The sequence below is a fragment of the Paracoccus endophyticus genome, from assembly GCF_003286075.1.
Lineage (GTDB): Bacteria > Pseudomonadota > Alphaproteobacteria > Rhodobacterales > Rhodobacteraceae > Paracoccus > Paracoccus endophyticus.
The window spans coordinates 56,817-149,168 of record NZ_QLUV01000007.1 but is presented as its reverse complement, the minus strand read 5'-3'; the positions used below and the strand labels follow the sequence as shown (position 1 = coordinate 149,168).

Sequence of the window (92,352 nt, the reverse complement as noted above, 5' to 3'; positions counted from 1 at the left end):
GAAACCGTGCCGATGTTGCTCTGGGCGCTCCTGGCCTCAGGGCAGATCCAGATGCGCAAGGTCGACGGCTGGGAAACCCTCACTCAGCCCCTCCAGCCGATGCCACTTGACCTCGCCGCCTGATCGGAGCCAGCTTCACATGCCCGAAGCGAGCCGCCAGGCAATTTCCACCACATTCGCGACACGACCATGCTTTTGACAGCGTTGTGAGTGCGGACAAGCTGCTTCTCGGGTGATCCATAGACCCTATCGGCAACATCGTTTGAGACATGACCTGTGAAGGGTGCAGCAACTACAGCAGGAACATCATGTTCTCTGAACAGGTCAACGATGCTATGCCTCAACGAATGAACAACCTTCCGCTCATCCGTGACATGCTTCCGCAAGTGATTCATCAGCTTCATGGACACGTTGCCGTAAGGTGCCTGTCCTTCCTTGCCGAATAGGTATCCCGTGGACTCGTTGCGCTTGAGTGCGTTCCTTGCGGCTTCCAGCCCAGCGCCATAGAGAGGAACCAGCCGCACTGATCCTGCGGTTTTTACCCCTCGATCATCAGTAGGCGTGATGCTGATGTGCGGTATATCCGCGTCAAGGTGAACGTCTTGAACCCGCAACCCTTGAACCTCTGCGCCTCTGGCACCTGTCAGGGTCAGCACGTCCCAAATCTCGCCAACCTCTTTTGCGCGGGAACCATCATAGATTTCTTTGCGGATCGCCCTGATTTCTTCAATCGTCAACGGCACTCGCTTAGACATGGCTGAACCTGTCGCGTTCCTCTCTGGCATCTTCAAGCCAACGAACGGGTTTGGTTGTTCAATGTCGCTTTCCGTGAAGTAGATAGAGAACATGGACTTGATAACGTTGTTCTCACGCTCAACACTCTCTGCGGATACTTGATCCTTGCGAGTGTCCTGCCAAAGCCTTGCATGGGCTTTCGTGAAGTCCCGCACGTCCTCAACCTCGGGTGCGGCTGCTTTGAGTGCCGCAACCAGCCGCTTGGTTTCGTTCTGCCGCTTGGGGCTGAATGGTCCCTTCTGCTTCTCATAGACCGCTGCCATGTCGTCAAAGGTGTAGGTTGCGGCAACGACCTTGGACTGCTTGGCCTTCTTCAACTGCGATAGTCTCACACCATCGTTGATCTGGGCTTGCTTCTCTGCGGCAAGTTCTCGGGCCTTCGCCAGCGATGCGGCTGCGATCTTGGCAGGATCATCCGAACCCGCATCAGCACCCAACTTGCGGACCTCGCCTAGCACGACCTCAACCCGCTTGCCTGCAACCATCTTGTTAAAGACCCATGACGCATGACCGTTCGGCCAAAGGGCAAGGTAGAGGTTGTCACCATCGGACATGCGACCTCTTGTCGGTTCACCTGTCACCCGATGCCGTATCAGCAACTTGCCTCTGACGGCTTGCTCCACCTGCCTGCGGGTGATCCTCTTTGCGATTCTTGCCATGTCCCTACGATCCGATAGCGGGTTTCTACCCTACAATCTACCCTACAATCATATAAGCGAATCAAAGACAGTCAAGACGTTGATGAACATGATGTATTCCCAGCACCGGGGCGAAAAGCACGGGTTAACAAGCAGTTGGATGACAGAAACACCAGTGTAGATTTTTTCAAATAAATCCAGATGCTTAGCATCACCCCTACCGCCGGAGCCAAATCCTAAAAACCTTCAATAGCCTAGCCGGCAAGCCTGGACGGCGTTCAGGCAGCGTTTCGGACTTGTCACCGATCTCACCTCAGGGTGTTGGAACGGCAGTACGGGACGGGTGTTGAGAAATCACCATCGCACGCCCGCCGGTGCCGATACGCCGGCGTCACCAGCGGCATCCTCGCTGGGGAGTCCGGGACGCGATCCGTGGTATTCCTGGCCTGACGGGCGCTGCGTCGTGCGAAAGATCAGCCGTGCACTGCAGCTGCGTCGATCCGTCCGTCCTCCAGCGTGACGACCCGGTCGGCCAGCCCGATGATCCGACTGTCGTGGGTGACCATGACCGTCGTCATGCCGCGCGTCCGGCCCAAGTGCTTGAGCAGTTCGACCACGTTGAGGCCGCTGTCGCGGTCGAGTGCTGCGGTCGGCTCATCGGCGAACACCACCTCGGGATCGCCGACCAGGGCGCGGGCGATCGCGACACGCTGCTTCTGCCCGCCCGACAGATTGGCCGGCAGATAGTCCATCCGGTCTGCCAGGCCGAGCAGGCCCAGGACATGCGCGGCCGCTCCGTCGCCTGCCGCGCGCAGGCGGCGGGGCTTGACGTGCAGGCCCATCAGGACGTTCTGCCGCGCCGTCAGGCTCTCGTGCAGATTGTGGGCCTGGAAGATGAACCCCAGCCTTCGCCGCATCGCCACCAGCTGGCGCTCGGGCGCGGCGGCGAGTTCGTGCCCGAGCAGCCGGACCGACCCCTGCTGCACGTCCCGCAGGCAACCCATCAGGGTCAGAAGCGTGGTCTTTCCCGACCCCGAGGGGCCCATCAGCACGGTCAGGCTGCCCCGGGCGACGACCAGATTGACATCGAAGAGGGCCTGCTTGCTGGCCTCGCCGCGCCCGAACCAGTGGTTCAGCCCGGCGACCGCGATGGCGGGCTCGTCCGCACCCATCAGAACAGATCGGCCGGATCGGCCAGGGCAAGCCGTCGGGTTGCCAGGGCGCCCGACAGCGCGCAGGCCATCGCGGTGCCGACAACGACGGCCACTGCGGTGGAGGTGCCGAGCTCCAGCGGCAGGTTCGTGGCCTTGCGCATGCCGGCGATCAGCGCCCGGGCGATGAGATAGCCCGGACCCGCGCCAAGGATGGCCAGGATCAGCGCCTCTTCCAGGACGATCCCCAGCAGAAACCGCTGCCGATAGCCGATGGCCTTGAAGGTCGCATATTCGTGAATGTGGTCGGCCACGTCGGTCGAGAGCACCTGATAGACGATGACCAGTCCCACCAGCACGCCGATGATCACGCCGAAGCCGAAGATGATCCCGGTCGGGCGGCGGGTCTGCTGATAGGCGATGTCCTCGGCCCGGGCCTGCGCATAGGACCGGATGCGCAGCGTGCGGTCCGAGATCATCCCGCGAAGGTCCTGCGCGACCTGATCGGCATCCGCGCCGGGCGCCAGTGCAAGAAGGATGTGGTCGGGGGCCCCCGTCTGGCGGTTCTGCACGATCTTCAGGAAGGTCTGGTCCGACACGACCAGGAATCCGTCCACGCCGAACCCTCCGCCCCCCTCGAAGCTGCCATAGACCGTCAGAGTGCGACCCCGAACCTCCAGCGTCGCGGGCCAGGACGGGCCGATCGCCGCAGCATCCTGAGGGTCAAGTCCGCGGGTCAGACGGTCGATGATCCCCGATTCCGGCAGGGTCAGCAGTTCGGCACCCGGCCGCAGCGCGGGGGACAGAAATGCGGGCTGCGTGGGATCGACCCCGAATGTCGTCAGCGACATGGTGGTTCCGGCATGCTGAAGCGTGACGTTGCCCACGAACAGCGGCGCCCCGGCCGTCACCTGCGGGTGCGCCAGGGCCTGAAACAGCCACTGGCGGGCAACGTTGCTGCCGTCGGTCATCGAGTCCGCGTCGGCGGCCGAGATCATCAGCCCGGATTCGAAGAAGTCGTAGGGCCGCCCCGTCGCGATCGACATCGACCCCAGGATGGCAAGCTGGACGAACACCAGGACATTGGCGAACGCGACCCCCGCCAGCGCGGCGATCAGCCGGCCCCGGCTGTGGGTCAGTTGCAGCCAGCCGATCGGCAGGCGCCCCAGAAGCCGGGTCAGGATGCGGGTCATTGTCCGACCGCTGCCTGCGGCGACGGCGCCGCCGGCGCCCCATGCGCCGGTCCTGTGCGGATCCGGGCCACCACCTCGAGGTTCGTATACCGGGCGGCGATGCGGCTGCTCTCCGGGTCGAGCTTGACCTCGACCTCGACCACGCGGGCGTCGGTGTTGGCGGCGATGTCGTCGGGCAGCAATCCCTGCCTGCCCACGACCAGCCCGATCCCCGAGACATGGCCTGTCAGCGATGTCCCGATGGGCACCGCCATCAGTTCCACCGGCTGGCCGATCGCGACCCGGCTGATGCGGTCCTGGTAGACCTCGACCTCGGCCATCATGGTGTCGGTGTCGCCCATCGTCAGGATGCCGCCCGCGGGCGGGCGCTCGCCGGGCCTTGCATCAAGCGTCAGGATCGTGCCCGCAATCGGCGCATGAACCCTGGCGCGCGCCAGGTCCGCTTCGGCACGGACCAGCGCCGCCCGTGCCGCATCGACCTGACGGCGCGCCACGATCACGTCGGGCTGGGCATCGGCGTCCCCGGCGACAAAGCGGCTCAGCGTCGCCTCGGCCTTGGCGACGGCCAGCGCGGTCTGGCTGCGACTGGCCTCGGCCACCTCGAGCGCGGCCGGCGTCGCGACCCCGCGGCGCGACAGGGCCAGCGTGCGGTCATATTCGGCCTGGGCCTCGGCTGCGGCGGCCCTGGCCTGGTTCAGCGCCGCCTGAGCCTCCTCGCGCGAGGCGGCAATGGCGGCGCGGGTCTGGTCCAGGGCCGCCTCGCGCACGGCAACCTCGGCCCGGGCGGTCAGCAGGGCGCTTTCTAGGAACGGCAGGTTGTCCAGCGTGGCGACGAGCTGCCCTGCGGCGACGCGGTCGCCTTCGGACACCGGAAGGGTGGCGATCCGCGCGTCGCCGGCCCCATAGGGCAGTCCGACCGTGATGACGTCGCCCCGGGGCATCAGTCGGGCAAGACCGACCACGTCGCTGGGCACGATCGTCTCGACCACGGCGGGCGGCAGGTCGATCTCGGGCGGCAGGGCGATCGGGGCGCTCGACCCCGCCCCCGGCACCAGCCCTGTCCGTTCGAAGATCAGGCGCAGTCCGGGCGGCTGGAAATACATGCCGACCACCCCGCCACTCAGCATCAGCAGAGGGATCAGCGGCAGCGCCAGCAACCAGCGGCCTCGACGGCGCTTGGGCAGACGCGACGCCGGCGCATCGGTCGCCGCGGGCGGTGGGGCAGACGATTGCGTCACCGGCTGCTCCTTCGCAGGGCCAGCGCGGCGATTGCCGCCCAGACGAGCGACCGCAGGGTCATCGCGCCGACCGTCCGCGTCTCATAGGGGCGGCCGCTCAGCACATGCCAGCCAAAGGCTGCAAAGACGATCAGCGTGGCCACAAGGATGGCAAGCGAGAGGCCGGGCGCCCAGCGACGCCCTTGCCACAGCCCGACTCCCGCCAGGACATAGGCAAAGCCGGCGGCGAAATTGAACAGCAGAACGAATCCGACCACGGCACCCATGTCCGCCGCACCAAACAGGGCGCGGCCGCCGCTGAGGATTGTCAGCAGCCCGAAGACGACCGCGACAACGGCAGCGATCCGATGGGCGTTCATGACGCATGCCGGGGCTGCGCCGGACCCCTGCGCCGAGGGTCCGTGGATCGACGATGGTGCGCCGCAAGCCCGGGAACGGCCCAAAGCCGGGCCCGTGGATCGCCTTCGGTTCTCATCGCGTCACCCTCCGCATCCGCCTGGCTGACAGTGCCGAACAAGCGTGGCGCATGGCGGCCGGGCCTTCAATGCCGCTCGTCGTCGCAGCCAGGGGGGCGAGCCCGCCGGGCTGCCGGAGCTGGGCACGATGCAGAATCGGGACGCCGGGCTGCTGCGAGACGCGGAGCGGGACAGCCGCGCCGGGCGCGGTTGCCAAACCCACGCGCGCCCTGCGCCCGTGCCCCCGGTGGCTGGCCCGTGCTTGCGGATCTCAGGCCACAACCCAGAGATGACGAAATGTCACATAACAACCTTAACAGTTGAGTAAGATTCTCCCGTATACAACCTGCAGTTGTCCCGAATCGGCCAGGAGCCGGATCAGGATCAGCGTCACGTCAGCCAACTGGCCGGCCCGGGTTGCAGAATGCCTGCCCGTCCGCCGGCACGATCGATCAAGGGAAAGCTGCCACCATGGCAACCAAGGTAAGACCCGGCCAGCTCGGGATCGCGACGCCCTTCGGGGAGCTGCTGGGAAAATCCGACGCGGACATGCAGGCCGAACTGCAGGATTATGTGACGATGGGGGTGGACTGGGTCCGTCTCGACATCCACTGGTCGCTTGTGCAGCCCTCCCCCAACGGGGGCTACAACTGGACCCTGGTCGACAAGGTCTTCAAGGCGATCGACGCCAAGGGCCTCGAGATCGTGGCGATCCTGAACAACACGCCGGACTGGATGGACGACTCTCTGTCCTCGGCGGCGGACCAGGCGGCCTACGGACGCTTCGCCTCGGCGGCGGCGGCGCGCTATGGAAACATGGTCGATTACTGGGAAATCTACAACGAACCCAACCTGAACGGGGTCTCGCCCGAGGATTACACGAAAATCCTCAAGCTCGCGCATGGCGCCATCCATGCCGCCGACAGCAACGCCACGATCATCACCGGCGGCCTCGCCTCGGTCCCGACCACGGGCAACGGCATGTGGGGCGCGGTCGAATACCTCGACCGCATGTATGACGCCGGGGCCAAGGGCTACTTCGACGCTGTCGGATACCACCCCTACAGCTTTCCGCTGATGCCCAGCAACGGGGCGGCGTGGAACGGCTGGCAGATGATGGAGGACGGCATCCGCAGGGCCATGGTGGCCAACGGCGATGGCGACAAGCAGGTCTGGATCACGGAATACGGCGCCAAGACGACCGGCGGCGGCGTGACCGTCAGCCCGGCCGTTGCGGCGGCCATGCTGCGCGAGGCCGTCGATCTGGCCGAGGACACGCCGTGGGCCGGGCCGCTCCTGTGGTATTCCTATCAGGACAACACGCTGGAGCCGGGCTTCGGCATGCTCGATCCCAACGGCAACCGCCGCGCGGCCTATTACGCATTCCGCGAGTTGGCCAACCAGGACAACGATCCCGCCGTGGGCCCTTCGGTCCCCCCGGCAACGCCCGATCCCGTTCCCCAGCCCCCCGTTCCCCCGGCCCCGCCGATCCCCCCCGCAACCCCGACGCCGCCCGGCGAGGCCCGCCCCGTGCGGGTCGTTCAGGGCACCGCCGGCGACGATGTGCTGCTGGGCAACAGGGCCGACAACGTGCTGCGCGGAAACGGCGGCCAGGACATCTTCGTCGGGGGCGCCGGCAAGGACGTCTTCGTCTTCAGCGAAACCGGTCCTTGGGACATCATCCGCGACTGGCAAGAGGGCGACACGATAAACCTGCGGGGCATCGACGCGCATGTCGGCCGCAGCGGGAACCAGCCTTTCACCTTCATCGGCTCGAACTGGCTGGGGACGTCGCGCGACCTGGGGGTCTACATCGACGAAGGCCAGAACAAGACCTATATCCAGGGCAGTGTCGACCGGGACGCCGACTTCGAGGTCAACATCGTCCTGGATGGCGTGCATCGGCTGGACGCTGCGGACTTCGTGCTCTGATCGCGTGGCGCACGGCCCCGGCGATCTCGCCCGGGCCGTGCGTGCCCGCGGGTTCGACAGGCCCGGGCTTGCGTGTCCAGGGCGGTTGCAGCCTGGTGTTGTGCGCCCATTGCCGCGGCTGACCGGTCGGGCCTCCGGCCGCGAAGCTGCGGGGACGCGGACCCGGGCTGATCGGTGCCACGCAACGACCGACATGAAATCGCACGCGTGGACCAAGAAGGGCCCACGACCCCTCCCACGCGGGCCGCCAGGGATCGGTGTGGTCGGGCCTAGCGGCCGACGCGGCGCAGGCTGCGATCCAGGGCGTCCAGAAAGCGTGCCCGGTCCGCCTTGGTGAAGCCGCGTCCCCGGCCCTGCCAGAACGGGTCGGCGGCGCGCAGGTCGGCCATCAGGTCCCGTGTCGCCAGGACATTGCCGATGTTCTCCGCGCTCAGCGCCTCGCCGTTGTGGCGCAGGACCTGCGCCCCGCGCTCGACGCATTTCGCGGCCAGCGGGATGTCCCCGGTGATGACGACGTCGCCGGGCCCGGCGCGGGCGGCGATCCACTTGTCGGCCTCGTCAGGCCCTTCGGCCACGATCACGCTCTGGATCAGCGGGTTCGCGGATGGCCTGATTCCGCCGTTCGACACGATCACCACGCCGACCCGGTGCCGTGTGGCCACGCGCTCGACCTCGGACTTTACCGGGCAGGCGTCGGCATCCACATAGATCACCATCCGGGGTCGCCCCTTTCTGGCGGCAAGGCCGCCGGTTCGGGGCTGGATGCCCGCTCGGTCATCGCGCCGCAAGGCCGCAGGGGCATCGTCATCCAAGCCGGTCCAGTGTCAGGCCGCAGCCGACCCCGCCGAAAAACCGGGTCAGCAGCGTCGCAAAGACCGCAGGCGCGCCCTCGACGGCCGCGAACAGCGTGGCCGAGGAGCGCAGCTTGCCGGCATCGACGGGACCGAAGATCGCCTCGGCCGTCCGGTCGCGATGGCCCAGCACCGCCTCGCAGCACGCCACCAGCCGCGGCCCCAGGGTGGGGTGGGCCAGATAGCGGCGCGCCTCGTCCAGATCCGCGATCCCGTAATGGTAGGACATTTCGGACCGACCCAGCCCGCGCAGCTGCGGAAAGATGAACCACATCCAGTGGCTCTGCTTGCAGCCCTGCCGCAGTTCCGACAGAGCGGCGTCATAGGTGTCGTGCTGCGCCGCGACAAAGCGGTCCAGCGAGTGTGCAGGTGCCTGGCAATGCGGCATCGCCATCTCCTTTCAAGTGGCGCGGACGCCGGGTCATGGCCTGCGGACGACCCGGTCCGGCGCGTCCTCAGGGAACGATCAGGTACTTGGACCCCGTCGCCTTCTTCTGATAGGCCCTCGCGATCTCGGGCTTCAGGGCATCGGCAAGGCTGATCGTGGCCGTATAGTGGCTGGCAAAGGTCGTCGTCATCTCGGCCGCGACGCGCTCGTGCATCCGCTTGACGATCGCCGGGTCGGTGCGACCCAGGACGTGGAACAGAAGCCAGCCACCGATGCTCCAGCGAAAGCCGAAGCCGCGCCTGAGGATCGTGGGCCCGGTGTCGAGCGCGCCGTAGATGTACACCTGCTTCATCGTGGCCGAGCCGTAGCGGTCATAGCTGTCCATGCTGCGGGCGGCCACAGCCTCCATCGCGTTCAGGATGAGGCTGGTCATCTCGCCGCCGCCGATGGCATCGAACGCCAGCGTGGCGCCCGTGGCGGCGATGGCGTCTTCCAGGTGCTGCGGGAAATCCGGGGCGCTGCTGTCCACGACATGGGTGGCCCCGATCCCGTGCAGCAGTTCGGCCTGCTGCGGACTGCGGACGATGTTGACCAGGCCGACTCCGTCGGCCTTGCAGATCCGCGCCAGCATCTGCCCCAAGTTCGAGGCTGCCGGCGCGTGAACGATCGCCTTGTGCCCCTCGGCGCGCATCGTCTCGACGAAACCCAGCGCGGTCAGCGGATTGACGAACAGCGCCGCCCCCTGGGCCGCGCTGGCGCCGTCCGGCAGGACGATGCAGGCGTCGGGGCGGACCAGACGCAGTTCGGCGTACATCGCGCCGCCGATCATGGCGACGCGCCGTCCGACCAGATGCTGCAGGTCGGGGCCAGCCGCGATGACGGTGCCCGCGCCCTCGTTCCCGACCGGCATTGACTGCCCCAGACGCGCACGCACGGCCGCAACGCCCGCGGGTGGGACACGGGCGGTCAGCACCGGCGCGTCCTCGCTCCCTTCGGCCCGCAGGGTGGCCATGTCGGCGGGTCCCAGCAGCAGCCCCAGGTCCGAGGGGTTGATGGGCGCCGCCTCGACCCGGACCAGCAGCTCGCCGGGCCCGGGGTCGGGGACCGAGACGCGTTCCAGCGTGATCCGCAGCGTCCCGTCCGGGGTGATGGTCGATCTCAACTCAAGGCCGCTTCGTGACATGCTGTCCTCGCACCGTGCAATCCTGGTCCGCATGGGACAGGGGTCCGGGCGCCTTGTCCAGCCGCGCGTGCGCGTTTCGGCGGGCAACCCGTCCCCCGACCGGCGCCTGCGCGATGCTGTCGGGGCCGGGCCGTGCCGTCCGGGCCAAGGCGGTTCAGCGCCGCTTGCCGCCCGGCTTCTGGATCTTGTTGCCGCGCGGTCCGGTCTGGACCGGGGTGTTGGCGCGGTTTTCCTCCAGCAGCTTGCGCCACCGGGCCAGTCGCGTCGGGTCCAGCGTTCCGGCGGCGACCGCCGCCTGCACCGCGCAGCCCGGCTCGTGGGCGTGGGTGCAATCCCTGAACCGGCACAGCGGCGCCAGTTCGACGATCTCGGCAAACAGCATGTCCAGCCCGGCCGAGATGTCGCTGACGTGCAGCGTCCGCATGCCGGGCGTGTCGATCACCCAGCCCCCGCCGTCGATCGCATGAAGCGAACGCGAGGTGGTCGTGTGCCGCCCCTTGGCGTCCGCCTCGCGGATGCTGCCGGTCGGCTGGGCCTGATCGGGCGTCTTGGCCGCAAGCGTGTTCAGCAGCGTGGACTTTCCGACCCCCGAGGATCCGACCAGCGCCACGGTCTGCCCGGGACCGCACCACGGGGCCAGGGCCGCGGCGGCCTCGGGCGCCTTTGCGTTCAGCAGGACGACGGCCAGTCCGCGCTGCAAGGCGCGGGCCTGATCGTGATACGGTGCGGCATCATCGACCCGGTCGATCTTCGTCAGGACGATCACCGGGTTCGTCCCGGCCTCGTTGGCAAGGGCCAGATAGCGTTCCAGCCGTGCCGCATTGAAATCGTCGTTGCACGACGTGACGATGAACAGCGTGTCCACGTTCGCCGCGATCAGTTGCGGCGCCCGCCCCCCCTCGGTCCGTCGTTGCAGCAGGGCCTTGCGGTCAAGGCGGCGGACAAGGACGTGGGTGGCCGGGTCCACCAGCACCCAGTCGCCGACGGCAAGGTCGGTGGTGGCGCTGTGGGTCGCAAGGGTCAGCCGCAGGGGACCGAACACGGACTCCGCGCTCAGTCTGGACCGATGGACCGACGCGATCCGCACCGGGGAAAGGTCCGTTTCGTCCGGCTGGACCTGATCGGCGAAAAAGGCCGACCAGCCAAGCGCGGCCAACGACGATGCGGTCTGATCTGAGCCCTGGGTCACGCCAGCCTGCATGAGCGCGGCGCGCGCCTGTCGCAAGCCCTATTTCGCCCCGTGCCGGCTGGCAGGGCGCGGCGACCATCGAAGACGCCCTGAGACGCCGGGGCGGGATGCAGCCGGTGGGGGCATCTCTTCACGGAAAAGCCGCGCGCAAGGGGCGGACTTTACGGGAAGAATCCCGCGCCCCGCAGGAGAGGCGAAATCAGCGGAAATGACTGGCTGGGGCGGTAGGATTCGAACCTACGGTACACGGTACCAAAAACCGATGCCTTACCACTTGGCCACGCCCCAACCGTGCGGGGGTGTTTATCCATGGGGGCGGGGGGGTGCAAGAGGGGCCAGCGCAAAAACTTGTGGAATGCCGTTCCTGCTTGTATCGCGCGGCCATGGACCGGGCAGATGTCGTCATACTGGGGGCCGGCGCGGCCGGGCTGTTCTGTGCGGGCAGCCTGGCGGGGCAGGGGTTGCGGGTGGTCGTGATCGATCATGCCGCCGCCCCGGGCGAAAAGATCCGCATCTCGGGCGGGGGGCGGTGCAACTTCACCAACCTTGCCACCAGCCATGACCGGTTCCTGTCGCAGGTGCCGCGGTTCTGCGCCTCGGTCCTGGCGGGCTACAAGCCGCAGGACTTCGTCGCGCTGGTCGATCGTGCGGGGATTGCCTGGCACGAAAAGACCCAAGGCCAGCTGTTCTGCGACGGCAAAGCCACCCAGATCGTGCGGATGCTGGTGGATCGCATGGCCCCGGCTTTGCTGCGCCTGGGGACGGCCGTGCACGACATCCGCCCGGACCAGGGCGGGCTGGTCGTGGACACCGACGCAGGGCCGGTCGCAACGCCGCGGGTGGTGCTGGCCACGGGCGGACGATCGATCCCCAAGATGGGCGCGACCGGCGTCGCCCATGACATCGCGGCGCGGCTGGGCCACCGGATCGTCACGCCGCGGCCGGGGCTGGTGCCGCTGACCTTTGCCGAACAGGCGCTGCACCTGACCCGGCCGCTGGCGGGCGTCTCGGTCGAGGCCGTGGCGCGGGCCGGGCGCGCCGCGTTCCGCGACGGGCTGCTGTTCACCCATCGCGGCCTGTCGGGTCCCGCGATCCTGCAGGTCTCAAGCTTCTGGGCGCCGGGGGACGAGATCGCCATAGACCTTGCGCCCGATGCGGATGCGTCCGCGATCCTGCGGGCGGCCAAGCGCGACGGCGGGCGTGGCCGCGTGGCCGGCGCCCTGGCGCGGCTGGTGCCCGACCGGCTGGCCGCCGTCATCGCCGACGAGGCGGGCCTGCCTGCCGCCCGGCTGGCCGACCAGCCGGATGCGCGGCTGGACGCGCTGGGGCGGCGGGTGAACGACTGGCGGCTGCGCCCCGTCGGATCGGAGGGGTGGCGAACGGCCGAGGTCACGGTCGGCGGCGTGGACTGCCGCGACCTGGATGCCCGGACGCTGGAATCCCGACGGGTGCCCGGCCTGCACATCGTGGGCGAGGCGGTGGATGTCACGGGCTGGCTGGGCGGGTACAATTTCCAGTGGGCCTGGGCGTCGGGCCACGCGGCCGCCCGGGCGATTCTGCACGCGCGCACGGCCGTTTCCTGACAGGATGCCGCCGTCGGCTGCGCCGCCGCACCGACCCGCAACCGGCCGGCTTCGCGGACCGGCTGTCGCGTTTCGCCGCGAAGGTGGAGGCGGATCATGAACCCCAACCGGGACCTGTGGGAAAAGGGCGATTTCACGCGGCTGGCGGCGACCATGCGGGCCGGCAGCGATGCGGTGGTCAGGGAACTGGGTGTCACACCGGGTATGCGGGTGCTCGACCTCGCCTGCGGCGACGGCGCGACGGCGCTGCCGATGGCGCGGCTGGGCGCCGAGGTGCTGGGCGTCGATCTGGCCCGCAACCTGGTCGCGGCCGCGCAGGCGCGTGTCCGGTCCGAGGGGCTGACCAACATCCGCATCGTCGAGGGCGACGCGATGGACCTGTCGGACCTGCCCGACGACAGCTTCGACCTTGTGCTCAGCATGTTCGGGGCCATGTTCGCGCCGCGCCCCCTTTGATGTCGCGCGCGAAATGGTGCGCGTCGCCCGGCCGGGCGGGCGCATCGTGATGGGCAACTGGATCCCGGACGACCCCACCATGCCTGCGCAGATCCTCAGGCTGGCCGCCGAATACGGGCCGCCGCCGCCGCCGGGCCTTGTCAGCCCGTCCCTGTGGGGAACCGGGCAGGCGGTGGTCGAACGCTTCGGGCAGGCCGGAATCCCGGCCGGGGCAATCGCCACGCGGCCGGCGGTCTTCGACTTTCACCTGGACAGGCCGCCGTCCAGCCTGACCGACATCTTCGTCAGCAGCTTCGGCCCGATCATGCGGGTGTTCGAGGCGCTGGGCCCGGGGCCACGCGCCGACGCGCTGCGCGCCCGGATGGATGCGCTGCTGGAGCAAGAGAACCTAGCGCAGGACGGCACGACGCACATCCGGGCGCGATACCTGATGGTCACGGTGACGGTGACGGACGCGCCCTGAGAGGGGCGCGCAAGGCGCGCGGGATCCTGTCGCGCATTGCGTCGTCAGCCCATGACCGGATCGGCCTTGGCCAGCCGGTCGAACGCCATCAGGCTGTCGATCAGCGCGGGCATCCGGTCCAGCGGCACCATGTTCGGCCCGTCCGAGGGCGCGCGGTCGGGGTCCTGGTGCGTCTCGATGAACACCCCCGCGACGCCGACGGCCACGGCCGCCCGCGCCATGACCGGGGCAAACTCGCGCTGGCCGCCGGACGAGCCGCCAAGCCCGCCGGGCTGCTGGACGGAATGGGTCGCGTCCATCACCACCGGCCAGCCGGTCCGCGCCATGATCGGCAGCGACCGCATGTCGGCCACCAGCGTGTTGTAGCCGAAGCTGGCCCCGCGTTCGGTCAGCAGGATGCGGTCATTGCCGGTCGAGGCGACCTTGTCGGCCACGTTGGCCATGTCCCAGGGGGCCAGGAACTGCCCCTTCTTGATGTTGACCACCGCGCCGGTCTGCCCCGCGGCCAGCAGCAGGTCGGTCTGGCGGGACAGGAAGGCGGGGATCTGGATGATGTCGGCCACCTCGGCCGCGCGCAGGGCCTGCCCCGCGTCATGCACGTCGGTCAGCACCGGGCATCCGACACGCTCGCGCACGGCCCCCAGCATCGCCAGCCCCTCGTCGATGCCGACCCCGCGCCGGCCCGCCAGCGAGGTCCGGTTGGCCTTGTCGTAGCTGGCCTTGAACACAAAGCCCGCGCCCGCACGCCTGCAGGCGGCGGCCAGCACCTCGGCGATCGCCAGCGCGTGGTCCAGCGTCTCGAGCTGGCAGGGACCGGCGATGACGACCAGAGGCAGGTCGTTGCCGAACGTCACGCCGCGGACGGCGACATGGCGGATCATGACGACACCTGTTCGCGCAGGATCGAGGCGGTCAGCGACAGCATCAGGTAAATCCCCGAGAAAATCAGGAAGGCGACCAGCGTGTTCTGGAAGGCCTTGGGATAGGTCGGCTCGTCCGGGGGCACCGGGGCGACCGACAGCGACAGATAGCGGACCTGCTTGTTGGCCTCGATCCGGGCCGTCTCCATCTGCGCGGCCGCGGCGGCCAGCAGCTCCTGCCGGGTGGCCAGATCGCTTTCGGCGATGCGGATCTCACCCGAGATGGCGGCCAGCGAGGTGCGCTTTCCGGTATCCTCGGTCAGTTGGGCGCGCGTGTCCGCAATCATCTGTTCCAGCCGTGCGATGTCGCCCCGAACGCCCAGAACGCGGCTTTGGTTCGGCCGCGGGTTGGATTCCAGCTGGCCCAGCTCCAGCCGCTTCGCGCTCAGCTGCCCCTCAAGCACGGCGATCTGGTTCATGACCACGGTGCCCTCGGCCAGCGGGTCCAGCACGCCCATCTGCTCCTGCAACTGCTGCACGCGGGCCTGCGCCTGCTGCACCTTGGCCTCGGCGTCCGCATAGCTTTGGACCGCGCCCTCCATCTGGTCGTCGCGCAGGCGCGCGGTCATCTGGTCCACCTGCCCCTCGGCATAGCGGATCAGCGCCAGCGAGAACTGCTCGCTGAGCTCGGGATCGGGGGCCACCACCTCGAGGTCGATCACCCCCTCGGTCGGATCATAGCCGATCTTCACCGATTTCTGGTACAGCCGATACGCGTCTTCGTTGCTGGCGTCGGCGGGCAGGCGCAGGATGGGGTCCAGCGACGGGTCCTGGAAGGCGCGCTTGAACCCCAGCTCGCCGTCCAGGCGCATCATCGCATCGCGCGAGTTCAGATAGCTTTGCACCGACACGCTGTCCGGGTTGGTCGCCAGTTGCGTGCCGGAAAACAGGCTGCCGAGTTCGCCGCCGCCCGAGGCCTGGGCCTGCTGGATCTGGAACTGCGCGTTCGTGGCGTAAAGCGGCGTGGCCTGCGTGAAGTAATACCAGCCCGCGACCAGCGTCGGCAGGCCCACGAACAGCGCCAGGCGAACCATCAGCATCGCCAGCCGGCGGCGGCGGCGGCGGGCGATGTCGCGCTGGATGCGCCAGATCTCGGCCGCGCGCCGGTCCTCGGTCAGCGCCTCGCGCGAGGGCAGCGCCTGACCCGGCGCGCCGACAGGGCCGGGGGGCGCCATGGGCACGATCTCGCGCCGGCGGGTGCGGTCGGGCAGCATGTCGCGGGGCAGCGTCGCGGGCGCCTGGGGCGAGGGCGCGGCCTGCGCGGCGCTGCCCGCGCTGGACAGGATCTGCCCGACAGCGGCGCGGTGAAAGGGGTCGATGCCGCGTTCGCGCAGCCGCAGCACGGCCTCGTACTCGGATGCGACCTCGATGCCGTGCATCGCGGCGATCCGGGCGGCCATCCGCAACTGGCGCGAGGTCAGGTTCTCGGCGCGCACGGCGGCCAGCGCCTCGACCTCGGTCGGCGCATCGGCAGGCGGCGGCGCGGGGGCGTCATCGGCTGCCGCATCGTCGCCCGGCGTCGCCGGTTCCCCGGCGCGGGCATCCTGCGCCTTGGCGCTGCCGGGGAAATGCATGGCGCCGAAGCCGTCATCGTCGGTCGCAAAGGGCTTGGCCGCGAACGGGTTTTCATCCTGGGCGCTGCGGTCGGGCGACGGCCGGGCCGCGGGCGCGTCGTTGCGTCGGACGACCTCGACCCGCACCGGCGGCGTCGGCGCGGCCCGGCCTGCGGCCGCCGCCAAGGGGCCGCGCGCGGCGACGACGGGCGATTCCCCGCGGGTCAGGTGAAAGCGGCGGACCTTAGGCGGTGTAGTCATAATATTGCTTGGCCTCGTCCAGACTGTCGAACATGTAAAGCCGTCCGTCACGCAGCACGGCCGCCTTGCGGCAGAATTTCTCAAGCGTTCCGGCCTGGTGGGACACCACCACCACGGTCGCGGTCTTCAGCCGGTCGAACAGCACACTGCCGGCCTTGCGGTTGAACTCGACATCCGTGGTGCTGGGCATGCCTTCGTCGATCAGGTAGATGTCGAATTCCAGCGCCAGCATCAGCGCAAAGCTCAGCCTTGTCCGCATGCCGGCGCTGTAGGTCCCGACGGGACGGTCGAAATACTCGCCGATGTCGCACAGCCACCGGCAGAACGCCTCGACATAGTCGGGATCGAGGCCATAGATCCGCGCCACATAGCGCGCATTCTCGTTCGCCGACAGCTTGGCGATGATGCCGCCCATGAATCCCAGTGGGAACGAGACGCGGCAGTTCGCGCGGATATGCCCCTCGTCGGGCTTTTCCAGCCCGCACATCATGTTGATCAGCGTGGTCTTGCCGGTGCCGTTCGGCGCAAGAATCCCCAGGGACTGGCCCAGATCGACGCGGAACGAGGCGCGGTCCAGAATGACCTTGCGCTGCGTTCCGGTCCAGAACGACTTGGAGACGTTGTCGAATTCCAGCATCGCAGAAGGGCGTTCCTGAACATTGCACCGGCACGGGGGCGACCGGCCCGGTCGGGCTGCACGTGCCGGTTGTCCAGCCGCGCTGGCCCGGACCTTATGCGGGTGCCGTCCCGGTGTAAATCGGCGCGCCGCCGATCCTGAGAATGCGGGGTTTAATCCGGCCGCAGGCGTCCTAGCTTTGGTCCATGATGACGAATGACAGGGCAGGGAACCAGCACGGCGCCGGCACGCAGGCGGAGGCGTCGGCGCGGACGGCCGCCGTCGCGGCCGATCTGGCACGATGCCGGCTGTGCGCGGATCGCTTCGCCGGAACGGCCACCGCGCACACGCCCCGGCCGGTGGTGTGGTTCGCGCCCGGCGCGCGGGTGCTGGTCGCCAGCCAGGCGCCGGGGCTGCGGGTCCACAACTCGGGCCGGCCGTTCGACGATGCCTCGGGGCGGCGGCTGCGCGATTGGATGGGCGTGGACGAGGCGACGTTCTGGGACCGCTCGCGCGTGGCGATCGTGCCGATGGGATTCTGCTTTCCGGGCTATGACGCGAAAGGGTCGGACCTGCCGCCGCCGCCGGTCTGCGCCGCGACCTGGCGGGCGCGGGTGCTGGACGGCATCCGCCCGCGCGTGACGCTGCTGATCGGGGGCCACGCGATCCGCTGGCATCTGGGTCTGCGCGACGTCACGGCCGCGGTGGCGGGCTGGCGCGACCATGCGCCCGTCGTGTTCCCCTTGCCTCATCCGTCGTGGCGCAATACCGGCTGGCTGAAACGCAACCCGTGGTTCGAGGCCGAGGTGGTGCCGGAACTGCGCGCAACCTTGGCGAGGGTGCTGTGACCGATCCGACCGACCTGACCGCGCTGGACCGGCTGTGCGCCGTGCCGTTCCACGATGCCGACGCCCCGCTGCGCGCCGCGATCCTGCGGCAACTGGCAGACACCGAACTGCACGCGGCGCTGGCCGCGGACGCCGCCGCCGACATGGCCGAGCTGCGGATGTACGACCTGCCCAACGTGACCGTCGCCCTGGCCGCCGACGACGCGGCGGCGCTGGCGGGGTTCCTGGGCGGGCCGGTCGCCCATGTCTCGCTGCCCGGCCGCGTTCTGGCCGCGGCGCTTGCGGCCGAGGGACGCGGCCTGCTGGTCAATCCGGGACGGCGGTCCGAGATGCTGCTGGATGCCGCCGCGCTGGCATGGCTGGGCCAGGCGCTGGCCATCGTGCCGGACGCCGCCGAGGCCGCCCCCCGCCGCCTGACCCAGCCCCGGCCCGACGCCGTGGCGGCGCTGGCCGAGCCGCTGGCGCAGCGCCTGTCCGACATGGCCGGGCGGATCGCCGGGGCCGCCCTAGTCGGCGCCGACTGGCCCGACGGGCGCCAGGGCCATCTGCTGGTGGTCGCGGGCGCGGGGGCCGACGACCGCCCGGCGCTGGCCAAGGCCCTGGCCGAGCTGCTGGCTTTTCTGCCCGAGATCGCCGGCGGGGTGGATGTCACGTTCGAGCCGCTGGCCCTGCCGCCCGGCGCGCTGCGGATCGAACCCGCGCCGCCCGCGCCGGCGCCCGCCCCCGTCCGCCGCGACCCCGACGCGCCGCCCCGGCTGAAGTGGTAGGGACCGGCGCCTGACCCATGCACGGCGCCTGCGCGCAGCCCCCCGCCTGCGGCTGCGAACGCGTCCGATCCCCCGCAGGCGGCACCGCCCCGGTCAGGCTCAGTACCCCCGTGCGCGGTCCACGAGATAGCGCAGCGGCTGCCCCGCCATGGCGCGGCGCAGGTTGTCGGCCACCACGGCCGCCGCTGTCGCGGGCCGCGTCTCGGCCGCGATGTGGGGCGTGACGGTGACGCCGGGGTGCGACCAGAACGGATGCGCGGGGGGCAACGGTTCGGTGCGGAACACGTCCAGCACGGCGTGGCCCAGATGCCCTGACTCAAGCGCCCCGATCAGCGCCCTGTCGTCGATCAGCGTGCCGCGCCCGGGGTTGATCAGCCACGCCCCCCGCGGCAGCATGGCCAGCCGTTGCGCGTCCATCAGGTCGCGGGTGTCGGCCGTGTCGGGCAGCAGCGTCACCAGGATCTCGGCCCCTGCCAGCACGTCGTCCAGGGCGGCAGCGCCCCCCTGAACCGCAATTCCCGGCACCGGCCGGCCCGACGCGGACCAGCCACTGACGCGGAACCCCGATGCCCCCAGCGCCTGGCCCACGGCGCGTCCCAGCTCGCCCATCCCCAGGACCGCGACGGATCGCTCGGCGGCAAGGGGCGGCACCAGATCGTTGCGCCACACCCCGTCCTGGGCATAGGCGTCCATCCCCAGATGCGCCCGCAGCACCCAGCCCGTGCAATAGTCCACCATTCCCCGTGCAAGGCCCGGATCGACCATCCGGCACAGCGGCTGGGTCAGGGTGGAGTTGCCGACGATGCGTTCCACCCCGGCCCACAGGCTTTGCACCACGCGGGCGTTGACAAAGGGCGCAAAGTCCGCCGCGCCCCCGTCCTCGGGCCAGCCGGGGGCATAGATCACCGCGTCGAACGTCGCGGGGTCGCCGGCCGCCAGATCGCCCGAGCGGGCCAGCGTCATCTCGGGGCAGGCGGCGCGCAGAGACGGGGCCCAGGCGTCCCACAGCGCATCGCGGGCGGCAAAGAAGACCTTCACCGCGGGCGGTTCACATGGGCCGACTGGACGATGCCAAAGGCCATCAGCAGGATCATCAGTTGCGTTCCCCCATAGCTGACCATCGGCAGCGGCACGCCCACGACGGGCAGAAGCCCCATCACCATGCTCATGTTGACGGCGAAATACAGAAAGAACGTGGCCGCGATCCCCAGCGTCAGAAGGCTGGCGAACCGGTCGCGGTTGGTCAGCGCCGAGTAGAGGCAGAACGCCAGGATCAGCGCGTACAGGCTGAGAAGCGAGACCGTGCCGATGAACCCGAACTCTTCCGCCAGCGTCGTGAAGATGAAGTCGGTGTGCTTTTCCGGCAGGAAGTTCAGCCGCGACTGCGTGCCCTGCATGAAGCCGCGACCCGACCAGCCGCCCGACCCCAGCGCGATCTGCGCCTGCGTGATGTTGTAGCCCGCGCCCAGCGGGTCGCTGGACGGGTCGAGGAACGTGTCGATACGGCGGAACTGATAGTCGTGCAGCAACTGCCAATCGGTGCCACGGCTTTTCATGACCGCAAACACCAGCCCGCCCACCAGCGCGATCACCGCGCCGAAATACCACAGGCTGACGCCCGCCACGAACATCATCAGCCCGCCCCCCGCGACCAGCATCAGCGAGGTGCCCAGGTCCGGCTGGACCAGCACCAGCGCGGTCGGGGTCAGGATCAGCAGCACCGGGATCAGCACCCACAGCGGCCGCGACACCCGGCCCAGGTCGAGCCAGTCGTAATAAGCCGCCAGCAGCAGGACCAACGCGATCTTCATCAGCTCGGACGGTTGCAGCTTGACGGGCCCCAGGTCCAGCCAGCGCTGCGCGCCCATGGCGTTGTGGCCGACCACGTCCACCAGCACCAGCAGGCCCAGGCAGACCAGATAGGCCACGACCGAGATGGACCGCCAGAACCAGATCGGCACGAACGCCAGCGCTACCATCGCCACCATGCCGACGCCAAAGCGTTCAAGCTGCGGCTCGGCCCACATCTCGGCGCGGCCGCCCGACACCGAATACAGCATCAGAAACCCCGCCGAGGCGACCGCGGCCAGCAGGAACACAAGCGGCCAGTTCATATGCAGGATCTTGCGCCAGCCGGTGGGCGTCTGGTCGGACCCGTAATCGAGATAGCTCACCCCAACCCCCTATGCCCTGGCCCGGCCGGCGGCCTGCGCGACCGGGACGGGGGCCAGCCGCATCCGCGCCTGCATCTCGGCGATGCCGTCGCGCTGTCCGGGCGGATAGGCGTCCAGCGGCGGAAGACCGCCCGCCAGCGCAAACAGCAGGATGTCGCGCGCCACGGGGGCTGCGACGGCCGAGCCGCCGCCGCCATGCTCGACCACGACCGACACGGCATAGCGCGGCGCCTCGACGGGGGCATAGCAGACGAACAGCGCATGGTCGCGCCGTTCCCACGGCAACTGGTCGTTCGAGATCACGCCCCGCGCCCGTTCGGCCGCCGTGATGTTGCGGACCTGGCTGGTGCCGGTCTTGCCCGCCATCCGCCATTCCGGCGCCACGATCCGCGATTTCCCGGCCGTTCCCCGGTCCCCGTTCATCACCGCGTCCATGCCGGCGCGCGCGATGTCCAGATGCGCGCCCGCCAGGCCCAGGTCGGCAAAGGCATCGGCCGGCACGGCCGCGCCGTCGATGGCGCGCACCAGCCTGGGGCGGACCTCGCGCCCGGTGGCGACTCGCGCCGTCATCACTGCCAGTTGCAGCGGCGAGGCCAGGACATAGCCCTGCCCGATGGACGAGTTGATGGAATCCCCGACCTGCCAGTCCTGGTCATAGCGCGCCTTCTTCCACGCGCGGTCGGGGGCGATGCCTTCCGCAATGGCCGACATCGGCAGATCATGGCGCACCCCGATCCCCAGCCTGCGGGCCATGGCTGCGATGCGGTCGATCCCCAGCTTCTGCGCCAGCTCGTAATAGAAGACGTCGCATGACCGTTCCAGGCTTTGCACCGGCCCGACCGAGCCGTGGCCGCCCCTGCTCCAGCAGTGAAAGCGCCGGCCCGCGACGGTGGTATAGCCGGGGCAGTAGAAATGCGATCCCCCGTCGATGACGCCCGCGTCCAGCCCCGCCAGCAGCGTGACCATCTTGAAGGTGGACCCCGGCGGATAGACCCCCTGGACGGTCTTGTCGGCCAGGGGGCGGTGGTCATGTTCCATCAGCGCCCGGTAATCGGCACCCGAGATGCCGCGGACGAACAGGTTGGGGTCAAAAGTCGGGGCCGAGGCGCTGGCCAGGATGTCGCCGGTCTGCACGTCCAGCACGACGGCGGCAGCACTTTCCTCGCCCAGGCGCTGGATGGCGAAGTTCTGCAGGGGCGCGTCCAGCGTCATCTGCACCGTCGCGCCCTGCTCGCCCTCGATCCGTTCCAACTCGCGCATCTCGCGCCCGGCGCTGTTCACCTCGACCTTGCGGGTGCCGGCCTTGCCGCGCAACTGCGGCTCCAGCTTGGCCTCGACGCCCAGCTTGCCCAGTTGGAACTCAGGCAGCATCAGCACCGGGTCGGGATTCTCGATCTTGGACAGGTCGTAATCGCTGACCGGGCCGACATAGCCCAGCACATGGGCAAAGTCGCCGCCGCGCGGATAGCTGCGCGACAGGCCGGATCCCGGCGTGACGCCGGGCAGGGCAGGGGCGTTGATCGCGATCGAGGCGAACTGGTCCCAGGTCAGCCGGTCCGCCACGACGACGGGCGTGATGGCGCTGCGCCGGCCGATGTCGGCCAGCAGCGCCGCGACGGCGGTGTCGGTCATGGGGATCAGGTGACGCAGCCGCGCGATGACGACGGCGGGGTCGCCCGCCTCCTCGCGCGTGATGGTGGCGCGATAGTTCGCCTCGTTGCCCGCGATGACGATGCCGTTGCGGTCATGGATCAGCCCGCGCGCCGGCGGCAGCAGCCGCAGCTTGATCGAGTTGCCGTCGCTGAGAAGGCGGAACTCGTGGGCGCGGTCCAGCTGCATGGTCTTCAGCCGCCAGCCCAGCGTGGCGACCACGGCGGCTTGAATGCCGCCCAGCATCAGGCCCCGGCGGGTGATGCTGCGGCTGCTTTCGACGATCTCGCGGGCGGATTTCTTCATGGCAGCGTCAGACCGGTTCGGTTTCGCCGGGCGCGGCGCGGCGCAGCCCGACCAGGGTGCGGGCCAGCCAGACCACCAGCGGATAGGCCGCGACCGTGGCGATCAGTCGCAGCAGGTCCTGGCCCAGCGGCGGCATCGGCGCCAGCGTCTGCGGCACCGCGAGGATCGTCCGCAGGACCCGGTCGGCCAGCATCATCAACCCCATCAAGGTGCCCACGCCCAGCCATTCAACCAGAAACCTCTGCTCTCGCCAACGATGCTCGCGCAGTCGTGCGGCCTCGGACCCGACGACCAGGATCACCGCGCCCAGCCCGATCGGCCGCATCAGCAGCACGTCCGCGGTCAGCGCCAGCGCGGCGATCACCAGGACCGGCACCTGTTCGGGCCGGCGCAGCACCCAGGCCAGCGTCAGCGCCGTCAGCAGGTCCGGGCCGGGCCAGCCGACCCGTCCGGGCGCCAGGGGCAGCAGCGCGAGGATCAGGATGGCAAGGCTGATCCCGACATAGCCGGCCAGCCCCCACAGCCGGCGCCCGCGGGCCGGGTCAATCATTGCTGTCGGCCTCGCGCGGGGACTGCGGGGCGGGCGGCACGGCGGGGGCGGGGGCGCTGGCGGCGGCCGCGGCGCGGCTGGCGGCATCCGGCTGGGGCGGCCCCTCGGCCGTCGTCGCGGGCGGGATCGACGACGGTCCGGCGGGCTGCGGCATCGGCGGACCGATGAAGCCGGGGCGCGGCGGCGGGATCAGCGCGCCGGTGTCGGACAGATCCTCGGCCGCGTGGCTGCGCAGGACGCGCAGGAACTCCAGCCGGCCATAGTCGGCGGCCAGCCGGACGCGCATCCGCCCGTCCGACGCCAGCACCGCCTGGCCGACCAGCAGCCCCGGCGGGAACAGCCCGCCGTCGCCCGAGCTGATCACCCGGTCGCCGGGGCGGACATCCTCGGGGCTTTCGAGGAAATCGAGAACCGGCAGGGCGCTGTTGTCCCCCGTCAGCAGCGCGTGCTGCCCCGAGGGCTGGATCGTCACCGGCAGCCGCGACGACGGGTCGGTCAGCAGCATGACGCGGCTGGTGGACTGGCCCACCCCCGAGATGCGCCCGACCAGCCCCAGCCCGTCCATCGTGGCCCATCCGTCCAGAATGCCATCGCGCGCACCCACGTTCAGCAGCACCGACTGGCGGAACGCGGTGCCGCTGTCGGTCATCACCACGCCCGACACGCTGGTCAGCGCGGGATCGATGCGGACGTTGTTCTGGGCCAGCAGCTTGGCGTTTTCCTGTTCAAGCTGGACGGCGGCCTCTTTCCAGGCCGACATCTTCTGCAGCTCGCGCCGCAGGTCCTGGTTCTGCTCATAAAGCCGCGCATAGGACTGGAACCCCGTCACCATGCGGCTGATCCGCGTGACCGGGGCCATCACCCAGTCAAAGGACGGAACGAAGCGGTCCACGAAGGCCGCCCGCATGCGTTCCGCGCGCGGGCTGTCGATGCGCCAGAACACCAGCAGCACCAGCAGCGCCAGCACCAGCAGCGCCACCAGAATCCGGCGCACCGGCGTGGCATAGTCGTAGCCGCGGCGCGCCATCGCAGGCGGCCTCAGGTGTCATAGTCGATGACGTGGCGCAGCTGCTTTTCGTATTCCAGCGCCTTGCCGGTGCCCAGCGCCACGCAGCTCATCGGCTGGTCGGCGATCGAGATCATCAGCCCGGTCTGCTCGCGCAGCGCCAGGTCCATCTCGCCCAGCATGGCGCCGCCGCCGGTCAGCATGACCCCGCGGTCCACGATGTCGGCGGCCAGATCGGGGGGCGTCGCCTCAAGCGCGATCATCACCGCCTCGCAGATCTGCTGGACGGGCTCGGCCAGCGCCTCGGCGATCATCGCCTGGGTGATCTCGACCTCCTTGGGGACGCCGTTCAGCAGGTCGCGGCCGCGCACCATCATCGTGGCGCCGCGTCCGTCGTCGGGCATCCGCGCGGTGCCGATCGCGTTCTTGACCCGCTCGGCGGTCTGCTCGCCAATCAGCAGATTGTGATGACGGCGCAGATAGTTGATGACCGCGTCGTCCATGCGGTCGCCGCCGATGCGGACCGAGCGGGCATAGACCACGTCGCCCAGCGACAGCACCGCCACCTCGGTGGTGCCGCCGCCGATGTCCACGACCATGCTGCCGGTCGGCTCGGTGATGGGCATGCCCGCGCCGATGGCGGCGGCGATCGGTTCCGAGATCAGGCCGGCCTTGCGGGCGCCGGCCGACAGCACCGACTGGCGGATGGCGCGCTTTTCCACCGGCGTCGCGCCGTGGGGCACGCAGACGATGATCTTGGGCTTCGAGAAGGTCGTGCGCCGGAACGCCTTGCGGATGAAGTGCTTGATCATCTCCTCGGCGCTGTCGAAGTCGGCGATGACCCCATCGCGCATGGGCCGGATCGCCTCGATGCTGCCGGGCGTGCGACCCAGCATCAGCTTGGCGTCCTCGCCCACGGCCAGGACCTGCTTCTTGCCGTCCTTGACGTGATAGGCCACGACCGAGGGCTCGTTCAGGATGATGCCCTTGCCCTTGACATAGACCAGCGTGTTCGCGGTCCCCAGGTCGATTGCGATATCGGTCGAGAACAGACCCCCGAATGCCATGACGCTTATCCCTCAGCCGCGTTTTTCTTTTCCGGTCGATGCCCGCCGCACGAGTCGTCCGCGACCTGACCAAGCGACGTTCCCTATAGGGGGTCGCAACCGGCGGGGGAACCCCTGGCGGCAGACTTGCCGGACAGGGCAGGCGCAGACCCGCCCCCTTTCAGGCGCCGGGCACAGGGTGCCCCGCCATGCGGCCGGGCGGCCGGGGATCACGGGGAATACATGCTGATCGACTTGGTGTCGCTGTCGGGCGCGGTCTTTTCGCGGCGCACCTTCAGCCGGTTCAGCGCCCCGACATAGGCCTTGACGCTGGCCAGGATCGTGTCGGTGTCGGCGGCCTGGCCCGTGGCGATGCGGCCGTCCTCCTCCAGCCGGACGCTGACGGTGGCCTGCGCGTCCGTGCCCTCGGTCACGGCATGGACCTGATACAGCTGCAAGGTCGCGCTGTGGGGGAACAGCGCGTTCACGCAGTTGAACGCCGCGTCCACCGGGCCGTCGCCCCGCATCTCGACCGTGCGGTCGGCGTCGCCCACCACCATCGTCAGCGTGGCGGTCGCCGGCTCGCCGCCGCCGCAGACCACGCGCAGCGTCCTGACCTGCAGGAAGTCGCTGTCGGTGTTTGCGGCGCTGTCCTGCACCAGCGCGACAAGGTCGTCGTCATAGACCTCCTTCTTGCGGTCGGCCAGCGCCTTGAAGCGCACGAACACGTCTTTGAGCTGGTTGTCCCCCAGCTCATAGCCCAGGTCGGCCAGCTTTGCCCGCAGCGCGGCGCGGCCGGAATGCTTGCCCATGGCGATGTTGGCCTCGTTCAGGCCGATGTCGGCGGGGCGCATGATCTCGAACGTCTCGACGTTCTTCAGCACGCCGTCCTGGTGGATGCCGGATTCGTGCAGGAAGGCGTTCTTGCCGACGATCGCCTTGTTGAACTGCACCGGAAAGCCCGACACCTGCGACACGCGGCGGGAAATGCCCATGATCTTGCGGGTGTCGACGCCGGTGGTGAAGGGCATGATGTCGTGGCGCACCTTCAGCGCCATCACCACCTCCTCCAGCGCGGTGTTGCCGGCGCGTTCGCCCAGGCCGTTGATGGTGCATTCGATCTGGCGCGCGCCCGCCTCGACCGCGGCCAGGCTGTTGGCGGTCGCCATGCCCAGGTCGTCGTGGCAGTGGGTCGCAAAGACCACCCTGTCGGCGCCGGGCACCCGGTCCAGCAGCATGGCAATCAGGGCGGCGGATTCGCGGGGCGCGGTATAGCCGACGGTGTCGGGGATGTTGATCGTGGTGGCGCCGGCCTTGATGGCGATTTCCACGACGCGGCACAGATAGTCGTGCTCGGTCCGGGTCGCGTCCATGGGCGACCACTGGACGTTGTCGCACAGGTTGCGGGCATGGGTCACCGTCTGGTGGATGCGATCCGCCATCTGGTCCATGTCCAGGTTCGGAATGGCGCGGTGCAGGGGCGAGGTGCCGATGAAGGTGTGGATGCGCGGCTGGCGCGCATGCCTCACCGCCTCCCAGCAGCGGTCGATGTCGGGGATCTGGGCGCGGGCAAGGCCGCAGATCACGGCGTTGCGGGCCTGCCGGGCGATGTCGCTGACGGCGGCAAAGTCGCCCTCGGACGCGATGGGAAAGCCCGCCTCGATGATGTCCACGCCCATCTCGTCCAGCATCTGGGCGATTTCCAGTTTCTCGGCATGGGACATGGTGGCGCCGGGCGATTGTTCGCCGTCGCGCAGGGTGGTGTCGAAGATCAGGACGCGGCTGGGATCGTGGGTCGGGGTCATGGGGGCTTCTTTCTGGCTGGTCTGGGGATCGCCGGGCGCTGCGCCAGTCGAGCGGCGGCCCGGCGGGACCCGCTCAGCGCAGCGTAAGAAGCAGCAGGCCGCGAAGGGTCACGACCCGCGCGCCGCCCCAGGGGGCGCCCACGGCAGAGGTCGAGGCAAGGATGCGGGTTCGCGCCATGGCAGCGACTATACCCCGCCATGGCGCAAAGGAAAGGGGGTTCGGCCGCGGATCGGCCGTGCCGCGCATCCGCGAAAGCCGTCCAGCCGCCCGGCCACTGCCGATCTCGTTGCCCCCCTTGAGGACACGGCGCCTGCCATGTGCGGCAGGCGCCTCGCGATGGTCCCGGCGCTGGCCGCAGGCGGGCCGCGTCTCGGCAACCGGGATCATCGCGGTGGGTTGTGGGTCATGGTGGCTGGGGGTCGGCCCGCCAGGGCCGCCCGTCAGGGACGTGCCGCGGCAGCCCGGGCGTGCGGCCGCCCGGCTGGACACGGACATGCCGGCGCACCCTCTTCAAGCTGGCAGGATGCGATGAAACGACAAGGGTGCGCGAGCCTCTGGATCAGCCGCGAAGGGGCCAACGCCCCGGTCCAGCGGCCAGGGTCAGGCCCCGTCGCCCACGGCGGCCCCGAGGGGCGCGCGCGCATGATCCATGCGCTCTCGCTCGACCTGCTGCCGGGCGGTTGCGCTTTCCATGTCGCTGACGCCCAGCAGGTTCGCGGCCAAGCGGACGGCCGCGTCCTCCTCGGCGCTGCGGTGGCCGTCGGCCAGCGCCACGTCCCACAGCGCGCTGACAACCTCGACCCGCCGCTCCAGGGGGATGCGGTCCTTGATGGCGCGCGTGAACCGCACGGTGTCCGGGGCCTCGGCCTCGATCATCTCGGCGGCGGCACGGCGGTCGGCCGCCGCGGACGGGTCCAGGTGGCGACGGCGCGCCAGCAGGTGATCGATCCGGCCGCGTTCGGCGGGACCGTACCTGTCATCGGCCCGCGCGACCCTGACCAGCAGGGCGGCCACGGCCAGTTCGGCATCCTCCGCGGCCAGGGGCTGGTCGGGCGCGTCTTGCGCGAAAAGGCGAGTCAACAGGTTACGGAACATGACACCATTTCAGCCAAGCACCGGCAAGACGCAAGATGGTGCGTGCAAACCTATGTCAACTGTTCGCGTCCCATCCGGCAAAGATCGCCAGGTTGGCCGTGCTGCACGGTAGTCGCAGCGCCAGTGCCCGGCGGTATTCCGGGCTGTCATAGCACGCATGGGCGGCTTCGACACTGGGGAATTCGACGACGACGGTGCGGCCGGGCATCTCGCCCTCGGCCACGCGCCCCTCGGACCCGCGCACAAGGAAGCGGCCGCCGTATTTCTGAAAGGCGGCGGCATTGGCGCGGCGATAGGCCTCGTAGGCCAGCGGGTCGTTCACGGTCACATGCGCGACCCAGTATCCCTTGGGCATCAGTACCGCTCCGGCACATACAGATCGCGCGGCAGCACCTCGCGTTCATAGTCGGGATTGAACACGCGCTCGGGCAGCGTGACGGGGGTGTTCGGAACGTCGGTGTAGGGGATCAGGCTCAGCAGGTGGTCCATGCAGTTCAGCCGCGCCCGCTTCTTGTCGTTGCCGGGCACGATATACCACGGCGCCTCGGGGATCGAGGTGCGCTCGAACATGTCCTCCTTGGCCTTGGTGTAATCCTCCCACCGGATGCGCGATTGCAGGTCCATGGGCGACAGCTTCCACTGCTTCAGGGGATCGTGGATGCGCATCAGGAACCGCATCTGCTGTTCCTCGTCGGTGATCGAGAACCAGTATTTCACCAGCCGGATGCCGGATCGGACCAGCATCCGCTCGAACTCGGGGACGTCGCGGAAGAACTGCTCGACCTCGTCCTCGGTCGCGAACCCCATCACCCGCTCGACGCCCGAGCGGTTGTACCAGCTGCGGTCGAACAGCACGATCTCACCGCCCGAGGGCAGGTGCGGGACATAGCGCTGAAAGTACCACTGGGTCTTTTCGCGGTCCGAGGGCGCGGGCAGGGCCACGACGCGGGCCACGCGCGGGTTCAGGCGCTGGGTGATGCGCTTGATCGCGCCGCCCTTGCCGGCGCTGTCGCGTCCCTCGAAGAGGACGACGACCTTTTCCTTGTGGTGGCTGACCCAGTCCTGCAGCTTGATCAGCTCGGACTGGAGCCGCAGAAGCTCTCGGTAATAGATCTGCCGGGGCAGGGGATTGGGATGCAGCGCCCGGTATTCCGCCGAGAGTCGCGCGGGGATCAGCGCGTCCTCGAGGTCAAGCTCGAAGTCCTCGTCGAGCGCCTCGTCCAGGGCGAGGCTGTTGAGTTCGTCGGACATCGTGTTCCTCGCTGGTCGGGTGCCTGCTTCAACCACGCAACTGTGACAGAAATGCGACAGGACCATGGGTGTCCGGGCAGCATGACGTACGGCAGGGGGGCCAGGAACGGCAAGGGCGCGGTCGGGTCCATTGCCGGTCGTCACCGGGACGGCAGTCGGGCAGACGGTCCCTGTGCGGCAACGCCGTATTCGCCTTGCGACCGAGGCAGGGCGTCGCAGCGCCCCCGACGGCCGGTCCGCCATCGTTCCTGCGGGCAACGGGCCGTCCCGGGGCCATCCGGCGAAACGGGCGGCCTTGGCCGGGCCGCCCGTTCCCCGTTGTCTTGCGCCCGGGCGGCGCCGTAGTTCGCCGCCCCGGTGCGTGCCCGTTACTCTGCCGTCAGCAGGGGCGGGCGGTCCTTGGTCAGGCGCGGGGTCGAGGGGCCCTCGATGTCGAAGACCGGCTTGTCGTCCTCGATCCGCACCCGCACGACGCCGCCCTTGGTCAGCCGGCCGAACAGCAGTTCCTCGGCCAGCGGCTTCTTGATCGTCTCCTGGATCACGCGGCCCAGCGGGCGCGCGCCCATCCGGTCGTCATAGCCCTTTTCGGCCAGCCAGTTCGCCGCCTCGGAGGTCAGCTCGATATGGACGTTGCGGTCCATCAGCTGCGCTTCCAGTTGCAGGATGAACTTCTCGACCACCTGCACGATGACCTCGCGCGACAGCGGCGCAAAGCTGATCACCGCGTCCAGGCGGTTGCGGAACTCGGGCGTGAAGGTGCGCTCGATGGCCTCCTTGTCCTCGCCCACGCGCCGGTCGCGGCCGAACCCGATAGCGGCCTTGGCCTGGTCGGCCGCGCCCGCGTTCGAGGTCATGATCAGGATCACGTTGCGGAAATCGACCTGCCGGCCGTTGTGGTCGGTCAGCTTGCCGTGGTCCATCACCTGCAGCAGGATGTTGTAGACATCCGGGTGCGCCTTTTCGATCTCGTCCAGCAGCAGCACGCAATGCGGATGCTGGTCCACGCCGTCCGTCAGCATGCCGCCCTGGTCGAACCCCACATAGCCGGGGGGCGCGCCGATCAGGCGGCTGACGGCGTGCTTCTCCATGTACTCGCTCATGTCGAAGCGCAGCAGTTCCACGCCCAGCGTGTTCGCCAGCTGCTTGGCCACCTCGGTCTTGCCGACGCCCGTGGGTCCGGCGAACAGATAGTTGCCGATCGGCTTTTCAGGCTCGCGCAGGCCGGCCCGCGACAGCTTGATCGCGCTGGCCAGCGCCTCGATCGCGTTGTCCTGCCCGAAGACCAGCCGCTTGAGCGTCTTTTCCAGGTCGCGCAGCACCTCGGCGTCGTCCTTCGAGACGTTCTTCGGCGGGATCCGGGCGATCTTGGCGACCACGGCCTCGATCTCTCGGGGGCCGATGACCTTGCGGCGGCGGCTTTCGGCCACGACATGCTGGGCCGCCCCCGCCTCGTCGATCACGTCGATGGCCGAGTCGGGCAGCTTGCGGTCGTTGATGTAGCGCGCAGCCAGTTCCACGGCCGACTTGATCGCTTCGCTGGTATAGCGCAGCTCGTGGTGCTTTTCGAAGCTGGGCTTCAGGCCCATCAGGATCTTGATCGTGTCGGGCACCGTCGGCTCGTTCACGTCGATCTTCTGGAACCGGCGCGACAGCGCGCGGTCCTTCTCGAAGTGCTGGCGGAACTCCTTGTAGGTCGTGGACCCCATGCAGCGCAGCTTGCCGCCGGCCAGCGCCGGCTTGAGCAGGTTCGACGCATCCATCGCCCCGCCCGAGGTCGCCCCCGCGCCGATCACGGTGTGGATCTCGTCGATGAACAGGATGGCGTCGTCATGCTCCTCCAGTTCCTTGACGACGGCCTTCAGCCGCTCCTCGAAGTCGCCGCGATAGCGGGTGCCGGCCAGCAGTGCGCCCATGTCCAGCGAATAGATCGTCGCCCCCTTCAGCACGTCCGGCGTCTCGCCGCGCGTGATCTTCAGCGCCAGGCCCTCGGCGATGGCGGTCTTGCCGACGCCGGGATCGCCCACCAGCAAGGGGTTGTTCTTGCGGCGGCGGCACAGGACCTGGATGCAGCGCTCGACCTCGCCCTCGCGGCCGATCAGCGGGTCCACGTCGCCCGCGTTGGCCTTGCGGTTCAGGTCGACGCAGTATTTCGCCAGCGCGCTGTCGTCGGCCTTGGCCTGCGCGGCCTCGGCCTTGGGGGCGTCGCCCTCGGCGCCCTGCACGCTGCGCGGCTCGGAAAACGACGGGTTCTTGGCCACCCCATGCGCGATGAAGTTCACCGCGTCATAGCGGGTCATGTCCAGTTCCTGCAGGAAATAGGCGGCGTTGGATTCACGCTCGGCGAAGATCGCGACCAGCACGTTGGCGCCCGTGACCTCGGACCGGCCCGACGACTGCACGTGAATCGCCGCGCGCTGGATCACGCGCTGGAACGCGGCGGTCGGCACCGCCTCGGACCCCTCGACGTCGGTGATCAGCGTGGAAAGGTCGTCCTCGATGAAATCGGTCAGCAGGCGGCGCAGTTCGCCCAGATCGACGTTGCAGGCCCGCATGACCTTGACGGCGTCGGGCTCCTCGGTCAGCGCGAGCAGCAGGTGTTCCAGGGTCGCCAGTTCGTGCCTGTGCTGGTTGGCCAGCGACAGCGCGGCATGGATTGCCTGTTCCAGGGTGTTCGAAAATGACGGCACGAGACGGCTCCTGTCAGTCGGCTGGCGGTCTGGACCCCGACCTGGGACCCACCTGACCAGACTGTCACGATACAGTTAAGGATCGGTGCATTTCGGCGCAGCGCAAGCTGTATTCTGCGGCTTGGGCGCGAAACTGCGGCGGCTGAGGCAGATGTGATCACGCGCGCGGGGCATTTCAAGCAGCCGTCAGCCGCGGAACCCGTCCTTGCCCGCACGAAGCCGCGCGAAGGCGGCCAGCGGGTCCTCGTCCGGGCGGGCCAGGTCTCGCGCGCGCAGGAATGGGTTCGTCGCTTTTTCCTCGGCCAGCGTCGCGGGCGAGCAGGGGCGCTGGCCCGCCGTGACCGCGTCCAGTCGCGCCCGCAGCGCGGCGTTGCCCGGATCGACCGACAGGGCGAAGGCGCCGTTCCCGCGGCAATAGTCATGGCCCGAGCAGACCAGCGTGTCGTCGGGCAGGGCCGCCAGCCGCGACAGGCTGTCCCACATCTGGGCGGCCGTCCCCTCGAACAGCCGGCCGCAGCCAAGCGCCATCAGGCTGTCGGCGGTGAAGACCAGCCCGGAGGCGGGGAAATGAAACGCGACATGGCCGACCGTGTGGCCGGGCACGTCGAGGACCGCGACCGTCTCGCCGCACGCCGCGACGTCCGTGCCGGCCGACAGCGCGCGGTCCAGCGGCGGCAGGCGGTGGGCGTCGGCGCCGTTGCCCCAGACCTGCGCGCCGGTCGCGGCGACGATCCGGGGAACCGCCTGGATGTGGTCGTCGTGATGATGGGTCAGCAGGATCGCGTCCAGCCGCCCCCCGATCCGGTCCAGCCCGGCCAGGATCGGCGCCGCCTCGGGCGCGTCGATCAGCACCGTCTGCCCGCTCGCCTGCACCAGATAGGCGTAGTTGTCGGTCAGGCAGCGTATCGTGTGGACCGTGGCCGGCATTGGCAACCCCCAGTTGTTCTGGCACGGTCAGCCAAGCCGAATCCCGGCGGGAACGCAATGCATCACGACGTCATCGACCTGCGTGCCTTCTACTATCAGCGTGCGCTGGGCCGGGTGGTCCAGCGCATCCTGCGCGACCGCATGACCGCGCTGTGGCCGGCCGAGGGCACGACGGGCATGACGGTCGCGGGCTACGGCTTTGCCGTGCCGCTGCTGCGCCCCTATGTCCCGCGGGCGCGCCGGGTCAGCGCGCTGATGCCGGGGCCGCAGGGCGTCATGGGCTGGCCCCTCGGCGCGCCCAACCGCACCGTGATGTGCGACGAGGACGCCTGGCCGCTGGAAACCGGCAGCGTGGATCGTCTGGTGATGCTGCACGGGCTGGAAACCGCCGACCATCCCGCCGCCCTGATGGCCGAGGCGTGGCGGGTCCTGGGGCCCGGGGGGCGGATGCTGGTGATGGTCCCGAACCGCGCCGGCCTGTGGGCGCAAAGCGAGGCCACGCCCTTCGGGCTGGGGCGCAGCTACAGCCGCGGGCAGCTGGACGCGCAGGCGCGCGCCGCGGGTTTTGTCACCGAACGCACCGGGGCTGCGCTGTACATCCCGCCGTCCGACCGGCGGTTCTGGCTGAAAAGCGCACAGTGGTGGGAGAGGATGGGCACGCGGATCGCCTCGGTCCTGGTGGCGGGCGTGGTGCTGGCGGAACTGACCAAGCAGGTCAGCGCGCCCGTGGGGCCGGGCAGCCTGGTCAGCGTGCGCAGCCCATTGCAAGTGCTGGAGGGGATACGCCGGCCCCACCCGGCCAGGCCGCTGGCCCCGCACGCCTCGACCCGCGCGCCGGCGCCCTGACACGGGCGGCCCGTCGATTCGCCGCGCCGGCACCGCGGTGTCTCGCAGGTCCGACCGCCGGGACCGCGCGCAGGCATGCGTGGCGGGCCGCCGATGGTCCGCGGCGTGCCGGCCCGTCGCGTGTGCGGACGTTAGCGCAACCGCCCGACTTTGCATGGAACCCTTGTCATTTTCGGGCGTCGGGCTGTTGCGAGACCCAGCATGTGCTGTTAGAGACGCCGCAGATTTCAGGGACTGCCCCGGATTGACGGGGCGCGTTCCACCGTCCGCGCCCCGCGACTGACCGGCAGATCGCCGGCCCGGCCTGCGGGGTCACGCGCAAACCAAAGGGGTGTCCGTGGCCAATACCGCGTCTATTTCCGCCAACATCGCCGGGCGTTACGCGCAAGCCTTGTTCGACCTGGTCAGCGAACAGGGCGCGATCGACGCGCTTGCCCCCCAGGTCCAGGCGCTGGACGCCGCGCTGCGCGACAGCGCCGACCTGCGCACGCTGATCGGCTCGCCGCTGTATTCGCGCGAGCAGCAGGAAGCCGCCATCGGCAGCATCGCCGAGCGCATGGGCCTGATGCCCGTTCTTGCCAACACGCTGCGCCTGATGGCGCAGAACCGCCGCCTGTTCGCGCTGCCTCAGCTGGTGGACCGGCTGACCGCGCTGGTCGCCGACGCACGGGGCGAGGTCACGGCCGACGTGGTGGCCGCCGCGCCCCTGAACGCGGAGCAGGAGCGCCGGTTGACCGAGACGCTGGCGCAGAAATCCGGCAAGATCGTGAAACTGAACACGCGGGTCGACGAAGGTCTGATCGGCGGAATGATTGTCAAGCTGGGCTCGCAGATGATCGACAGCTCGATCCGCTCGAAGCTCGCTTCCCTGCAGAATGTCATGAAAGAGGTCGGATAAATGGGAATCCAGGCTGCCGAGATTTCGGCGATCCTCAAGGATCAGATCAAGAATTTCGGTCAGGACGCCGAGGTGGCCGAGGTCGGCCAGGTGCTGTCGGTCGGCGACGGCATTGCGCGCGTTCACGGCCTGGACAAGGTTCAGGCCGGCGAGATGGTGGAATTCCCCGGCGGCATCCGCGGCATGGTGCTGAACCTGGAAACCGACAACGTCGGCATCGTGATCTTCGGCGACGACCGCTCGATCAAGGAAGGCGACACCGTCAAGCGCACCCGGTCGATCGTGGACGTGCCGGTGGGACCGGCGCTGCTGGGCCGCGTCGTCGACGCGCTGGGCAACCCCATCGACGGCAAGGGCCCGATCGAGGCGACCGAGCGTCGCGTGGCCGACGTCAAGGCCCCCGGCATCATGCCCCGCAAGTCGGTGCACGAGCCGATGGCGACCGGCCTCAAATCGGTGGACGCGATGATCCCCGTCGGCCGCGGCCAGCGCGAGCTGATCATCGGCGACCGGCAGACCGGCAAGACCGCCATCGCCCTGGACACCATCCTGAACCAGCAGAACTACAACGGCCGTGAAAACGACGGCATGAAGACGCTGCACTGCTTCTATGTCGCCATCGGGCAGAAGCGGTCGACCGTCGCCCAGCTGGTCAAGAAGCTGGAAGAAAGCGGCGCCATGGCCTATACCACGGTCATCGCCGCGACCGCGTCGGAACCCGCGCCGATGCAGTATCTGGCCCCCTATGCCGCGACCGCGATGGCGGAATACTTCCGCGACAACGGCATGGACGCGCTGATCATCTATGACGACCTGTCCAAGCAGGCCGTGGCCTATCGCCAGATGTCGCTGCTGCTGCGCCGCCCGCCGGGGCGCGAGGCCTATCCGGGCGACGTGTTCTATCTGCACTCGCGCCTGCTGGAGCGTTCGGCCAAGCTGAACGAGAACCACGGCGGCGGCTCGCTGACCGCGCTGCCGATCATCGAGACGCAGGCGGGCGACGTGTCGGCCTATATCCCGACGAACGTCATCTCGATCACGGACGGCCAGATCTTCCTGGAAACCGACCTGTTCTTCCAGGGCGTCCGTCCGGCCGTGAACACCGGCCTGTCGGTGTCGCGCGTGGGGTCGGCCGCCCAGACCAACGCGATGAAATCCGTCGCAGGCCCGGTCAAGCTGGAACTGGCGCAGTATCGTGAAATGGCCGCGTTCGCGCAGTTCGGGTCCGACCTGGACGCGGCGACGCAGCGCCTGCTGAACCGCGGCGCGCGCCTGACCGAACTGATGAAGCAGCCGCAGTACGCGCCGCTGACCAACGCCGAGATCGTGACCGTCATCTATGCCGGCACCAAGGGCTATCTGGACAACGTGCCGGTGCGCGAGGTCGGCAAGTGGGAGCAGGGCCTGCTGCAGTTCATGCGCAACCAGCATGCCGACGTCCTGGACTGGCTGACCCGCGAGGACCCCAAGATCAAGGGCGAGGCCGAGACGCGGCTGAAGGCGGTTCTGGACGCCTACGCCAAGACGGCCGCCTGAGGAGACGGGGACAATGCCCAGCCTCAAGGACCTGAAGAACCGGATCGGCAGCGTCAAGAACACGCGCAAGATCACCAAGGCGATGCAGATGGTCGCCGCCGCCAAGCTGCGCCGCGCGCAGGAGGCGGCGGAGGCGGCGCGGCCCTATGCCGAACGGATGTCTGCGGTCATGGCCGGCCTGACCTCGGCCGCCGCCGGGTCCGAAGGCGCGCCGCGTCTTCTGGCGGGCACCGGGTCGGACCAGCGGCACCTGCTGGTGGTCCTGACGTCCGAGCGCGGCCTTGCCGGCGGCTTCAACAGCTCGATCGTCAAGCTGGCGCGCCAGCAGGCCGAGACGCTGGCTGGGGAAGGCAAGACCGTGGCGATCATGACCGTGGGCAAGAAGGCTCGCGAGCAGCTGAAACGCGAGCATGGCCAGCGCTTTGTCCACCACGTCGATCTGTCCGAGGTCAAGCGCGTCGGCTATGACACCGCCCGCGGAATCGCCGACGAGATCCTCGACCGCTTCGAGGGCGGTGATTTCGACGTGGCGACGCTGTTCTACAGCCGGTTCGAAACCGTCATCAGCCAGGTGCCGACCGCGCGCCAGATCATCCCTGCGGTGATCGAGGCCGGCAAGGACGCCGGCGGCGCCAGCGCGCTTTACGATTATGAGCCGGGCGAGGAGGCCATCCTGGCCGAGCTGCTTCCGCGCTCGGTCGCCACGCAGGTGTTTGCCGCGCTGCTCGAGAACGCCGCCTCGGAGCAGGGCGCGCGGATGACCGCAATGGACAACGCCACGCGGAACGCGGGCGACATGATCGACCGCCTGACGACCGTCTACAACCGGTCGCGCCAAGCCGCGATCACCAAGGAACTCATCGAAATCATTTCGGGCGCCGAGGCGCTCTGACCGAAACGCAGGGGTAGAAGATGGCAGCCACAGGCAAGATCACCCAGGTCATCGGCGCGGTCGTGGACGTTCAGTTCGACGACCAGCTGCCGGCGATCCTGAACGCGCTCGAGACCGAGAACAACGGCAAGAAACTGGTGCTGGAAGTGGCCCAGCACCTGGGCGAGAACACCGTCCGCGCCATCGCCATGGACGCGACCGAAGGCATGGTCCGCGGCGCATCCGTCACCGACACGGGCGGGCCGATCATGGTGCCGGTGGGCGACGTGACGCTGGGCCGCATCCTGAACGTCGTGGGCGAGCCGGTGGACGACCGCGGCCCGGTCGGCGCCAGCGAAAAGCGCGCCATCCACCAGCCCGCGCCGGAATTCGCGGCGCAGGCCACCAGTTCGGAGATCCTGGTCACGGGCATCAAGGTCATCGACCTGCTGGCCCCCTATTCCAAGGGCGGCAAGATCGGCCTGTTCGGCGGCGCCGGTGTGGGCAAGACCGTTCTGATCATGGAGCTGATCAACAACATCGCCAAGGTGCACTCGGGCTATTCCGTGTTCGCCGGCGTGGGCGAGCGGACGCGCGAGGGCAACGACCTTTACCACGAGATGGTGGAATCGGGCGTCATCAAGGAAGACGACCTGGGCTCCAGCCAGGTGGCGCTGGTCTATGGCCAGATGAACGAGCCGCCGGGCGCGCGGATGCGCGTGGCGCTGACCGGCCTGACGATTGCCGAGCAGTTCCGCGACCAGTCGGGCACGGACGTGCTGTTCTTCGTGGACAACATCTTCCGCTTCACCCAGGCGGGCTCCGAGGTGTCGGCGCTGCTGGGCCGCATCCCGTCGGCCGTGGGGTACCAGCCGACGCTGGCCACCGACATGGGCGCGCTGCAGGAACGCATCACCTCGACCAAGGCGGGGTCCATCACCTCGGTGCAGGCCATCTACGTGCCGGCCGACGACCTGACCGACCCGGCGCCCGCGGCCTCGTTCGCGCACCTCGACGCCACCACGGTGCTGTCGCGCGCGATCTCGGAACTGGGCATCTATCCGGCGGTGGACCCGCTCGATTCGACCAGCCGCATCCTTGACCCGGCCGTCGTCGGCGAGGAGCATTACGGCGTCGCCCGCGACGTCCAGGGCATCCTGCAGAAGTACAAGTCGCTGCAGGACATCATCGCCATCCTCGGGATGGACGAACTGTCCGAGGAGGACAAGCTGACGGTGGCCCGCGCCCGCAAGATCCAGCGATTCCTGTCGCAGCCCTTCGACGTGGCCAAGGTCTTCACCGGCTCGGACGGCGTGCAGGTCCCCCTGGAGGAGACGATCCGCTCGTTCAAGGCGGTCGTGGCCGGCGATTACGACCATCTGCCCGAGGCGGCCTTCTACATGGTCGGCGGGATCGAGGACGTGAAGGCCAAGGCGCAGCGCATGGCCGCGGACGCGGCGTAAGGGGAGCATCATGGCCGACACGATGCAGTTCGACCTGGTGTCGCCGGAGCGGAACCTGGTGTCCGTTCCCGCGCGCGAGGTCCGGCTGCCGGGCATCGACGGCGATCTGACCGCCATGCCCGGCCACGCCGCCACGATCGTCACGCTGCGGCCGGGCCTGGTCACGGTGGTGGACGGTCAGGGCACGGCGACCGAGTTCGCCGTGACCGGCGGCTTTGCCGAGATCACCGGCGACAGCGTCAGCCTGCTGGCGGAACGCGGCCACGCGCGCGCCGACATCACGCAGGACATCTACAACGAGATGATGCGTGACGCCCGCAGGGCCAAGCAAGCCGCCGAGGCCCGTCGCGGCACCGCGGGCGAAGAGTTCGTCGCCGCGGCTGCCAAGATGCTGGGCGACATGGAGGCCCTGGGCACCCATGTCGGTCTGGACCCGAACCAGTCGACGGTCCCGGACTGAGCCGCGCAGGATACGGCCTGAACTGCCTAAAATGCAAGCCTCGGCATTCCGCCGGGGCTTGTCTTGTCCTATCAGCCATCAGGAGATCAGGGCGACACGCGTCGGCCCACCTGACGGAGAAATCTGGATGCTGCGGATCGACCATGCGGCCATCGGTGTCCTGCGCGGCTCGCAGATCCTGTTTTCCGCCTGCGAGGATGGCGGCGAGATGTGGACCGGCCGCGGCGCGCGGTCGGTGCGCTATCCTGTCAGCTTCCCCGAACCGTTCCTGTCGCCCCCCGTGGTCCATGTCGGGCTGGGCATGTGGGACATCGCGGTCGAGCACAACCAGCGTGCTGACATCTCGGCCGTCGATGTGACCGAAACCGGGTTCGTGCTGCTGTTCAAGACCTGGTCCGACACCAAGGTGGCGCGGGTGCGGGCCGAATGGCTGGCCATCGGCGCGCTTCCCCATCAGGACGCCTTCGACGTGGACTGAGCTGAGTTCCTCACGCCCCTGCCGGCGAAGGGCTTTTTCCTGTCAGGCCCGGTCCAGGTTCACCCGGATCAGCCCCGCCACCTCGTCTGGGTGGGTCAGGGGGGCCATGTGATGCGCGCCGGGCACCAGGGCGTGCCCGACATCTGCCAGGCGCGCCGCCAGGGCCTCGGCAATCGCGTGGATGCTCGGGGGCGACTGCGCGCCCGAGATCAGCATCACAGGCGCGTCGATGGCCTCGATCCCGCCGTCGCGCAGGATGCGGCCCCGGTCCTGATAAAGGTCTGGTACGCTGTCCAGCATCGTCGCCATCTGCGTCTGCAACTGCGCCTGCGTCCCCGCAGTGGCCGCATCCAGATCGGTCCCGCCCCAGTACGCCATGAACGCCCGTGTCGATGCGGCGCGGTCGCCTGCCGCCTCGGCGGCCTGCACCCTCGTCATCAGCCCGTCCGGGTCGCGGTCCGCGGGGGGCAGGGCGGCGAACAGGACCGGCTCGATCAGCGTCAGGCTGCGGATGGCGTGCGGGGCAGCGACGGCGAGCCGCAGCGCCACGACCGCGCCGAAGCTGTGGCCGATCAGGTCCACCGGCCGGTCGATGGCCGCCCCCACCAGACGCGTGGCCGTGGTGGTGAAATCGGGGCCCTTTGTCGGCGACCAGGGCGCGCTGCGCCCGTGAGCCGGCCAGTCGGGCGCGCGCAGGTCGATGCAGCCGCCCAGCCGATCGGCGATCGGCCCCCAGGACGCGCCGCTGCCCAGCATGCAATGCAGCGCCAGCGCCGGCCGGTCGGCCGCGCCGGGCCAGTGCCGCCAGTGGACCCCGCTCACGCCGCGGCCAGGTATCGGTCCAGAAAGTCCAGCCGATCCTGGCCGAAGAACCGCTGATCGCTGTCGGTCACGATGTAGAAGGGTGACCCGAAGACCCCCGCCGCCACCGCCCGTTCCAGGTTGCGGCCATAGGTTTCCGCCCCCACGAACAGCCCGCGGTCGGCCAGCGCCGGGTCAAAGCCTGCGGCGGCCAGCGCCTCGCGGATGACGGCATCGTCGGCGATGTCGCGCCCATGGGCGAACCGCGCCGCAAGCAGGCCCTGCACCAGCCCCGCGACATCGCCGCCCGCCTCTTGCGCGGCGATGATGGCATAGGACGACGGCGCCATGTTGGCCAGCGGCAGGTCCATGCGCAGCGGCAGTCCCAGGTATGCGGCCCAGCGCGGCAGTTCCTGCGCGCGGTATTCAAGGCGCGACGGGTGCCGGTCGGCGGGACGGACCCCGCCGGTGCGGTCGAACAGCTGCAGGATGTCCAGCGGGCGATAGGTGATCGTGGCCCCGTGACGGGCGGCGATCTCCTCGAGCCGATTGCCCGCCAGATAAGCCCAGGGGCTGATCGTTCCGAAGTAATAGTCGATCTGTGCCATGCCACCCCCTGTCGCCGGTTTGCCGGGACGCTATCGCGGTGTTAATCGGGGCGCAATCGCGCGATTCCCCCCACGCTGGTCCTGTCCGCGCCGCCCACAGACCCGGAGATCCCATGCCCGCCATGACCGAACCCAAGCTGATCGCGGGCAATGCCAACCGCCCGCTGGCCACCGCCATCGCGCGGCGCATGTCGATGCACCGCGGCATGAACGTGGCGCCCGTCAACGCGCGGGTGGAACGCTTCAACGACCAGGAAATCTTCGTCGAGGTCTACGAGAACGTGCGCGGCGAGGACATGTACATCGTCCAGCCCACGTCGAACCCGGCCAACGACAACCTGATGGAACTGCTGATCATGGCCGATGCGCTGCGCCGGTCGTCGGCCGCGCGCATCACCGCCGTGATCCCCTATTTCGGCTATGCCCGCCAGGATCGCCGGGCCAAGGCCCGCACCCCCATCAGCGCCAAGCTGGTGGCCAACCTGCTGACCGAGGCGGGCGTGGACCGGGTGCTGACGCTGGACCTGCACGCCGCCCAGATCCAGGGGTTCTTCGACATCCCCGTGGACAACCTTTACGCCGCACCGATCTTTTCGCTGGACATCATCCACCACTTCAAGGGCCGCATGGACGGGCTGATGGTCGTGTCCCCCGACGTCGGCGGCGTGGCCCGTGCGCGCGAGATCGCGGCCCGCATCGACGCGCCGCTGGCGATCGTGGACAAGCGGCGCGAAAAGGCCGGCGAGATCGCCGAGATGACGGTGATCGGCGATGTCGAGGGCAAGACCTGCATCATCGTGGACGACATCTGCGACACGGCCGGCACGCTGGTCAAGGCGGCGCAGCTGCTGGTCGATCACGGCGCGACCGAGGTCCACGCCTATATCACGCATGGCGTGCTGTCGGGTCCGGCGGTCGAGCGGATCGAGAATTCCGTTATGAAATCGCTGGTGATCACCGATTCGATCGAGCCGTCCGAACGGGTGAAGACCGCCCGCAACATCCGCATCGTTCCCACCGCCCCGCTGTTTGCGCAGGCGATCATGTCGATCTGGAACGGCACCTCGGTGTCGAGCCTGTTCGAGCTGGACACGCTTCAGCCGGTCTATGAGGGGCTGTATTCAGCATCATGACCCGCGGGCGCGCCCATCTTGCCGCGGCGGTCCTGGCGGGCCTTGCCGCGCAGGCGGCGGCGGCCGCGCCCGCAGGACTGCGGCTGGCCAGCGACGAGATCTGCAACGGCGCGCGCCTGCAGGTCTGGTATGCCCCCGAGGCGCCCGCCGCCATGCTGCGCGCGGGCGCGCCAGCGGTGCGCGGGGCGCAGCGGATCGAGCTGCACGTCACAAACCTCGCCAACCCGCCCGACCGGCCCTTTGACTTCCTCGATCCCGCGGTGCTGACCGGCGTGGTGCGCGTCTGGCGCGGCACCGGGGCGGATCAGGCCGAGGTGACGTGGGACCCGCACCGACCTGCCGAAGGTGGGCCGCGGCCCGTGCGCTATCGCTTCGAAGGGGTCGGCGACACGCTGCGCACGCGCATCCCCTACGCCTCGCTGCGCGCGATCCTGCGCCCCCAGGATGTCCAGCCCGGCCGCTATCGGATCATCCTTGACCAGCCGCTGCTGCCGTGGGTCGACGGCGCGGCCTGCGCCATCAGCGTCCCGCCGCTGGACGTTCGCCTGCGCTAGGCGTCCGCCCTGTCTCTCGCCAGCGCCCGCCAGCCGATGTCGCGGCGATGGAACCCGCCGGGCCAGTCCACCGACTGGGCCAGCGCATAGGCCCGGTCGCGCGCCTCGGCCAGCGTGGCGCCGCGGCCGGTGGCGTTCAGCACCCGCCCGCCCGCCGCGACGATATGGCCGTCGCGCTCGGCCGTTCCGGCGTGAAACATCATCTGCAACGCGCTTTCCGACAACCCGTCCAGCCCCCCGATCACCGTGTCCCTGACCGGATCGCCGGGATAGCCCTCGGCCGCCATCACCACCGTCAGCGCATGATCGTCGGCCCAGTTGACCGACAGGCCCGCCAGCCGCCCTTCGGCGCAGGCCTGGATCAGGTCCAGCGCCTGCGCGCCAAGGCGCATCATCAGGACCTGCGTCTCGGGGTCGCCAAAGCGGACGTTGTATTCGACCAGCCGCGCCCGCCCGGCCGCGATCATCAGCCCCGCGTACAGCACGCCCTGAAACCGGGTGCCGCGGCGCGCCATCTCGTCCACGGTGGGCTGCACGATCTCGGCCATCACCTGCGCCTGAATGGCCTCGGTCAGCACCGGCGCGGGGGAATAGGCGCCCATGCCGCCGGTGTTGGGCCCGGTGTCGCCTTCTCCCACGCGCTTGTGGTCCTGCGCGGTGCCGATGGGCAGGCACGTCACGCCGTCGCACAGGACGAAGAAGCTGGCTTCCTCGCCCTCCATGAACTCCTCGATCACGACCTCGGCCCCCGCCGCACCGAAGGCGCCGCCCAAGGCCGCGTCCACCGCGGCCTCGGCCTCGGCCACCGTCAGGGCGACGGTGACGCCCTTGCCGGCGGCCAGCCCGTCGGCCTTGACGACGATGGGCGCGCCCTGCGCCGCGATATGGGCGCGTGCCGCCGCGGCGTCGCTGAACCGCGCCCAGCCGGCGGTGGGCGCGCCGCAGGCATCGCAGATCTGCTTGGTGAAGGCTTTCGACGCCTCGAGCATCGCGGCCGCGCGCGAAGGGCCAAAGACCGCGATTCCCGCCGCCCGCACGACATCGGCCACGCCCGCGGCCAGCGGCGCCTCGGGGCCGATCACGACCAGGTCGATGGCGTGCTCCTCGCAGAACCCGGCCACGGCCGCCCCGTCGGTGATCGCCAGATCCGCGCAGCGCGCGATGGCGGCGATGCCGGGGTTGCCGGGGGCCACGATCAGGCGGTCGCATTTCGGGTTCTGCCGGATCGCCCAGGCCAGCGCGTGTTCGCGCCCGCCGCCGCCCAGGATCAGGATGTTCATCGGAAACCCCCTTGCTGTCGGGCCGGCTTTAGGGGGATCGGTGCAGCCCGGCAAGGGGTGTGCCGCGGTGGCGGGATCGGGGCCGGCTCAGCCCAGCACCCGCATCGCGGTGGTCAGCCCCTCCAGCGTCAGGGGCAGCATCCGGTTCTCGAAGATCTCGCCCACCATCCCGATGGACGGCGTATAGCCCCAGTGCTGACGCGGCACCGGGTTCAGCCACACATGGTCGGGCCAGGTCTCGGCCGCGCGGCGCAGCCAAAGCTGCCCCGGCTCGGGGTTCCAGTGCTCGTTCGCGCCCCCGGGCGCCACGATCTCGTAGGGCGACATCGAGGCGTCGCCCACGAAGATCACCTTCCAGTCGCGGCCCAGCCGGTGCAGCAGGTCCCAGGTCGGGATCGTCCGGTCCCAGCGGCGGCGATTGTCGCGCCACACCGCCTCGTAGAGGCAGTTGTGAAAGTAATAGTGCTCAAGATGCTTGAACTCGGACCGCGCGGCGGAAAACAGCTCGTCCACGACGCGGACATGGTCGTCCATCGACCCGCCCACATCCAGCAGCAGCAGGACCTTGACGGCGTTGCGCCGTTCCGGACGCGTCTGCACGTCGATATAGCCGTGGTCCGCCGTGGCGCGGATGGTGGCAGGCAGATCCAGTTCATCGGCCGCGCCGTGGCGCGCCCACTGGCGCAGGCGTTTCAGCGCCACCTTGATGTTGCGGGTGCCCAGCTCGACGCTGTCGTCGAAGTCGCGGAACTCGCGCTTGTCCCAGACCTTGACGGCGCGGCGGTGGCGGCTTTCGGCCTGGCCGATGCGCACCCCTTCGGGGTTGTAGCCGTAGGCGCCAAAGGGCGAGGTGCCGGCCGTGCCGATCCACTTGCTGCCGCCCTGATGGCGCTTTTCCTGCTCGGCCAGGCGCTGGCGCAGCTTGTCCATCAACGCCTCGAAGCTGCCAGCGCCCTCGATGGCGGCCTTCTCCTCGTCGGTCAGCAGCTTTTCGGCCAGCTTCTCCAGCCACTCGGGCGGCAGGGCGGTCTGGCTGACCAGCGCGTCCACCGGCACGGTGTCCAGCCCGGCAAAGCTTTCGGCAAAGGCCCGGTCATAGCGGTCGATGTGGCGTTCGTCCTTGACAAGGATGATGCGGCCCAGGGCATGGAACTCCTCGACCGACCAGCCCGAGACGCCGGCCTGCATGGCACCCATCAGGTCCAGCCATTCCCGCAGGCTGACCGGCACGCCGTGGCGGCGGAGGGAGTCGAGGAACGGGCGGAACACCGGGCCTAGCCCCGCAGCGCGCGATCGATCAGGATCGTTGCGAACAATCCCACGATGGCGAACGCGATGCCATGGACCGCGGCATACTGCAGGCGGTCCTTGCCGTTGCCGTTCCGCCGCCGTGCGCGCAGATCGCCCCACAGGGCGCCAAGAACAAGGGCGGCGATGACGATCATGGGCAATTCCTGCAAGCGCCCCTGATGCTAGGGCGGCGGCCGGGGCGACACAAGGCCCCCAGGCCGTGCCGTCCGGGCGGCGGGGGCCGGGCAATTTTCTGCCGAAGGGTTGATCGGGGGGCATCGCGGGTCTAGCTTGGGGATAACTTGAGAAATCGGAGGGCGTTTCGTCATGACGCCCAAGCGTCCCGCGGGTGCGGACGCGTTCCCAACACCGACGGTTGAGCCTGCCTGCACCCGCAAGCCCGACGAGTCGTCGCTGTACGCGGCGCTCGATCTGGGAACCAACAGTTGCCGGATGCTGATCGCCCGTCCCACGGGCAGTCAGTTCCAGGTGATCGACAGCTTCTCGAAGCCGGTCCAGCTCGGGCTGGGTCTCGAGGCCTCCAACCGCCTGTCGCGCCAGTCGATGGCGCGGACGGTCCATGCCCTGCAGGTCTGCCGCCGCAAGCTTGAGAGCCACGGCGTCACCCGCATGCGGCTGGTCGCGACCGAGGCGTGCCGGCGTGCGCGCAACAGCCGCGATTTCATGCGCACCATCCAGCGCGAGACCGGCCTGCCGATCGAGGTCATCGGCCCCGAGGAGGAGGCGCGGCTGGCCGTGATCTCGTGCGCGCCGCTGGTCAGCCTGCGCACCGAGCAGTTGCTGGTGGTGGACATCGGCGGCGGCTCGACCGAGCTGGTCTGGATCGACCTCAGCGGGGTCGAGCCGGCGGAACGGCCGCGGTCCATCATGCGGCTGTCGGACGGATTCGGCGACACCACGCCAGGGGCCGCCCGTGTCGTGGACTGGATCAGCGTGCCCCTGGGGGTCGCGACCCTGCGCGACCAGTTCGACGATGTCGAGGACGACCCCGGCCGATTCGCGCTGATGAGCTGGCATTTCGAGGAGATGCTGGCGAACTTCACGCCCTATGCCACGGCGCGCCTTCCGGCCGACGACTTCCAGATCATCGGGACGTCGGGAACGGTGACGACGGTCGCGGCCAGCCACCTGGGCCTGCGGCGCTATGACCGCACCAAGGTGGACGGGCTGGTGATGACGACCGCGCAGATCGACCGGGTGATCCACGACTATCTTGCACTGGGCCCCGAGGGGCGGCGGACCGATCCACGGATCGGCCGGGAACGGCATGCGCTGATCATGTCGGGCGCGGCGATCCTGCAGACCCTGATGCGGGTCTGGCCGACCAACCGCATGTCGGTGGCCGACCGCGGCCTGCGCGAGGGCTTGCTCTATGCCCAGATGGTGCGCGATGGGGTGCTGGCGCCCGAGGGGCTGAACGGAGTGGCATGATGGCGGATGGCGGCAAGGGCAGCGGGGCAGGGGGCGGCGGCGCGGGCAGCCGGGCGGGCAAGGCCAGTTCGGGCCGCGGCCAGCGCGACCTGCGGGTGCGCGTCAAGACCGCCAAGGGGCGCAAGCTGTCCAGCACGCTGTGGCTGGAGCGGCAACTGAACGATCCCTATGTCGTGCGCGCCAAGCGCGAGGGCTATCGCGGCCGCGCCGCCTACAAGATCCTGGAACTGGACGACCGCTATGGCTTTCTCAGGCCCGGCGCCCGCGTGGTCGATCTGGGCTGTGCGCCCGGGGGCTGGTGCCAGGTCGCCGTGGACCGCGTGAACGCGCTGGGCGAACGGTCGGGCAAGCCGCGCGGCACGGTGCTGGGGGTGGACCTGCAGGCGGTGGATCCCATCCCCGGGGCCGAGATCCACCAGCTTGACTTCTTGGAGGACGATGCCGACGCGCGGGTCAAGGGCTGGCTGGGCGGGCGCGCGGATGTGGTGATGTCGGACATGGCGGCCTCGGCGTCCGGGCACAAGGGCACGGACCACCTGCGGATCGTCGCGCTGGTCGAGGCGGCGGCGCAGTTCGCGTTCGATGTGCTCGAGCCGGGCGGCACCTTCGTGGCCAAGGTGCTTGCGGGCGGGGCCGAGCGAGGGCTTCAGGCCACGCTGAAGCAGAACTTCGCCAAGGTCGCCAACGTCAAGCCCCCCGCCAGCCGATCCGATTCATCGGAAAAATTCGTGGTCGCGACAGGGTTTCGCGGTCCTTCTCAAGGCAGCGCGCAGGACCCCGCAGAGGCGGACTGGCCCGACGGGGAAGGTGATGGACCACAGGACCCGGCCCGGCCCGGACAGGACGGTGCCGCCGAACCGTGACGGCGGCGCGTGTCGCCCTGCGATCCGCCGATCGGAAGGGCGTCGGCAATCCTGAGCGTCGCGGTTCAGTTCGTCACGCGGGCCGGAACGCGTCGGCCGGCCGGCCCGTCGCCGCCATGAAGGCGCGGTTCAGATGCGCGGCGCCGGTAAAGCCCAGCGCGTCGGCGATCTGTCCCAGGCTGCGGCTGCGGTCGGCCAGCAGGGCGCGCGCGCGGGCCAGCCGCAGGTCATAGATCAGATCCAGCGCGCTGCGTCCGCGCTGGGCGCGGCAGGCCCGGTCCAGCGCCCCGGCCGAGATGCCCAGCGCGTCGGCCAGGTCAGCCAGGGTCCGGCCGCGACCCAGTTCGCGGGCCGCAAGGTCCATGAAATCCGCGACGATCCGGCGGTCATGGGCGGGGCCGTCCAGCGGCCCGCCCGCCGCCAGCCGGTGCAGTTGCGCCGAGATCAGCCCGATCCGGCACGCCGCCGTCGCCGCCGCCAGCGGGTCCAAGGCCCGTGCCGCCAGCGCGGCAAGATCGGCCGAGAATGCGTCGCTTGCGCCCGCGCCGACCACCATCCCGCCCGGCAAGGGCACGTCGAGGCCTGCGGCGCACTCGCGCGTCATCAGCGGAACCTGTCCCGCAGCGCCCGGTTGCGGCTGGGCCCCGAAGGCTGTTCCCGCGGGGATGAAGATCACGCTGCCCCGGGCGTGGTCGGCATGGCCGCGGGGCAGCAGGATCCGCATCGCGCCGGCCGTCACGCGAATCAGGCAGTGGTCCCCCCGTGCCCGCGCCGCCAGTCGCCCCGCGCCGCCCCAGACGAAATCGGCCAGCGGCACCAGCCTGACCCCGGTCGCCGGGGGCCGCGGCCGCGCGGCATAAGGGCGCAGGCTGGGGGCCGGCCGCGTGTCGTTCGCCGGAACCCTGGCGGCGGGTGCGGCAGATTCGGGGGGGTCGATCAAGGTGGGGGCAAGCACCGCGACATCGGGCCGGTTATCAACCGGCGGTTCCGTGTCAAGCCTGCGAATCGGGTCGATGCTCATTCTGGGTGCCTATCGGCGGAATGTCGCACATCAACGATCGCGCAGGCCGATGCGTTCCGCAATGGAAAACGATACCGAATGCACCATGATCCACCGATGTTGCCGCAACGGCCCGGCGGGCTAGGGCGCCGCCGCCACCGGCACCCAGTCCCGCATGCGTCCGCGGAACCAGATCCGCTGCGACTTGGCATACTGCCGCGTGGCGATCACCGCGCGGTCCCGCGCCGCGGACAGGGAGATTCGCCCGTCCAGATGATCGACCAGATCGGCCGCCCCGATCGCGCGCGCCCACTGGGCACCCGGCGTCCAGCGCGGGCGCATTGCCCGGACCTCATCCAGCGCCCCCTTGTCCAGCATCGCGTCGAAGCGCGCGGCGATCCGGGCCGCCAGGCGGTCGCGGTCGGCCTGGACCACCAGCCGCGCGGCGTCCTTGTCGGCGATCAGGGGCGGGGGCGTCTCGGCCTGCCAGTCGGCCAGGCCGCGCCCGGTGGCGGCCAGGACCTCCCACGCGCGCTGGACGCGGGCCGGGTTCCTCAGGTCGATGCCCGACGCGGTGCGCGGGTCCAGCGCCGCAACCATCGCGTCCAGCCCCCCGGACGCCAGCCAGGCGTCGGCGCGCGCGCGGATGTCGGGGGGCACTGGCGGCACCACGGCCAGACCGCGGGTCAGCGCGGTCAGGTAAAGCCCAGTGCCGCCCGCGACGACCAGCCGTTCGCCGCCCCCGACCAGGGCCGCCATCTCGGACAGCCAGTCGCCGACGGAATAGCCGCGGTCGGGCGGCACATGGCCATACAGCCGGTGCGGGGCCGCGGCCTCGTCGGCCGGCGTGGGCCGCGCCGTCAGCACCCGCCAGCACGACCAGACCTGCAACGCGTCGGCGTTGACCACGACGCCGCCCTGCCGCGCGGCGATGGCCAGCGCCAGCGCCGACTTTCCCGACGCGGTCGGCCCGGCAATCAGAACGTGGCGCTCGGGGTCCAGCGCGGCGATCACGCCGCCAGGATCGGCCACGCTCAGCATGAAACGGGGGCGCGGGGGACGCGCCAGGGCATCTGGTTGAACATGGCCCCTGTCTGCGCCATTTTGCGCGCCGGGAAAATCAGGACGGGTGCCGCCATGACCAACGACATCACCACGGCATCAAGGCCCCTCGACCGGGTCATGCTGAAGATCTCGGGCGAGGCGCTGATGGGCGACCAGGGCTACGGCCTGCACCCGCCGACCGTCGCGCGCATCGCCGACGAGGTCGAGGCGGTGCACGCCATGGGCGTGGAAATCTGCATGGTCATCGGGGGCGGCAACATCTTCCGCGGGCTGCAGGGCAGCGCCCAGGGGATGGAGCGGACGACCGCCGACTATATGGGGATGCTGGCCACGGTGATGAACGCGCTGGCCATGCAGTCCGCGCTGGAGGCCAAGGGCCTGCACTGCCGCGTCATCAGCGCCATCCGCATGGACGAGGTGTGCGAGCCCTACATCCGCCGCCGCGCCATCCGGCATCTCGAGAAAAAGCGCATCGTCATCTTTGCCGCCGGCACCGGCAACCCGTATTTCACCACCGACACCGCCGCCACGCTGCGCGCCAACGAGATGAACTGCGAAGCCATCTTCAAGGGCACCAAGGTGGACGGCGTCTATGACAAGGACCCGGTCAAGCACGCGGACGCCAAGCGCTATCAGACCGTCAGCTATGACGAGGTGCTGCAAAAGCACCTTGCGGTGATGGACGCCTCGGCCATCGCGCTGGCCCGTGACAACAACCTGCCGATCATCGTGTTCTCTCTGGACGAGCCGGGCGGCTTTCGCGGCATTCTGGCCGGGACCGGCACCTGCACGCGGGTCCACGGCTAGGGCCGGAACCCGGACGCGGCGCATTCGTTCTGCCTGATCATGCAGCACGAGGCGTCCATGTCCGAGCAGATCCCCCTTTCAGACGACGCCAGCGCGCTGGAGCCTGAACTGGACGCGGCGCGGCGCGATCACACCCACGAGGTCGCGCCCGACCTGGCCTATCGCCGGCTGGGGATCGTCAATGTGGTCTTTGTCGGTCCCGCCGGTGCGGGCGACCGGGGCTGGGTGCTGATCGACGCGGGCCTGGCCGGAACCGCCGGCCTGATCCGCAGCGCCGCGCAGGCGCGCTTCGGCCCCGACTCGCGTCCGGCGGCCATCGTGATGACGCACGGGCATTTCGACCATGTCGGCGCGCTGGAACAGCTTGCCGAGGCGTGGGACGTCCCCGTCCACGCGCATCCGCTGGAACATCCCTACCTGAACGGCAGCGCCGCCTATCCCCCCGCCGATCCGGGCGTGGGGGGCGGCCTGATGGCGCGCCTGTCGCGGCTGTATCCGACCCGGCCCGTCGATGTGGGCGCCCGGTTGCGGGCCTTGCCCGAGGACGGCAGCGTGCCGTTCATGCCGGGTTGGCGCTGGGTTCACACGCCCGGCCATTCGGTCGGCCATGTCTCGCTGTGGCGCGAGCAGGACGGCGCGCTGATCGTGGGCGACGCCTTCTGCACGACGGGACAGGAATCGGCCTATGACGTCGCCCGGCAGGAGCCGCAGATGCACGGCCCGCCGATGTATTTCACCATCGACTGGCAGGCCGCCGAGGAGTCGGTGCGCCGCCTGGCCGCCCTGCGCCCCGAACTTGCGCTGACATTCCACGGCCAGCCCATGCGCGGCCCCGAGATGCGGGGCGCGCTGGACCGGCTGGCGGCCGAGTTCCGCACTGTCGCGGTCCCGTCCAAGGGCAGGTATGTGGCCGCGCCGCGACACGCCGCCGACGGCAGCGCCTATGAGGCGCCGTGAACGGCCTGCGCGCGGCGGCACACCTGTACAAGCCTGGTCCCCAGCCGCTATAGAGCCGAAAAACAACCTGCGAGCATGGCGATGGCCGACGAGATCGAGATCGACACGGATGACATTGAGCGCCGCATGAAGGGCGCGATGGAAAGCCTGCGTCAGGAATTCTCGTCGCTGCGCACCGGACGCGCCTCGGCCAGCATGGTCGATCCGATCATGGTGGACGCCTACGGCTCGCCCACGCCGCTGAACCAGATCGGCACGGTGAACGTGCCCGAGCCGCGGATGGTCACCATCAACATCTGGGACAAGGCCCTGGTCGGCAGGGCCGAAAAAGCCATCCGCGAAAGCGGGCTGGGCATCAACCCGCAGTTGAACGGCACCATCATCATGCTGCCGATCCCCGAGTTGAACGAGGAGCGCCGGCGCGAGCTGACCAAGGTCGCCGCGCAATACGCCGAACACGCCCGCGTCGCCATCCGCAACGTGCGCCGGGACGGGATGGACCAGGTCAAGAAGGCCCGCGCCAAGGGTATGGCCGAAGACGACCAGAAGTTCTGGGAAGCCGCGGTCCAGGACCTGACCGACAGGATGATCGCCGAAGTGGACAAGGCGCTCGAATCGAAGCAAGCCGAAATCATGCAGGTCTGACGCCATGTCCGCCGATGCCGCGCCGGTGCTGGCGTCCCTGTCCGCCGCTGGTGCACCCCGCGCACGCCACGTCGCCATCATCATGGACGGAAACGGGCGCTGGGCCACGGAACGCAGCTGGCCTAGGCTGGTCGGCCATCGCCGCGGGGCCGAACGGGTCAAGCAGATCGTGCGGGCCTGCCCCGATCTTGGGGTCAACTGGCTGACCCTCTATGCCTTCTCGACCGAGAACTGGAAGCGTTCGACCGAGGAAGTGCTGGGACTGATGGGCATCTTTGCCCGCTATATCCAGCGCGAGGCCGCCGCCATGTCGGCCGAGGGCGTGCGGATGCGCTTTATCGGGGGGCGCGAGCGGCTGGACCCCAAGCTGCAGGCGCTGATGGCCGGCATCGAGGCGCGGACCGCCGCCAACACCCGCCTGAACCTGACGGTCGCCATCAACTATGGCGGGCGGGACGAGCTGACCCGCGCCGCCGCGCGGCTGGCCAGCCGCATCGCACAGGGCGAGATCACCGCCCCGTCCGAGGCCGACCTGGCCGATTGCCTGGACACCGCGGGCCAGCCCGACCCGGATCTGGTGATCCGCACCTCGGGCGAGCATCGCACCTCGAACTTCCTGCCGTTCCAGGCAGCCTATTCGGAATACGAGTTCACCCCGGTGCTGTGGCCCGACTTCAGCCCCGCGCATCTGGCCGAGATCCTGGACCGCACCAGCCAGCGCCAACGTCGTTTCGGCGCCGCATGACGCCCCGGCCGCCCCGTGTCGCCCCAGCCGGCCGGTGGCCGGATCTAGCAGAGCGTATGGGGTCTGCGCTGATCATCCTGGTCGCGGGCACGGCCCTGCTGGTCCTGCCGATCCCTGTCGCGGCCGCCGGCCTGTGCGCCCTGTTCGCCGCGCTGGTGTGGGAACTGACCCGCCTTGTCGTGCCTGTGCCCGCGCATCGCAAGGTCGTGGGCGTCGGGCTGACCGCAGGGCTTGCGATGGCGGCCACGCTGTTTGCCGGATCATGGGGCACGCTGGCGCTGATCGTGCCGCTGGCGCTGGGCACAAGGGCCGCGCGGCGCGGGTTGCGCGTGGCCTATGTCGCGTTCTCGCTGCTGATGGTGCTGGCGGTCTGGGGGATCCTGTGGGTCCGCGTGACCTTTGGCATCGGCGAGGCACTGTGGATCGTCGGCCTTGTCGTGCTGTCCGACGTGCTGGGCTATTTCGTCGGCCGCAGCGTCGGCGGCCCCAAGTTCTGGCCCGCCATCAGCCCCAAGAAGACCTGGAGCGGCACGGCCGCCGGCTGGGTCGGCGCTGCGCTGCTGGGCGTGCTGCTGGTCATCTTCGGGCGCGCGGGTTCCGGCGCGATCGTGATCGGTCCCCTGCTGGTCCTTGCCGGCCAGATGGGCGACATCGCGGAAAGCTGGATCAAGCGGCGGGTCGGCGCGAAGGACAGTTCGCGCCTGATCCCCGGACACGGAGGGCTGATGGACCGCTTTGACGCCATGTCGGGATCGCTGGCCACGGCCACGCTGCTGGGGCTTGCCGGCTGGTTGCCGGTGGTCGGCTGACATGCGCAGCGTTTCGATCTTCGGCGCGACCGGCTCGGTCGGGGAAAGCGCATTCGACCTGCTGATGGGGTCGGGCGGACCCGCGCAATGGCGCACGGTTGCGCTGACCGGCGGGCGCAACGTCGCACGACTGGCCCGGATGGCACGCGCGCTGCACGCCGAACTGGCCGTGATCGCCGACGAGACGCTGCTGCCCGCCCTGCAAGAGGCCCTGGCGGGCACGGGGATCGAGGCCGCCGGCGGCCGGCAGGCGGTGATCGACGCGGCCGACCGGCCGGCCGATTGGGTCCTGTCGGCGATCGTCGGCGCGGCGGGGCTCGCGCCGGGCCTGCGCGTGGCAGAACGCGGCGGCGTGCTGGCGCTGGCCAACAAGGAAAGCCTGGTCGCGGCCGGTCCCCTGCTGATGGGCGCGGCGACCCGCGCCGGCGCCACCATCCTGCCGGTCGATTCAGAACATTCAGCTATCTTTCAATGTCTTGAGCGCGAGAACATCGATGCTGTCGAGCGTGTGACGATCACCGCCTCGGGCGGTGCGTTCCGCGACTGGCCGCTGGAGCGTCTGTCGCAGGCAACCGTGGCCGAGGCATCGCGCCACCCCAACTGGGACATGGGTCAGCGGATCACCATCGACAGCGCCTCGATGTTCAACAAGGCGTTGGAAGTCATCGAGGCGCATGAGTTTTTCGCGCTGCCCGCCGAGAGGATCGAGGTGCTGGTGCATCCCGAATCCATCGTGCACGCCATGGTGGGCTATGCCGATGGCGGCACGCTGGCGCATCTGGGCCCGCCCGACATGCGCCATGCCATCGGCCATGCGCTGCACTGGCCGCGGCGCAAGCCCCTGGGCCTGCCGCGGCTGGATCTGGCTGCGCTGGGCAGCCTGACGTTCCGCACGCCCTGCGAGACGCGCTGGCCCGCGCTGGGGCTGGCGCGGCAGGTGATCGCGGCAGGGGGCGCTGCGGGTGCGGTCTTCAACGCCGCCAAGGAACAGGCGCTGGACGATTTCATCGCCGGGCGCATCCGGTTCACCGACATGGCGCCGGCCGTGGATCGGGCGCTGACGGCGGCCTCGGGGCGCGCGGGCTTTGCAGCCAGCCCCGACAGCCTGGGAGCCGTGCTGGACTGGGACGGCCAGGCCCGCCGCGATGCCGCAGCGGACCGCGACCACGCAGGAAGGGGCGCGGCATGATCCAGGACATCATCGCGGCCAGTGGCGGGCTGGCGTGGACGCTTCTCGCCTTTGTCATCGCGCTGTCGATCATCGTCGGCGTGCACGAATACGGCCATTACATCGTCGCCCGCTGGTGCGGCATCCGGTCCGAGGTATTCTCGCTGGGCTTCGGGCCGCGGCTGTGGTCGCGCCGCGACCGGCGCGGAACGCTGTGGCAGGTCGCGGCGATCCCTCTGGGCGGCTATGTGCGCTTTCTGGGCGACGAGAATGCGGCCAGCGCCGGTCCGGGGCAGCGGGTCGATCCGCAACTGGCCCGCCAGACGCTGGGCGGGGCGCCGCTGTGGGCGCGCTTTGCGACTGTGGCGGCAGGCCCCGCCTTCAACTTTGTCCTGGCCATCGCGGTCTTTGCGGGGGTCGTGCTGTGGCAGGGGGTGGCGACCGACCGGGTCGTGGTGGGCGAGCTTGCGCCCGCGCCGCCGGGCGTCGTCAACGAACTGCGCCCCGGCGACGAGGTGCTGGCCGTCGGCGGCCGGCCCGTCGCGGACTGGGGCGCGCTGTTCCGACTGGCCCCGACCCTGCCCGCCGCGCCGGTCCAGGACTGGACCGTGCGCCGCGAGGGGGCCGAACGGGTCGTGCGCGGCCCTGACCCGATGCCGCCCCGCATCTCGGGCGTGGCGCCGCGCAGCCCGGCCGCGGCCGTGGACCTGCGCGCGGGCGACGTGATCCTGGCGATCGACGGCCGCCCCGTCACCCGGTTCGACGAGCTGCGCCCCGCGGTCGAGGCGGCGGCCGGCCGGCCGGTGGTGCTGCGCGTCTGGCGCGAGGGCGCGGGCGAGGCGGACTATGCGCTTGCCGCCCGCGAACAGGACCTGCCCGTGGACGGCGGATACGAAAAGCGCCTGCTGATCGGCGTGACCGGCGGCGACGGCTATATCCTGCCCGCGACCCGGCGTCCGGGCATGATCGAGGCGCTGGGCGCGGGCGTCCGGCAGACGTGGGAGGTCGTCTGGGGCTCGCTGTCCGGGCTGGTGGCGATGGTCACGGGGCAGATCGGACGGTGCAACCTGTCGGGCGCGATCTCGATTGCCGAGGTGGCGGGGCAGGCGGCCTCGACGGGCACGGGAAACTTCCTGTGGCTGATCGGGGTGCTGTCGGCGGGGATCGGGTTTCTGAACCTGCTGCCCATCCCGGTGCTGGATGGCGGCCACCTGGCCTTTTACACGTGGGAGGCCCTGACCGGCCGGCCGCCGTCGGACGCAGCCCTGCGGGTGCTGACGACGCTGGGGATGGCCTTCGTGCTGACGCTGATGGTCTTCGGGCTTTCGAACGACATTCTGTGCCGCTGAGCGCCGGCTTTGTTTTGACAGCCCCGCCTCAGGGGGTTTAACCATGGCCCAAACAGCGGCCGGCCAAACCGGCGCCAAAGCCGTGCGCGAGGGGCAAATGACGGACAGGATTTTCGGCAGGGGCGCCATCGCGCTGGTCTCTGCGCTGGCGGTTGCGGGACCGGTCGCATGGGCTGCGCCTGCGGCGGCCGCAGTCTATACCGAGGTTCAACTGGAAGGCGCGCAGCGCGTCGATGCCGAGACGATCCTGTCGCTGGCCAATATCCGCCGGGGCGCGGACCTGTCGCTGGGCGACCTGAACGACGCCCAGCAGCGGCTGCAGCAGTCAGGCCTGTTCGAGACGGTCGAGATCGTGCCCACCGGCCGGACGCTGGTGATCCGGGTCATCGAATATCCGACGATCAACATCGTCAACTTCGAGGGAAACCGCCGGCTCAAGGACGAGCGGCTGGCCGAGATCGTGCAGTCGAAGTCGCGCCGGGTGTTCTCGCCCTCGACCGCCGAGGCGGACGCGCAGGCCATCGCCGCCGCCTATGCCGCCGAGGGGCGGCTGGCGGCCCGCGTCGATCCGCGCGTCATCGCCCGCAGCGGCAATCAGGTCGATCTGGTGTTCGAGGTGCGCGAGGGCGCCGTGACCGAGATCGAGCGCATCGGCTTCACCGGCAACCGCGCGTTCTCGGACCGGCGCCTGCGCAACGTGCTGCAGACCAAGCAGGCCGGCATCCTGCGCGCCTTCATCCGCCGCGACACCTTCGCGCCCGAGCGCACGGCCCTGGATGAGCAGTTGCTGACCGACTACTATCGCTCGCGCGGCTATGCCGATTTCCGCGTCCAGGCCGTGGCCCCGGAGATCGCCCGCGAACGCGATGCGTTCTTCGTGACCTACAACATCTACGAGGGGCCGCAGTATCGGTTCGGCAACGTGACCGTCGCCAGCGAGATACCGGGCCTGGACGCCGCCCCCTTTACCGCGCAGAACCGCGTGCGCCGGGGCGAGATCTATTCCCCCCAGGCGATCGAGAACACGATCCGCCGGATGGAGGCGGTGGCCCTGCAGCAGGGCCTGGATTTCGTCACCATCGAGCCGCGTATCACCCGCAACCTGCGCAACCAGACGCTGGACCTGACCTTCGCGTTGACGCGGGGCCAGAAGATCTTTGTCGAACGCATTGATATCGAAGGCAACACCACGACCCTGGACGAGGTGATCCGCCGACAGTTCCGCACCGTCGAGGGCGACCCCTTCAACCCGCGCGAGATCCGCAACGCGGCCGAACGCCTGCGCGCGCTGGGCTATTTCGCCGACGCCCAAGTCGAAAGCCGCGAGGGATCGAGCCAGCAGCAGGTGATCGTCGACGTGAACGTCGAGGAACAGCCGACCGGCAGCCTTGGGTTCGGCGCAAGCTATGGCGCAAGCCAGGGCCTCGGCTTCAACGCCTCGTTGCAGGAAAGCAACTTCATGGGGCGCGGGCAGGATGTCTCGCTGGGGTTCTCGACCGCCAGCGGGTCGCAAAGCTTCAACTTCAGCTTTGTCGAGCCGTATTTTCTGGGGCGTGACCTGCGCGCCAGGTTCTCGGCCTGGTACTCCACGACCGACCAGCAGAACACCAAGTACAACACGCGCAGCGCCGGATTCTCGACGGGGGTCGAGTTCCCGGTCAGCGAGAACGGCCGGCTCGAGCTGCGCTATCGCCTCAGCCGCGACAATCTGCTGGACGTGCGCCCGATCGAGATCGACCCCGAGACGGGCGATCTGGTCGGGTCGTCGCCGATTCTGTATCTGGAACAGGGTCCGCGCGTCACGTCGGCGCTGGGCTACACCTACTCGTACGATTCCCGCGCGGCCGGGCTTGACCCGCTGACCAGCCGCAAGCTGCGGTTTTCGCAGGACTTCGCAGGGTTGGGCGGCGATGTGCAGTCGGTCACGACCACGGTTCTGGCGGGCGTCGAAAGCCGCGCCTGGCGCGAGGAGGTGACGCTGCGGGCCGAGGTCGAGGCGGGGGCGATCGTCATGCTGGACGACGACACCAGCCGTATCACCAACCGCTTCACCGCCAACAGCCGCATCCGCGGGTTCGAGCCGAACGGCTATGGTCCGCGCGACCTTGGCGCGCCGAACGAGGATGCGCTGGGCGGCAACTATTTCTGGGCCGCCCGCGCCGAGGCGCAGTTCCCGCTGGGCCTGCCCGAGGAATACAGCGTCAGCGGCGGCCTGTTCGCCGATGTCGGCTCGTTGTGGAGCCTGGACCGCACCACCGGCGCGGGCGGCGTCGAGGTGGACGACGACATGTATGTGCGCGCGTCCGTCGGCGTCTCGCTGTTCTGGACGACGCCGATCGGTCCGCTGCGGTTCAACCTGTCCAAGGCCGTGCAGCAAGAGGACTATGACCTCGAACAGCCGTTCGACCTGACGATCTCGACCCGGTTCTGATGCGGGCGGGGCGGGGGGGCGCGTCGACAGCCCGGCCGCCGCAGCCCGCGCGGGCGCTGCTGCGCGCGGCTGTGGTGGCGGTGGCCGTGGCGGGCGTCGCCACGCCGGCCGGCGCGCAGACCGCGCCTGGCGCCGCGGCCCCGCCCGCCCCTCCGCCGGCCGGCACCCCCGCGTCGCTGGCGCTGAGGCAGGCGGTGCTGACCGTCGATCAAGAGGCGCTTTATACAGGGTCCGCCTGGGGGCGGCGCAGCCAGGCCGAGATCGAGGCGCTGAGCGCGCAGGTCTCGGCCGACAACGACCGGGCCTTTGCCGACCTGTCGGCCGAGGAGGAGGCGCTGACCGAGGCGCGGGCAACGCTGCCCCCCGACGCCTTTCGCGCCCGTGCCACGGCCTTCGATGAACGCGTGACACAGGTCCGGCGCGAGCGCGAGGCGGCCGCGCGGTCGGTCGCCCTGACCGCCGAAAATGACCGCCAGCGGTTCTTTCAGGCGGCTGCGCCGGTTCTGGGTCGCGTGATGAAGGACCGCGGTGCGCTGCTGGTGCTGGATCAGCGCACCGTCCTGTTCTCGGACGCCAGCATCGACGTCACCGCCGAGGTGATCGCACGCCTGGACGCCGACCTGGGCGACGGCGCGGCGCGACCCGAGAGCGGCCCGGACCGTCCGGACGGCGTGGCCTCTGCCGGGCCGGCCGACGGCACGTCGCAAGACAGGGCGGACCCCGCACCCCAGGCAGGCGCGTTGTCCCCACCCGCCGGCGCCGCGGCCCCGGCAGACGTGCCGCGCTGACCCGTGCGATGCTGACCGCCGGCCCCCTGGCCCTGCCGGGGCAGCGCATCGGCCTGCTGGGGGGATCGTTCGACCCCGCCCATGCCGGCCATGTCCACATCACCGACATGGCCTTGCGCCGGTTCCGGCTGGATCGCGTCTGGTGGCTGGTCAGCCCCGGCAATCCGTTGAAGGCCCACGGCCCGGCCCCCCTGGCGGACCGCATCGCGCTGGCCCGCCGGCTGATCGACGATCCCCGCGTCGTCGTCACCGACATCGAGGTGCGGCTGGGCACCCGCCTGACCGCCGACACGATCGCCGCGCTGCAGGCCCGCTGGCCGCGCGTGCGCTTTGTCTGGCTGATGGGGTCCGACAACCTGGCGCAGTTCGACCGCTGGGATCGCTGGCGCGAGATCGCCGCCCGCGTGCCCCTGGGCGTGATCGCCCGTCCCGGCACCCGCACGGCCGCCCGGTCGTCGCGCGCCGCCCGCATCATGGCCGCCGCTCGCCTGCCCGAGGCGCAGGCCGCCCGCCTGGCGCTGGCCGCGCCGCCCGCCTGGGTTCTGATCAACGTGCCGATGTCGGCGCTGTCGTCCAGCGCGATCCGCGCGGCGCGCCAGGGCTGTCCCGGCTCCGCCGCCGGCGGGCTTTCGCCGGATCAGGGCGGCTGAGCGCCCGGCGCGGGCGTATTTCGGCCGCGGACGGCCCCTCGGGTGCCCCGGCAGCCGCGCCGCCTTGCCAATCCGGCGGCCCATTTGCTAGGCAGGCCGAAACCCCGGAGTCCCGCATGGCCGCCGAGCGCAATCCTGCTCCCGACACCTCTGCCGATCTGGCGCTGATCAAGCGCATCCTGCCGCACCGCTATCCGTTTCTTCTGATCGACAAGGTCCGCGACATCGTTGCGTATGAAAGCGCCGTCGGGATCAAATGCGTCACCGCGAACGAGCCGCATTTCCCGGGCCATTTCCCCGATGCGCCGATCATGCCGGGCGTTCTGGTCGTCGAGGCGATGGCGCAGACCGCCGCTGTCGTCGTCGGCCTCAGCCTGAACGTCGTGGGAAGGCCGCTGCTGACCTATTTCATGGGCGTGGACAACTGCAAGTTCCGCCGCATGGTCGTGCCCGGCGACGTGCTGGAACTGCACGTCACGGTCAAGCGGCCCGGCGGCAAGATCTGGAAGTTCCACGGCCGCGCGCTGGTGGACGGGCAGGTCTGCGCCGAGGCGGACTTTACCGCGATGATGCACCTGACCGACGAAGGCCCGACCGCGGCCGCGGGCGGCGCGGCGGATGGCTGACGCCACCGTCCACCCGCTGGCGCTGGTCGAAGCGGGGGCCGAGCTGGCGGCCGACGTGGTCGTCGGGCCGTTCTGCCATGTCGGCCCGCAGGTCAGGCTGGCGGCGGGCGTGCATCTGAAAAGCCATGTGGTCGTGACCGGCGACACCGCCATCGGCGAAGGCACGGTGGTGTTTCCCTTTGCCTGCCTGGGCGAGGTGCCGCAGGACCTGAAGTTCCGGGGCGAGGAGACGCGGCTGGTCATCGGCGCGCGCAACCGCATCCGCGAATACGTCACGATGAACCCCGGCACACAGGGCGGGGGCGGCGTGACGACGGTTGGCGATGACGGCCTGTTCATGGCGGGCGCGCATGTCGCGCACGACTGCCGGATCGGGGACCGGGTGATCCTGGTCAACCACGCCTCGGTCGCGGGCCACTGCGATCTGGGGGACGACGTGATCGTCGGCGGGCTGTCGGGCGTCCATCAGTTCGTCCGCATCGGGCGCGGCGCGATGATCGGGGCGGTGACGATGGTGACTGCCGACGTGCTGCCGTTCGGCCTGGTGCAGGGTCCGCGCGGACAGCTGGACGGGCTGAACCTTGTCGGGCTGAAGCGGCGCGGCGCGGCCCGCGCCGACATCGCCGCGCTGCGCGAGCTGCTGGGCGCGCTGGCATCGGGATCGTTCCGCGACACCGCCCGCAGCCGGGCCGAGGCGCCGGGCCTGACGGCCATGGAACGCGAGGTGCTGGACTTCATCCTCGGCCCGTCCGAGCGCAGCTTCCTTGCGCCCCGCCCATGAGCCGCACCGCCGTCATCGCCGGGCAGGGCGCGCTGGCGCCCGCCGTCGCGGCGGCGCTGGACGATCCGCTGGTCATGGCGCTGGAGGGGCATCCGCCGTCCATTCCGGCGCAGCCGTTCCGCCTTGAACGGCTGGTCCCGATGCTCGATCACCTGATCGGGCACGGCGTCGCGCAGGTGGTCTTTGCCGGCGCGGTGCGGCGCCCGCGGCTGGACGCCGAGCTGTTCGACGCGCGCACCGCGACGCTGGTGCCGCGCATCCTGGGCGCGATGCAGTCGGGCGACGACGCGGCCCTGCGCGAGCTTATCGCCATCTTCGAGGAATGGGGCCTGCCGGTGGTCGGCGTCGATGCGATCCTGCCCGATCTGGTTCCCGGGCCGGGGGTGCTGGCCGGCCAGCCCTCGGACGCCGATCGCCGGGACGCGGACCGCGCGGCCGCCATCCTGCAGGCGACCGGCCCGCTGGACATCGGACAGGGCTGCGTGGTGGTGCAGGGCCTGTGCCTTGCGGTTGAAACCCTGCCCGGCACCGCCGCCATGCTGGAGTTCGCGGCCGCGCACCGCGCCCTGCGGCCTGATCCCGCCGGCGCGCGGGGCGTGTTCTACAAGGCGCCCAAGGCCGGGCAGGACCGCCGCATCGACCTGCCGGCGCTGGGGCCCGACAGCGTCGAGCAGGCGGCGCGCGCCGGTCTGGCGGGGATTGCGTGGCAGGCGGGCGGGGTCATCCTGCTGGACCGCGCGGCCACGATTGCCGCCGCGGACAGGGCCGGGCTGTTCCTGTGGGCACGCGGATGACCGCTTCATGAGGGTCTTTCTGGTCGCGGGCGAGCCGTCCGGCGACAACCTGGGCGCGGCGCTGATGGCCGGGCTGCGGGTGCTGGTCCCCGAGGTCCGGTTCAACGGCGTGGGCGGGCCTGCCATGGCCGCGCAGGGGCTGCAAAGCCTGTTTCCCATGACCGAACTGAGCGTCATGGGACTGGCCGAGGTCCTGCCGAAATACCGCCAGCTGAAACGCCGCATCGCGCAGACCGCGCAGGCGGTCACGGACAGCCGCCCCGACGTGCTGGTCACGATCGACAGCCCCGATTTCGGCCTGCGCGTGGCGCGGCAGGTCAAGGCGGCCGCGCCGGGCGTGCGGCGCATGCACTATGTCGCGCCTTCGGTCTGGGCCTGGCGGCCGGGCCGCGCGGCCCGGATGGCCGAGGTCATCGACCACGTGCTGGCGATCCTGCCGTTCGAGCCCCCGCTGATGCGCGCGGCCGGGATGAGCTGCGATTTCGTGGGCCACCCCATCGCCGCGGAACCCGTTGCGGGCGCCGAGCAGGCGGCAGCGTTTCGCGCCGCGCACGGCATTGCGGCCGACGCGCCGCTGGTGCTGTGCCTGCCCGGGTCGCGGCGGGGCGAGGTCGCGCGCCTGGGCCCCCGGTTCGACGAGGCGCTGATCCGCCTGCGCGACCGCATCCCCGAAATCCGCGTCGTGCTGCCGACCGTGCCCGGCGTCTCGCTGATGGTGCGCGAGATGGTGCGCCGCTGGCCCGTCGCCCCGGTGGTGGTCGAGACCGGGGCGGACAAGCGCGCGGCCTTTGCCGGCGCGGACCTGGCGCTGGCCGCGTCCGGCACTGTCAGCCTGGAACTGGCCGCCAACCGCGTGCCGATGGTGATCGGCTATGACATGGCCCCGCTGAGCCGCTGGGTGATCGGCTGGCTGCTGCGGACCGACACGGTGACGCTGGTGAACCTGGTCAGCGGCACGCGCGCCGTGCCCGAGTTCCTGGGCCGCGCCTGCCAGCCCGGACCCATGGCCGCCTCGCTGCACCGGTTGATGGAAGACCCCGAGGCGCGCAAGGAACAACTGACCGCGATGGCGCTGACGATGGAGCGGCTGGGCCGGGACGGCGAGGCGCCGGGCCTGCGCGCCGCCCGGTCCGTGCTGGGCGCGCTGGGGCGCGGGTCACACGGCAGCGGTGACGATGATCTCGACCCGGTACTCGGGCGCGGCCAGCGCCGACTCGCCGGTCGCCCGGGCCGGGGCGTTGCCCTTGGGCACCCACGCGTCCCAGACGGCGTTCATGGCAGCAAAGTCGCCGATGTCGGCCAGCCAGACCTGCGCGGTCAGGATGCGCGATTTGTCGGTGCCCGCCAGCGCCAGCAGCCGGTCGATCTGGCCCAGAACCTCGCGCGTCTGGTCGGTGATGGTGTCGGCCGGATTGCCGACCTGGCCGGCCAGATAGACGACCCCGTTGTGAACGACCGCCTCGCTCATCCGGGCGCCCGGTTCGATCCGCGTGATGTCAGCCATGTCTATGCTCCATTGATGAGACGCCAGAAGAACACCGCCGTCATGCCGAAGCCGACGACGGCGATCAAGCCGCGCAGCACCGGCACCGGCAGCCGCCGGGCGATGGGCGCGCCGCCGAACCCGCCCAGGATCGTCCCGATCGACATGGCCAGGCATTCCCACCAGACGATCTGGCCCCCCGCGGCGAAGATGGCGAACGAGATGACGGCCAGCGCAAAGGACAGCCAGCTTTTCAGCCCGTTCATCGCGTGGATGTCGGTCATCCCCCACAGCGAGAACAGCGCCAGCAGCACGATGCCCAGGCCGCCGTTGAAATAGCCGCCGTAGACCGCCACCGGGACCATGGTGCCCGCGCCAAAGGCAGTGACGCCGCGCCGGTACTGCGAGGCCAGTTCCCGCAGCCGCGGTCCGGTCAGGAAGATGATGGTCGCGGCCAGCAACAGGAACGGCACGAGGGCGGCGAAGGCCGCGTTCGAGGACACCAGCAGCAGCCCCGACCCCATCGCCCCGCCCATCATGGTCAGCCCGGTCAGCCGGGCCACCAGCCGCCGGTCGATGCGGGCGACGTCGCGCCGGAACCCCAGGGCCGCGGCCAGGTATCCGGGCAGGGCGGCGACCGTGGTGGTGGCGTTGGCCGACACCTCGGGCACGCCGGTGAAGACCAGCGCCGGAAAGGTGATGAACGTGCCCCCGCCCGCGACCGCGTTCAGCATGCCACCGAAGAATCCGGCGGCCAGCAACAACAGGAATTCGGCCACGTCACGCCCCCTTCGACACCGCGCGACACTGCGCGGGCGGCCCGCCAAGGGCAACCGCCCCCGGCCCGATTTCCATCAAGCGGAAAGCGTGCCGGCAGGGCTGCGGCCGTGAACCCGGGCCGGGCCCATGCAACCAAGCCCCGCGCCGGACGTTCGCCACCGCAACGCCGCCGCCGGGATGATCATGCCGAACGACGCCTCTCGACTGGACCTCTCCCGCGCGCGGGTGTGCGTCATCCTCAATCCCCGGTCGGGGCGCAAGGACGGCGGCCGCTGCGAAACGCTGCTGCACCAGGGGCTGGCCGGGCAGGCCGCGGCCCTGTCGATGCGGACGGCCCGGCGCGGGGGCGACCTGCCGCGCATGGCGGCCGAGGCGGTGGCGCAGGGCTATGACCTGATCGTCGCGGTGGGGGGCGACGGCACGCAGGCCGCCGTTGCGGGCGCCGTCGCAGGCACCGACGTCGTGATGGGGGTCATCCCGGGCGGGACCTTCAATTTCTTTGCCCGCGATGCGGGCGTGGGCGACACCGTCGAACAGGCCATCCAGACCCTGCGCGACGGGCGCGTGCAGGCGATGGATGTCGGGCAGATCAACGACACGGTGTTCCTGAACAACGTCAGCCTTGGCGCCTATCCCCGCATCCTGGAACGACGCGAGGCGGTCTATCGGCGCTGGGGCCGCAGCCGGATCGCGGCCTATCTGTCCGCGCTGGGCGCCATCCGCGACCTGCGCCACCCGGTCGCGCTGAAGACGATCGACGACGGGGTCGAGACACGGTATTCCAGCGCGCTGGTCTTTGTCGCCAAAAGCGCCGTGCAGCTGGAACAGATGGGGCTGGAGGGGGCGGATGCCATCCGCGCCGGGCATCTGGCCATCTTCGTCGCCCGCGCCCGAAAGCCGCGGCAGCTGATCGGGTCGGCGCTGCGGCTGGCGCTGGGCTTTGCCGCGCGGGGCAACGACTTCGATCTGGTCATCGACGACGATCTGGTGATCGAGACCGTGCCCGCGCGTCGCGACGTGGCCCATGACGGCGAGCGGACGCGGATGACGGGACCCTTCCACCTGCGCGTCCGCCCCGGCGCGCTGCGGGTGCTGGTCCCTGCGGGCGCAGCCGAGTCTGCGGGCGCAGGCGGGGCGGCAGGCGCGGCATGATCCGGGTGGCCTTCCTGACCGACCTGCATTTCGGCTTTCACCGCGCCGCGCTGGAAGGGCCGCTGCTGGCGCGGGTGAACGCTTGCGCGCCCTCGCTGGTGGTGATCGGCGGCGACGTGACCCACCGCGGGCGACCGGCGCAGTTCGCCGCCGCCGCGGCCTTTCTGTCGCGCCTGGACGCGCCCTGGATGGCGGTGCCGGGCAATCACGACCTGCCGCTGTTCGATCTGGTGCAGCGCCTGGCCGCGCCGCGCGCGGCCTATCGGGCCGCGATCTCGGCCGACACCCAGCCGGTGCGACGGGCAGGCGCGGTGCGGGTGATGGGGGTGGACAGCACCGACCGGCTGGCCTGGCAGCGCGGGGCCATCGACGCGGCCCAGACCGCGCGCGTCTGCGCCACGGCGGGCGCGGGGCTGACGAATATAGCCGTCCTGCACCACCCGATGCGGCACCGGCCGGGCGTGGACAAGGCCCTGATGCGCGGCGCACCCGCGGCGCTGGCCGCGTTCGAGGGGGCGGGGATTCACGTCGTGCTGACCGGGCATCTGCACGTCTGGTCGGCCGGCGCGTTCCTGGGGCAGGGCGGGCCTGACCGCGTGCTGCACATCCAGGGCGGCACCGCGCTGTGCGGGCGGCCGTCGGATCGCCAGAACGAATTCGCCCTGCTGGACTTCGACGGGGCCGACCTGACGGTCCAGCGGCATGTCGCGCCGATGCCCGACGTCGCCTTCGGCTCGCCTCCCGCGCAGCGGTTCTCGCGCGCGTCGGGGCGGTGGGTGGCGCTGCCGGATACGGCCTAGCGGCGCTTGCCGCCCTTGCCCTTGCCGGGCGCGCCGCCCCCGGCCGCCATGCCCCGCGCGGTTTCCGCCGCCGCCAACAGCTCCTCGGCGATCTCGGCGGCCTCGTCGGGGTCGAAATCCAGCGGCAGGTCGATGCCGTCGCCCTCGACATAGATGCGGACCATGCCCTGGTCGGTCGGCCCGATCTGCAGATTCGCAGCGAGGTCGCTTTCGCGGTTGATGCCCATCGGCGCGTCCTTATGCATCCTGTCCGGCCGGTCTATCCCCGCCCGCCGCGCACGGCAAGCGGCGGATGCCCGCGCCCGCACGAGGCGCTTGCATCCCGTCGCGGTCCGGCGTAAACGATCCGCCCAGTGCCGCCTTAGCTCAGTTGGTTAGAGCGCTAGATTGTGGATCTAGAGGTCCCCCGTTCAAGCCGGGGAGGCGGTACCATTCCCCCAAAGCCGTCCGTTTCACCCGCCGCGATCCTGTCCCCGCCGGACGGCGCCGCGGCGGAACGCCATTGCAGGGGGAACGCGCCATGGCTGACGCAAGCGGCATCGACTGGACCGATGCCTTCGAGAATGCCGCCTATATTCCCGACGGCGCCGCCTTTCCGGCCAGGCTTGCCGCCGAGGCGTCGGCGGCGCGGGCGTCGCTGGGCGCGGGCGGGCTGCGGACGCTTTGCTATGGGGACGATCCGCGGCAGACGCTGGACCTGATCGCGCCGGTGGGGCCGTCGCGCGGGCTGGCCGTGTTTGTCCACGGCGGCTATTGGAAGGCCTATGATCCGTCGTCGTGGACCCATCTGGCGCTGGGCGCACGGGATGCGAGTTGGACGGTTGCGATGCCCGGCTATCGGCTGGCGCCGGCGGTCCGCATCGCGGCGATCACCCGCGACGTGGCGGCCGCCGTCGCGCTGGCGGCGGCGCAGGCGGGCGGGCCGATCCGGCTGGCCGGCCACTCGGCCGGCGGGCACCTGGCCGCGCGGCTGGCCAGCGATCCCGCGCTGTTGCCGGGCGGGGTGCGCGCGCGCCTTGGCGGGGTGCTGTCGATCAGCGGGCTGCATGACCTGCGTCCGCTGACGCTGGCCGCGATGAACGAGGTCCTGCGGCTGGACGCAGCCGAGGCGCTGGCCGAAAGCCCGGCGCTGGCCCCGCCGCCCGCCGTTCCCGCCACCGCCTGGGTCGGCGGTGACGAACGGCCCGAGTTCCTGCGCCAGTCCGCGCTGCTGGTCGAACGCTGGCGGCGCGCGGGCGGCACGGCCCGGCTGGTCGTCCAGCCGGACCGGCACCACATGACCATCGTCGCGGGGCTGACCGGCGCGCAAAGCCCGATCACCCGTGCCTGGCTGGGCGACTGAGCGCCCGGCCAAGGCACCAACCTATTGCAGCGCCTTGTCGGTGATGGCGCTGGTCCACGCCCCCTCGGGCGCCTTGGAGATCACCGGGTCCGACCCGCCCGACAGCAGCGTCTGGACCGTGCGGTCCGCGTCGGCGGGGTCCAGCGCGCCGTTCGACCCGGCGGTCAGCTTCGCCACCTCCTGCACCATGCGCAGCTGGTGCGCCCGGGTCTGCGCGCCGGTCTCGTCGTTCTCCAGCACGATGTCCGCCGCTTCCTCGGGGTTTTCCTCGGCGTATTTCCAGCCCTTCATGCTGGCGCGGACAAAGCGGGCGAGGCGGTCCTGCATGGCGGGGTCGGCCAGCGTCTCCTCCAGCACGTACAACCCGTCCTCCAGCGTGGCGACGCCCTGATCCTCGTACTTGAAGGTGACCAGATCCTCGGGGCGCAGCCCCGCGTCCAGAACCTGCCCGTATTCGTTGTAGGTCATGGTCGAGATGCAGGCCGCCTGCTTTTGCAGCAGCGGATCGACGTTGAAGCCCTGCTTCAGCACCGTCACCCCATCCGGGCCGCCATCGGTGGACAGCCCCAGGTGGTTCATCCACGACAGGAACGGGTATTCGTTGCCGAAGAACCACACCCCCAGCGTCTTGCCCTTGAAGTCGGTCTTGGGATCGGTGACGCCGCTTTCCTTGAGGCAGGTCAGCATCATGCCCGACGACTTGAACGGCTGGGCGATGTTCACGATGGGCAGGCCCTTTTCGCGCGCGGCGAGCGCGGCGGGCATCCATTCGACCGTCACGTCCGCGCCACCCCCGGCCAGCACCTGCGTCGGCGCGATGTCGGGGCCGCCGGGCTTGATCGTGACGTTCAGGTTCTCCTCCTCGTAGAACCCCTTGTCCTTGGCGACATAGTATCCGGCGAACTGGGCCTGCGTGACCCATTTCAGTTGCAGCGTCAGGTCGTCGGCCGCCTGTGCCGCGCCCCCCAGCAGCGCAAGCCCGGCTGCCGCCGTCATCAGTCTGGTCATCATCCACTCCACTGTTGAAAGGGCGGTTCTGCCCGTTATGGGCGCTGCGACGGGTGCCAGAAGGTGACCCGCCGTTCGATCAGCGCGACGATGGCATAGAACAGCGACCCCGCGATGGCCGCCATCAGAATTTCGGCCCAGACCAGCGCCAGGTCCAGTTGCCCGACCGCCGTCGAGATGCGGAATCCCATGCCGCGGGTGGGACTGCCGAAGAATTCGGCCACGATGGCGCCGATCAGGGCAAGCGTGGTGGTGATCTTCAGCCCGTTGAACAGAAACGGCATGGCGGCGGGCAGCCGCAGCTTCAGCAGGCCTTGCCAGTACCCCGCGCTCCACGTCGCCATCTGGTCGCGTTGCAGCGCGTCGGTGGCGGCCAGCCCCGCGACCATGTTCACGAGGATCGGAAAGAACACCATCACCACGACGACCGCGGCCTTGGACTGCCAGTCGAAGCCGAACCACATGACCAGGATCGGCGCGATGCCGACGATGGGCAGGGCCGCGACGAAATTGCCGACCGGCAGCAGGCCGCGTTGCAGGAAGGGCGAGCGGTCGATGGCGACCGCGGTGGCGACGGCCAGCCCGGCGCCGGTCAGCCATCCCGTCAGCGCGCCCTTGACCAGCGTCTGCCACAGGTCCGACAGGATCGTCGGCAGGCTGGCCACGAACCGCGCCCCGATGGCCGAAGGCGCGGGCAGGATGACCGAGGGCACGGCGAACATCGTCACCGCCAGCTGCCAGGTCATCAGCACGGTCAGGCCGAAGATCGCGGCCACCGCCAGCCGCCGCGGCCGCTGCCACCGGGCGGGAACCGGCAGGTTCGCCAGCCGCGCGTTGGCCGACCAGGCAAGCAGCCACACCATCGTCAGCGCCAGCGCGCGCGCCCCGGCCGACTCGCCCCAGGCCAGCGCAGCGGCCAGCCCCAGCGCGGCCGCGATGCCCAGCAGCGCGGTGCCTCGGCCCCCGCCCCGGCCCCGGCCCTGGATCGCCACGCTCATGCGGCCAGTCCCATGCGTCGCAGGATCAGCCGCTCGGCCAGGCCGATCAGCCACACCAGCGCCGCCGCCAGGATGGCCGCGGCGAACAGCGCGGCCCAGATCTGCACGGTCTGGCCGTAGTAGCTGCCCGACAGCAGCCGCGCGCCCAGGCCCTGCGCGGCGCCGGCCGGCAGCTCGCCCACGATGGTGCCGACCAGCGCCGCCGCGACCGCCACCTTGAGCGAGGCGAACAGATAGGGCAGCGAGGCCGGCAGCCGAAGATGCCGCAGGATACGCGCCTCGTTCGCGTTCCACGACCGCATCAGGTCCAGCTGCATGGCGTCGGACGCGCGCAGCCCCTTCACCATGCCCACCAGCACCGGAAAGAACGACAGCCAGGCCGAGATCAGCGCCTTGGGCAGCAACCCCGTGATCCCGGCGCTGGCAAAGACCACGATCACCATCGGCGCGATGGCCAGGATCGGGACGGTCTGGCTGGCCACGGCCCAGGGCATGATCGACATGTCCATGACCCGGCTGTGCACGATCCCCACCGCCAGCAGGATGCCGGCAAGCGAGCCGATGGCAAAGCCCGCCAGCGTCGCCGACAGCGTCACCCAGCCGTGCCAGACCAGGCTGCGCTTGGAGGTGATGGGCTGTCCCGTCACGCCTTGCCACACTCCGGCGGCGACCTGGTGGGGCGCAGGCAGGACGGGGCGTTCCAGCGTCATCGTCTGGCGCAGCAGATCGCCGGTCGTGACCGTCGCGCCCGCCCGCGCTGCCTGGTCGCGCACCCAGGGCGCGTTCATCCAGACGGCTGCCAGGTACCAGGCGACGACGATCGCGGCCAGCACGGCCAGGACGGGAACGGCGCGCCTCATGCCGCGCGCCCGGGACGCGCATCGCGGGCCGTTCCGCTGCGGCCTGCGGGCACAGGGCGGCCTGCGCGGGGGGTGGGGTCAGTCATAGGAATGTCCCGCGCGCAGCCCCTCGCGCACGCGGTGGGCGACGGCGATGAACTCGGGCGTGTCGCGGATCTCCAGCGGGCGTTGCCGGGGCAGGGGGCTGTCGATGATGTCGGCGATGCGGCCGGGACGGGGGCTCATCACCACGATCCTGGTGGACAGATAGACCGCCTCGGGGATGGAATGGGTGACAAAGCCGATGGTCTTGCCGGTCTTGTCCCACAGCGCCAGCAGCGCCTCGTTCAGGCGGTCGCGCACGATCTCGTCCAGCGCACCGAAGGGCTCGTCCATCAGCAGGATGTCGGCGTCGAAGGACAGCGCCCGCGCGATGGACGCGCGCTGCTGCATGCCCCCCGACAGCTGCCATGGATATTTGCCCCCGAACCCGGCCAGGTCCACCAGGTCCAGCACCCGCGCCACCCGCTGCGCCCGGTCGGCGCGGGCAAACCCCATGATCTCCAGCGGCAGGGCGATGTTGCCGGCGATCGTGCGCCATGGATACAGACCCGGCGCCTGGAACACATAGCCATAGGCCCGCGCCCGCCGCGCGTCGTCGGGCGTCATCCCGTTGACCGTCAGCCGGCCCGCGGTGGGCGTTTCCAGCCCCGCGATGCAGCGCAGGAAGGTCGTCTTGCCGCAGCCGGACGGCCCGATGAAGCTGACGAAGTCGCCCCGCCGGATGGTCAGGTCCACGTCCTTGAGCGCATGGACCGGGCCGTCGGCGGTCTGGAAGGTCAGCCCGACGGCATGGGCCTGCACGACGGGACCGTCCACCCTCACACCCCCGTCGCCGGAATGCCTGACCGCTCGACGGGGCGGGGCGCCGTCAGCTCCTTCCAGGCCGACAGGGCGCGGTTCACCTCGCCCTGGGGCGTGCGGGCGACGAACGCGCCGTGGCCTTCGCGGCCGTCCACCTTGCCCTCGGTCACGGCGACGCGGCCGCGGGTCAGGGTGAACCGCGGCAGGCCCGTCACCGCGTGCCCCTCGAACACGCTATAATCGATGGCGGATTGCTGGGTGGCGGCGCGGATCGTCTTGCCGGCCCTGGGGTCCCACACCACCAGATCGGCGTCCGCCCCCACCAGCACCGCGCCCTTTCGCGGATACATCCCCATGATCTTGGCGATGTTGGTCGAGGTGATGGCCACGAACTCGTTCGGCGTCAGCCGCCCGGTCGCGACGCCATGGGTCCACAGCATCGGCAGCCGATCCTCGAGCCCGCCGGTGCCGTTGGGGATTTTGGTGAAATCCCCGATGCCCGTCCGCTTCTGCGCGGTGGTAAAGGCGCAATGATCGGTCGCCACGCAGGACAGCGACCCCGACATCAGCCCGGCCCACAGGCTGTCCTGATGCTGCCTGTTGCGGAACGGCGGCGACATCACGCGGCGCGCCGCATGGTCCCAGTCGGGGTTGGAATACTCGCTTTCGTCCAGCGTCAGGTGCTGGATCAAGGGCTCGCCCCAGACGCGCTTGCCCAGCGCGCGGGCGCGGCGGATCGCCTCGTGGCTGTCCTCGCAGCTGACATGGACGACATACAGCGGAACGCGGGCCATGTCGGCGATCATGATGGCGCGGTTCGTGGCCTCGCCCTCGACCTGGGGCGGGCGGGAATAGGCGTGCGCCTCGGGGCCGGTGTTGCCCTCGGCCAGCAGGCGGGCGCACATCTCGGCCACGACGTCACCGTTCTCGGCGTGGACCATGGCGATGCCGCCCAGGTCGCCCACACGGCGGAACGACGCGAACAGCTCGTCGTCGTTGACCATCAGCGCGCCCTTGTAGGCCATGAAGTGCTTGAAGCTGGTGATCCCCCGGTCCACCACCTGCGCCATCTCGGCGTGGATGCCCTCGTTCCAGCCGGTGATCGCCATGTGGAAGCTGTAGTCGCAATGCGCCCGCGCGGTCTTGTTGTCCCAGATCTTCAGCGCATCCAGCAGCGACTGGTCGGGCGCGGGCAGGGCGAAGTCGATGACCATGGTGGTCCCGCCCGCCAGCGCCGCCCGCGTCCCGGATTCGAAATCATCGGCCGAATAGGTGCCCATGAAGGGCATTTCCAGATGCGTGTGCGGGTCGATCCCGCCCGGCATGACATAGCAGCCCGTGGCGTCCAGTTCGGTGTCGCCGGACAGGTTCGGGCCGATGTCAGCGATGCGGCCGTTCTCGATGAGGACATCGGCGGCATAGGTCAGGTCGGCGGTGACGATGGTGCCGTTGCGGATCACGGTGGTCATGGGTGCTTCAGCCCTCCTTTGGCTCATACTGTGCTCGCCTGAGCCTGTTCCTAGCCTTGTCGAGTTCCTCTTCGGTGAAGAGGCTTCTCCAACGCGCCTCGGAGAGAACGACGGCCTCGACGGTCAGGTCGAGACGTCCCGCCTGCTGAAGTGTGGTAAAACCATCCGATTCCTGAGGCGCGTTAATAAGTCGCTTTGCGGTCAGCAGGCCCTTATCCCTGTACAGCATGCCCAGAAAGGCAGAGGCGTTGTAACGAACCTCGGTTTTCGCGCGGGTGTATATATCAAACATCGCAGCGTCGAACTGGGTGAGCAAAAACGGGTCAGCCACACTCCACCCCCGCCGTCTCCAGCACCGCATCCAGCAGCACATCCGCCCCCGCGCTGGCCCATTCCGGCGTGATCTCCTCGGCCTCGTTGTGGGACAGCCCGTCCACGCAGGGGCACATGATCATCACCGTGGGCGCGACCTTGTTGATCCAGCAGGCGTCGTGTCCGGCGCCGGACACGATGTCCATGTGGCTGTATCCCAGCCGGTCCGCGGCGTCGCGGATACGGGCGACCAGGGTTTCGTCGAAGGCGGGCGGGTCGAACTGGCCGACGATCCGGGACGCGAAGTCGCAGCCCAGCGCGGGGCACAGGGCGGGGGCGCGGTCCGTCAGCTCGTCCACCATCGCGGTCAGGGTGGGCAGCAGGTGGCTGCGGAAATCGACCGTGAAGACAACCTTTTCCGGGATGATGTTGCGGCTGTTCGGATAGACGTCGATGTGCCCGATGGCGCCCACGGCGTTCGGCTGGTGGCTCATCGCGATCTCGTGGACCAGTTCGGTGATCTGGGCCAGCGCGCGGCCCGCGTTGCGGCGCAGGCGCATGGGGGTCGATCCGGTGTGGCTGGCCTTGCCGGTCACGGTGATCTCGATCCAGCGCAGGCCCTGGCCGTGGGTCACGACGCCGATCTGCTTGTTCTCGGCCTCGAGGATGGGGCCCTGTTCGATGTGGTATTCGAACATGGCATGGATCGGGCGGCCCCCGACCGGCTGGTCGCCGCGCCAGCCGATCCGGTCCAGTTCCTCGCCGAAACGCTTGCCCTGCGCGTCCTCGCGGCTGTTGGCGAAATCCTCGTCCAGCACGCCCGCAAACACGCCCGAGGCGAGCATCGCGGGCGCGAACCGCGCCCCTTCCTCGTTGGTCCAGTTGACGACCACGATCGGGCGGCGGGGCGTGATCCCCATGTCGCGCAGGCTCCGCACGACCTCCAGCCCCGACAGCACGCCCAGAACGCCGTCGTACTTGCCGCCCGTGGGCTGGGTGTCCAGATGGCTGCCGATATAGACCGGGTCGGCGTCGGGGTCGGCGCCTTCCAGCCGCATGAACATGTTTCCCAGCCGGTCCACCTGCATGGTCATGCCGGCGTCCTCGCACCAGCGCTGGAACAGGCGGCGACCCTCGGCGTCGGCGTCGGTCAGGGTCTGGCGGTTGTTGCCGCCGGCGACGCCCGGCCCGATCCGGGCCATCTGCATCAGCGACTCCCACAGACGTTCGCCGTTCACGCGCATGTTGGCGGCGGGTACCGCCGCAGCCTCGTCCGAGGTCATGTCCCAGATCCTTCCTGTCGGGGCCGCGCACCTTCGTCGGGCGGGTGCGTCGGCGTCAGTGCTGCCGTTTCAGTTCCACCTCGACAAAGGCCATCGGCACGTCGCCGGCGTTGATGACGTTGTGTTCGGTCCCTACAGGCCGGCTGTAGCTGCTGCCCGCCGGGATCGTGGTCTCGCGCGTCTCGCCCTCGGGCAGTTCCAGCCGCAAAGGGCAGTCGGTCAGCGTGATGATCACGTAGTCCATTGCGTGGACATGCCAGCCGGTCTGCCCGCCCGGCGCAAAGTCGAAGCGGGTGACACGCACCCGCTCATCCTCGTGCTGCGGGGTGGCGGTGCAGCCCTGCATCAGGCCGCGGCCCTGAGAACCTGGCCCAGCGTGCCGATCAGCTCGTCGATCTGCTCCTCGCTGATGATCAGGGGCGGGGACAGCGCGATGATGTCGCCGGTCACGCGGATCAGGATGCCCGCCTCGAACGCGCGCAGGAACGTGTCGAAGGCGCGCTTGCCCGGCTGGCCGTCCATGGGCGCAAGCTCGACCGCGCCGATCAGCCCCATGTTGCGGATGTCGATGACATGGGGGTGGTCGGCCAGGCCGTGCAGCGCATTCTCCCAGTGCTGTTCCAGCGTGGCGGCGCGCGTCAGCAGCCCTTCCTCGGCATAGGTGTCCAGCGTGGCGATGCCCGCCGCCGACGACACCGGATTCCCGGAATAGGTGTAGCCGTGGAACAGTTCGATCACATGGTCGGGGCCGGACATGAAGGCGTCGTGGATCGCCCCCGAGGTCAGCACAGCGCCCATCGGGATCACGCCGTTGGTCAGCCCCTTGGCGCAGGTGATCATGTCGGGCGTCACGCCGAAGTGCTGGGCCGCAAACGGGCTGCCCAGCCGGCCGAAGCCGGTGATGACCTCGTCGAAGATCAGCAGGATGCCGTGCTTGCGGGTGATCTCGCGCAGGCGGTCGAGATAGCCCCTGGGGGGCAGCAGGACGCCGGTGGACCCCGCCATCGGTTCCACGATCACCGCGGCGATGGTGTCGGCGCCGTGCAGCGCGACGATGCGCTCCAGCTCGTCGGCCAGATGCGCGCCGTGGCTGGGCTGGCCGCGCGTCATGCGGTTTTCCGGCAGATGCGTGTGCGGCAGGTGGTCCACCCCGTTCAGCGCCGTGCCGAAATAACGCCGGTTGTTGACGATGCCGCCCACCGAGATGCCGCCGAAGCCGACGCCGTGATAGCCGCGCTCGCGTCCGATCAGGCGGGTCCGCTGCCCCTCGCCCCGCGCGCGATGATAGGCCAGCGCGATCTTCAGCGCGGTGTCCACCGCCTCGGACCCCGAGTTGGTGTAGAAGACGTGCTCGAGCCCGTCGGGCGCGATGTCCACGATGCGGTTGGCCAGCTCGAACGCGGTGGGATGGCCCATCTGGAAGGCGGGCGCATAGTCCAGCGTGCCCACCATCTCGCTGACGGCCTGGGTGATCCGCGGGCGGCAGTGACCGGCGTTGCAGCACCACAGGCCGGCGGTGCCGTCCAAGATCTGGCGTCCGTCGGCGGCCGTATAGTGCATGTCCTTGGCCGCGACCATCATGCGCGGCTGGGCCTTGAACTGCCGGTTCGAGGTGAACGGCATCCAGAACGCCCGCAGGTCGTTCGGGGCCGGCTTGCGATCCAGGGCCATGCGCTGTCCTTCCGCTGACGAAGCCGACCAGGCTGGTCCGCCGCTCATTCTTGACCATCTGGTCAGATCGACGCTAGCACGGGCCGGTATGCAGTCAAGCGGGCGCGATCGCCGCCGCCCGCGGAAAGGTGCGATGCCCGATTTGGACGCACAGCGAACCCGCATCCAGACCCGCAACCGCCAGGCGATCCTGGATGCCGCGCTGGAGGCGTTTTCCAGCAACGGCTATGCCGGCGTGACCATCGACCGCATCGCCGAAGGGGCCGGGCTCTCCAAGCCGAACGTGCTGTATTACTTCCCCTCGAAAGAGGCGATCCACCACGCGCTGCTGGACGGGCTGCTGGACCTGTGGCTGGCGCCGCTGCGCGACATGGACCCCGACGGCCAGCCGCTGGACGAGATCCTGGCCTATGTCGCCCGCAAGCTGGACCTGTCGCGCCGCTATCCGCGCGAAAGCCGCCTGTTCGCCCACGAGATCCTGCAGGGCGCGCCGCATCTGGCGCCGGTCCTGGGGGGGCAGCTGGCCGCGCTGGTCGCCGACCGGGCGGCGCTGGTCGCGGGCTGGATGGCGCAGGGGCGGCTGGCGGCGGCCGATCCGCATCACCTGATCATGTCGATCTGGGCGCTGACGCAGCATTACGCCGATTTCGACCTGCAGGTGCGCGCGGTCCTGGGTCCCGGCCATGACCCCTTTGCCGAGGCGGGCGCCTTCCTGGACCGGATGTACCGCAGGCTGCTGACGCCCTGAGGCAGCAGACTGCCGCAAAAACGGCCAGCCTCGGCCGGCCTGGGCAGGACCATCGGCGGATTGCAGAGCTTTCCGGCGGGGATCGTCATTCACGCTCTTGTCAACACAGCGGCGGCGGCGCAGACAACGCAGGCGCAACATGGGGCACATGATGACCGAGCCTGTCGTGGAACCGCGCGGCATCGACGCCGGAGAACAGTCCCCGCCAGTCGTCCCGCCGACCGCCCACCCGCTGCCGCATCCGCACCCTGACGCGACGCCGGGCGCGGCCCTGATCCTGGCCACCCTGGGCGTGGTCTATGGCGACATCGGCACCTCGCCGCTGTATGCCCTGCGCGAATCGCTGTTGCACGCCCATGAACACGGCATGGCCGAAACCGCCGTGATCGGCATCGTGTCGATGCTGTTCTGGACGGTCGTGCTGATCGTGACCCTGAAATACGTCGTGCTGATCCTGCGGGCCGACAACAACGGCGAGGGCGGCACCCTGTCGCTGGTCGCCAAGGCCCAGGGCGCGCTGCACCGGCGGACGTGGTGGCTGTATCTGATCGGCATCGTGGGCGTGTCGCTGTTCTTCGGCGACGCGATGATCACGCCCGCGATGTCGGTGCTGGCGGCCGTCGAGGGGATGGACCTGGTCTTCCCCGGATTTGCCCGCTGGGTCGTGCCCGTCACCCTGCTGATCGTCATCGCGCTGTTCTGGGTGCAGCGATCGGGAACCGAGGCGGTGGCGCGGCTGTTCGGGCCGATCATGCTGGTGTGGTTCGTCACGATGGCGGTGCTGGGGGCGATGCACCTGTTCGACGACGCCCGTATCCTGCAGGCGCTGAACCCGTTGCGCGCGGCAGGCTTCATCGCCGAGAACGGCTTTGGCGCGCTGCCGGTCATGGGCTCGGTCTTCCTGGCCGTGACGGGCGCCGAGGCGCTTTACGCCGACATGGGCCATTTCGGCCGCAAGCCGGTCCGCATCTCGTGGATGGCGCTGGTGTTTCCGGCGCTGACGCTCAGCTATATGGGGCAGGGGGCGATGGTGCTGTCGAACCCCGAGACCGCGTCGAACCCGTTCTTCCTGCTGGCGCCGCCGTGGTTCATGCTGCCGCTGGTGCTGCTGGCGACCGCGGCCACCGTGATCGCCAGCCAGTCGGTGATCTCGGGCGCGTTCTCGGTGTCGCAGCAGGCGGTGCAGCTGGGCCTGCTGCCGCGGCTGGAAATCCAGCACACCTCGGACCGGCAGCTGGGCCAGGTCTATCTGCCACGCGTCAACACGATCCTGATGGTGGGGGTCTGCGCGCTGGTGCTGGCCTTCGGATCGTCGGCGCGGCTGGCCAGCGCCTACGGGATCGCGGTGACGGGCGACATGGTCATCACCTCGCTCCTGGCCATCATCGTCTTCCGCTATGCGTGGAACTGGCGTTGGGTGACGGTGCTGGGGATCATGCTGCCGGTGCTGGCGATCGAGATCGTCTTCTTCTATGCCAACATCCTGAAGACGCTGGATGGCGGCTATATCCCGCTGATGTTCGCCGCGGTCGTCATCACGTTCATGGTGACCTGGGTCAAGGGCACGCAGAAGCTGCAGCAGAAGCTGTCGACCGAAAGCGTCAAGCTGGATTTCCTGGTGGGCAAGCTGGCCGACAGCCCGCCGGTCGTCGTGCCGGGCACCGCCGTGTTCCTGACCGCCGACCCCGACATCGCGCCGCCGGCGCTGATGCACAACCTCAAGCACAACCGCGTCCTGCACGAGCGCAATTACGTCGTGAAGGTCGATGTCGCGAACACGCCGCGCGTCCCCGATGACCAGCGCCTCCGGCTGGAGGTTCTGGACCCGCGCTTTTCCCGCGTCTGGTTGCGCTTTGGCTATATGGAGCAGCCGAACGTGCCCCGTGCGCTGGCCAACGCCAGGACGATGGGCCACAAGTTCGACATCATGTCCACGTCGTATTTCCTGAACCGCCGGTCCCTGCGCGTGGGCAAGGGGCGGCTGCTGCCGCTGTGGGCGGCGCGGCTTTACGCGGGGATGTATCGCTCGGCGTCCGAGCCCACGAACTTCTATCGCCTGCCGTCCAACCGGGTGGTGGAACTGGGCCAGCAGATCAACATCTGACGGGATGCCGGTGCCTGCCGTCACACAAGGGGGATGATGCGGCGACGGCGCCAGACCAGCAGGTACCACGCGCCCTGTCCGATCAGCAGCGCCGCGAAGTTGGCGACATAGGCCCACCAGATGCCGCCCAGGCCCATCTGGCGCGACAGCAGCACCGCCAGCGGCAGCTCGACCAGCAGGACGCAGCCCATCGCGATCAGCATCGGGGGGATGACCGTGCCCGACGCGCGCATGATGCCCGAAAAGATCGTGCCGGCCCCGAACAGCAGGGCCGACCAGCTGACGATGTGCAGCAGGTGCTGGGCCAGGTCCACCACCTCGGGGTCTGACAGGAACAGCGACACCACGGGCCGCGAGAACAGATAGACCAGCCCGACCAGACCCCCGGTCAGCGCCAGGTTCATCGCCATCGCCGTTCGCAGCACCGCGCCCAGCCGGTCGCTTTGCCCCGCGCCGATCGCCTGCGCGCCAAAGATCGACGCCGCGATCCCGATCGACAGCGCCGGAAACTGGGCATAGTTCTGGATCTGGCTGACCGCCCCATACGCCGCCGTCGCGTCCGATCCGAAGCGGTTGATCAGCCCCACGATGACCAGCCCCGACAGCGATCCGACCACCAGCTGCGCCCCCGTGGGCAGGCCGATGCGCAGCACGGCCCGCAGCAGCCCCAGGTCGGGCAGCAGGGCCGCCAGCAGCGCGCGTCCGGGCGCCAGCGGATGGCGGCGGGCGCGCAGCCACAGCCCCAGCACCGCCAGCCCCGCGGCCTGCGCGATCCCCGACGACCACGCCGCGGCGGCCACGCCCATGCCCGCCTGCCCGACCATCGCGACCGTCAGCACCCCCGACACCACGGTCGCCACAGCCTGCACCACCAGCGGCCGAAGCGAATCGCCCGTGCCGCGCAGCAGCGCGCCCGCGACGATGAACACGAACAGCACCGGCATCGTGGCAAAGGCCGCGCGCGCATAGGTCACGGCCGGCGCCATTATGTCGGGCGGCGTGCCCATCAGCCGCAGGATCGCCGGCGCCCCCAGCCATCCGCCGCCGCCGATCACCGCCGCCAGCCCCAGCGTCACGCCGATGGCGGTGCCGCCGATGCGTCGCACAAGCCCGATGTTCTGCGCGCCCCACGCCTGCCCGACAAGGACGCTGGCCCCCGCGGTCACGCCGATCAGAAAGGCGATGAAGAAGAACGCCACCGGCATGAAGGTCGCCATCGCGGCCAGCGCCCCCGTGCCCAGCATCCGCCCCACCACGATGGCGTTGACCGTCATCGACAGGGATTGCAGGATGTTCTGCCCGATCAGGGGCAGCAGAAAGACCAGGAACGCGCGCCACAGCGGGCCGGTGTGAAACTGCGGTCTGGGCGGCATCGCGGCGACCTTTTCGCTGGGGCGGGCTGCCCGGACCGCAGACCTAGCGGCGGGTCCGGGCGCGCACAATGCCCTGCGCGGTCAGGCCCCGCGCGGTCAGGGCGCCGCGGCCTTGCGCGCCCGGCAGGCCGCGACCGCCGCGGCGATGGACGCCTGCATCCGGGCGGTGGTCGGGGGCTCATACCCCAGCGCGCGGGCACGGGCCGAGGACATCAGCTTGGCGCGCATCCCCTCGGGCCGCGACAGGTCGTGGGTGAACCGGCCGCGCCAGCCTGCCGCACGCGCAACCATGGCGTACCAGTCGTTGACGGCGTGGTCCGCGTCGGCCCCCACGTTCAGCAGCCCCGGCAGGTCCGGCAGCCGCGGCAGCACCGACAGGATGAACCGGGCCAGATGGTCGGCGTCCAGGAACTCGCGCCGGGCGGTGCCGGTGCCCCAGATCTCGACCGTGTCGCGGCCGGCGTCCCGGGCGTCCACGACCTTGGTGATCGCCGCCGCCAGCAGATGCGCGGACGCCGAGCCGAAGTGATCGCGCGTGCCGAACAGGTTGCAGGGGATCAGCGTGCGATAGGCGACGCCCGCCTGCCGCGAGAGATGGTCGCACAGCCGCGCGCCGGTGATCTTGGCCAGCGCATAGCCCTCGTTCGTGGGCTCAAGGGGCGCGGCCAGGATGTCGCCCTCGACCAGCGGCTGGCGGTGGTCGCGCGGATACATGCAGGACGATCCCAAAAACAGCAGCCGCGGCACGCCCGCCTCGGCCGCGCCGCTGATGACGGCGTCGTTGATGCGCAGGTTCGCGGTCAGGAACCCCGCCGGGTCCGCGATATTGGCGGCGATCCCGCCCACCCGCGCGGCGGCGTGGATGACCGCGTCGACCGGGTTCGCCGCCAGCCAGTCCGCGACCGCCGCCCGATCCGCCAGGTCCAGTTCCGCGCGCGGGGGCGCCAGCAGCGTCACACCCGGCGCGACCTGCGGGGCCAGGTGCCGGATCGTGGTTCCCAGCATTCCCGATCCGCCGGTCAGCCAGACCCTCATGTGCGGGAATACACGTCTTCATAGCGGATGATGTCGTCTTCGCCCAGATAGACGCCGGTCTGCACCTCGATCAGCACCATCGGCACCTTGCCGGGGTTTTCCATGCGGTGAACCGCGCCCAGGGGCACATAGATCGACTGGTTTTCCGTCACCAGCGTCACGGTGTCATCCACCGTCACCCGCGCGGTGCCGCTGACGACGATCCAGTGTTCGGACCGGTGGACATGGCTTTGCAGGCTCAGCGCCGCGCCGGGATGGACGACGATGCGCTTGACCTGAAAGCGGTCGGCCATGACCAGCGTCTCGAACCAGCCCCAGGGGCGGTGGTCGCGCCGGAACGCCTCGGCCTGCCGGGCGCCCTTGGATTTCAGCGCCGCCACGGCCTGCTTGACGTCCTGCGCGCGGTCCATGTCGGCGACCAGCACCGCATCGTTGGTGGCGACCACCATGATGTTGGACAGGCCGATGCCCACGACCTCCATGTCGTCGTGTTCCGACCGCAGCAGGACGTTGTGGCAGTCGATGGCGGTGGACCGCGCGTCCGTGACCACGCCGCCCGCGGCGGGCGCGTCGACCTGGTTTTCGCGCCAGATCGCGTCCCAGCCGCCGAGGTCCGACCAGTGGTCGGCAAAGCGCACCACCGACAGCGCGTCGGATTTCTCCATCACCGCATAGTCGATGGACAGGTCCGGCAGCGTCCCCCACGGCTCGGGCGCCAGCCGCAGGAACCCCAGGTCGGGGCGCGCCTGGTCCAGTGCCGCCTGCACGGGGTCCAGGAACTCGGGCGCATGGGCGCGGAAGGCCGCGATCATGGTCGCGGCCGAGAACAGGAAGATCCCCGCGTTCCACAGGAACCGCCCGTCCGCCAGCATCGCCTGCGCGCGGCCCGCGTCCGGCTTTTCGACGAACCGGCGCAGGGGCGCGGGGCCGTCCGTGGCGTCGCCCTCGACCTCGAGCCAGCCATAGCCCGTCTCGGCCCGCGTGGGCTGGATGCCGAAGGTCACGATCCGCCCGGCCCGCGCCAGCGGCAGGCCCTGATCGACCGCGCGCCCGAACGCCTCGGCGTCGGGCACGACGTGATCGGATGGGGCGACCAGCATCACCGCGTCGGGATCGGTGCGCGCCAGATACAGCGCCGCTGCCAGCACGGCGGGGGCGGTGTTGCGGCCCGCAGGCTCGATCAGGATCGCGGCCGGCTTCAGTCCGATCTGATCCAGCTGCTCGGTGACGATAAAGCGGAAATCGGCGTTGGTCATCACCACCGGCGCGCCATAGCGCGGCCCCGACAGCCGCAGGGCCGACGCCTGAAACAGCGTCCGGTCGCCGATCAGCGGCGCGAACTGCTTGGGAAAGGACTTGCGGGACACGGGCCACAGGCGGGTGCCGCTGCCGCCCGACAACAGGACCGGCGTGATCTGGTTCATTCGACGATTCCATAGGCGCGGCGCGCAAGCCGCTCGGTTTCCAGAAGCCGCCGATCCTCGGCGACCATTTCCGCGACCATCTGCGGAAACGGCGTGGTCGCTGTCCAGCCCAGCGTGTCGCGCGCCTTGGCCGCGTCGCCGCACAGTTGCTCGACCTCGGTCGGGCGGAAGTAGACCGGGTCGATCTCGATCAGGCGGCGGTCGGTGCCGGCCTGATAGCCGGCCTCGTCCACGCCCGCGCCGCGCCAGTCCAGCGCCACGCCCGCCTCGGCGAACGCCATCTCGCAGAACTGGCGCACGCTGTGCATCCGCCCCGTCGCCAGCACGAAATCGTCGGCCACGTCATGTTGCATGATGCGCCACATCCCCTCGACATAGTCGCGCGCATGACCCCAGTCGCGCAACGCGTCCAGGTTGCCCAGATACAGGCGATCCTGCAACCCCAGGGTGATCGCCGCGACCGCACGGGTGATCTTGCGGGTGACAAAGGTTTCGCCGCGGATGGGGCTTTCGTGGTTGAACAGGATTCCGTTGGACGCAAACATCCCATAGGCGTCGCGATAGTTCACCGTGATCCAATAGGCATAAAGCTTGGCCGCCGCATAGGGCGAGCGGGGACGGAAGGGCGTTCTTTCCGATTGCGGGGTCTCGGCCACCGCGCCGTACAGTTCGGAGGTGGACGCCTGATAGAATCGGGTGCGTCGTTCCATCCCCAGCAGCCGGATCGCCTCGAGCAGGCGCAGCGTGCCGATGCCGTCGGCGTTGGCGGTGTATTCCGGCATCTCGAAGCTGACCTTGACGTGGCTTTGCGCGGCAAGGTTGTAGATCTCGTCGGGCTGGACCTGCGCGACCGTGCGGATCAGCGCGGTCGAATCCGTCATGTCGCCGTAATGCAGGTGGAACCGCTCGTTGCGGTGCTCGTCGATCTGCAGGTGGTCGATGCGCGCGGTGTTGAAGCTGGACGAGCGGCGCTTGATGCCGTGCACGACATAGCCCTTGGCCAGCAGCAGCTCGGCCAGATAGGCGCCATCCTGTCCGGTGATCCCGGTGATGAGGGCGGTTTTCGCGCTCATGCCCCTCAGCCCCGCGCCGCGACATCGCCCACCACCTCGCGCAGCCGCGCGATCTGGTCGGGGATGGGATAGTGGTGGTTGCCGGTGAACAGCCCGTCCGTGTCGATCGTCTCGGCTGCGGGCACCGGGCCTGCGACGCTGTGGTCCAGCTTGGCGATCACCGGGTTGGCCAGGAAGTTGCCCGCGACCACCGGGCGCGATTCGATGCCGGCCGCGGTCAGGGCGCGCACCAGCTCTGCCCGCCGTCCGGCCAGCCGGCCCCGCAGCGTCATGGCAAAGCCGAACCAGGACGATTCGCCGGTCTCGGCCTGGATGCGCACGTCGGGCAGGTCGGCGAACGCCTGCGCGAACAGCGCCCCGTTGGCGCGCCGGGCCGCCACGAATCCCGGCAGGCGGTTCAGCTGCGGCACGCCCAGCGCGCCCTCAAGCTCCAGCGGGCGCAGGTTGTAGCCGGGCAGCACGAACCGGAACTGGCGCACGAAGGGGTCGGGATCGACGGGCAGGTGCGTGTCCGGGGGCAGGTCGCGCACCCAGCCATGGGCGCGCAGCGACAGCAACGTGTCGTACAGCCTTCGGTCGTCGGTGACGATCATCCCGCCTTCCATCGTGCAGATGTGGTGCGAGAAAAAGCTGGAGAACGTGCCGAACAGCCCGAAGGTGCCGGCCTGCCGCCCGTCCAGCATGGCCCCCATCGACTCGCAGCTGTCCTCGGCCAGGATCAGGCCGTGGCGGTCGCAGATCGCGCGCAGCCGGGTCAGCGCGGCCGGGTTGCCCAGCAGGTTGACGGCCAGGACGGCGCGGGTGCGGGGGGTGATCGCGGCCTCGACCAGCGCGGGGTCGATGTTCAGGGTGTCGGCGTCGATGTCAACGAAGCGCAGCCGCAGACCGGTCTGGGTGACGGGGAAATAGGTGGTGGACCAGCTGACCGCGGGCACGATCACCTCGTCCCCCGCAGCCCAGCCCAGGTCGGGGTGCCAGAAGGCCGCGCCCACGGCCAGCAGGTTCGCCGCCGACCCCGACGATGCCATCACCGCGTAACGGCTGCCCGACCAGGCGGCGAAGGCCTGCTCAAAGGCGCGCACCTCGGGGCCCATGGTGAACCGGCCCGACCGGATCACACGGTCCAGCGCGGCGTATTCGGCATCGGCCCAGGTGGTCGAGGCGAGCGGATAGAACATGGCGATCCCTTCACGGCCGGGACATCAACCGGCCCGCAGGCGCTGTGTGCCCGGTTCAACCTGCGGTGTCACGGGCCGCAAGGGTGCGGGCGGCCGATTGTTCGCCGGTGCGGCATCGGCAACGCCGTGATTGTCGCCGCAGGGCAGGGTGGGGCACGGGACGGATCAACGCAAAAGGCCCGCCGATCGGCAGGCCCGTTGCATCCGCACGTCCGGTTTGCAGGGCTCAGCCGCCCCAGGTGCGCAGCGGACCGCAGTCCATGTGCACGAAGTTCGAGCGCGGGTACTTGCCGACGCCGCCCGCGCGGCAGGTGGCCGCGGCCTTGTACATCTGGCTGACCGAGCGGGATTTCAGCCGCAGGTCCGCGGCCTTGCCCGTCATGTGCAGCGAGTTGCGCGCCACGCCCGACGACCGCGACCGCAGCATGGCGTTGGTCTTGGGCGAGCGATAGCCCGACAGCATCATGTAGGGTTCATTGGTCTGCAGCAGCCGGTGGCTGGCGGCCGCGATGTCCACGGTGCGCGGGTCGATGCCGATCACCTGCCCGGTGCGCCAGTCGCGCATGAACACGTTGATCTCGTTCAGCGCGTCGCGAACGTATTTCCCCTCGACCCAATAGACGGTGTCGATGCTTTCGCCCGTCCGGCCCGAGTACATGCGGACCCGGCGATAATCGCCGGCCCCCCTGATGATGCCGAAGGCATTGGCCATCACCGGCGCCGCCGCGACCGTGGTCGCCGCGAATACGCCCAGAATGCCGCGACGCGAGAATTCGAAGGTCATGTTCAGATCCGCCTGTCCTGCGTTCGTTTCTGTGCCACCGGTGCGTGGCGGGGCCCGGTTTAGTCCGGAATGGATAACAATATGTCACCACCCGGGGTGTTGCGGAAGCGTCGTTCCGCCGGCTGGCGATTTTGTGCCCCGATCGGCGAAATGTCGCTTAGCACAACCTCGGCGGGAACCAAGCACCCTGAGTCTGTTCCATGTTTGCCACGTCAAGCGGGATTTCCCTTCGCTCGCGCGGGCGTGTGTGGACCGGCGGGCCGCGGGTGCGCATTGCTTTGGTCATGACCAGATCACCCTCCCAGACAGGCCCGTCCACAGCTTGCGCGCGAATCGATGGGCTTGGATCGGCACGGCGGTTGCGGCTGGTGGGTGCCGCCCTCCTTGCGCTGCTGCCCGCGGCGGCGCTGGCGCAGTTCTCGGCGCCCAAGCTGGATTTCACCGCCGATCAGCTGGCGCTGGCGCGGGCCGTGGCCCCCGATCCGGGGCTGGCGTCGTGGTACGGGCAGCGCGCGCTGGCGCCGGTGTTCGCGGGACCCCAGGCGGCCGCGCGCCGTGCCGCGCTGATCGCGGCGGTGGAAACGGCCCCCGCGCACGGTCTGCCGGCCGCGCGCTATGGGCTGGACCGGCTGCGGGCGCTTGACCGGCCCGACAGTCCCGCCGTCCGCGTCGAGGCGGCGTTCGCCCGCAGCTTTGCGGCCTGGGCCCATGACGTGCAGGGCGGCGTGCTGACCCCGCGCAGGATCGACTCGACGAACCGGCGCGAGGTGATCCGCACGCCGGTGGACGACCTGCTCGCGCGCTTTGCCGCCGCGTCCGACCCCGCGTCGGTGCTGGCGCAATTGCCGCCGCGCGATCCCCGCTATCGCATCCTGCAACAGGCGCTGGCCGACGAGGACGGGCTTTCGGCCCCCGAGGGCACGGCCCCGGTTCCCCCCGGCACCTGGCGCGAGGGGCTGAGGGGGGACGGCGTCGCCGCCCTGCGGGCCCGTCTGGCCTCGGTCGGGTTTGGGGCCGACAGCGCGGACCCGGCCCTGTTCGACCCCGCGCTGACCGACGCGGTGGCGCGCTTTCAGGACCGCGCCGGGTTGCCGGCGGACGGCGTGGCAGGCCCCCGGACGATCGCCCGGCTGAACCAGGGCCGCGGGGCGCGCACCCGCGCGCTGATGATCGCGCTGGAGCGCATGCGCTGGCTGAACGGCCACGACCTTGCGGCGCGCCATGTCTGGGTGAACCTGCCCGAATACACCGCCCGCATCGTCGAGGGGGGGCGGACGGTCTTCCAGACCCGCGTCGTCATCGGCAAGACCGACCACGCCATGCAGACCCCCGAATTTTCCGACCAGATGGAGCATGTGGTCGTGAACCCGCGCTGGAACGTGCCGCGATCCATTACCGTCAAGGAATACCTGCCGCGGCTGAAGGCCAACCGCAACGCGGCACGCCATCTGGACGTGATCGACGGGCGGGGGCGGGTGGTGTCGCGCGACGGCATCGACTTCGGGCGTTATACGGCGGCGAACTTTCCCTTTCGCCTGCGCCAGAAGCCCAGCGACGACAATGCGCTGGGCGAGGTCAAGTTCATCTTCCCCAACCCGATGAACATCTATCTGCACGACACGCCGTCGCGGGGCCTGTTCAACGAGACGCGGCGCGCCTTTTCGCACGGCTGCATCCGGGTCGCGCGGCCGGTCGATCTGGCGCACGAGCTGCTGCGCGGCCAGGTCGCCGATCCCCCGGCGCGCTATGCACGCGCCCGCGCCTCGGGCAAGGAAAGCTGGCTCAAGCTGGATCGGACGGTGCCGGTGCATCTGGTCTATTTCACCCTGATCCCGGACGAGGACGGCACCCTTCGCAGCTATCCCGACGTCTATGGGCGCGACGCCGCGGTCTGGGCGGGCCTTGAACGGGCAGGGGCGGCGGGCGCTCTGGAAACGGTGGCGCTGGCCGAGTAGAAGGTGCCCTCGACAGGAGGCGCCGATGACCCTGACCATGGCCGAACTTGCCCGCGCGCTGGACGCGCGCCTTTGGGGCGACGGCGCCGTCCGCATCAGCGGCGCGGCGGAACCCGCCGACGCAGGGGCCGTGCGCGACGGCGCCGGGCTGATCGCGATGGCGATGTCGCCCGCCTATGCCGCGCAGCTTGCCCCGGGCGCCGCCGCGCTGCTTGCCGAGGGGATGGACCCCGAGGCGCTGGGGCTGGCCGCCGCCGTTCTGGTCGGCCGCCCGCGGCTGGCGATGGCAGGGCTGACCCGTGCGCTGGACCGGGGCGCGGACATGGCGCCCGGCATCCACGCCAGCGCGGTGATCGACCCTTCGGCCGAACTGGCCCCGGACGCCGCGATCGGCCCCTTCGTCGTGATCGGGCCCGGCGTCCGCATCGGCGCACGGGCGCGCATCGCAAGCCACGTGTCGATCGGCGCAGGCACGCGCATCGGGGACGACGCGCTGATCCACGCGGGCGTGCGCATCGCCCATGGCGTCATGGCCGGCGACCGGCTGATCGTGCAGTCGGGCGCGGTGATCGGCAGCGACGGGTTTTCCTTTGTCACGCCGGGGGAATCGGGCGTCGAACAGGCCCGCCGCAGCCTGGGCGCGCAGGTCGAGGCGACGGACCAGCACTGGGTGCGCATCCATTCGCTGGGCGGCGTGACGCTGGGCCACGATGTCGAGGTCGGGGCCAACGCCACCATCGACCGCGGGACCATCCGCGCGACCCGGGTCGGCGACGGGACCAAGCTGGATAACATGGTCCATCTGGGCCACAACGTCCAGGTCGGCCGCGACTCGCTGCTGTGCGGGCAGGTCGGCGTCGCGGGGTCCGCCCGGATCGGGGACCGCGTGGTGCTGGGCGGGCAATGCGGGGTCAGCGACAACATCTTTGTCGGCGACGACGTGATCGCGGGGGGCGCGTCCAAGATCTTCACCAACGTGCCGGCCGGGCGCGTCATCCTGGGATCGCCCGCGACCCGGATGCAGACCCAGGTCGAGATGCAAAAGGCCGCGCGCCGCCTGCCGCGCATGGCGGCGCAACTGGCCGAGCTTCAGAAAACCGTTACACGCCTGTTGGAAAAGGGCTGACCCGGAGGTTTCCCATGTCGTCAGACGTCCACGATCGCATCGTCGCCATCATTGCCGAACAGGCCATGCTGGAACCGTCCGAAATCCAGCCGCAGATGACGCCGGCCGAACTGGGCATCGACAGCCTGGGGCTGGTCGAGTCGATCTTCGCCATCGAAGAGGCCTTCGACATCTCGATTCCCTTCAACGCCAACGAGCCCTCGCAGTCCGACTTCGACATCTCGTCGCTGGGCACGATCATCACGGCGGTCGAAAAGCTGGTCGCTGCCAAGGCATGAACGCAAAGCGCAAGGACAGGGGCAGGGGCCCGGACCGCCCTGCCTCGCCCCCGGTCGCGGCCGCAACCCCGGCCGCCCTGCGCGGCGGGCTGCGCCGCGTGGCCATCACGGGGGCAGGCACGGTCAACGCGCTGGGCCGCAGCGTGCCCGAGACGATGGCTGCGCTGCGCGAGGGCCGCTGCGGGATCGGAGAGCTGAACTTTCGCGACGTGGACCGGCTGTCCGTCCGCATCGGCGCCCAGGTCCACGACTGGGAGCCGGAGACCTATTTCAACCGCCAGCAGATTTCCCTGTACGACAAGTTCACCCAGTTCACGATGCTGGCCGCCAAGGAGGCGGTGATGCAGTCTGGCCTGACGTTCCACGGAGAGCTGGGCCTGTGTTCCGGCGTGGTGCTGGGCACGGCGGGGGGCGGGCTGAACACCTGGGACGAGAATTACCGCGCCGTCTATGAGGAAGGGAAGAACCGCGTTCATCCCTTCGTCGTCCCCAAGCTGATGAACAACGCCGCCGCAAGCCACGTCAGCATGGAGTTCGGCCTGCGCGGCCCGGCCTTTACCGTCGCCACGGCCTGCGCGTCGTCGAATCACGCCATGGGCCTTGCGTTCCAGATGGTGCGCTCGGGTGCGGCGCGGGTGATGCTGTCGGGCGGGGCCGAGGCGATGCTGTGCTTTGGCGGCGTCAAGGCGTGGGAGGGGCTGCGCGTCATGTCCAGGGACGCCTGCCGCCCGTTTTCCGCCAACCGCAACGGCATGGTCCAGGGCGAGGGCGCGGGCGTCTTCGTCTTCGAGGACTGGGACCACGCGACGGCCCGCGGGGCCGACATCCTGGCCGAGGTGGTCGGGTTCGCCATGTCCGCGGACGCCCAGGACATCGTGATGCCGTCCGCCCAGGGGGCCGAGCGGGCGATCGCCGGCGCCATGGCCGACGCCGGGCTGAACCCCGAGCAGATCGGCTACATCAACGCCCACGGCACCGGCACGGCGGCGAACGACAAGACCGAATGCGCCGCCGTGGCGCATGCCTTCGGCCATCACGCAGACCGGCTGATGATCTCGTCCACCAAGGCGATGCACGGCCATGTCATCGGCGGGACGGGCGCGATCGAGTTGCTGGCCTGCATCCTGGCCCTGCGCGACGGCATCATCGCCCCCACCATCGGCTATGAGGAGCCGGACCCCGAATGCGCGCTGGACGTCGTGCCCAACGTCGCTCGAGAGGCGCGGGTGGACGCCGTTCTGTCCAACGCCTTCGCCTTTGGCGGGTTGAACGCCGTGCTGGCCCTGCGCCGCGCCTGAGCGTGGCGCGGGGCCCCGGCGCACTTTCATTCGCCGCCGCGCTGGCCTATGTCCGGCGTGCGCAGACAAGGGCGAACCGATGGCGAAGATCACCTATATCGAATGGAACGGCACCCGGCACGAGGTCGAGGTCAGGCCCGGCATGACCGTCATGGAAGGGGCGCGCGACAACAACGTGCCCGGCATCGACGCCGACTGCGGCGGGGCGTGCGCCTGCTCGACCTGCCACGTCTATGTCGCACCCGAATGGGTGGACCGCCTGCCCCCGCGCGACCCGATGGAATCGGACATGCTGGACTTTGCCTGGCAGCCCGATGCCGTGCGCTCGCGCCTGACGTGCCAGATCACGGTCACGCCGGCGCTGGACGGCCTGGTCGTGCAGATGCCCGAAAAGCAGATCTGAAACCGCAGGCCGCGTCGCAATCCGTCCGCCGGGGTGTCGCGTGGCAGCCGCGTCGCGGGACGCCCGCAGGGCAAGATGCCGCATCCTCAGCAAGTCCGAGCGTTCCCGATGTCCGACATTGTCCTGACCGTCGCCTGTCCGTCCCGCCGCGGCATCGTGGCCGCCGTCGCCGGCTATCTGGCCCAGAACGGCTGCAACATCACCGATTCGGCCCAGTTCGACGACCGCGACAATGGCCGCTTCTTCATGCGGGTGGGGTTCAGGTCCGAAACCGGCGCCGATGCCGACAGCCTGCGTGCGGGATTTGGCGAGATCGCCGGGACCTACGGGATGGAGTGGGCGTTCTATCCCCCGGGGCACCGGATGCGGGTGCTGGTCATGGTGTCGAACTTCGGCCACTGCCTGAACGACATCCTGTATCGCTGGAGGATCGGCGCCCTGCCGATCGAGATCGTGGGCGTCGTGTCGAACCACATGACCTATCAGAAGGTGGTGGTGAACGCCGACATCCCGTTCCACCACATCCGCGTCACCCCCGCCGCCAAGGCCGAGGCAGAGGCGCGGCTGATGGCGGTGGTCGAGGAATCGGGGGCCGAACTGGTGGTGCTGGCGCGCTATATGCAGGTGCTGTCGGACGCCTTCTGCGACCGCATGGCGGGGCGGATCATCAACATCCACCATTCGTTCCTGCCCAGCTTCAAGGGCGCCAATCCCTACAAGCAGGCGCACGAGCGGGGGGTCAAGCTGATCGGGGCCACGGCGCATTATGTGACCGCAGACCTGGACGAGGGGCCGATCATCGAACAGGACACGACCCGCGTCACCCACGCCCAAAGCCCCGAGGATTACGTCAGCCTGGGCCGTGACGTCGAGGCGCAGGTCCTGTCGCGCGCGATCCACGCCCATATCCACCACCGGGTGTTCCTGAACGGCACCAAGACGGTGGTGTTCCCGGCCAGTCCGGGGGGCCATGCGTCCGAGCGGATGGGCTGAGCGCGTGCGCTAGGTCTGCCGGGGCACCCAGCTCAGCAGCATGTCCACGAAGTCGCTGATCGTCGCCATCATCTCGTGGTCGATGGAGCTGTCGGGGCGCAACCAGACGTCAAGCCGCTCCTCCAGGGCCAGCGCCGTGATCCCGAAGATGAAGCTGCGGGCCATCGCCGCCCGGCGCGTCGTCTGGCCGTGCGTTTCCCCCAGGAACTGACGCACCAGCGGCACAAAGCTGGAATCGTAACGGTGAAACGCCCAGCTTCCCCCGTCCGTCATCAGCAGCCGCGCCGAGACGACGCCATACAGCTCTCGGTTCTTGCGGGCCCAGGCGACATGGGCGGCGCCCAGGGCGATCAGCGCCGCACGGTTGTCGCCAGACGGGGCGGCGGCGACCGCCCGCGACATGGCGTCGGTCAGCTGGATGGCCACATAGTTGCCGACGGCCTCGGACAGGGC

The 92,352-nt window shown here is 69.8% G+C and carries 91 protein-coding genes, 2 tRNA genes and 1 pseudogene (1 of these 94 cut by a window edge); 43 read left to right on the top strand and 51 right to left on the bottom strand.

Features of this window, described 5'->3' with window-relative positions; genetic code table 11:
• Window positions 1-83: 83 nt before the first annotated feature.
• From DPQ23_RS10235 to DPQ23_RS10215, 5 genes are all read right to left on the bottom strand, one after another.
• Window positions 84-1,454 carry an integrase arm-type DNA-binding domain-containing protein gene (locus DPQ23_RS10235; RefSeq protein ID WP_112874587.1) on the bottom strand — a complete coding sequence of 457 codons (1,371 nt, stop codon included), beginning with the start codon at window positions 1,452-1,454 and terminating at the stop codon, window positions 84-86.
• 452 nt (window positions 1,455-1,906) lie between these two features.
• A complete protein-coding gene (locus DPQ23_RS10230) occupies window positions 1,907-2,605 on the bottom strand; it encodes an ATP-binding cassette domain-containing protein (RefSeq protein WP_112874586.1) in 699 nt (232 codons plus the stop codon).
• Window positions 2,605-3,777 carry an FtsX-like permease family protein gene (locus DPQ23_RS10225; RefSeq protein ID WP_112874585.1) on the bottom strand — a complete coding sequence of 391 codons (1,173 nt, stop codon included), beginning with the start codon at window positions 3,775-3,777 and terminating at the stop codon, window positions 2,605-2,607. Before DPQ23_RS10225 ends, DPQ23_RS10230 begins: the two co-directional genes overlap by 1 nt.
• On the bottom strand, window positions 3,774-5,015 hold the full coding sequence (locus tag DPQ23_RS10220; RefSeq protein ID WP_112874584.1) for an HlyD family efflux transporter periplasmic adaptor subunit: 1,242 nt from the start codon (window positions 5,013-5,015) through the stop codon (window positions 3,774-3,776). Before DPQ23_RS10220 ends, DPQ23_RS10225 begins: the two co-directional genes overlap by 4 nt.
• Entirely contained in the window at window positions 5,012-5,374 is a 363-nt protein-coding gene (locus DPQ23_RS10215; protein ID WP_112874583.1) for a hypothetical protein, read from the bottom strand. The genes DPQ23_RS10220 and DPQ23_RS10215 overlap by 4 nt, the downstream gene beginning before the upstream one ends.
• A gap of 567 nt (window positions 5,375-5,941) precedes the next feature.
• Here DPQ23_RS10215 and DPQ23_RS10210 point away from each other — a divergent pair.
• Window positions 5,942-7,402 (top strand): cellulase family glycosylhydrolase, encoded by a 1,461-nt coding sequence (locus DPQ23_RS10210; protein WP_112874582.1) that lies wholly within the window; start codon window positions 5,942-5,944, stop codon window positions 7,400-7,402.
• Window positions 7,403-7,671: 269 nt separating this feature from the next.
• Here DPQ23_RS10210 and DPQ23_RS10205 read toward each other — a convergent pair whose 3' ends face one another.
• The 5 genes from DPQ23_RS10205 to DPQ23_RS10185 all read right to left on the bottom strand — a co-directional run bounded on the left by DPQ23_RS10205 (window position 7,672) and on the right by DPQ23_RS10185 (window position 11,301).
• Entirely contained in the window at window positions 7,672-8,118 is a 447-nt protein-coding gene (locus DPQ23_RS10205; RefSeq protein WP_112874581.1) for a YaiI/YqxD family protein, read from the bottom strand.
• Between the two features lie 88 nt (window positions 8,119-8,206).
• Window positions 8,207-8,641, bottom strand: coding sequence for a DUF1810 domain-containing protein (locus DPQ23_RS10200; RefSeq protein ID WP_112874604.1), 435 nt, complete (start codon window positions 8,639-8,641; stop codon window positions 8,207-8,209).
• Window positions 8,642-8,708: 67 nt separating this feature from the next.
• Window positions 8,709-9,824, bottom strand: coding sequence for a zinc-binding dehydrogenase (locus DPQ23_RS10195; protein WP_112874603.1), 1,116 nt, complete (start codon window positions 9,822-9,824; stop codon window positions 8,709-8,711).
• A gap of 154 nt (window positions 9,825-9,978) precedes the next feature.
• On the bottom strand, window positions 9,979-11,025 hold the full coding sequence (rsgA, locus tag DPQ23_RS10190) for a ribosome small subunit-dependent GTPase A (RefSeq protein ID WP_112874580.1): 1,047 nt from the start codon (window positions 11,023-11,025) through the stop codon (window positions 9,979-9,981).
• 201 nt (window positions 11,026-11,226) lie between these two features.
• A tRNA-Gln gene (locus DPQ23_RS10185) sits at window positions 11,227-11,301 on the bottom strand.
• Between the two features lie 95 nt (window positions 11,302-11,396).
• Here DPQ23_RS10185 and DPQ23_RS10180 point away from each other — a divergent pair.
• The 3 genes from DPQ23_RS10180 to DPQ23_RS15730 all read left to right on the top strand — a co-directional run bounded on the left by DPQ23_RS10180 (window position 11,397) and on the right by DPQ23_RS15730 (window position 13,515).
• Entirely contained in the window at window positions 11,397-12,596 is a 1,200-nt protein-coding gene (locus tag DPQ23_RS10180) for a BaiN/RdsA family NAD(P)/FAD-dependent oxidoreductase (RefSeq protein ID WP_112874602.1), read from the top strand.
• Window positions 12,597-12,692: 96 nt separating this feature from the next.
• On the top strand, window positions 12,693-13,052 hold the full coding sequence (locus DPQ23_RS15735; protein WP_205961433.1) for a class I SAM-dependent methyltransferase: 360 nt from the start codon (window positions 12,693-12,695) through the stop codon (window positions 13,050-13,052).
• Between the two features lie 49 nt (window positions 13,053-13,101).
• Entirely contained in the window at window positions 13,102-13,515 is a 414-nt protein-coding gene (locus tag DPQ23_RS15730) for a hypothetical protein (protein ID WP_205961432.1), read from the top strand.
• A 44-nt stretch (window positions 13,516-13,559) separates the two neighbouring features.
• On the opposite strand, the gene kdsA is transcribed toward DPQ23_RS15730, so the two are convergent.
• Genes kdsA through DPQ23_RS10160 form a run of 3 tightly spaced genes read right to left on the bottom strand, consistent with a single transcriptional unit; the run spans window position 13,560 to window position 16,886 of the window.
• Window positions 13,560-14,396 carry a 3-deoxy-8-phosphooctulonate synthase gene (kdsA, locus tag DPQ23_RS10170; RefSeq protein WP_420818578.1) on the bottom strand — a complete coding sequence of 279 codons (837 nt, stop codon included), beginning with the start codon at window positions 14,394-14,396 and terminating at the stop codon, window positions 13,560-13,562.
• Window positions 14,393-16,249 carry a KpsE/RkpR family capsule polysaccharide export protein gene (locus tag DPQ23_RS10165; RefSeq protein ID WP_112874579.1) on the bottom strand — a complete coding sequence of 619 codons (1,857 nt, stop codon included), beginning with the start codon at window positions 16,247-16,249 and terminating at the stop codon, window positions 14,393-14,395. The genes kdsA and DPQ23_RS10165 overlap by 4 nt, the downstream gene beginning before the upstream one ends.
• Entirely contained in the window at window positions 16,233-16,886 is a 654-nt protein-coding gene (locus tag DPQ23_RS10160) for an ABC transporter ATP-binding protein (protein WP_112874578.1), read from the bottom strand. Before DPQ23_RS10160 ends, DPQ23_RS10165 begins: the two co-directional genes overlap by 17 nt.
• Window positions 16,887-17,071: 185 nt before the next feature.
• Between DPQ23_RS10160 and DPQ23_RS10155 the strand changes: the two genes are divergently transcribed.
• Both DPQ23_RS10155 and DPQ23_RS10150 read left to right on the top strand, forming a co-directional pair.
• Window positions 17,072-17,713 (top strand): uracil-DNA glycosylase family protein, encoded by a 642-nt coding sequence (locus DPQ23_RS10155; protein WP_112874577.1) that lies wholly within the window; start codon window positions 17,072-17,074, stop codon window positions 17,711-17,713.
• Window positions 17,710-18,480: a hypothetical protein gene (locus DPQ23_RS10150; protein WP_240602616.1), complete on the top strand. Its 771-nt coding sequence runs from the start codon at window positions 17,710-17,712 to the stop codon at window positions 18,478-18,480. The genes DPQ23_RS10155 and DPQ23_RS10150 overlap by 4 nt, the downstream gene beginning before the upstream one ends.
• Before the next feature lie 99 nt (window positions 18,481-18,579).
• Here DPQ23_RS10150 and DPQ23_RS10145 read toward each other — a convergent pair whose 3' ends face one another.
• The 12 genes from DPQ23_RS10145 to gloB all read right to left on the bottom strand — a co-directional run bounded on the left by DPQ23_RS10145 (window position 18,580) and on the right by gloB (window position 32,978).
• Window positions 18,580-19,518 carry a 2-hydroxyacid dehydrogenase gene (locus DPQ23_RS10145; protein WP_112874576.1) on the bottom strand — a complete coding sequence of 313 codons (939 nt, stop codon included), beginning with the start codon at window positions 19,516-19,518 and terminating at the stop codon, window positions 18,580-18,582.
• Window positions 19,515-20,654, bottom strand: a complete 1,140-nt coding sequence (gene rodA / locus DPQ23_RS10140) for a rod shape-determining protein RodA (protein ID WP_112874575.1) — start codon at window positions 20,652-20,654, stop codon at window positions 19,515-19,517. Before rodA ends, DPQ23_RS10145 begins: the two co-directional genes overlap by 4 nt.
• Window positions 20,655-20,663: 9 nt before the next feature.
• The gene (gene mrdA / locus DPQ23_RS10135) at window positions 20,664-22,610 is read right to left on the bottom strand and encodes a penicillin-binding protein 2 (protein WP_112874574.1); all 1,947 of its coding nucleotides are present in this window, start codon (window positions 22,608-22,610) and stop codon (window positions 20,664-20,666) included.
• A gap of 7 nt (window positions 22,611-22,617) precedes the next feature.
• Window positions 22,618-23,160, bottom strand: a complete 543-nt coding sequence (locus DPQ23_RS10130; protein ID WP_112874573.1) for a rod shape-determining protein MreD — start codon at window positions 23,158-23,160, stop codon at window positions 22,618-22,620.
• Complete coding sequence (mreC, locus tag DPQ23_RS10125; protein WP_112874572.1) at window positions 23,153-24,187, bottom strand: rod shape-determining protein MreC; 1,035 nt, start codon at window positions 24,185-24,187, stop codon at window positions 23,153-23,155. The genes DPQ23_RS10130 and mreC overlap by 8 nt, the downstream gene beginning before the upstream one ends.
• An 11-nt stretch (window positions 24,188-24,198) precedes the next feature.
• On the bottom strand, window positions 24,199-25,233 hold the full coding sequence (locus DPQ23_RS10120) for a rod shape-determining protein (RefSeq protein ID WP_112874571.1): 1,035 nt from the start codon (window positions 25,231-25,233) through the stop codon (window positions 24,199-24,201).
• 209 nt (window positions 25,234-25,442) lie between these two features.
• A complete protein-coding gene (locus tag DPQ23_RS10115; protein ID WP_112874570.1) occupies window positions 25,443-27,017 on the bottom strand; it encodes a 2-isopropylmalate synthase in 1,575 nt (524 codons plus the stop codon).
• 601 nt (window positions 27,018-27,618) lie between these two features.
• Window positions 27,619-28,113, bottom strand: coding sequence for a tellurite resistance TerB family protein (locus DPQ23_RS10110; protein WP_112874569.1), 495 nt, complete (start codon window positions 28,111-28,113; stop codon window positions 27,619-27,621).
• A 55-nt stretch (window positions 28,114-28,168) separates the two neighbouring features.
• The gene (locus DPQ23_RS10105; RefSeq protein WP_112874568.1) at window positions 28,169-28,468 is read right to left on the bottom strand and encodes a DUF1330 domain-containing protein; all 300 of its coding nucleotides are present in this window, start codon (window positions 28,466-28,468) and stop codon (window positions 28,169-28,171) included.
• Window positions 28,468-29,364 carry a polyphosphate kinase 2 gene (gene ppk2, locus DPQ23_RS10100; protein WP_112874567.1) on the bottom strand — a complete coding sequence of 299 codons (897 nt, stop codon included), beginning with the start codon at window positions 29,362-29,364 and terminating at the stop codon, window positions 28,468-28,470. The genes DPQ23_RS10105 and ppk2 overlap by 1 nt, the downstream gene beginning before the upstream one ends.
• A 368-nt stretch (window positions 29,365-29,732) precedes the next feature.
• Complete coding sequence (gene clpA, locus DPQ23_RS10095; RefSeq protein ID WP_112874566.1) at window positions 29,733-32,051, bottom strand: ATP-dependent Clp protease ATP-binding subunit ClpA; 2,319 nt, start codon at window positions 32,049-32,051, stop codon at window positions 29,733-29,735.
• 186 nt (window positions 32,052-32,237) lie between these two features.
• The gene (gloB, locus tag DPQ23_RS10090) at window positions 32,238-32,978 is read right to left on the bottom strand and encodes a hydroxyacylglutathione hydrolase (protein ID WP_112874565.1); all 741 of its coding nucleotides are present in this window, start codon (window positions 32,976-32,978) and stop codon (window positions 32,238-32,240) included.
• 57 nt (window positions 32,979-33,035) lie between these two features.
• Between gloB and DPQ23_RS10085 the strand changes: the two genes are divergently transcribed.
• The 7 genes from DPQ23_RS10085 (at window position 33,036) to DPQ23_RS10055 (ending at window position 39,530) form a co-directional block, all read left to right on the top strand.
• On the top strand, window positions 33,036-33,824 hold the full coding sequence (locus DPQ23_RS10085) for a class I SAM-dependent methyltransferase (protein ID WP_112874564.1): 789 nt from the start codon (window positions 33,036-33,038) through the stop codon (window positions 33,822-33,824).
• A gap of 331 nt (window positions 33,825-34,155) precedes the next feature.
• The gene (locus tag DPQ23_RS10080; protein WP_112874563.1) at window positions 34,156-34,722 is read left to right on the top strand and encodes a F0F1 ATP synthase subunit delta; all 567 of its coding nucleotides are present in this window, start codon (window positions 34,156-34,158) and stop codon (window positions 34,720-34,722) included.
• The gene (gene atpA / locus DPQ23_RS10075; protein WP_112874562.1) at window positions 34,723-36,258 is read left to right on the top strand and encodes a F0F1 ATP synthase subunit alpha; all 1,536 of its coding nucleotides are present in this window, start codon (window positions 34,723-34,725) and stop codon (window positions 36,256-36,258) included. It abuts the gene before it with no gap.
• A 13-nt stretch (window positions 36,259-36,271) separates the two neighbouring features.
• Window positions 36,272-37,150 carry a F0F1 ATP synthase subunit gamma gene (locus DPQ23_RS10070; protein ID WP_112874561.1) on the top strand — a complete coding sequence of 293 codons (879 nt, stop codon included), beginning with the start codon at window positions 36,272-36,274 and terminating at the stop codon, window positions 37,148-37,150.
• A 20-nt stretch (window positions 37,151-37,170) separates the two neighbouring features.
• Entirely contained in the window at window positions 37,171-38,592 is a 1,422-nt protein-coding gene (gene atpD, locus DPQ23_RS10065) for a F0F1 ATP synthase subunit beta (RefSeq protein ID WP_112874560.1), read from the top strand.
• Window positions 38,593-38,602: 10 nt separating this feature from the next.
• The gene (locus DPQ23_RS10060; protein WP_112874559.1) at window positions 38,603-39,052 is read left to right on the top strand and encodes a F0F1 ATP synthase subunit epsilon; all 450 of its coding nucleotides are present in this window, start codon (window positions 38,603-38,605) and stop codon (window positions 39,050-39,052) included.
• A 127-nt stretch (window positions 39,053-39,179) separates the two neighbouring features.
• Window positions 39,180-39,530, top strand: coding sequence for an H-type lectin domain-containing protein (locus tag DPQ23_RS10055; protein ID WP_112874558.1), 351 nt, complete (start codon window positions 39,180-39,182; stop codon window positions 39,528-39,530).
• A gap of 42 nt (window positions 39,531-39,572) precedes the next feature.
• Here DPQ23_RS10055 and DPQ23_RS10050 read toward each other — a convergent pair whose 3' ends face one another.
• On the bottom strand, window positions 39,573-40,352 hold the full coding sequence (locus tag DPQ23_RS10050; protein WP_112874557.1) for an alpha/beta fold hydrolase: 780 nt from the start codon (window positions 40,350-40,352) through the stop codon (window positions 39,573-39,575).
• On the bottom strand, window positions 40,349-40,939 hold the full coding sequence (locus DPQ23_RS10045; RefSeq protein ID WP_112874556.1) for a 2-hydroxychromene-2-carboxylate isomerase: 591 nt from the start codon (window positions 40,937-40,939) through the stop codon (window positions 40,349-40,351). The genes DPQ23_RS10050 and DPQ23_RS10045 overlap by 4 nt, the downstream gene beginning before the upstream one ends.
• Window positions 40,940-41,052: 113 nt before the next feature.
• On the opposite strand from DPQ23_RS10045, the gene DPQ23_RS10040 reads away from it, so the two are divergent.
• On the top strand, window positions 41,053-42,072 hold the full coding sequence (locus tag DPQ23_RS10040) for a ribose-phosphate pyrophosphokinase (protein WP_112874555.1): 1,020 nt from the start codon (window positions 41,053-41,055) through the stop codon (window positions 42,070-42,072).
• Window positions 42,069-42,626, top strand: a complete 558-nt coding sequence (locus DPQ23_RS10035) for a hypothetical protein (RefSeq protein WP_112874554.1) — start codon at window positions 42,069-42,071, stop codon at window positions 42,624-42,626. The genes DPQ23_RS10040 and DPQ23_RS10035 overlap by 4 nt, the downstream gene beginning before the upstream one ends.
• On the opposite strand, the gene purD is transcribed toward DPQ23_RS10035, so the two are convergent.
• The 3 genes from purD to DPQ23_RS15640 form a co-directional block, all read right to left on the bottom strand.
• Window positions 42,623-43,906 carry a phosphoribosylamine--glycine ligase gene (gene purD / locus DPQ23_RS10030; protein ID WP_112874553.1) on the bottom strand — a complete coding sequence of 428 codons (1,284 nt, stop codon included), beginning with the start codon at window positions 43,904-43,906 and terminating at the stop codon, window positions 42,623-42,625. The two genes, DPQ23_RS10035 and purD, sit on opposite strands and share 4 nt — an antisense overlap.
• An 87-nt stretch (window positions 43,907-43,993) precedes the next feature.
• A complete protein-coding gene (locus DPQ23_RS10025; RefSeq protein ID WP_112874552.1) occupies window positions 43,994-45,175 on the bottom strand; it encodes a vWA domain-containing protein in 1,182 nt (393 codons plus the stop codon).
• Between the two features lie 5 nt (window positions 45,176-45,180).
• Window positions 45,181-45,351, bottom strand: coding sequence for a hypothetical protein (locus DPQ23_RS15640; RefSeq protein WP_170310776.1), 171 nt, complete (start codon window positions 45,349-45,351; stop codon window positions 45,181-45,183).
• A 172-nt stretch (window positions 45,352-45,523) separates the two neighbouring features.
• Here DPQ23_RS15640 and DPQ23_RS10020 point away from each other — a divergent pair, with 172 nt between their 5' ends.
• Both DPQ23_RS10020 and DPQ23_RS10015 read left to right on the top strand, forming a co-directional pair.
• Complete coding sequence (locus DPQ23_RS10020; protein ID WP_112874551.1) at window positions 45,524-46,648, top strand: Ppx/GppA phosphatase family protein; 1,125 nt, start codon at window positions 45,524-45,526, stop codon at window positions 46,646-46,648.
• Window positions 46,648-47,511 (top strand): RlmE family RNA methyltransferase, encoded by an 864-nt coding sequence (locus DPQ23_RS10015; RefSeq protein ID WP_112874550.1) that lies wholly within the window; start codon window positions 46,648-46,650, stop codon window positions 47,509-47,511. The genes DPQ23_RS10020 and DPQ23_RS10015 overlap by 1 nt, the downstream gene beginning before the upstream one ends.
• A 73-nt stretch (window positions 47,512-47,584) precedes the next feature.
• Here the strand turns inward: DPQ23_RS10015 and DPQ23_RS10010 are convergent, their stop codons facing one another.
• Together DPQ23_RS10010 and miaA are read right to left on the bottom strand one after the other, a co-directional pair.
• On the bottom strand, window positions 47,585-48,532 hold the full coding sequence (locus DPQ23_RS10010) for a helix-turn-helix domain-containing protein (RefSeq protein WP_112874549.1): 948 nt from the start codon (window positions 48,530-48,532) through the stop codon (window positions 47,585-47,587).
• Window positions 48,533-48,652: 120 nt separating this feature from the next.
• The gene (gene miaA / locus DPQ23_RS10005; protein ID WP_112874548.1) at window positions 48,653-49,552 is read right to left on the bottom strand and encodes a tRNA (adenosine(37)-N6)-dimethylallyltransferase MiaA; all 900 of its coding nucleotides are present in this window, start codon (window positions 49,550-49,552) and stop codon (window positions 48,653-48,655) included.
• A gap of 96 nt (window positions 49,553-49,648) precedes the next feature.
• Here miaA and pyrH point away from each other — a divergent pair, with 96 nt between their 5' ends.
• The 14 genes and pseudogenes from pyrH to lpxB all read left to right on the top strand — a co-directional run.
• The gene (pyrH, locus tag DPQ23_RS10000) at window positions 49,649-50,383 is read left to right on the top strand and encodes a UMP kinase (protein WP_170310775.1); all 735 of its coding nucleotides are present in this window, start codon (window positions 49,649-49,651) and stop codon (window positions 50,381-50,383) included.
• A 57-nt stretch (window positions 50,384-50,440) separates the two neighbouring features.
• Complete coding sequence (locus DPQ23_RS09995; RefSeq protein WP_112874598.1) at window positions 50,441-51,340, top strand: MBL fold metallo-hydrolase; 900 nt, start codon at window positions 50,441-50,443, stop codon at window positions 51,338-51,340.
• 81 nt (window positions 51,341-51,421) lie between these two features.
• The gene (gene frr / locus DPQ23_RS09990; RefSeq protein WP_112874597.1) at window positions 51,422-51,985 is read left to right on the top strand and encodes a ribosome recycling factor; all 564 of its coding nucleotides are present in this window, start codon (window positions 51,422-51,424) and stop codon (window positions 51,983-51,985) included.
• Window positions 51,986-51,989: 4 nt separating this feature from the next.
• Entirely contained in the window at window positions 51,990-52,730 is a 741-nt protein-coding gene (uppS, locus tag DPQ23_RS09985) for a polyprenyl diphosphate synthase (protein WP_112874547.1), read from the top strand.
• Window positions 52,731-52,786: 56 nt separating this feature from the next.
• On the top strand, window positions 52,787-53,539 hold the full coding sequence (locus DPQ23_RS09980) for a phosphatidate cytidylyltransferase (RefSeq protein ID WP_240602614.1): 753 nt from the start codon (window positions 52,787-52,789) through the stop codon (window positions 53,537-53,539).
• A gap of 1 nt (window position 53,540) precedes the next feature.
• Window positions 53,541-54,728 (top strand): 1-deoxy-D-xylulose-5-phosphate reductoisomerase, encoded by a 1,188-nt coding sequence (gene dxr / locus DPQ23_RS09975; RefSeq protein WP_112874545.1) that lies wholly within the window; start codon window positions 53,541-53,543, stop codon window positions 54,726-54,728.
• Window positions 54,725-56,056 (top strand): RIP metalloprotease RseP, encoded by a 1,332-nt coding sequence (gene rseP, locus DPQ23_RS09970; protein WP_112874544.1) that lies wholly within the window; start codon window positions 54,725-54,727, stop codon window positions 56,054-56,056. The genes dxr and rseP overlap by 4 nt, the downstream gene beginning before the upstream one ends.
• A gap of 97 nt (window positions 56,057-56,153) precedes the next feature.
• Complete coding sequence (bamA, locus tag DPQ23_RS09965; protein ID WP_112874596.1) at window positions 56,154-58,487, top strand: outer membrane protein assembly factor BamA; 2,334 nt, start codon at window positions 56,154-56,156, stop codon at window positions 58,485-58,487.
• Window positions 58,487-59,275 (top strand): OmpH/Skp family outer membrane protein, encoded by a 789-nt coding sequence (locus DPQ23_RS09960; protein WP_112874543.1) that lies wholly within the window; start codon window positions 58,487-58,489, stop codon window positions 59,273-59,275. The genes bamA and DPQ23_RS09960 overlap by 1 nt, the downstream gene beginning before the upstream one ends.
• Window positions 59,276-59,283: 8 nt before the next feature.
• Window positions 59,284-59,925: a nicotinate-nucleotide adenylyltransferase gene (locus DPQ23_RS09955; RefSeq protein ID WP_112874542.1), complete on the top strand. Its 642-nt coding sequence runs from the start codon at window positions 59,284-59,286 to the stop codon at window positions 59,923-59,925.
• A gap of 116 nt (window positions 59,926-60,041) precedes the next feature.
• A complete protein-coding gene (gene fabZ, locus DPQ23_RS09950; protein ID WP_112874541.1) occupies window positions 60,042-60,551 on the top strand; it encodes a 3-hydroxyacyl-ACP dehydratase FabZ in 510 nt (169 codons plus the stop codon).
• Window positions 60,544-61,332, top strand: a complete 789-nt coding sequence (lpxA, locus tag DPQ23_RS09945; protein ID WP_112874540.1) for an acyl-ACP--UDP-N-acetylglucosamine O-acyltransferase — start codon at window positions 60,544-60,546, stop codon at window positions 61,330-61,332. The genes fabZ and lpxA overlap by 8 nt, the downstream gene beginning before the upstream one ends.
• On the top strand, window positions 61,329-62,126 hold the full coding sequence (locus DPQ23_RS09940) for an LpxI family protein (RefSeq protein WP_112874539.1): 798 nt from the start codon (window positions 61,329-61,331) through the stop codon (window positions 62,124-62,126). The genes lpxA and DPQ23_RS09940 overlap by 4 nt, the downstream gene beginning before the upstream one ends.
• 7 nt (window positions 62,127-62,133) lie before the next feature.
• Window positions 62,134-63,273 (top strand): annotated as a pseudogene (gene lpxB, locus DPQ23_RS09935) (lipid-A-disaccharide synthase); the annotation flags it as partial.
• Window positions 63,274-63,282: 9 nt separating this feature from the next.
• Here the strand turns inward: lpxB and DPQ23_RS09930 are convergent.
• Complete coding sequence (locus tag DPQ23_RS09930; protein ID WP_112874595.1) at window positions 63,283-63,630, bottom strand: RidA family protein; 348 nt, start codon at window positions 63,628-63,630, stop codon at window positions 63,283-63,285.
• 2 nt (window positions 63,631-63,632) lie between these two features.
• The gene (locus tag DPQ23_RS09925) at window positions 63,633-64,388 is read right to left on the bottom strand and encodes a sulfite exporter TauE/SafE family protein (protein ID WP_112874538.1); all 756 of its coding nucleotides are present in this window, start codon (window positions 64,386-64,388) and stop codon (window positions 63,633-63,635) included.
• Window positions 64,389-64,515: 127 nt separating this feature from the next.
• Here DPQ23_RS09925 and DPQ23_RS09920 point away from each other — a divergent pair, with 127 nt between their 5' ends.
• Window positions 64,516-65,541, top strand: coding sequence for a diacylglycerol/lipid kinase family protein (locus tag DPQ23_RS09920; RefSeq protein ID WP_240602612.1), 1,026 nt, complete (start codon window positions 64,516-64,518; stop codon window positions 65,539-65,541).
• Window positions 65,538-66,341, top strand: a complete 804-nt coding sequence (locus DPQ23_RS09915) for a metallophosphoesterase family protein (RefSeq protein WP_112874537.1) — start codon at window positions 65,538-65,540, stop codon at window positions 66,339-66,341. The genes DPQ23_RS09920 and DPQ23_RS09915 overlap by 4 nt, the downstream gene beginning before the upstream one ends.
• Here the strand turns inward: DPQ23_RS09915 and DPQ23_RS09910 are convergent.
• Entirely contained in the window at window positions 66,338-66,568 is a 231-nt protein-coding gene (locus tag DPQ23_RS09910; protein WP_112874536.1) for a DUF6324 family protein, read from the bottom strand. The genes DPQ23_RS09915 and DPQ23_RS09910 overlap by 4 nt on opposite strands.
• Window positions 66,569-66,696: 128 nt before the next feature.
• Here DPQ23_RS09910 and DPQ23_RS09905 point away from each other — a divergent pair.
• Window positions 66,697-66,773: transfer RNA gene (locus DPQ23_RS09905), tRNA-His, on the top strand.
• An 88-nt stretch (window positions 66,774-66,861) separates the two neighbouring features.
• Window positions 66,862-67,683 carry an alpha/beta hydrolase gene (locus DPQ23_RS09900; RefSeq protein ID WP_112874535.1) on the top strand — a complete coding sequence of 274 codons (822 nt, stop codon included), beginning with the start codon at window positions 66,862-66,864 and terminating at the stop codon, window positions 67,681-67,683.
• A 21-nt stretch (window positions 67,684-67,704) separates the two neighbouring features.
• Here the strand turns inward: DPQ23_RS09900 and DPQ23_RS09895 are convergent, their stop codons facing one another.
• The 9 genes from DPQ23_RS09895 to aptA all read right to left on the bottom strand — a co-directional run bounded on the left by DPQ23_RS09895 (window position 67,705) and on the right by aptA (window position 76,127).
• The gene (locus DPQ23_RS09895) at window positions 67,705-68,691 is read right to left on the bottom strand and encodes an ABC transporter substrate-binding protein (protein WP_112874593.1); all 987 of its coding nucleotides are present in this window, start codon (window positions 68,689-68,691) and stop codon (window positions 67,705-67,707) included.
• Window positions 68,692-68,726: 35 nt separating this feature from the next.
• A complete protein-coding gene (locus DPQ23_RS09890; RefSeq protein ID WP_112874592.1) occupies window positions 68,727-69,554 on the bottom strand; it encodes an ABC transporter permease in 828 nt (275 codons plus the stop codon).
• A 131-nt stretch (window positions 69,555-69,685) separates the two neighbouring features.
• Complete coding sequence (locus DPQ23_RS09885) at window positions 69,686-70,549, bottom strand: ABC transporter permease (RefSeq protein WP_112874534.1); 864 nt, start codon at window positions 70,547-70,549, stop codon at window positions 69,686-69,688.
• Between the two features lie 78 nt (window positions 70,550-70,627).
• Window positions 70,628-71,407, bottom strand: a complete 780-nt coding sequence (locus tag DPQ23_RS09880) for an ABC transporter ATP-binding protein (RefSeq protein WP_420818577.1) — start codon at window positions 71,405-71,407, stop codon at window positions 70,628-70,630.
• A 2-nt stretch (window positions 71,408-71,409) separates the two neighbouring features.
• Entirely contained in the window at window positions 71,410-72,861 is a 1,452-nt protein-coding gene (hydA, locus tag DPQ23_RS09875; protein ID WP_112874532.1) for a dihydropyrimidinase, read from the bottom strand.
• A 7-nt stretch (window positions 72,862-72,868) separates the two neighbouring features.
• A complete protein-coding gene (locus DPQ23_RS09870) occupies window positions 72,869-73,192 on the bottom strand; it encodes a hypothetical protein (protein WP_205961431.1) in 324 nt (107 codons plus the stop codon).
• Window positions 73,185-74,456 (bottom strand): Zn-dependent hydrolase, encoded by a 1,272-nt coding sequence (locus tag DPQ23_RS09865; RefSeq protein ID WP_112874530.1) that lies wholly within the window; start codon window positions 74,454-74,456, stop codon window positions 73,185-73,187. Before DPQ23_RS09865 ends, DPQ23_RS09870 begins: the two co-directional genes overlap by 8 nt.
• A gap of 55 nt (window positions 74,457-74,511) precedes the next feature.
• Window positions 74,512-74,802, bottom strand: coding sequence for a cupin domain-containing protein (locus DPQ23_RS09860; protein ID WP_112874529.1), 291 nt, complete (start codon window positions 74,800-74,802; stop codon window positions 74,512-74,514).
• Window positions 74,802-76,127 (bottom strand): omega-aminotransferase AptA, encoded by a 1,326-nt coding sequence (aptA, locus tag DPQ23_RS09855; RefSeq protein ID WP_112874528.1) that lies wholly within the window; start codon window positions 76,125-76,127, stop codon window positions 74,802-74,804. Before aptA ends, DPQ23_RS09860 begins: the two co-directional genes overlap by 1 nt.
• A gap of 133 nt (window positions 76,128-76,260) precedes the next feature.
• Between aptA and DPQ23_RS09850 the strand changes: the two genes are divergently transcribed.
• On the top strand, window positions 76,261-76,875 hold the full coding sequence (locus DPQ23_RS09850) for a TetR family transcriptional regulator C-terminal domain-containing protein (RefSeq protein WP_112874527.1): 615 nt from the start codon (window positions 76,261-76,263) through the stop codon (window positions 76,873-76,875).
• 148 nt (window positions 76,876-77,023) lie between these two features.
• Window positions 77,024-78,979, top strand: a complete 1,956-nt coding sequence (locus tag DPQ23_RS09845) for a potassium transporter Kup (protein WP_240602610.1) — start codon at window positions 77,024-77,026, stop codon at window positions 78,977-78,979.
• Between the two features lie 20 nt (window positions 78,980-78,999).
• Here DPQ23_RS09845 and DPQ23_RS09840 read toward each other — a convergent pair whose 3' ends face one another.
• The 6 genes from DPQ23_RS09840 to mepK all read right to left on the bottom strand — a co-directional run bounded on the left by DPQ23_RS09840 (window position 79,000) and on the right by mepK (window position 85,846).
• Window positions 79,000-80,352 carry an MATE family efflux transporter gene (locus tag DPQ23_RS09840; protein ID WP_112874526.1) on the bottom strand — a complete coding sequence of 451 codons (1,353 nt, stop codon included), beginning with the start codon at window positions 80,350-80,352 and terminating at the stop codon, window positions 79,000-79,002.
• Window positions 80,353-80,448: 96 nt separating this feature from the next.
• Window positions 80,449-81,387, bottom strand: coding sequence for an NAD-dependent epimerase/dehydratase family protein (locus tag DPQ23_RS09835; RefSeq protein WP_112874525.1), 939 nt, complete (start codon window positions 81,385-81,387; stop codon window positions 80,449-80,451).
• A complete protein-coding gene (locus DPQ23_RS09830; RefSeq protein ID WP_112874524.1) occupies window positions 81,384-82,811 on the bottom strand; it encodes a mannose-1-phosphate guanylyltransferase/mannose-6-phosphate isomerase in 1,428 nt (475 codons plus the stop codon). Before DPQ23_RS09830 ends, DPQ23_RS09835 begins: the two co-directional genes overlap by 4 nt.
• Window positions 82,808-83,884 carry a GDP-mannose 4,6-dehydratase gene (gene gmd, locus DPQ23_RS09825; protein ID WP_112874523.1) on the bottom strand — a complete coding sequence of 359 codons (1,077 nt, stop codon included), beginning with the start codon at window positions 83,882-83,884 and terminating at the stop codon, window positions 82,808-82,810. The genes DPQ23_RS09830 and gmd overlap by 4 nt, the downstream gene beginning before the upstream one ends.
• Before the next feature lie 5 nt (window positions 83,885-83,889).
• Entirely contained in the window at window positions 83,890-85,062 is a 1,173-nt protein-coding gene (locus DPQ23_RS09820) for a DegT/DnrJ/EryC1/StrS family aminotransferase (RefSeq protein ID WP_112874522.1), read from the bottom strand.
• A 226-nt stretch (window positions 85,063-85,288) separates the two neighbouring features.
• Window positions 85,289-85,846, bottom strand: coding sequence for a peptidoglycan L,D-endopeptidase MepK (gene mepK, locus DPQ23_RS09815; protein ID WP_112874521.1), 558 nt, complete (start codon window positions 85,844-85,846; stop codon window positions 85,289-85,291).
• A gap of 368 nt (window positions 85,847-86,214) precedes the next feature.
• Between mepK and DPQ23_RS09810 the strand changes: the two genes are divergently transcribed.
• The 6 genes from DPQ23_RS09810 to purU all read left to right on the top strand — a co-directional run bounded on the left by DPQ23_RS09810 (window position 86,215) and on the right by purU (window position 91,899).
• Window positions 86,215-87,801: a L,D-transpeptidase family protein gene (locus DPQ23_RS09810; RefSeq protein ID WP_240602608.1), complete on the top strand. Its 1,587-nt coding sequence runs from the start codon at window positions 86,215-86,217 to the stop codon at window positions 87,799-87,801.
• Between the two features lie 25 nt (window positions 87,802-87,826).
• The gene (gene lpxD / locus DPQ23_RS09805) at window positions 87,827-88,927 is read left to right on the top strand and encodes a UDP-3-O-(3-hydroxymyristoyl)glucosamine N-acyltransferase (RefSeq protein ID WP_112874520.1); all 1,101 of its coding nucleotides are present in this window, start codon (window positions 87,827-87,829) and stop codon (window positions 88,925-88,927) included.
• Window positions 88,928-88,941: 14 nt separating this feature from the next.
• A complete protein-coding gene (locus DPQ23_RS09800; protein WP_112874519.1) occupies window positions 88,942-89,205 on the top strand; it encodes an acyl carrier protein in 264 nt (87 codons plus the stop codon).
• 89 nt (window positions 89,206-89,294) lie between these two features.
• Window positions 89,295-90,503, top strand: a complete 1,209-nt coding sequence (locus DPQ23_RS09795) for a beta-ketoacyl-[acyl-carrier-protein] synthase family protein (RefSeq protein WP_112874589.1) — start codon at window positions 89,295-89,297, stop codon at window positions 90,501-90,503.
• A 79-nt stretch (window positions 90,504-90,582) separates the two neighbouring features.
• Complete coding sequence (locus tag DPQ23_RS09790; RefSeq protein WP_112874518.1) at window positions 90,583-90,906, top strand: 2Fe-2S iron-sulfur cluster-binding protein; 324 nt, start codon at window positions 90,583-90,585, stop codon at window positions 90,904-90,906.
• A 108-nt stretch (window positions 90,907-91,014) separates the two neighbouring features.
• Window positions 91,015-91,899, top strand: a complete 885-nt coding sequence (gene purU / locus DPQ23_RS09785) for a formyltetrahydrofolate deformylase (protein WP_112874517.1) — start codon at window positions 91,015-91,017, stop codon at window positions 91,897-91,899.
• 9 nt (window positions 91,900-91,908) lie between these two features.
• On the opposite strand, the gene DPQ23_RS09780 is transcribed toward purU, so the two are convergent.
• On the bottom strand, window positions 91,909-92,352 hold the 3' portion of the coding sequence (locus tag DPQ23_RS09780) for a hypothetical protein (protein WP_112874516.1). 153 nt of this gene lie beyond the right edge of the window; the window shows 444 of its 597 coding nt (coding positions 154-597); the start codon falls outside the window, past its right edge; the stop codon is at window positions 91,909-91,911.

What these genes read in the sequence shown, in the direction of transcription:
- DPQ23_RS10235 (WP_112874587.1), bottom strand. Translation starts at nt 1,454, where the DNA reads ATGGCAAGAATCGCAAAGAGGATCACCCGCAGGCAGGTGGAGCAAGCC.
- DPQ23_RS10230 (WP_112874586.1), bottom strand. Translation starts at nt 2,605, where the DNA reads ATGGGTGCGGACGAGCCCGCCATCGCGGTCGCCGGGCTGAACCACTGG.
- DPQ23_RS10225 (WP_112874585.1), bottom strand. Translation starts at nt 3,777, where the DNA reads ATGACCCGCATCCTGACCCGGCTTCTGGGGCGCCTGCCGATCGGCTGG.
- DPQ23_RS10215 (WP_112874583.1), bottom strand. Translation starts at nt 5,374, where the DNA reads ATGAACGCCCATCGGATCGCTGCCGTTGTCGCGGTCGTCTTCGGGCTG.
- DPQ23_RS10210 (WP_112874582.1), top strand. Translation starts at nt 5,942, where the DNA reads ATGGCAACCAAGGTAAGACCCGGCCAGCTCGGGATCGCGACGCCCTTC.
- DPQ23_RS10205 (WP_112874581.1), bottom strand. Translation starts at nt 8,118, where the DNA reads ATGGTGATCTATGTGGATGCCGACGCCTGCCCGGTAAAGTCCGAGGTC.
- DPQ23_RS10200 (WP_112874604.1), bottom strand. Translation starts at nt 8,641, where the DNA reads ATGCCGCATTGCCAGGCACCTGCACACTCGCTGGACCGCTTTGTCGCG.
- DPQ23_RS10195 (WP_112874603.1), bottom strand. Translation starts at nt 9,824, where the DNA reads ATGTCACGAAGCGGCCTTGAGTTGAGATCGACCATCACCCCGGACGGG.
- rsgA (WP_112874580.1), bottom strand. Translation starts at nt 11,025, where the DNA reads ATGCAGGCTGGCGTGACCCAGGGCTCAGATCAGACCGCATCGTCGTTG.
- DPQ23_RS10180 (WP_112874602.1), top strand. Translation starts at nt 11,397, where the DNA reads ATGGACCGGGCAGATGTCGTCATACTGGGGGCCGGCGCGGCCGGGCTG.
- DPQ23_RS15735 (WP_205961433.1), top strand. Translation starts at nt 12,693, where the DNA reads ATGAACCCCAACCGGGACCTGTGGGAAAAGGGCGATTTCACGCGGCTG.
- DPQ23_RS15730 (WP_205961432.1), top strand. Translation starts at nt 13,102, where the DNA reads ATGGGCAACTGGATCCCGGACGACCCCACCATGCCTGCGCAGATCCTC.
- kdsA (WP_420818578.1), bottom strand. Translation starts at nt 14,396, where the DNA reads ATGATCCGCCATGTCGCCGTCCGCGGCGTGACGTTCGGCAACGACCTG.
- DPQ23_RS10165 (WP_112874579.1), bottom strand. Translation starts at nt 16,249, where the DNA reads ATGACTACACCGCCTAAGGTCCGCCGCTTTCACCTGACCCGCGGGGAA.
- DPQ23_RS10160 (WP_112874578.1), bottom strand. Translation starts at nt 16,886, where the DNA reads ATGCTGGAATTCGACAACGTCTCCAAGTCGTTCTGGACCGGAACGCAG.
- DPQ23_RS10155 (WP_112874577.1), top strand. Translation starts at nt 17,072, where the DNA reads ATGATGACGAATGACAGGGCAGGGAACCAGCACGGCGCCGGCACGCAG.
- mrdA (WP_112874574.1), bottom strand. Translation starts at nt 22,610, where the DNA reads ATGAAGAAATCCGCCCGCGAGATCGTCGAAAGCAGCCGCAGCATCACC.
- DPQ23_RS10130 (WP_112874573.1), bottom strand. Translation starts at nt 23,160, where the DNA reads ATGATTGACCCGGCCCGCGGGCGCCGGCTGTGGGGGCTGGCCGGCTAT.
- mreC (WP_112874572.1), bottom strand. Translation starts at nt 24,187, where the DNA reads ATGGCGCGCCGCGGCTACGACTATGCCACGCCGGTGCGCCGGATTCTG.
- DPQ23_RS10120 (WP_112874571.1), bottom strand. Translation starts at nt 25,233, where the DNA reads ATGGCATTCGGGGGTCTGTTCTCGACCGATATCGCAATCGACCTGGGG.
- DPQ23_RS10115 (WP_112874570.1), bottom strand. Translation starts at nt 27,017, where the DNA reads ATGACCCCGACCCACGATCCCAGCCGCGTCCTGATCTTCGACACCACC.
- DPQ23_RS10110 (WP_112874569.1), bottom strand. Translation starts at nt 28,113, where the DNA reads ATGTTCCGTAACCTGTTGACTCGCCTTTTCGCGCAAGACGCGCCCGAC.
- DPQ23_RS10105 (WP_112874568.1), bottom strand. Translation starts at nt 28,468, where the DNA reads ATGCCCAAGGGATACTGGGTCGCGCATGTGACCGTGAACGACCCGCTG.
- ppk2 (WP_112874567.1), bottom strand. Translation starts at nt 29,364, where the DNA reads ATGTCCGACGAACTCAACAGCCTCGCCCTGGACGAGGCGCTCGACGAG.
- gloB (WP_112874565.1), bottom strand. Translation starts at nt 32,978, where the DNA reads ATGCCGGCCACGGTCCACACGATACGCTGCCTGACCGACAACTACGCC.
- DPQ23_RS10085 (WP_112874564.1), top strand. Translation starts at nt 33,036, where the DNA reads ATGCATCACGACGTCATCGACCTGCGTGCCTTCTACTATCAGCGTGCG.
- atpA (WP_112874562.1), top strand. Translation starts at nt 34,723, where the DNA reads ATGGGAATCCAGGCTGCCGAGATTTCGGCGATCCTCAAGGATCAGATC.
- DPQ23_RS10070 (WP_112874561.1), top strand. Translation starts at nt 36,272, where the DNA reads ATGCCCAGCCTCAAGGACCTGAAGAACCGGATCGGCAGCGTCAAGAAC.
- atpD (WP_112874560.1), top strand. Translation starts at nt 37,171, where the DNA reads ATGGCAGCCACAGGCAAGATCACCCAGGTCATCGGCGCGGTCGTGGAC.
- DPQ23_RS10060 (WP_112874559.1), top strand. Translation starts at nt 38,603, where the DNA reads ATGGCCGACACGATGCAGTTCGACCTGGTGTCGCCGGAGCGGAACCTG.
- DPQ23_RS10055 (WP_112874558.1), top strand. Translation starts at nt 39,180, where the DNA reads ATGCTGCGGATCGACCATGCGGCCATCGGTGTCCTGCGCGGCTCGCAG.
- DPQ23_RS10045 (WP_112874556.1), bottom strand. Translation starts at nt 40,939, where the DNA reads ATGGCACAGATCGACTATTACTTCGGAACGATCAGCCCCTGGGCTTAT.
- DPQ23_RS10040 (WP_112874555.1), top strand. Translation starts at nt 41,053, where the DNA reads ATGCCCGCCATGACCGAACCCAAGCTGATCGCGGGCAATGCCAACCGC.
- DPQ23_RS10035 (WP_112874554.1), top strand. Translation starts at nt 42,069, where the DNA reads ATGACCCGCGGGCGCGCCCATCTTGCCGCGGCGGTCCTGGCGGGCCTT.
- purD (WP_112874553.1), bottom strand. Translation starts at nt 43,906, where the DNA reads ATGAACATCCTGATCCTGGGCGGCGGCGGGCGCGAACACGCGCTGGCC.
- DPQ23_RS15640 (WP_170310776.1), bottom strand. Translation starts at nt 45,351, where the DNA reads ATGATCGTCATCGCCGCCCTTGTTCTTGGCGCCCTGTGGGGCGATCTG.
- DPQ23_RS10020 (WP_112874551.1), top strand. Translation starts at nt 45,524, where the DNA reads ATGACGCCCAAGCGTCCCGCGGGTGCGGACGCGTTCCCAACACCGACG.
- DPQ23_RS10015 (WP_112874550.1), top strand. Translation starts at nt 46,648, where the DNA reads ATGGCGGATGGCGGCAAGGGCAGCGGGGCAGGGGGCGGCGGCGCGGGC.
- DPQ23_RS10010 (WP_112874549.1), bottom strand. Translation starts at nt 48,532, where the DNA reads ATGAGCATCGACCCGATTCGCAGGCTTGACACGGAACCGCCGGTTGAT.
- miaA (WP_112874548.1), bottom strand. Translation starts at nt 49,552, where the DNA reads ATGCTGAGCGTGGCCGATCCTGGCGGCGTGATCGCCGCGCTGGACCCC.
- pyrH (WP_170310775.1), top strand. Translation starts at nt 49,649, where the DNA reads ATGACCAACGACATCACCACGGCATCAAGGCCCCTCGACCGGGTCATG.
- DPQ23_RS09995 (WP_112874598.1), top strand. Translation starts at nt 50,441, where the DNA reads ATGTCCGAGCAGATCCCCCTTTCAGACGACGCCAGCGCGCTGGAGCCT.
- frr (WP_112874597.1), top strand. Translation starts at nt 51,422, where the DNA reads ATGGCCGACGAGATCGAGATCGACACGGATGACATTGAGCGCCGCATG.
- uppS (WP_112874547.1), top strand. Translation starts at nt 51,990, where the DNA reads ATGTCCGCCGATGCCGCGCCGGTGCTGGCGTCCCTGTCCGCCGCTGGT.
- DPQ23_RS09980 (WP_240602614.1), top strand. Translation starts at nt 52,787, where the DNA reads ATGGGGTCTGCGCTGATCATCCTGGTCGCGGGCACGGCCCTGCTGGTC.
- dxr (WP_112874545.1), top strand. Translation starts at nt 53,541, where the DNA reads ATGCGCAGCGTTTCGATCTTCGGCGCGACCGGCTCGGTCGGGGAAAGC.
- rseP (WP_112874544.1), top strand. Translation starts at nt 54,725, where the DNA reads ATGATCCAGGACATCATCGCGGCCAGTGGCGGGCTGGCGTGGACGCTT.
- bamA (WP_112874596.1), top strand. Translation starts at nt 56,154, where the DNA reads ATGACGGACAGGATTTTCGGCAGGGGCGCCATCGCGCTGGTCTCTGCG.
- DPQ23_RS09960 (WP_112874543.1), top strand. Translation starts at nt 58,487, where the DNA reads ATGCGGGCGGGGCGGGGGGGCGCGTCGACAGCCCGGCCGCCGCAGCCC.
- DPQ23_RS09955 (WP_112874542.1), top strand. Translation starts at nt 59,284, where the DNA reads ATGCTGACCGCCGGCCCCCTGGCCCTGCCGGGGCAGCGCATCGGCCTG.
- fabZ (WP_112874541.1), top strand. Translation starts at nt 60,042, where the DNA reads ATGGCCGCCGAGCGCAATCCTGCTCCCGACACCTCTGCCGATCTGGCG.
- lpxA (WP_112874540.1), top strand. Translation starts at nt 60,544, where the DNA reads ATGGCTGACGCCACCGTCCACCCGCTGGCGCTGGTCGAAGCGGGGGCC.
- DPQ23_RS09940 (WP_112874539.1), top strand. Translation starts at nt 61,329, where the DNA reads ATGAGCCGCACCGCCGTCATCGCCGGGCAGGGCGCGCTGGCGCCCGCC.
- DPQ23_RS09930 (WP_112874595.1), bottom strand. Translation starts at nt 63,630, where the DNA reads ATGGCTGACATCACGCGGATCGAACCGGGCGCCCGGATGAGCGAGGCG.
- DPQ23_RS09920 (WP_240602612.1), top strand. Translation starts at nt 64,516, where the DNA reads ATGCAACCAAGCCCCGCGCCGGACGTTCGCCACCGCAACGCCGCCGCC.
- DPQ23_RS09915 (WP_112874537.1), top strand. Translation starts at nt 65,538, where the DNA reads ATGATCCGGGTGGCCTTCCTGACCGACCTGCATTTCGGCTTTCACCGC.
- DPQ23_RS09910 (WP_112874536.1), bottom strand. Translation starts at nt 66,568, where the DNA reads ATGGGCATCAACCGCGAAAGCGACCTCGCTGCGAATCTGCAGATCGGG.
- DPQ23_RS09900 (WP_112874535.1), top strand. Translation starts at nt 66,862, where the DNA reads ATGGCTGACGCAAGCGGCATCGACTGGACCGATGCCTTCGAGAATGCC.
- DPQ23_RS09895 (WP_112874593.1), bottom strand. Translation starts at nt 68,691, where the DNA reads ATGACCAGACTGATGACGGCGGCAGCCGGGCTTGCGCTGCTGGGGGGC.
- DPQ23_RS09890 (WP_112874592.1), bottom strand. Translation starts at nt 69,554, where the DNA reads ATGGTGTGGCTGCTTGCCTGGTCGGCCAACGCGCGGCTGGCGAACCTG.
- DPQ23_RS09885 (WP_112874534.1), bottom strand. Translation starts at nt 70,549, where the DNA reads ATGAGGCGCGCCGTTCCCGTCCTGGCCGTGCTGGCCGCGATCGTCGTC.
- hydA (WP_112874532.1), bottom strand. Translation starts at nt 72,861, where the DNA reads ATGACCACCGTGATCCGCAACGGCACCATCGTCACCGCCGACCTGACC.
- DPQ23_RS09865 (WP_112874530.1), bottom strand. Translation starts at nt 74,456, where the DNA reads ATGACCTCGGACGAGGCTGCGGCGGTACCCGCCGCCAACATGCGCGTG.
- DPQ23_RS09860 (WP_112874529.1), bottom strand. Translation starts at nt 74,802, where the DNA reads ATGCAGGGCTGCACCGCCACCCCGCAGCACGAGGATGAGCGGGTGCGT.
- aptA (WP_112874528.1), bottom strand. Translation starts at nt 76,127, where the DNA reads ATGGCCCTGGATCGCAAGCCGGCCCCGAACGACCTGCGGGCGTTCTGG.
- DPQ23_RS09850 (WP_112874527.1), top strand. Translation starts at nt 76,261, where the DNA reads ATGCCCGATTTGGACGCACAGCGAACCCGCATCCAGACCCGCAACCGC.
- DPQ23_RS09845 (WP_240602610.1), top strand. Translation starts at nt 77,024, where the DNA reads ATGATGACCGAGCCTGTCGTGGAACCGCGCGGCATCGACGCCGGAGAA.
- DPQ23_RS09840 (WP_112874526.1), bottom strand. Translation starts at nt 80,352, where the DNA reads ATGCCGCCCAGACCGCAGTTTCACACCGGCCCGCTGTGGCGCGCGTTC.
- DPQ23_RS09835 (WP_112874525.1), bottom strand. Translation starts at nt 81,387, where the DNA reads ATGAGGGTCTGGCTGACCGGCGGATCGGGAATGCTGGGAACCACGATC.
- DPQ23_RS09830 (WP_112874524.1), bottom strand. Translation starts at nt 82,811, where the DNA reads ATGAACCAGATCACGCCGGTCCTGTTGTCGGGCGGCAGCGGCACCCGC.
- gmd (WP_112874523.1), bottom strand. Translation starts at nt 83,884, where the DNA reads ATGAGCGCGAAAACCGCCCTCATCACCGGGATCACCGGACAGGATGGC.
- DPQ23_RS09820 (WP_112874522.1), bottom strand. Translation starts at nt 85,062, where the DNA reads ATGTTCTATCCGCTCGCCTCGACCACCTGGGCCGATGCCGAATACGCC.
- mepK (WP_112874521.1), bottom strand. Translation starts at nt 85,846, where the DNA reads ATGACCTTCGAATTCTCGCGTCGCGGCATTCTGGGCGTATTCGCGGCG.
- lpxD (WP_112874520.1), top strand. Translation starts at nt 87,827, where the DNA reads ATGACCCTGACCATGGCCGAACTTGCCCGCGCGCTGGACGCGCGCCTT.
- DPQ23_RS09800 (WP_112874519.1), top strand. Translation starts at nt 88,942, where the DNA reads ATGTCGTCAGACGTCCACGATCGCATCGTCGCCATCATTGCCGAACAG.
- DPQ23_RS09790 (WP_112874518.1), top strand. Translation starts at nt 90,583, where the DNA reads ATGGCGAAGATCACCTATATCGAATGGAACGGCACCCGGCACGAGGTC.
- purU (WP_112874517.1), top strand. Translation starts at nt 91,015, where the DNA reads ATGTCCGACATTGTCCTGACCGTCGCCTGTCCGTCCCGCCGCGGCATC.